Origin of the sequence: Actinomadura decatromicini, assembly GCF_008121305.1 — a bacterium.
Classification (GTDB): Bacteria; Actinomycetota; Actinomycetes; order Streptosporangiales; family Streptosporangiaceae; genus Spirillospora; species Spirillospora syzygii.
Genome location: NZ_VSRQ01000006.1, coordinates 287,278 through 397,417, shown reverse-complemented (window position 1 = coordinate 397,417; position 110,140 = coordinate 287,278). Strand labels below are relative to the sequence as shown.

The following is a 110,140-nucleotide window of genomic DNA, read 5'->3' as shown; positions in this document are numbered from 1 at the left end:
CCGGGTGGTCCGCCGGGGCCGGGGGCGTCTGCGGGACGTTTCGGATCGTGGCCAGGACGCGGGCGCGGAGTTCCGGTGGGGGTGGTTCGGCGACCGCCATGCCGAGCCGCGCCGCCGTCGCCTGGAACTCGCGCAGCTCCGCCGCGCACGGCTCGCATCCGGCGAGGTGCGCCTCGAAGCGGGCGCGCTCGCCCGGGTCGTCGATCGCGTCCACCGCGTACGCGCCGGTGAGGGCGTGCAGGTCCTCGGTCATCGCTCGACCCCCAGGCAGTCGCGCAGGCGGATGAGGCCGTCGCGCATCCGGGTCCGCACCGTGTTCGGCGGCGCGCCGACGAGTTCGGCGACCTCACGGTAAGAATGCCCCGCGTAGTAGGCGAGCGTCACGGTCTCGCGCTGGAGCCGGGTGAGCGTCCGCAGGCAGCGCCGGACGCGCTCGTGCTCCAGCCGCGCCTCCACCCGCTCGCCGACCGGGTCGTGCGCGGCTCCGGGCGGACCGGCGGCGGTCCGCGCCTCCCGGTCACCGGCGCTCTGCTCGCGCCTCACCCGGTCCACGGCCCGGCGGTGCGCGATCGTCATGATCCAGGCCAGCGCGGACCCGCGCGCCGGGTCGAAGCGCGCCGCCGACCGCCACACCTCGATCATGACCTCCTGCGTCACCTCCTCCGCCAGCGCCGGGTCGCGGACGACCCGCCGGGCGAGCCCGTGCACCGGCGCCGCCGCCACGCCGTACAGCCGCTCGAACGCCCGCTCGTCGCCGCGCGCCACGCGGCCGAGCAGCGCGTCCGCGTCGTGCCCGGGCGCGGCGCCGGGTTCCGGCGGTCCCGTCTCCGATGGCATGCCGCGCTCCCCTCGGTGGGTCGTCCGGCCACCGCACGCCACGGCCCGCCGGGGATCGGGGGTCACAGGACGAGGCTGCGCAGCGTCAGGCCGACCCCGAGGACGACGACCGTCGCGGACGACCCGATAGGCATCATTCCGGACGGAACCCATCTCCGGATGGCCGGAATGCGCCGCCCGGCCAGCGCTCGTCCCGTCCCGACCCGCCGGGCCAGGACGCGCCCGGACCCGGCCACCAGCACGCCGACCGACACCAGCGACACCGCGAGCCCGAGCCCGTAGGCGAGGACGAGCACGACCCCGAACCACGCGCGTCCGATCGCCGCGCCGCCGACCAGTACCACCACCGCCGACGGGCTCGGCACCATCCCGCCCGCGAGCCCCATCAGCACGACCCCGTCCCGCCGCGGCGGCCCATGCGAATGCCCGTGTCCGTGTCCGTGCCCATGGCCGTGACCGTGACCGTGCCCATGGCCGTGGGTGTGGTGGCGGGCGCGGAGGGCGCGGCGCAGCAGGACCGCGCCCGCCGCCGTGACGAGGACGCCGCCCGCCGCGCCGAGCCAGGGGAACACCGTGTCCGGGGCGAGGAGCGTCCCGGACGTGACGAGCAGCCCGAGCGCGAAAACCCCGGCGGTATGCGTGACGGTGACGGTCAGGCCGAGGGTGAGGACGTCCCGGATCCGCCGCCGTCCCGACCCGATGGCGTGCGCGGCCATGATCGTCTTGCCGTGGCCGGGCGCGAGGGCGTGCAGCGCGCCGAGCGCCAGCGCCACCAGGAACGCGAGGAGCGCGAAACCCGGCGTGAGGTCATGCCTCGCGACCAGGGACGTGAACCGCTGCGTCAGGCCGTCCGTCCCGCGGGGGAGGAGGCGCTCGGGTCCGCCGCCGGCGGCGGGCGCGGCGAGCGGCGGCCCGCCGTCCCGCACCGTGAGCGTCGCCGACCGCTGGGAGAGCGGCGAGGCGAGCATGTCGCCCGGATAGGCGGTGAGGCGGCGGCTGCGCGACGTCGCGGGCACGTCCGAGGAGGTCAGCGTCATCCGGTCGCCCTGCGCGGTGACCTCCCGCCAGCCGACCCGTCCGTCCGCCTCGCCGGTCCGGAAGGAGATCGCGCCGGGCCCGGCCGGGGCGGTGACGCGGCATTCGGCGCGCAGCGTCGGCAGCCCAGCCTGCCCGGACGGCGCCGTCGCCGACGCCGCCCGGACGGTCGCGACCACCGCCCGCCCGTCCACGGTGACCCGGAACGACGAGGCGGCGCGGCGGCACGTCCCGTCCGCCCAGGCGGCCAGCTCGGGGCCGGACGGACGCCCGTCGTGGTCGGTGTCCAGGTCGGGCAGCGCCTGCGCGGCGGGGATCTCCGCGAGGTCCTCGACGTGGTCGATCCGCAACTCGTGCGGGGCCGCGACGAGCCCGTCGTAGTGGTTCACGGTGAAGTTCCCGAGCGGGTGCGCGGCGACCAGCCCGGCCGCGAGCGCGAGAGTGATCACGGGGTGCCTCCGAGGTCGTCCAGGGCGGCCTTCGCGCGGGGCGCCCAGAGCGGGGAGAACCGAGGGGTGCGGCGCAGCGATTCGGCCAGGTCGCGGCGGGCGGCGGCGCGGTCCCCGGCGGCCTTCTCGATGACGCCGAGGTGGAAGCGGAACTCGGCGCGGCGGTAGCCGGTCGCGGTCGCCTGGCGGGCGTAGCGGACCGCCTCCCGGCCCCGGCCGTTGCGATGCAGGGCCCAGGCCAGCGCGTCCGCCGCGTGGACGCTGCACTGCCGGACGCGGGCGGGCCCCGGGCAGCGCCGCCCGTACTCGGCCTCCGCCGCCCGCAGCGCCTCGGCCGGGGAGCCGTGGTCGCTCTCGAACAGCGCGGTCTCCAGGTCGGCGTCGACCCCGTTGGCCTTCGCGATCCGCGCCCAGGTCGCCGCGACGGCGTACTGGCGGTCCGCCTCGGCGCGGCGTCCGGCCGACTCCAGCAGCTCGCCGTACTCGGTCAGGTACTGCGGCAGCGGCAGCCGCCGGACGATCTCCGCCCACCCGGCGAGCGCCCCCGCGACGTCGCCCTTCGCGGCGCGGACACGGGCGGCGCCCGCCATCGCGGGCACGTAGCCGGGCGACGCGCGCAGCGCCTCCGCGTATTCGCGCTCGGCCCGTCCGAGGTCGCCGTCGTTCCAGGACATCTCGCCGGACGCGGTCGAGATGTAGGCGAGGTCGCCACGGTCGGTCGCGGAGGTCGCCGCCAGGTCCAGCACGCGGCGGGCCTCCTTCACCTCGCCGCGCAGCTCCCGCACGTACGCGAGCCGCGTGAAGATCGGGATGCCCGGCCGGGCCGCGTCCGCCCGCCGCGCCGCCGCGAGCGCCTCGGGGTAGCGGCCGAGCTCGACCAGCGCGTCCACCCGGACGGCCGCCGCCCGCTGCCCGTACGGGTTCGCCGCGAGCGCCGCGTCGGCGTTCCGCAGCGCCCCGTGGAAGTCGTGCCGGGCCGCCGCCAGCGCGCCGAGCCCGGCGAGCGCGCCGTCGTTGCCGGGCGCCTCCGCCAGGGAGCGCCGCAGCACGCCGTCGGCCTTCGGGTAGTACGAGGTGTCGCCGGTGACCCGGGCCTGCTCGACGTACGCGAGGCCGAGCGACGCCCATCCGGCGGCGTCGTGCGGCTGGTCGCGGAGCCGCGCCTGCAGCCCCGCGACGCCGGAGGCCGGGGCCCCGGCGACGCCGGACCCGGCCGTGGCGCGCACTCCGGAGGGGCGGTGGGGGGCCACCGCCGCTCCGAGCGTCAACGCCACGGCGAGTCCGGCGGCCGAGGCCCCGGCGATCAGGGGACGACGGCGCATCAGCTCTCGTGCCGTCCCGTCATGGGGCTCCGGCGCCGCCACCACAGCAGGCCGCCGGTCAGCACGAACGTCGCGCCGCCCGCCAGCGCGGCGACCGGCAGCGCGCCGAGCAGCGCGGACCCGTCACCGTCACCGGCCGTGCTCTCCGTCGCGCCGGCGTTGAGGAAGCTCATCGGCTTGCCGTTCGCGCCCGTGCGCTGCCCGGACGTCTTGACGCCCGGCGTCTTGCCGCGGGCGTCCGTCCCGGACCGGGGAGCCGCCACGTACGGGAACGCCTTGTCGAAGGGGAGGTCGTTGGCGTTGACCGCGTCGCCGAGGTCGTTCTTGTTGCCGAGCAGCTCGCCCTCGGCGGCCTGGAGGATGATGTCGGTGACGTCGTCGGTGAGCCGCCGCCCGTTCGGGAAGCCCTGGACGTCGCCGCCGAGGACGCCGAGCCGGTCCGGCTTCGCGGTCGGCTTGATCGACGTGTTGAGTCGCAGGAGCTCGGCCGGCCGCACGTTCTTCGGCTGGTTCAGCCCCGGCACGCCGGTCAGGAACGCCTGGACGAGGTCCTTGCGCGGAGTCGCGGGCGCCGGGATCTTGTAGAGCTGCTGGATCAGCTTCGGCACCTCGGGGTCGGTGACGAACTGCGCGAACTGCGCGTCCGCCCACGGGTTGGACGCGTTGAACGTGTCCTTCTTCCCGCGCGGGATCACCACCTCGTTCACCAGCGGGGCGCCGAGCCGGGAGACCTGCGTCCAGTCCCCGCCCGCGGTCTGCCGCTGCACGGTGGAGTTGACGCCGATCACCGGGTCCTGGCCGGTGACCAGGTCCTTCGTCGGCACCTGGACGGCCAGCGTGTTCACGTTGTAGCCGCTGACGGTGTCGTCGCCGACCTCCTTGAGGTTCCCGCCGAACAGCAGGTTGAAGACCTGGAGGTCGATGAAGAAGGAGTCGTCGGCCTGCCCGGCGAACGCGGTCGCGCCGTTCCCGAGCTGCTTGATCGCCTGCTGGCGCAGCACCGGGTAGTTCGGCATGGACGCCTTGCCCACGTTGGACGGCGCGACGGGCGCGTTGTCGGCCAGCTTGCTGACGCCGGTGACCTTGCCCTCCTTCTGCCGGATCAACGTCAGGTCGTAGGTCTGGGTGAAGTTGAGGTCGGGGTCGTCCAGGCTCGTCACCGGCCCGGTGTTGTAGAGGAAGGTGTTGCCGTTCTTCAGGAAGTCGTTGAACTCGAACCGGTAGATGAGGTCCGGCTGCGCGTCGCCGTCGTTGTCGACGTTGAAGTCGTAGCGGGCGTCGCGGGCGAACTTGTAGAAGTTGGGCCCGCCCGCCGGGTCCTCGAACGGGATGAAGTTCGCGACGAGCGTCGTCGTGTCCGGCTTGTCCGGACTGACGAAGGCGTACACGTCGGTGTTGTCGTACTGCGGCTGCCCCGAGATGAGCGGCGCCTCGCGGTGGCTGGACGCGGTGCTCTGCCGCGGCACGAGCCCGGCGAACCCGCCCGCGAGGAGCAGGCCCCCGGCGGCGACCAGCGCGGCGATCCGCGTCACGGTCGGATGAGTGGTCGGACGAACGGTCGGCATCGTTGCTACCCCTCCCGGTCTCCGGACTCCCGTCGCGGCGGCGCCTCGGTGGCGCTGGGCTAGGTCTGCCGCGACGCCGGATCGACCGGTCTCTTCGCCATGCCCGCGACTACTTCGCGGCCCGGCCCGGATCTGATTGGTCCCGTGCCCCCGATGGCCGGATACGGCCAACCCGCCGGGGCGTCCGTTTGACAATGAGTGAGTGCTCACTCAGACTGAAGGCGCAGGTGGGAAGCAGTAGGAGAGCGCAGAGGAGAAGCCATGTACCCCGAGCTCAGCGGGACGGTCGTCGTCGTCACCGGCGGTTCGCGCGGAATCGGCGCCGACACGGCGCGCGCCTTCGCCGCCGAGGGCGCCAGGGTCGCCGTCATCGGACGCGACCAGGCCGCCCTCGACGGCGTCGCCAAGGAGATCGGCGGGATCGGGGTGGTCGCCGATGTCACCGACCTCGCCGCGATCGAGGCCGCCCGACAGCGGATCGAGGACGAGCTCGGCCCGGCGGGCGTGCTGTGCGCGTTCGCCGGGGGCGGCATCGCGCGTCCCGGGCCGACCGCCGCCATGTCCGAGGAGGAGTGGCGGTCGGTCGTCGACGGCAACCTGACCGCGACGTTCCTCACGCTCAAGAGCTTCCTGCCCGGCATGCAGGAGCGCCGGGCGGGCGCGGTCGTCACGATGTCGTCCTCGGCCGGGCGGCTCCCGACGAACCTGCCGGGCGGCGGCGGCCGCGAGCTCGGCAACCCGTGGGGCGCGCCGGTCGCCTACGAGGCGGCGAAGGCGGGCGTCCAGGCGCTGACAAGGCACGTCGCCGCCGAGGTCGGGGCGGACGGCGTCCGCGTCAACTGCGTCGCGCCCGGCACGATCCGCACCGAGCGCACCGACCGGTACATGTCGCCCGAGGTGCAGCGGACGGTCGCGGCGTCCCACCCGCTCGGCCGGATCGGGGAGACGCGCGACGTCGCGGGCGCCGCGCTGTTCCTCGCGTCCGCGCAGGCGGGCTGGCTGACCGGCCTCACGGTCGACGTGGCCGGAGGCCGGGTCATGCTCTAGCCGCGCCGGGCGGGTCGCCCGGCGGCTAGGCGACGATCAGCAGCGGGTTCTCCAGCAGCGTGGCGAGCCGGTCCAGGAACTTCGCGCCCGTCGCGCCGTCGGTGGCGCGGTGGTCGACCGACAGCGTCAGCGCGAGGCGCTTGCCGGGGACGACCTGCCCGTCCCGGACGACGGGCTCGTCCCGGATGCCGCCCACCGCGAGGATCGCCGCCTCCGGCGGGTTGATCACGGCGGAGAACGAGTCGACGCCGAACATGCCGAGGTTGCTGACGCTGAACGTCCCGCCGCTCATCTCCTGCGGGGACAGCTTCCCGGCCCGCGCCTTACCCGCCAGCTCCCGCGTCTCGCGCCCGATCTCCGAGACGCTCTTGCGGTCGGCGTCCTTGATGACCGGGACGAGCAGGCCGTCCTCGACCGCGACCGCGACGCCCACGTGCACGCGCTTGTGGAAGAGGAGGTTCTCCTCGGTGTAGGACACGTTCACGGCCGGGTGCTCGCGCAGCCCGGTCGCGACCGCCTTCACGATCAGGTCGTTGACGCTGACCTTGGCCGGGGCGAGCGCATCGTTCAGCGTGGCGCGGAACGCCAGCAGCGGCTCGGCGTCCACCTCCCGGTTCAGGTAGAAGTGCGGCGCCTCGCGCTTGCTCTCGGTGAGCCGCAGCGCCGCGACCTTCCGGAACCGGTTCAGCGGGACGGCCTCGACGTCCGGGTCGTCGACGGCCTGCGCCTGCACGGCCGGGGCCGCAGGCGCCGGTGCGGGCGCGGGTGCCGGGGCGGGCGCGGTGGTGCGGATCGCGGCCTCGATGTCGGCGCGGACGATCCGTCCGCCCGGACCGGAGCCGCTCAGCGTCGCCAGGTCGAGGCCGTGGTCGCGGGCCAGCCGCCGGGCCAGCGGAGACGACGGCGGACGCGACCGTCCCGAACGCTGCGGTGCCGGGGCAGGGGCCGAGGTGGGGGCAGGGGCCGCCTGCGCCGCCGGGGCCGCGGCGACCGGCTCGGGCTCGCGCGCCGGTTCCGGCTCCGGTTCGGCCTCCGGCCGGGCGGCGGCGGGAGCCGCGGCGGCGGCGCCGCCGACCGGCGCGAGGACGGCGATGGGCGCGCCGATCGCGGCGGTCTCGCCCTCCGCGACCAGGATCTTCTCCAGGACCCCGGCCTCGTACGCCTCGTACTCCATGACCGCCTTGTCGGTCTCGATGTCGACGATGACGTCGCCGACCGCGACCTCGTCCCCCGGCTTCTTCTGCCAGGAGCTGATGACGCCCTCCTCCATCGTGTCGGAGAGGCGGGGCATGAGGATGTCGGTCATGAGGCGGTCTCCAGGACACGGCCCGTGGCGCGGAGGGTGGCGCGGGCGGCGGTGAGCAGGGACTCGGCGGACGGCAGCGCCGCCGACTCCAGGGACTTGGCGTAGGGCAGCGGCACCTCGGCCATCGCGACCCGGCGGACGGGGGCGTCCAGCCAGTCGAACGCGCCCTCCTGGATCGTCGCGGCGATCTCGGCGCCGATGCCGTAGGTGAGCCAGTCGTCCTCGGCGACGACCGCGCAGCCCGTCCTGCGGACCGACTCGACGATCGTGGCGCGGTCCAGCGGGCGCAGGCTGCGCAGGTCGACGACCTCGGCGGACACGCCCTCGGCGGCGAGGGTATCGGCGACCTCGGCGGCGACCCGCGCCATCCGCGAGTAGCCGATGATCGTGATGTCGGCGCCGGGCCGGGTGACGCCCGCCCGGCCGATCTCGGCGGGCTCGACGTCCTCGACGGGGACGGGCAGCTCGCCCTTGGTGTTGTAGAGCGCGAGGTTCTCCAGGAACAGCACCGGGTCGTCGTCCCGGATCGCGGCCTTGAGCATCGCGGACGCCTCGGCGGGCGTGCTCGGCGCGACGACCTTCAGCCCGGGGATGAACGAGTAGAACAGCTCGACGTTCTGCGAGTGGGTGGCGCCGAGCTGCTGCCCGCCGCCGCCCGGCGTGCGGATCACCATCGGCACGCTGGCCTGCCCGCCGAACATCCCGTAGATCTTCGCGGCGTGGTTGACGATCTGGTCCAGCGCGAGCAGCGAGAAGTTGATCGTCATGATCTCGACGACCGGGCGGAGGCCGAGCATCGCGGCGCCGATGGCGGCGCCGACGAAGCCCTCCTCGGCGATCGGGGTGTCCCGGACGCGGCGCGGCCCGAACTCCTTGAGCAGCCCCTCGGTGATCTTGTAGGAGCCCTCGAAGAGGCCGATCTCCTCGCCCATCAGGAAGACGTTCTCGTCCCGCAGCATCTCGGCGCGCAGGGTGTCCCGGAGGGCCTGGCGGTAGGTCACGGTTGCCATGGGGTGCCTCTCAGGAGCCGAATACGGGGTCGGCGGGGAGCCTGCGCAGCTCGCCCGGGACGGGGGTGGCGTAGGTGTAGTCGAACAGCGTGGACGCGTCGGGCGCCGGGCTCTCGTCGGCGAACGCGGCCGCCGCGTCGACCTCGGCCGTGACCTCGGCGTCCAGCCTGTCGCGGTCGTCGTGGGAGAGGATCCCGGCCTCCTCCAGCTCCAGCGCCGTCCGGGCCAGCGGGTCGGCGGCCTTGAGGGCCTCCTTCTCCTCCTTGGACCGGTACCGGGCCGGGTCGACGACCGAGTGGCCCTTGAGGCGCGGGCTCGTCGTCTCCAGCAGGTACGGCTTGCTCTCCGACCTGGCGCGCTCCACGGCGAGGCGGGCGGCGTCCCGGACGGCGACGACGTCGGTGCCGTCCACCCGGGCGCTCTCCATCCGGTACGCGGCGCCGCGCCGGTACAGCTCGGGCTCGGCGGCGGAGTTCTCCACGGTGGTGCCCATGCCGAGGCCGTTGTTGATCACGACGAAGACGACCGGGAGGTCCCAGAGGCCCGCGATGTTCAGCGACTCGTGGAACGCGCCGATCGCGGTCGTCCCGTCGCCCATGTGGCACATGACGACCTCGTCGCCGCCCTTGTAGGACACCGCGAGCGCCGCCCCGGCCGCGAGCGGCACCTGGCCGCCGACGATCCCGTACCCGCCGAGCAGCCGCGCCTCGGCGTCGAACAGGTGCATCGACCCGCCCCAGCCCTTGGACACGCCGGTCGACCGGCCGTACAGCTCCGCCATCACGCGGTCCGCGCCGATGCCCTTGGCCAGCGCGTAGCCGTGCTCGCGGTAGTTCGTGAAGAGGTAGTCGGAGGGGCGCAGGGCCGCCATCAGCCCGACGACCGTGGCCTCCTCGCCCAGGTTCAGATGGCAGTAGCCGCCGATCTTCGCCTCGGTGTAGGCGCGGGCGGCCCGCTCCTCGAACCGCCTGATGAGCAGCATCTGCCGGTAGTAGCCGACGAGCGTATCGGCGTCCGCCGCCGGGACCGGAGGCGTCGCCGCCGCGGTCTCCGGCCGGGGGGTCTTCGCGCCGCGCGTCCTCGATCGCGCGGCTCGGGGAGCCGATCGGACGGTCTCAGTCATCGGCGACCTTCCTCTGTCCGGGGCAGCGCCATAGGATCACCAGACGCTCCCGATCATCATTGATCTATGATCGATCATATTCGATCCTACCTGGGAGGACACCCCCTAGACCCCCCGGAAACGGCCGGGCCGCCGCCCTCCGCTCCGCTCGCGTCCCGCTCCCGCCACCGCTCAGCCCGTCAAGGGTCACTTACGGACGTGCCGTCTAACATGTCGTCCGTGAACGCGCCGACCCCAGCCCATCTGCTCCGCACCGGCCTCGCCGACCAGATCCGCGAGTTCATCGTGGACGGCATCAGCTCCGGCCGGTGGGAGCCCGGCGAGCGCGTCGTCGAGCGCCGGATCGCCGCCGAGCTGGGCGTCAGCCAGGGTCCCGTCCGGGAGGCGCTGCGCCAGCTGGAGGCGCAGCGGCTGATCGAGTCGCTGCCGAACCGGGGCGCCCGCGTCCGCGACTTCACCGAGCGGGACCTCGCGGAGATCTTCCCCGTCCGGGCCGGGCTGGAGCGGACGGCCGTGGAGCTCGCCCTGCCCCGGCTCGACGACCGCATGGACGCCCTCGAAGAGCACAACCGGCGGCTCGCCGCCGCCGCGCGGGACGGCGACCTCGTCGAGCAGATGCGGCTCAGCATCGCCTTCCACCGCGAGATCGTCGAGTCGGCGGGGAACCGGCTGCTCGTCTCGGTCTGGGAGGGCCTCGGCATCGAGCTGTGGACGACCCTGTCCCTGCGCCTCCACCAGACGGAGATCTACTCCAAGTCGGCCGAGCACGCCGAGCTGATCGAGGCGTTCCGCCGCCGCGACCCGCGCGCACCGCAGCTCCTGCACGACCACGTCATGAACTACGCGCCCGGCCGCCGGTCCTGATCGCTAGCCCTTCGCGCGGTAGGCGCTCGTGAGCTGCGCCTCGGCGTCGTCCAGGTAGGAGCGCAGCTCGCGCTCGGCCGCCGCCGGGTCGCCGTCCGCCAGGAGGTCGTGGATGCGCCGGTTGCGGGCGAGGTAGGGCTCGTGGAACTCGCGCGGCGAGCCCATCTCGTGGAAGACGAGCCGCATCTCGGCGAGCAGGTGCCGGGTCATCTCGTCCACCCGCGGGCTGCCGACGAGCCCGGCGAGCGCCCGGTGGAAGCGGATGTCGGCGGTGCCGACGTCGGCCCAGCGGCCCGCCCCGGCGGCGCGCTCGCCGTCGGCGACCGCCGCCTCGACGCGGGCGAGCGCGGCGGCGGGCGCGTCCGGCGCGCAGCGCACCCCCTCGCACTCCAGGATCCGCCGGACGCGGTACAGGTCGGCCAGGCCCTCGGCGGTGACGCGCCGGACGAACACCCCGCGGTTGAACTCGTGCACGAGCAGCCGCTCCTGGACGAGCAGCCGGAACGCCTCCCGCATCGTGTTGCGCGACACCTTCACGGCGCGGCAGAGGTCCTCCTCGGGGAGCCGGGCCCCGGGGACGAGCCGCCCGTCGGTGATCTGCTCGCGGAGCAGGTCGGCGACCCGGGCGGCGGTGCTGGAGCGATCCAGCCCGTGCCGCGCCGCCGCGATCTCGTCGAGCCACGACTCCTGCGTCGGCATCGGCCTGCCCTCCCGGTGGCGGCGGACGCCACGCGCTTCGACGTCGGTGCGACGGCCAGGCTATCCCAGCCGCGCCAGAAATAACCCTACAAAAGGATTGAAGGATTGTTCAACAATCTTTACCCTGGCGGAAAGGTCGCACCCCTGGAAGGTCAGCCCCCATGACGGACCGGACCACCCTGGAAAAGCCCCCCTCGCCACCCGCCCGCTCCCGCCGCGCCGCGCTCGCGGGCGCGATGTTCCTGATGGCGACCAGCGCCATCGGACCCGGCTTCATCACCCAGACCACCGTGTTCACCGCCAGGCTCGGCGCCGCGTTCGCGTTCGCGATCCTCGTGTCCGTGCTGGTGGACATCGCGATCCAGCTCAACGTGTGGCGCGTCGTCGGCGTGTCCGGGATGCGCGCGCAGGAGCTCGGCAACCGCGTCCTGCCCGGCGCGGGCTACGGCCTCGCCGCGCTGGACGTCTTCGGCGGCCTCGTGTTCAACATCGGCAACGTCGCGGGCACGGCGCTCGGTCTGAACGCGCTGCTCGGCCTGGACGTCAAGCTCGGCGGCGCGCTGTCCGCGCTGGTCGCCATCGCGGTCTTCCTCAGCCGCCGGGCCGGGGTCGCGATGGACCGGATCGTCATCGTGCTCGGCGCGGCGATGATCCTCCTGACGCTGTACGTGGCGTTCGTGTCGGAGCCGCCGCTCGGCGACGCGCTGCGGCAGAGCGTCGCGCCCGAGACCGTCGACTTCCTCGTCATCACCACCCTGATCGGCGGGACGGTCGGCGGCTACATCACCTACGCGGGCGCGCACCGCATGATCGAGTCCGGGCTGACCGGCGCGGGCAACGTCAAGGAGATCAACCGGAGCGCGGTCACCGGCATCCTCGTCACCGGGCTGATGCGGGTGCTGCTGTTCCTCGCCGTCCTCGGGGTCGTCGCGGGCGGCGTGACGCTCGCCAAGGAGAACCCGCCGTCGTCGGCCTTCCAGCACGCGGCGGGCGGCGCCGGGCTGCGGCTGTTCGGCGTGATCATGTGGGCGGCGGCGATCACGTCGGTGATCGGCGCGTCCTACACGTCGGTGTCGTTCCTGGTGTCGTTCTCGACGTTCGTCGAGCGGCACCGCAACCGCCTCGTGGTGGCGTTCATCGCGGTCTCCGCCGCGATCTACCTCGTGCTCGGCACCGCCCCGGCGAAGCTGCTCGTCCTCGCGGGCGCGCTGAACGGGATGATCCTGCCGTTCGGGCTCGGCGTCCTGCTCTGGGCGGCCGGACGGCGGCGCGACCTCCTCGGCGGCTACCGGTACCCGGTCTGGCTGCTCGCGCTCGGCGTCGCCGCGTGGCTGCTGTCGCTCTACCTCGGCTGGAACGCCCTGTCCGACCTCGATGACCTGTGGAAATGAGGGACGATGTGCTGATTCCCATACATAGCGCGAAAAGTCCGGCGCGTCCGGGAACCATGCGCCCGGGGCCGCGCGTTCCCCCTACAGGGCCGCTGGCGACAGTCCGGTACCTGGGGCGTCCGGGTCATGCGGCACTCGGCGTGGGGGTGTCGGGTGCCGCAGACCCGGACTCGCTCCGGCCCGCGGACGGCCGGCCGCCCGGTGTCCCCGCGGACGCGGCGGCGAACGGGATCGGGTTCGGGGGCCACCGCGTCCGCCGACACCGTGTTCGCCGGCACCGACTCGGCCGACACGGCATCCGCCGGTACCGGGGGGATTCATGAGCGCCCCGATCAATCCGGGCGAGCTGTCGCCCGGCCAGGCGAGGGCCCTGTTCCGCGCCGGGCTCCGCGCCCCCACCGCGGGCTGGTGCCGGGGCTGGACGCAGGCGAACCTGATCGCCGTGCCCCGTGAACACGCCTACGACCTGCTGCTGTTCGCCCAGCGCAACCCGAAGCCGTGCCCCGTCCTGGACGTGACCGAGCCCGGAGAGACGTCCGCGTCGCTGTTCTCCGGCGACCTGCGCACCGACCTTCCCGGTTACGTCGTCTACGAGGACGGCGAGCCGGTCGCCGAAGTCCCCGACGTGACCGGATACTGGCGGGGCGACCTCGTCTCGTTCCTCATCGGGTGCAGCTTCACCTTCGAGGCGGCGCTGCGGGAGGCGGGCGTGCCCGTCCGGCACGTCGAGCAGGGCCGGAACGTCCCGATGTACCGGACGAACCGCATGTGCCGCCGCGCCGGGGAGTTCGGCGGGCCGCTCGTCGTGTCGATGCGTCCCGTCCTGGCCGCGCAGGTCGCGGACGCCGTCCGGGTCACGGCGCGGTATCCGTCCGTGCACGGCGCGCCCGTCCACGTCGGCGACCCGGTCGAACTCGGCATCGACGACCTCGGACGGCCCGACTACGGCGACCCGGTCGACGTCCGGGTGGACGAGATCCCCGTGTTCTGGGCGTGCGGGGTGACCCCGCAGGCGGCCGTGGCGGCGTCCCGGCCGAAGTTCGCGATCGGGCACGCGCCCGGCCACATGGCGATCACCGACGCCCGCGACAGCCGGTACCTCGTGCCCTGATCCCGGGCATAGGCTGCTCCCCATGCCCGAGATCGTCGCCCCGGGCGACCGCCTCGGGGAGCGCTACCGCCTGGAACGACCGCTCGGCGCGGGCGGCATGGCGACCGTCTGGCGCGCGGTCGACCTCGTCCTCGACCGCGCCGTCGCCGTCAAGGTGCCCAAGGACGGCTGGCCGGAGGAGTTCACCCGGCGGCTCCGCCAGGAGGCGAAGGCGGCCGCGGGCCTCACGCACCCGAGCATCACCGGCGTGTACGACTACGGCGAGCAGGACGGCCGGACGCGGACCGTCCCCTACGTGGTCATGGAGCTGCTGGACGGGGAGAGCCTGTCCGCCCGCCTGACCCGCGGCCCGCTGTCCTGGCGGGAGGCCGCCGGGGTCTGCGCGCGGGTCGCCGACGCGCTGGCCGCCGCCCACGCCGCGGGGATCGTCCACCGCGACGTCAAGCCAGCCAACATCTTCCTCACCCCGGTCGGGGTGAAGGTCCTCGACTTCGGGATCGCGTTCACCGGCCCGGCGACGGCGGGCGGGCCCGTCCTCGGCACGCCCGCCTACGTCGCGCCCGAGCTGCTGACGGGCGCCGCGCCCACGGCGGCCGCCGACGTGTTCTCGCTGGGCGTCGTCCTGCACGAGGCGCTGACCGGGCTGCCGGTGTCGACGCCGTCCCTGCCGCCGGACGTGCCGGACGAGGTCGCCGCGCTCTGCCGCCGCTGCCTCGCCGAGCGTCCGGAGGACCGGCCGACGGCGGCGGAGGCGGCCCGGGTGCTCGCGGCGGCGGGCGGCGTCCAGCTCGCGACGCGGCACGGCGGGGACGACGCCCGTCCCGCCGAGCACGGCCGCTGGACGCCCGAGTCGCCGGAGCCGCCGGGGCCGCCGGACGCGACCGGCGTCCTGGCCGGTCCGCCCGTCCTGCCCGAGCCCGCGCCGAACCCGACGCGCGTCCTGGCCGAGCCGCCGCCGCAGGATCCGCCGCCCCCCGCACCGCGCTCCTTCCGGAGACCGCTGCTCATCGGCGGCGCCGCGGTCGGGGCCCTGGCCCTCGTGGCGCTGCTGCTGGCCGCGCTGGCGCCCGACTCGTCCGACCGGGCGAGCGCGGGACGGCCGCGATCGCCGTCCGCGACGAGCAGGCCACCGTCTACGGCGTGCTCGGTGTCCTACCGACTCCAGGGGACGTGGCCGGAGGGCTTCCAGGCGTCGGTCCGCATCACGAACCTCGGCGACCGGGCGATCGACGGCTGGACGCTCGGCTTCGAGTTCCCGGACGGGCAGTCGATCGTCCAGCTCTGGAACGGCGGCGGCAGCCAGAACGGCGCCGCGGTCACCGTCACGGCGGCGGGCTGGAACCGCTCGATCCCGCCGCGCGGGACGGCCGAGTTCGGCTTCCTCGGACGCCAGGACGGCGCGAACGGCGTGCCGTCCCGCTTCACGCTCAACGGCGGCGAGTGCCGGAGCTGACCGGTCGGCTCGCCCGGGTCATCAGCTCGCCGGGGTCATCAGCTCGACGCCGATCAGCGACGCGAGCACGAGCGTCCGCTGCGGCTCGGGCAGGGGTGCGAACACCCGGACGGTGTGGCGCCGACGCCGGTCGTTGTAGGGGGAGTGGGCGGTCAGATACGACCCGATCCGCGTGCCGCCGGGATCGGTGATCGTGCCCTCCTCGTTCGGGTTCCGCATGCCGGGCCCGGTCACGAACGCGATCTCGTTGCGCTGCGCGTCGAGGAGCCCGTAGCGCCCGCCCCGCTTGCCGGACATCAGCTTGACGACGCCGCCCAGCCCGCCCGTCATGACCGCGACCGAGCCGATCAGGCCGCCGTTCGGCGCGACGACGTAGGCGGGCTGCGGGCGCATCGGGTCGTTGGTGCGGTCGACGTAGAAGTACGGCGTCCCGTCGGGCCCGGCGACGCAGACCACCGTGCGGGTCTCGTCGTACTGGGCGTGCGGGTTCGCGTACGGCATCGCCGCCTCGTCCTGCCGCTGGACGGGCACGCGGGTGACGCTGGCGAGCAGTTCCCCGCCGTCGTGGACGACGTACTCGCGCGGCCGCTGCGGCTCGTCGATCGTCCAGGTGAGCGCTTCGTACAGGGACGGCACGTCAGCTCCGGGTCAGGTCGAAGGCGAGGGGCGAGGCGATGACCATCGTGCGCAGCGGCTCGGGGAGCTGGTACATGAGCTGCAGGACGTACCGGTCCTTGAAGGTCGCCTCCCGGACGTCGGCGTGCGCGATGAGCTGCCCGTTCACGTCGGTGTAGTCGCAGCCGACCGGGATCCACCGGAGGGTGTCGTCGCCGGGCGTGCCGACCTGCCGCATCTCCCACGCCAGCTCGCACAGCGGACGGTCGGCGCCGTCGAGCAGGCGGTGCCGCATCGCGGGCGCGCGGCCGAACATGGCGCCCATCATGCCGCCCGCCGCCATCTGCCGCGCCACGCCCTGCAGGTCGTACTGGAACCGGCCGATCACCGCGCCGCCGGGCGCCACCACCGCGACCGGCGCGCCGTCCTGGTGGTCGACGTAGAACAGCGGCGCGCCGTCGAGCCCGCCGACCTGGACGACGACCCTCGCGTTCTTGAGGCCCGAGCCGAACATGCCGAGCAGTCCCTTGCGCGGTTTCGGACCCGCGACCTGCGTCGCGTGACCGAGGGGCAGGTCGTTCTCGCCCTCGATCCGGTAGTCGAGCTGCGACGACTGCTGTTCGATCTTCAGGAAGGGCGAATTCAACAGGTCGGTCATGACATGCGAGCCTAGCGCGGTGTGTACGGGCTCGCGGGCGATACCGCGGCCGTCCGCCCCATTCCGGCTTCGCGGCATTGGAAAAATGGGCAGACTCGATTTCGGAGTTCACCGACGGCCGACCCGAGACCGGAATTGACCTTCTTTGGGGGATTTGTGGCGCGCCCATTGGCGGGACGCCACGGCGATTCGACGTCCGGGCGGCCGACGCCGCGGATCGCGGCGGGCAGAAACTGGGAGGAAGACATGCACAAGTCGCGTGCCCGTCTCCGCTGGGCCGTATTGGCGACGGGAATGGCCGTCATCGCGCAGGCGGCGCCCGCGCAGGCGCGCGAACCGGCCGCCGCCTACCGGCTGTGGGTGACGCCCGAGCGGGGGCACGGCACCGTCCGCACGCTGACCTGCGACCCGGACGGAGGCACCCACCAGGATCCACGCCGAGCCTGTGCGCAGCTCAAATCCGTGCGCGGCGAGGTATCGCGCATTCCCGCGCAGGACGGGGTGTGCACATTGGAGTACGCGCCCGTCCGGGTCCGCGCCGAGGGGCGCTGGCACGGCGCGCCCCGGCATTTCGCCCGCACCTATGGCAACCGGTGCGCGGCGGTGCGGGAGACCGGCGGAATCCTTTTCCGGTAAGGGCGCTGATCGCCGACCCGCGGGCCGCCGGACGGGACCCGGCGTGCTTTCCGGCGGCCCGCCCGAAATGGAGGGCTTCGACGCAATGCTGGCCCATACGGGACCGGACGTCCTGGTGACCTATGAGCGGACCGGCGGATTCGCCGGGCTCGACGACCGCGTGACCGTCGACGATTCGGGGACGGCGCTCGTCCGCGACCGGAAGATCATGCTGCGGGACGATGAAATGCGCGGCCTGCGCGCCGCGCTCCGCCGGATCGTGACCACGCGATCGTCACCGGCCGGATGCCAGGTGGCCGATCACTTCACCTACACGCTCACCTATCGGGGGCGCCGGGCGACGCGCTGCCGGGTGCCGCCGGACTGGCGGGCGGCGGTGGAGCGGCTCGACGCGCTGCTCGCCCGCTGACCGCCTTACAGGAGAAGGCGCGCCGTCCGCGGAAAGGAGACGGCGCGCCTTCGGTCGTCGGTTCAGCGGCGGGCCGCGGCCCGGGTGTGCAGGTCGCGCATCGCGGACTCCAGGGACGCGACCGGCCCGTCCACCTGGATGCCGGGCACGACCTCCTGGATCGGGAAGGCCGTGACCGGGCCGGGCGGGACGCCGAGGTCCGCCCGCCACGCCGCGAGCTGCGCGGCCGACAGGATGTAGACGATGCGTCCGAGCCCGACCCACCCGTGCGCGGCCGAGCACATCGGGCAGTGCTCCCCGGACGTGAACACGGTCGCCGCCGCCCGGTCCGCCTCGGACAGGTTGTTCGCCGCCCAGCGCGCGGCCTCGAACTCCGGGTGCCGGGTGTGGTCGCCGCCCGCCGTGCGGTTGCGGTCCTCGAACAGGGCCTTGCCGTCCGCCCCCACGAGGACCGTTCCGAACGGTTCGTCGGACGCCTCCAGCGCCTCGGCGGCCAGCTCCACGCAGCGCTTCAGATGGACGAGCTCGCCGTCGGTCGGTTCGTATGCCATGCCCGGATCATGTCAGGCAGACTCGCGAAGGACCAGGTGAGGGCGCAGGATGACCACCGGGTCCGGGAGCGTCTCGCCGCGGATCCGGGACACCAGCAGCCGCGCCATCTCCACGCCCATCTCCTCCGGCGACTGGTGGACGGTCGTCAGCGGCGGGTCGGCGAGCGGCGCGGCGGCCGAGTCGTCGAACCCGATCACCGCCACGTCGTCCGGGACGCCGCGGCCGTGCCGGTGCAGCGCCCGCAGCGCGCCGAGCGCCATCGGGTCGTCGGCGGCGAACACCGCGTCCAGGCCGGGCTCGGCGGCGAGCAGCCGCTCCGCCGCCGCGACCCCGCTGGCCTCGCCGAAGTCGCCGTACTCGACGCGCTCGGGCAGCCCGGCGGCGGCGAGCGCGTCCCGGTAGCCGGCCAGCCGGTCGATGCCGACGCCCATGTCCTGCGGACCGGCGATGGTCGCGATCCGCCGCCGCCCCTGCGCGACGAGGTGCGCGACGGCCTCCCGGGCCCCGCTGCGGTTGTCGACGTCGACGTAGCTGACCGGGTGCAGGCCGGGCGGCCGCCCGCCGAGCACGGTCGGCACGCCGCCCGCCTCCAGCTTGGCGGGCAGCGGGTCCTCGGCGTGCAGGGACGTGAGGAGCACGCCGTCCACGTGCTGGGCGGTGAGGTAGTCCTCCAGCCGGTCGTACTCGGCGGGGGAGCGGGCGAGCGCGAGCAGGAGCTGCAGCCCGGTGTCGCCGAGCCCGTTGCTGATCCCGCGGATGATCCCGGCGAAGTACGGCTCGTGGAACAGCCGCTGGTCGGACTCGGCGACGACGAGCGCCACCGTGTCGGTGCGGCGGGTGACGAGCTGCCGCGCCGCGCGGTTCGGCACGTAGCCGAGCTCGTCGATCGCCTTCAGCACCGCCGCGCGCGCCTGCGGGCTGACCCGCGGCGAGCCGTTCACCACCCGGGACACCGTGCCGCGGCCGACCCCGGCCCGCGCCGCGACCTCCTCCAGGGTCGGCCGCCCGCCCCTACCCGTCATCTGGCCCCCTCCGTGTGTGCCGTCCGGGCGGTCAGGGCCGTCCGGGCAGCCCGCCGCGCCGGATCACCCCGGCGTACCAGCGAGCGCTCTCCTTGGGCGCGCGGCGCTGCGTCGCGTAGTCGACGTGAACCAGGCCGAAGCGCTTCGAGTAGCCCCAGGCCCACTCGAAATTATCCAGCAGGGACCACGTGAAGTAGCCGCGAAGCGGGACACCGCCGGCGACGGCGTCGTGGCACGCCCGCAGGTGCGCGTCGAGGTAGGCGATGCGCGCGGCGTCTTGGACCGTGCCATTCTCGTCCGGCGCCTCGTCGTAGCCCGCGCCGTTCTCCGTGATGTACAGCGGGACGGACGGGTACTCGCGGTGCACCCGGCTCAGCACCTCGTGCAGCCCGCCCGCGTCGATCTCCCAGCCCATCCCGGTGACCGGGCGCCCGCCCGGCACGAACCGGACGTGCTCGCTGCCCACCCAGGGGGAGTGCGCGGCGAACGGCGACGACGCGGTCTGGCTCGCCTCGCCGGGCGTCCCGGCGACGGTGTGCCGCGAGTAGTAGTTGATGCCGAGGTGGTCGAGCGGGCGGCCGATGACGTCCAGGTCGGCGTCGAGGTCCGCGCCTCCCGGGACGAACCCGAGCCGCTCCGTGTCCGCCAGCACGTCCGCCGGGTAGCGGCCGAGCAGCAGCGGGTCGAGGAACAGCCGGTTCTGCAGGCCGTCGACGCGGCGCGCGGCGTCCACGTCGGCGGGGTCGTCGGTCGCGGGCGACACCGCGTAGAGGTTCACGGCCGCGCCGACCAGGGTGCCCGCGTTCGCGGCCCGCATGGCGTCGGCGGCGAGGCCGTGGCCGAGCATCAGGTGGTGCGCGGCCCTCAGCGCGGCGACCGGGTCGCGGCGTCCCGGCGCGTGCTCCCCGGAGGCGTAGCCGAGGAACGCCGCGCACCACGGCTCGTTCACCGTCGTCCAGTGCCGGACGCGGTCGCCGAGCGCGCCGTGGACCAGCGCCGCGTACTCGGCGAACCGGTGCGCGGTGTCCCGCTCAGGCCAGCCGCCCGCGTCCTCCAGCGGCTGCGGCAGGTCCCAGTGGTAAAGCGTCGGCCAGGGCTCGATGCCCGCCGCGAGCAGCGCGTCCACGAGCCGCCGGTAGAAGTCGAGGCCCTCCTCGTTGACGGCCCCGCTCCCGGACGGCAGCACGCGCGGCCAGGAGATCGAGAACCGGTAGGCGGTGAGGCCGAGGTCCGCCATCAGCGCCACGTCGCCGGCGAACCGGTGGTAGTGGTCGACCGCGACGTCGCCGGTGTCGCCGCCGAGGACCTTGCCGGGGGTGCGGGCGAAGGTGTCCCAGATGGAAGGGCCGCGTCCGCCCTCGTTGGCGGCGCCCTCGATCTGGTAGGCGGCGGTGGCGGCGCCCCAGCGGAACCCCGCCGGGAACGCCGCGACGGAAGCCGCGCCGGTCTCGTCCTGAATGGAGGTCACGCCTTCACTGCACCTTCCATGATCCCGCCGATGATCTGGCGGCCGAAAACGACGAACACGACGAGCAGCGGCAGGATCGCCACGGACGTCCCGGCGAACATGAGCGTGTAGTCCTTGAAGTAGGCGTTCGCCAGGTTGTTGATCGAGAGCTGGACCGTGGGGTTGTCCGGGCTCAGCACGGCGAGCGGCCACATGAACTCGTTCCAGGTCTGCATGAACGTGAACAGGCCGAGCACGCCCGCGGCGGGACGCAGCGCGGGCAGCACCACGCGCCAGTAGACGCCGAACGTGCTGCACCCGTCGACGCGGGCCGCCTCGATCAGCTCGTCCGGGATGGCCTGGTCGGCGTACTGCCGCATCATGAACACGCCGAACCCGGTGACCAGGAACGGGACGATCACCGCCTGCAGATGGTTCTGCCAGCCCAGCTTCACCGTGATCATGTAGAGCGGGATGACGCCCATCTGCACCGGGATCATCATCGTCGCGACGATCGTGAGCAGCAGCGCGTTCCGGCCGCGGAAGCGCAGCTTGGCGAACGCGAACCCGGCGAGCGAGGCGAAGAACACCGTCGAGACCGTCACCGCGCCGGACGCGACGGCCGAGTTCAGCAGCCCCTTCGCGAAGTACGCCTCGGGGTTGTCGAAGAGGCGTCCGACGTTGTCGGCGCCCTGCCCGCCGGGCAGCAGCGGCGGCGGGACGTCGGCGACGACGCTGTTCGTCCGCGTCGCCACGATGATCATCCAGTAGATCGGGAAGACCGACAGCGCCAGCGCGGCGACCAGCGTGAGGTAGGTGAGCGGGCTAGCGTTCCACAGCCCGCGGAACCGTCCGGGGCGCCGGGCGTGTCGGCCGGTGAGGAGCGTGGTCACCTCGTGCCTCCCGCGCGCCGCACGGCCAGGAAGTTGAGCAGCGAGAACACGATGATCATGAGGAACAGGGCCCACGCGACGGTCGCGCCGTAGCCGTACCGGTCGTGGCCGAAGGCGTTGTCGTACATGTACATCGTGATCGTCTGGAACTGGTGCATCGGGCCGCCGTCCATCTTGTTGGGGGTGCCGACGCTGAACAGGACCGGCTCGGTGAAGAGCTGGAGCCCGCCGATCGTCGAGATGATCACCGTGAAGAGGATCGTCGGCCGCAGCATCGGCACGGTGATCTGCCAGAACTGCCGGATCCTGGACGCGCCGTCGATCGCCGCGGCCTCGTAGAGGTCCCTCGGGATCGCCTGCATGGCGGCCAGGTAGATGAGCGCGTTGTAGCCGGTCCAGCGCCAGTCGACCATCGTCGCGATGGCGACCCACGACCAGCCGCGGCTGCTCGTCCAGGCGACCGGGTCGATCCCGGCCAGGCCGAGCGCCCAGTTGACCATGCCCCAGTCCTTGTCGAACATCTGGGTGAACACGATCGCGACGGCGGCGGTCGAGGTGACGAGCGGCGCGACCATCCCGATCCGGAACAGCGTCGGCATCCGCATGCGCCGGTTCAGCGCGTTCGCGGCGAGCAGCGCGAGCAGGAGCTGCGGGACGGTCGCGACGACGAAGATCCCGAGCGTGTTGACGGTCGCGTGCCAGAAGTCGGCGTCGGTCAGCAGGTAGTCGTAGTTGTCGAGGCCGACGAACCTCCGCGTCCCGGACGCGAGCTCCCAGTCGTGCAGCGAGACCCAGAGGGTGTAGCCGAGCGGGAACGCGCCGAACACGACGAAGACGAGGTAGAACGGCGAGATGAAGGCGTAGGGCGCGCCCCGCAGGTCGAGCCTGGCGAGCCGCGCCCGCCAGGCGCGGCGGGGCCCGGGCCTGGCAGGCGCGGGCGGCGGGCCCTTCCGGCCGGGGCGCAGCTCGATGGTCATCGCGGTGCGCCTCCTTTCCGAGGTGGTCGAAGGACGGCGTTGGGCGGGCGGGGGACGGCGGCGGCGCCGGCGCGGCGGGTGCGCCGCCGCCGTCCCGGTTCGCGGACGGCCGCCGGGATCACCGGGCCGCCTTCTTCGCCTCCTCGACCGACGCGGACCAGGCGTCGGCGGGCTTGCGCCGCCCCTGCCCGACGGAGATCAGGACGTTCTCCACCGCCGCCCGCACGTCCTCGTTCTTCGGCCCGAGGTGCACCGGCTTCACCGCGGACACGAGCTGCCCGAAGATCTGGCCGATCGGCGCGTCGTTGAAGTAGGCGCTCTTCGCCCCGGCGACCGCCGGGTCCTGCGCGGCCTGCGGCGACGACGGGAAGACGTTCTTCTCCTTGAACGCGCCCACCTGCCCCTCCGGCGAGGTCAGGAACTCGGCGAGCGCGGCGGCGGCCTTGGCGTGCTTCGTCTGCTTCGGGACGGCGAGCCACGACCCGCCCCAGTACCCGGACCCGCCCGGAGTGGTCGCCACGTCCCACTTTCCCTTGCCGTAGGACCCGGAGAAGTCCTCGATGCCGCCGAGCATCCAGGACGGGCACGGCACGGTGGCGAACGAGTCGCGCTTGAGCGCGGTCTGCCACGGCGGCGTGAAGATCGACATGTCGGCGGTGAGCTTGTTCTGCTCGAACTTCAGCGCCGTGTCGAACGCCTGCCGCACGCCCGGGTTGGTGTCGTAGGCGAGGTTGCCGCTCTTGTCGAAGAAGCTGTAGCCGGGACCGTTCCCGGCGTTCTGCAGGACGGTCGCGCGGAACACGGCGGTGGGGCCGTCCAGCCACTTCGTGCCGGGCACCTTGCTCTCGAACTTCTGCCCGGTGGCGAGGAACTGGTCCCACGTCGGCCAGAGCTTGCCGACCTCGTCGCGGTCGGTCGGCAGGCCCGCCTTCTTGAACAGGTCGGTGCGGTAGCACATGGCGAGCGGGCCGACGTCGGTGCCGAGGCCGACGAGCTGCCCGCCGTCCGGGCTGACGCCCATCTGCCACTTCCACGGCAGGAAGTTCTTCTCCAGCGCCCTGCCGCCGTAGTCGAACAGGTTGAGGAACTTCGCGCGCTGCTGCATGTAGAGGGGGAGGATGCCCTCCTCCAGCATGACGACGTCGCCCGCGCCGCTGCCGGTGGCCATCCACTGCTGGATGCGGGGCTTGTACTCGTCCAGGCTGGAGACCTTGCGCTGCTTGATCTTGACGTTGGGGTGGGTCTGCTCGTACTGCTTGTAGAGCGCGTCGTAGCCGGGCTCGCCGAAGACGTCGACGGTGAGCTCGACCGGCCCGGACTCGGCGCCGCCCTCGTCCGCCTTGTCGTCGCCGCCGCAGGCGACGGCGAGGGCGCCGGCGATCACGGCCGCCATCGCCGTGCTCAGCCCGCGCCGCATGATGGCCCTCATCGCGGGACCCCTCTCAGGTTGTGACTCGCTTGTGGGAGCGCTCCCACGGATGAAAGACCGTGACCGGGTTCACTGTCAATGCGCCGAAATGAAACCGTTACCTGGCGGTCACCTGGTCAGTCGTCCGCGGGGACGTCCCACCACAGGGCCGTGTCAGGGGGAAGTTCGGCGGTGCCGTTGTCGACTCGGTACGGCCCGCTGGCCAGCAGCGGCGTGCCCGGCACCGGGACGCGGGCGGCGTGTTCGCCCAGGTTGACGGCGCATCCGAGCCGCCGTCCGCCGTCCGAGCCGTCGCCCGTGCCCGTCCGGACGAAGGAGAGCGTGCCGGGCGGGCCGTCCAGCCAGTGCAGCCGCCCGCCGCCGAGCGCCGGATGGTCCCGCCGGACGCGCAGCGCCTCGCGGTAGAGGGCGAGCATCGAGCCGGGGTCGCCGCGCTGCGCCGCCACCGTGAGGTCGCGCCACGCGGTCGGCATCGGCAGCCACGACGCGGGGCCCGCGCCGAACCCGAACGGCGGCTCCTCGCCGTCCCACGGCAGCGGGACGCGGCAGCCGTCGCGCCCGTCGCCCCCGCCGCGCCGCCGCTGCGGGTCCTGCTGGAACTCCTCCGGCAGGTCGAGGACCTCGGGCAGGCCGAGCTCCTCGCCCTGGTAGACGTAGGACGACCCGGGCAGCGCGAGCGTCAGCAGCGCCGCCGCGCGGGCCCGCCGCAGCCCGGCCGCGCCGCCGCCGTACCGGGTGACGTGCCGTTTCACGTCGTGGTTCGACAGGACCCAGGTGGCGGGCGCGCCGACCGCGTCCGCCGTGCGCAGCGACTCCGCGATCACCTCCCGCATCCGGGACGCGTCCCACGGCGCGGTCAGGTAGTGGAAGTTGAACGCCTGGTGCAGCTCGTCCGGACGGGTGTAGGCGGCGAGCCGCTCGGGCGTCGGCGCCCACGCCTCGGCGACCGCGATCCGCTCCCCGCCGTTCGCGGCACCGTAGGCGTCGAGGAGGCGGCGCCACTCGCGGTGGATCTCGTGGACGGGATCCTGGTCGAAGTACGGGAGGACGGCCGTGCCGAGCATCTCCGCCTGGTTCCCGTGCCCGACGTCGGGGAGGCCGGGGGCCTTGGCCATGCCGTGCGCGACGTCGACGCGGAAGCCGTCCGCGCCGAGGTCGAGCCAGAACCGCAGGATGCTCGCGAACTCGTCGTGGACCTCGGGGTTCTCCCAGTTCAGGTCCGGTTGCTCAGCGGCGAACAGGTGCAGGTACCACTGGCCGTCCGGGACGCGCGTCCAGGCGGGCCCGCCGAACACCGACTCCCAGTCGTTCGGCGGGTCGGCGCCGTCCGGGCCCCGGCCGTCCCGGAAGACGTAGCGGGCGCGCGCGGCGGAGCCGGGCGGCGCGGCGAGCGCCGCGCGGAACCAGGCGTGCCGGTCGGAGGTGTGGTTCGGGACGACGTCCACGATGATCCGCAGGCCGCGCGCGTGCGCGTCGGCGATCAGGGCGCGGGCGTCGTCGAGGGTGCCGAACAGGGGGTCGACGTCGCGGTAGTCGGCCACGTCGTAGCCGAAGTCGGCCATCGGGGAGACGTAGAACGGGGTGAGCCACAGCGCGTCCACGCCGAGGTCGGCGAGGTGGGGCAGCCGGGACCGGACGCCCGGCAGGTCGCCGACGCCGTCGCCGTCCGAGTCGGCGAAGCTGCGGACGTACACCTGGTAGATGACGGCGTCGCGCCACCAGCCGCCGGGCTCCGCCGCGCCGCCGGACGGGGGGACGGCCAGGGTGTCCTCGGTCATGAACGTCCTTTCGCGGAGGAGGGCGGAGTCACTTCACGCCGTGTCACTTCACGCCGCCCGCGGTGAGCCCGGCGACGATCCGGCGCTGGAACACGAGCACCACGGCGACCAGCGGGACGGTCACGACCGCGCCCGCCGCCATCTGGGTGCCGAACGGCTGGTCGAACCCGGAGGCGCCGGTGAACGTCGAGATCGCGACCGTGGCCGTCCGCATGTCCCTGTCGTTGACCATGGAAAGCGCGATGAGGAACTCGTTCCACGTGGCGATGAACGTGACGATCGCCGTGGTGAACACGCCGGGCGCGGCGAGCGGAACGATGATCTTGCGGAACGCCTGGGCGCGGGTGCAGCCGTCCACCATGGCCGCCTGCTCCAGTTCTTCCGGCAACTGCCGGAAGAACGCGGTGAGCAGCCACACCGACAGGGGCAGCGCGAATCCGAGACTGGGCAGCACCATGGCCTGGTAGGTGTTGATCCATCCGATTTCCGTGAACAGTTTCAGCAACGGGACGAGCTGCGAGATTCCCGGGAACATCGTCGCCGCGACGATCAGCCCGAGCACCGCGTTCTTTCCCCGGAAACGGAGCCTGGCCAGCGCGTACGCGGCGCACGTGCCGATCAGGAGCGTCAGCGCGGTCGTGGCGCCCGCGACGACGAGGCTGTTCAGCAGGGCGCGCCCGAATCCCTCCCCGCCGGAGAACACCGCAGAGAAGTTCTCCCACGACCCCCGGGTGGGGACGATCGAATTGTCGAACTGGTCCTGCGGGCGGCGGAACGCGGAAATCGTCATCCAGTAGAAGGGCGCGAGGCAATAGGCCACGACGAGCGCGCCTCCGGAGCAGGAGAGGGCGCGCCGGGCCCACGGACTTCTCATTCCGCCGTCCCTTTCCCGCGCCTCGAATGGCGGTGCGCCTCGCCGATGATGTCGGCGCCGAGCAGTTTCACGAACAGGAACGCGATCAGCGCGACGTAGCCGAACAGGACGGTCGCGTACGCCGCCGCCGACCCGTACCGCAGGTCCGAAGCCTCCGTCCACGCGACCATCGTGAGCGTCTGCACGGAATCCTGGTCGACGCCGACCAGCACGGCGGGCAGGTCGAACATGCGCAGGACGTCCAGCATCCGGAACAGGACGGCCACCAGCAGCGCGGGCTTGACCAGCGGCAACGTGATCCGCGCGAACCGCTGGAGCGGGCCCGCGCCGTCCACCCGCGCCGCCTCGTGGACCTCCGCGGGGATCAGCTGGAGCCCGGCGAGGACGAGCAGCCCGATGAACGGCGACGTCTTCCACACCTCGGCGGTGACGACGGCGACCTTGGCCGGGAACCCGCCGGCGGTCCACAGGACCTCCCGGCCGAGGACGGCGTTCGCGGCCCCGTCCGCCTGGAAGATCCACCGCCACAGCAGCCCGGAGATCGCGGTCGGCACCGCCCACGGGACGAGGACGCTCGCGCGCACCACCGCCCGTCCCCGGAACATCCGGTGCATGACCAGCGCCATCGCGACGCCGATCGCCGTCTCCAGGACGACGGTGGTGAACGTGAAGAACGTCGTGTTGCCGAAGGCGTTCCAGAACGCGTCCGCCCGGTCGCCGTGGAAGATCGCCGTGTAGTTGCGGGCCCCGGCGAACCGGTCGCCGCCGGCGACGAAGCCGTCCGCGTCCAGGCCCTCGCCGCCCGCGTACAGCGACTCGCGGAATCCGGCGACCGCCGGATAGCCGACGACCAGCGCGAGCACCAGCAGCGTGGGGGAGAGCAGCAGCGTGGGGAAGAGCGGCAGCGCCGGCCGGGCGATGCGCCGCATGGTTCCTCCGTCCGTCCGGAGAGCAGGGTCGAGCCCGGACGTTATCGAGTCGACACGCCCGGACGCGCTGCGCCAGGCTGCCCGCGTGACGATCTCCGACGACGAGGGCGCGCTCGGCCTCGTCCGCGACCACACGATCCTGGCGGTGGTGGCCGGGTCGCGCGCCTACGGCCTCGCGACGGACGCCAGCGACGTCGACCGGCGCGGCGTCTACGCCGCGCCCGCGCCGCTGTTCTGGCGGTTCGCCAAGCCGCCGACGCACGTGGAGGGCCCGCTGCCCGAGCAGTTCTCCTGGGAGCTGGAGCGGTTCTGCGAACTGGCGCTCGCGGCGAACCCGACCGTCCTGGAGTGCCTGTGGTCGCCGCTGGTCGAGAAGGCGACGCCGGAGGGCGAGGAGTTGCTGGCCGTCCGGGAGGCGTTCCTGTCGCGCCGCGCGCACCAGACGTTCCTCCGCTACGCCGACGCCCAGTTCCGCAAGCTCGAAGGCGACCTGCGCAACGGCGGCGCGCCGCGCTGGAAGCACGTCATGCACATGCTGCGGCTGCTGGAGTGCGGGCTGCACCTCGTCCGGCACGGCGAGCCGCGCGTGCACGTCGGCGACCGGCGCGAACGGCTGCTCGCCGTGCGGCGCGGCGAGGTCGGCTGGGACGAGATCGGCGCCTGGCGCGCCGCCCTCACCGCCGACGTGAACGACGCTCTCGACCGCAGCCCGCTGCCCGCCGAGCCCGACCGCGCGGCGGTCGAGGACCTGCTGGTCTCCATCCGACGAAGGAGCCTTGACCGGTGACCCCGCCCGACCTCCCCGACGGCCTGCTCGACCGGCTCGCCGCCGACCACCCGTACCCGCGCGCGTTCGTCACGGTCAGCGGGGCGCACCTGTACGGCTTCCCGTCCGTGGACTCGGACGTCGACCTGCGCGGCGTCCACCTCCTGCCGCTGGAGGAGATCGTCGGGCTGGAGACCGGCGAGGAGACCTTCACGCGCATGTGGGACCACGCGGGCGTGGAGGCCGACATCGTTACCCACGACCTGGCCAAGTTCTGCGTGCTGCTGCTGCGACGGAACGGATACGTCCTGGAGCAGGTCATGTCTCCGCTGGTCGTCGCGACGTCCCCGCTTCATGAGGAGATGAAGGCGCTCGTGCCGGGGCTGATCACGTCCAACCACGCGCACCATTACCTCGGTTTCGCGCGGACGCAGTGGAAGCAGTTCGCCCAGACGAGCGAGCTGAAACCGCTGCTCTACACGTTCAGGGTCCTGCTGACGGGGATCCATCTGATGCGGACGGGCGAGGTCGAGGCCGACCTGACCTCTCTCGCCGGGGACGGCCCGTCCTACCTGGCCGAGCTGATCGAGGCGAAGCGGCGCGCCGAGCACGGCGCGCTGCCCGCGGACGCGCCGGGGACGTCCCGGATCGAGGCCGACGTCGCCGCGCTGACCGCCCGCCTTGAGGCCGAGCGCGACCGCTCCGACCTCCCGGAAGTCCCGTCGAACCGCCGAGCCGTCAACGATCTGGTGGTGACCGCGCGCCTGCGCTGAACCCTACGGTGCCTCCCCTCCGTGCCACCGGGCATACGAACCGAACGCAACCGCCCGGGGCGCTTGTCACGTACCAGGGACGACTGCGGAGCCGAGGAAGGGGAGCGATGCGCGATCAGGGCATCGACCGAAACGACATCGCGGAGGCGGATCTGCGGACCCGCCGGGGCGTGTTCCGCGCCGTCGCGTTCCGGGACCCGGTCGACGGGCACGAGCACATGGCGCTCGTGCGCGGCGACGTCCGGGAGCGGGACGACGTGCTCGTCCGGACGCACTCGGAATGCATGACCGGCGACATCTTCGCCGCCACGCGCTGCGAGTGCGGGGACCAGCTCGGCGCGGCGCTGGACGCCATCGTCCGCGAAGGCGCCGGTGTCCTCGTCTACCTGCGCGGCCACGAGGGGCGGGGGATCGGCCTCGTCGCGAAGGTCCGCACCCACATCCTCCAGGACGACCAGGGGCTCGACACCGTCGACTCCGCCACCGCGATCGGGCTGCCGGTGGACGTCCGCGACTACGGCCCGGCGGCCCGCGTGCTCCGGCACCTCGGGGTCCGGTCGGTGCGGCTGATGTCGAACAACCCGGACAAGGTCAGCGCGCTGGAGGCGTACGGGGTGCGGGTGTCGTCCCGCGTCCCGCTGCTCGTGCCGGTCAGCGCCGACAACGTCCGGTACCTGACGGCGAAGCGCGACCGGCTCGGCCACGACCTGCCGCAGCTCGACGGTTCGGCGCGGTGCGGCGGGGCGCCGGTGAGCGAGGTGCGCGGATGACCCGGCCCGTGACCCTTTCGCTGCCGCTGGCGCCGCCGGTGCCGCGCCGCCTTCCCCGGCCGGGACGGGCGGGCGAGCTGGCCGCCGCGGCCGCGGCCCAGGTCGGGCTCGCGGCGGCGGTCCGTCCCGGTCTCGCGGGCCTGGTCGCCGGCGTCGTCTACGCGCTGGCGTCCTGGGCGATCCTCAGCGCGGCGTTCCGCGCCCGCGCCGCGCTCGGCCCGGCCGACCACGTGACGCTGACCCGGGTCGTCCTCACCGGGGGTGTGACGGCGCTGGTCGCGGGGCATCTCCTCGGCGGCGGGCACACCTGGACGCTGGTCGCGGTCGCGTCCGTCGCGCTCGTTCTGGACGGGGTGGACGGCCGGGTCGCCCGCCGCACCGGGACGGCGTCGCGGCTCGGCGCGCGGTTCGACATGGAGACCGACGCGTTCCTCGTCCTGGTGCTGAGCGTCCAGGTCGCGTGGACCGTCGGGTGGTGGGTGCTCGCGATCGGCGCGATGCGGTACGCGTTCGGCGCGGCGGCCTGGGCGGCGCCGTGGCTGCGCGCGGACCTGCCGCCGAGCGTGGCGCGCAAGGCCGTCGCGGTGGTGCAGGGGGTGGCGCTGGTCGTGGCGGCGGCGGGCGTCGTCCCGTATCCGGCCGCGCTGGTGGCGGCGGCGCTGGCGCTGCTGCTGTGGTCGTTCGGACGCGACGTCGTATGGCTGTTCGTCCGCCGGGAACGGCGGGACGGACGGGAGAACCGGGGGAGGAGCACGGATGGAGCGCGAGGCCCGCGCCTTCTGGATCCGGTCGCCAGGTGAGGGCGAGGTCCGCGACGTCGCCCTGCCCGCGCTGGGACCGGACGACGTCCTGGTCAGGACGCTGTTCTCCGGCGTCAGCCGGGGCACGGAGGCGCTCGTGTTCCGCGGCGGCGTCCCGGCGAGCCAGCACGCGATCATGCGGGCGCCCTTCCAGGAGGGCGAGTTCCCCGGCCCGGTCAAGTACGGCTACCTGAACGTCGGCGAGGTCGAGCACGGCCCGCCCGGCCTCCTCGGGCGCACGGTGTTCTGCCTCTACCCGCACCAGACCCGGTACGTCGTCCCGGCGGGCGCGGTCACGCCCGTCCCGGACGGGGTGCCGCCGGAGCGCGCCGTCCTCGCCGGGACGGTCGAGACCGCCGTCAACGCCCTCTGGGACGCCGCGCCGCTGGTCGGCGACCGGATCGCCGTCGTCGGCGGCGGGATGGTGGGCTGCTCGGTCGCCGGGGTCCTCGCCGGGTTCCCGGGGTGCCGGGTGCAGCTCGTCGACACCGACCCGTCCCGCGCGGACGTGGCCCGCGCGTTCGGCGTCGGCTTCGCCCGCCCGGAGGACGCCGACGACGGCTGCGACGTCGTCGTCCACGCGAGCGCCACCGAGGCGGGGCTCGCGCGGTCGCTGGAACTGCTCGCCCCGGACGGCGAGGTCGTCGAGCTGAGCTGGTACGGCGACCGGCGGGTCAGCGTCCCGCTGGGGGAGTTCTTCCACTCGCGGCGGCTGACCGTCCGGAGCAGCCAGGTCGGCGCGGTGGCGCCCGCCCGGCGGTCCCGGCGGACCTTCGCCGACCGGCTGGCGGTCGCGCTGCGGCTGCTCGCCGACCCGGCGTTCGACGCGCTGGTCACGGGGGAGGACGGCTTCGCCGACCTGCCCCGGGTGATGCCGCGCCTCGCGTCCGGTGAACTTCCCGCGCTCTGCCACCGAATTACCTATTGAGACCCCGACCGACTGGAGCAGGCACGTTGTTCGCGATCACCGTCCGGGACCACATCATGATCGCCCACAGCTTCCGCGGCGAGGTGTTCGGGCCCGCGCAGCGGCTGCACGGCGCCACCTTCGTCGTGGACGCGACGTTCCGCCGCGCCGAACTCGACCCGGACGGCATCGTCGTCGACATCGGCCTCGCCACCCGCGAGCTGGGCGAGGTGCTGGGCGCCCTCAACTACCGCAACCTCGACGACGAGCCGGAGTTCGCCGGGGTCAACACCTCGACCGAGTTCCTCGCCAAGGTCGTCGCCGACCGGCTCGCCGACCGGGTGGACGCGGGCGCGCTGGGCGAGCACGCGCGCGGCCTGTCCGGCATCGCCGTGACCCTGCGAGAGTCCCATGTCGCGTGGGCGACCTACGAACGTGACCTGACGCCATGAGCCCGGTGATGGTCGACGAGGTGTGCGTGGTCGTCCCCGCCGGCGTCGACGACGCGGCCGCGCCGAGCGGCGGCAACCGGTACGACCGGCGGCTGTGCGAGGCGCTCGCCGCGTCCGGGCGTCCCGTCCGGGAACTGGTCGCGCCCGGCGGGTGGCCGCGGCCGGACGAGCGGGCCCGCGCCGGGCTCGCCCGGATGCTCGGCTCGCTGCCGGACGGCGCGGTCGTCCTGCTGGACGGCCTCGTCGCGTGCGGCGTCCCGGAGATCGTCGTGCCGGAGGCGGCGCGGCTGCGGGTCGCGGTCCTCGTCCACCTGCCGCTCGCGGACGAGCCCGGCCAGGACGACCTCAACGCGGGCGAGCGCAAGGTGCTGGAGGCGGCCGGTGCCGTCGTCGCGACCAGCCCGTGGGCCCGCGACCACCTGGTCGCCCACCACGGGCTCGAACCGTCGCGCGTCCACGCCGTCCCGCCGGGGACGGACCCGGCGCCGCTCGCCACCGGCACGGACGGGGCGACCGGGCTGCTGTGCGTCGCGTCGGTGACGCCGCGCAAGGGGCACGACGTCCTGGTCGAGGCGCTCGCCGACCTCGCGCACCTGCCGTGGCGGTGCGAGTGCGTCGGGCCGCTGGGCCGCGACCCGGGCCACGTGGCGCGGCTGCGGCGGCAGATCGCCCGGCACTGGCTGGACGACCGCGTCGTCCTGGCCGGGCCGCTCACCGGCAAGCGGCTGGACGACGCCTACGCCGCCGCCGACCTGGTCGTCCTCGCGTCCCGGGCCGAGACGTACGGGATGGTCGTGGCCGAGGCGCTCGCGCGCGGGATCCCCGTCCTCGCCGCGTCGGCGGACGCCGTCCCCGACACGCTCGGCTTCGACGCGACCGGCGCCGTCCCGGGGCTGCTCGTCCCGCCGGACGACCCGGCCGCGCTCGCCGCCGCGCTGCGCCGCTGGCTCGTCGAGCCCGCCGCCCGGACCCGGCTCCGCGAGTCCGCGCGCCTCCGCCGCACGGCCCTGACCGGCTGGGACGATACGGCCCGCCGCATGTCCACCGTCCTGTCCAAACTGCGCCGGGAGACCCGATGATCGTCGATGAGGAGCAGTCCGGGTTCGATCCCGCGTGGCTGGCGCTGCGGGAGGGGGCCGACGCCGCCGCGCGGGCCGCCGAGCTGATCGGGCCGCTGCGCGCCGCGCTGCCGCCGGACGGCCCGCTCGTCATCTGGGACCTCGGCTGCGGCACCGGCGCCCTCGGCCGCTGGCTGGCCGGGCGGCTGCGCGGGCCGCAGCACTGGGTCCTGCACGACAGCGACCCCGCGCTGCTCGACCGGGCCCGCGGCAACGCCTACACCTCCGTGGACGACCTGCCCGCGACCGTCGAGACCCGGCTCGGCCACGTCGGCGCGCTGCGCGCGTCCGACCTCGTCGGGGCGTCGCTCGTCACCGCGTCCGCGCTGCTGGACGTGCTGACCGCCGCCGACGTCGAGGCCGTCGCGGCGGCGGTCGCCTGCCCGGCGCTGCTGACCCTGTCCGTCGTCGGACGCGTGTGGCTGTCGCCGTCCGACCCGTTCGACGCGGAGATCGCGGCCGCGTTCGACGCCCACCAGCGCCGCGGCGGTCTCCTCGGTCCGGACGCCGGGACCGTCGCGGCCCGGGCCTTCGAGCGGCGCGGCGCGTCCGTCCTGACCCGGCCGAGCACGTGGCGGCTCGGCCCCGGGCAGGCCGCGCTGACCCGCGTGTGGCTGCGCGGCTGGGTCGGCGCCGCCGTGGAGCAGCGTCCCGACCTCGCCCCCGCGGCGGACTCCTACCTCGACCGGAGGCTCGCCGACGTCGCGTCCGGGCGCCTCACCGCCGAGGTCCACCACATCGACCTGCTCGCACTCCCCGGAGGCGCGTCGTGAAGAAGCTCTGGCCCTGGCTGCGCCTGCTCGCGGGCGTCGGCATCCTCGGCGGGCTGGTCTGGTGGCACAGCACCGGCGCCTTCCTGGACGCCCTCCGCGCCATCGACGGACCCTCCCTGCTCATCGCCCTCGGCCTAGGCGTGGCGACCACCGTGCTGAGCGCGGCGCGCTGGCGCCTGGTCGCCGGGCGGCTCGGCGTCCGCCTGCCCTTGGGCTGGGCCGTCGCTGACTACTACAAGGCTCAGTTCCTCAACACGGTGCTGCCCGCCGGGGTCCTCGGGGACGTGCACCGTGCCGTGAACCAGGGGCAGCGGTCGGGCGCCAGCGGAGTGCGCGCGGTGTTCCTCGAACGGGTGATGGGGCAGGCCGTCCCGGTGCTGGTCGGGGTGGTCGTCCTGTTCACGCAGCCCGCCGTGCTGTCGGTGATGACGCCCGTGCTGATCGGGATCGGGGTCGTCCTGAGCCTGCTGCTCGCCCTCGCCCGCTGGCGGCACCGCGCGCTCGCCGCGACGCTCGCCGACGCCCGGTCCGTCCTGGACGCCTGGCCCGCCGTCGCCGCCCTGTCGGTCGCCGCCCTCGCCGGGCACCTGACGCTGTTCGTCGTCGCCGCCCGCCTCGCCGGGGCGACCGCGCCGCTCCTCGACCTGCTGCCCCTGCTGCTGCTGGCGCTGCTCGTGATGATGCTGCCGGTGAACGTCGGCGGCTGGGGGCCGCGGGAGGCCGTCCTCGCCGTCGCGTTCGGCGCCGCCGGGCTCGGCTCAGCGCAGGGGCTGACCGTCTCCGTCGTCTACGGCGTGCTGACCTTCGTCGCGTGCCTGCCGGGCGCCGCCGTCCTGCCCCTGAAGCGCCGCCAGGCACCCCCCGAACGCCGCGACGAGGCTGCCGAGCGCGTCCCGGCCCTTGCCGGCGCTCGCCAGTGACGGACGCCCGATGACCCCGGAGGCGGTGTAGGCGGCCATCCCCAGGGTCAGCAGGGACCGCCGGTCATCGGCCAGGTGGTCGGCGGTCTCGTAGCCGTCCCGGACCAGCTCGGGGTGGGCGTGCAGCAGGATCGACGTCTCCAGCTCACCGGCGTGCATGTCGCGGACGCCGCCGGTCTCCATGCCCGCCGCCGCGCGAGCGTCCTCCCACTCGTCCGGGCCGGGGAACAGGGCCATGTCGCCGTGCGCCTCCTGCACCACGTTCCCGAGGACGTAGTTGCCGCCGTGCCCGTTCACCAGCACGAGCTTCGGGACCCCGGCCCGGCGCAGCGACTCGGCGACGTCCCGCACCACCGCGTGCAGGGTCGCCGCCGAGATGCTCACCGTCCCGGGCCAGGCCGCGTGCTCATGCGAGCACGAGATCGTCACGGGCGGGAGCGTCCGCACCGGGTGCGCCTTCGCGATCTCCGCCGCGATCGTGCAGGCGATCACCGTGTCCGTCGCCAGCGGCAGGAACGGGCCGTGCTGCTCGTGGCTCCCGACCGGCAGCACCGCCACCGGGACGTCCGGAACCTCCGAGCTCGTGTGCGTCGGCAGCATGTCCACCACCCTGCCGTACCCCGGCGGCCTTGGCACCACTGGCCTCGGCGCCACCCGACCGCATCCGCCCGGCGACCGCGACCAGCGCCATCGCCCCGGCCAGCAGGACGGCGGCGACGAGGCCGTCCGTCCAGTAGTGGTTCGCCGTCACCACGACCACGAACACCGTGACCGGCGCGTGCAGCGCGACCGCCCACCGCCACCGGCTGCGCGACACCCGCAGCACCGTCACCGCGACCAGGATCGCCCACCCGATGTGCAGCGACGGCATCGCCGCGTACTGGTTCGCGATCCCGTCCGCCGCCGCCGGATACGCCGACGGGCCCACCGTCAGCATCGTGTCGACGGCCCCGACCCCGGCGAGCCGCGGCGGCGCCAGCGGGAACAGCATGTGCACCACGAGCCCCGCCGCCGTCAGCACCACCAGCTCGTTGCGCACCCTCCGGTAGGACGACCGGTGCCGCGCGTACACCCATATCAGCAGCAGCGCCGTCCCCGGGAAATGCACGCTCACGTAGTACACGTTCGCCAGGAACGCCGTGTGGTCCCACCCGAGCGCCCAATGCTGGAAGCCGACCTCGTTCGGCAGCCAGCCGCGCTCGAACCCCCACAGCCACTTCGCGTTCGACAACGCCTCACCCGGACCGTGCTGGACGAGGGTCCGCCCCCACTTGTAGAACGAGAACAAGGCCAGCAGCAGCCCCACCTCGGTCAGCAGCGGCCGCGCCCTGCCCGCCCGCATCGCCACGCTCGCCATTCGTCCTCCCCGTACCGGTCGCGTCGTCGTCCATGACAACCTTCGCGTCCGACATTTCTGGAAGCACTGGCCCCAGCCACCCCTTCCCCGAAGGGAAAGCCCCCGCCCCGAGGTGGAGCTAACCCCACCCCGGATCACGCCGCGCAGGTCAGCGGGCTTCGTGATGCGCTAGGGGAGCAGGAGGGTTTTGGCGAGGACGGTGCGGTTCTCGATCGCCGTGTGGGCGTCGGCGGCGCGTTCGAGGGGGAAGGTCTGGCCGATGACCGGGTCGAGGACGCCCTCCGCGGCCTTCTCCAGGGCTTTGCGGAGGAGGCGCGTTCGTTCGTCCGTGCCGAGTTGCACGTCCATGATGCCGCGGAGCGTGACGCCACGGCGCGCGGCCTCGGTCGGGTCGGTCGCGGTGAAGCCGCCCAGGGTCGCGCCGTGGGCGGAGAACGTGCCGCCGTCGGCGGTCGCGTCGAATGCCGCGAGGCCGATCCGGTCGCCCACTCCGTCGAAGACGGCGTCGGCCTGCCCGCGGATCGCGTCCGTCCAGCCGGGTTCGGAGTAGTCGAGGACGAGGTCCGCGCCCAGTTCGCGGGCCAGTTCCAGCTTGCGCGCGCCGCGCGCCGCCGCGGCGACCCTGGCGCCCTCCGCGTGCGCCAGCTGGACGAGCAGCACCCCCATCCCGCCGGTCGCGCCCACCACGAGGACGGTCTGCCCGGCCTTGACCTCGGCGGTCTCGAAGACCGACAGCGCGGTGACGCCATCGTGCAGGAGCGCCGCCGCCTCGTTCTGGCCCACCCCGTCCGGGACGGGGACGACGGCGTCCAGCGGCACCGCCACCTGTTCGGCATAGGCGCCGTTCTGGACGGACGCCACGACGCGCCGTCCGACCCAGGCCGGGTCGACGTCCGGACCGGCGGCGGTCACGACGCCCGCCCCGCCGCCTCCCGGCACGTACGGGGGCCGCACGTCGAAGAACTCCTTGGCCAGGCCCGCGCGGATGCGCGTTTCCACCAGCAGGGTGTCCACGGCGTCCAGCCCGACCACGACCTGCCCCGGACCGGCCGCCGGGTCCGGCGCGTCCCGGACCTCCAGGACCTCGGGCCCGCCGAACTCCCTGACTTCGATCACCCGCATGCCGGGTCCCCCTTTCATCGGACGCCCAGCCTTGTTCCTCAACCAAACTTGAGGTCAAGCGCCTTGCGGTTTCCAGGACGTTCTCGTGCCCCGAATTGGCACCGCGCGTGCGACGCTCGAAGGGCCGGACGGACGCTGGGGGACGGATGAAGGCGCTGCTGAACTCGCTGAACGAGGACGAGAAGGCCCTCGTCCGGGAGACGGGGAGCGGGGAACTCGCCGACCTGGAGGAGGACGGCCTCGTCGACCTGCACACGCGGATCCGCCGCGCCCGCGACAAGTACGCCAAGCTCTACCGCCGGACGGCGAGCACCCGGGTCGCGGAGCACGGGGGGCGCGGCAAGGCCCGCCCGAAGAACCTCCGCAACGCGCAGAAGGCGGAGGTCTTCGAGGACGCCCTCGCCCGCGTGAGCTGGTACCTGGCGCGAGCGGCCCGGCGCAGCGCGTCCGCGCTCAAGGCCGAGCGCGTCGCCGCCGCTCAGCCGGACCGGAGGCATCCTCGCCCGGCCGCCCCCGCGGCCCCCCGGAAACGCTCGCGGACGACGGCCCGCCTCCGGCCCACCGGCGCGGACCCGGCCCGCAGCCGCCGCGAGGCCGCCACCCGCGCCAAGGGCGCCCGCCGCCAGGCCCGCCGCGACGCCCGCTGACCGTCGCGAGATGACGTCGCCGCTTGACGCGGTTCAGCCCGCGGCGTCGACGGCGGCGGGGGAGAGCAGGTGGGTCAGGGCCATGGTGGCGCAGCCGGTCAGGCCCGCCTCCTCGCCCAGGCGGCTCGGCTCGATGCGGAGGCTGCGGGTGGCGAGGGCCGTGCACCGCTGGTAGACGACCTCGCGCAGCCCCGCGATCAGCGGCTCGTCCGCGCCGACCAGGTCGCCGCCGAGGACGACGACGGCCGGGTTGAGGAGGTTGACGGCGGTCGCGACGACCTCGCCGATGCGGCGTCCCGCGTCGCGGAGGAGGGCGACGGTGGCGGGGTCGCCGGAGCGGGCCAGCGCGGCGAGGCCGGGCAGGTCGTCGGCGGGGGAGCGGGCGAGCAGCGCGGTGCCCCCGGCGATCGCCTCGACGCAGTTGACGTTGCCGCAGCGGCACGGCGCCGGGACGGGCGCGGAGATCGGCACGTGGCCGAGCTCGCCCGCCGCGCCGAGCGCGCCGCGCTGGATCCGGCCGCCCGCGATCAGTCCCGCGCCGATGCCCGTGGACACCTTGACGAACAGCAGGTCGTCGACGCCGGGGTGGGCGCGGTGCTCGCCGAGCGCGGCGGCGTTGACCTCGTTGTCCAGGTAGGCGGGGACGCCGAAGCGGGCGGCGATCGGCGGGCCGACCTCGACGCCGTCCCAGCGCCCGGGGGCGTGCTCGACCGCGTCGGGGACGCCGAGCCCGACGCCCCGCACGGTCGCCGCCCCGATCCCGGACGCGGCGAGCAGCGCCTCCCACTCGTCCAGCAGGCGGGGGAGCGTCTTGCCGGGGGACGTGTCGGCCGGGGGCCCGTCGGTGCGGGCGAGGACCGTCCCGGCGAGGTCGCACACGGCGAGCTGCCCGCGCGACTGCCCGAGGTTGGCGACGAGGACGGTCCCGCCCGCCGCGTTGAACTCCAGCCGGACCGGGGGCCGTCCGCCCGTGGACGGCCCGTCGGCGCGCTCCACGACGAGGCCGCGCGCGATGAGCGCGGCGACGCGGGACGCGACCGCCGGGCGGGACAGCCCGGTGATCCGGCCCAGCTCGGCGCGGGTGGCGACGCCGTCCTCCCGGATCAGCCGGAGCAGGTCGCCTGCGGTGGACGGACGCGTGACGGGGCGCGGCATCCGGCCAGTCAAGCACGCCCTCATTCGGTACGTCCAGGTGGCCTAACCAGCAGACTTTCGTAAGAACAACTTCAAAAGTCGGCTTGTGTCCGTTACGTATGTCTCGGTAGCTTGACCAGTCGGAGAAGGCGAACCCCCTGGTCTGGAGCGTTCCTATGGCTGTCCATCCCGTGGTGGCGGAAGTGACCCGGCGCGTCGCCGAGCGGAGCGCCGGGACGCGCGACGCCTACCTGGCCCGGATCCGGGACGCCCGGACGCACGGCCCGGCGCGCGGCGGCATGGGCTGCGCGAACCTCGCCCACGGCTTCGCGGCCTGCGGCGTCCAGGACAAGCTGTGGCTGCGCGGCGACGTCACGCCCAACATCGCGATCGTGTCGGCGTACAACGACATGCTGTCCGCGCACCAGCCGCTCAAGGACTACCCGGACGTCCTCAAGGGCGCGGTCCGCGCGGCGGGCGGGACGGCGCAGTTCGCGGGCGGCGTCCCCGCGATGTGCGACGGCATCACGCAGGGCCGCGCGGGCATGGAGCTGTCGCTGTTCAGCCGGGACGTGGTGGCGATGGCGACGGCGGTGGCGCTGTCGCACGACATGTTCGACGGGGCGCTGCTGCTCGGCGTGTGCGACAAGATCGTCCCAGGGCTGGTGATCGGGGCGCTGTCGTTCGGGCACCTGCCGGTGATCCTGGTGCCCGCCGGGCCGATGGCGTCCGGGCTGCCGAACGGCGAGAAGGCGAAGGTCCGCAAGCGGTTCGCGGCGGGCGAGATCGGGCGCGAGCAGCTGCTCGCGGCGGAGGCCGCGTCCTACCACTCGCCCGGCACCTGCACCTTCTACGGGACCGCCAACTCCAACCAGCTCCTCATGGAGGTCATGGGCCTGCACCTGCCGGGGGCGAGCTTCGTCCCGCCGGACACGAAGCTGCGGGAGGCCCTGACCGAGGCGGCCGGACGCCGCGTCCTGAAGCTCACGAACCTGGCCGACGAGTACACCCCGATCGGCGAGCTGCTGGACGAGCGCGCGTTCGTCAACGGCGTCGTCGCGCTGCTCGCCACGGGCGGGTCCACGAACCACACGCTGCACCTCGTCGCGATGGCGGCGGCCGCGGGCATCGAGCTGACCTGGGACGACTTCGACGAACTGTCCGCCGTGACGCCGCTGCTGACCCGCCTCTACCCGAACGGGACGGCCGACGTGAACCACTTCCACGCGGCGGGCGGGACGGCGTTCCTCATCGGCGAGCTGATCGACGCCGGGCTCCTGCACGAGGACGCCCGCACGGTCGGCGGCGCCACCCTCGCCGCCTACCGCAAGGTGCCCGAGTTCGCGGGCGGCAAGGTCGAATGGCGGGCGGCGCCGGGGGAGTCGGGCGACCGGGACGTCCTGCGCCCGGTCGCGGAGCCGTTCGACAGCCACGGCGGCCTGCACACCGTCCGCGGCAACCTGGGCCGGGCCGTCGTCAAGGTGTCGGCGGTGCGTCCCGAGCACCGGACGATCGAGGCCCCGGCCCGCGTGTTCGACTCGCAGGAACTGCTCCAGCGCGCGTTCGCCGCCGGTGAGCTGGACCGGGACGTCGTGGCGGTCGTCCGCAACCAGGGGCCGCGCGCCAACGGGATGCCCGAGCTGCACCGGCTGACGCCGCCGCTGTCCGTCCTGCAGGATCGGGGGCATCGCGTCGCGCTGGTGACGGACGGCCGGATGTCCGGCGCGTCCGGGGCGGTCCCGGCCGCGATCCACGTGTCGCCGGAGGCGGCGGCGGGCGGGCCGCTCGCCCGCGTCCGCGACGGGGACGTCGTCCGGCTCGACGCGGACGCGGGGGTGCTGGAGGTCCTCGTCCCGGACGAGGAGTTCGCCGCCCGCGAACCCGCCGCCGGTACCGCGTCCGAGACCTGGGGCACCGGGCGCGAGCTGTTCGGCGCGTTCCGCCACGCCGTCGGCCCGGCGGAGCGCGGCGCGGGAGTGTTCGCGTGACCGGCCCGCGGGGCACCTGGCTGATCGCGGACGTCGGCGGCACGAACGCCCGGTTCGCGCTGGTCGACGGCCCGGACGGCGCCCCCTACCGGATCAGGTCGCTGCCGACCCGCGAGCACGCCGGGCTCGCCGAGGCGGCCGCCGCCTACCTCGCCCGGTACGCGCCGGACGTCCGGCCGTCCGCCGCGTGCCTCGCGGTCGCCGGACCGGTCACCGACGGGACGTTCCACCTCACCAACGCGGGCTGGCCCAAGGGGACGCCGGAGGAGGTGCGGGCCCGGCTCGGCGTCCCGTACCTGGACGTCCTCAACGACTTCGAGGCGCTCGCCCTCGCCCTGCCGCGCCTGGGCGAGGGCGACCTGGTCGCCGTCGGCGGCGGGAGCCCGAACCCGGACGCGCCGAAGGCCGTCCTCGGGCCGGGCACCGGGCTCGGCGTCGCCGGGCTCGTCCCGACGCGGTCCGGGTGGGTGCCGCTGGCCGGTGAGGGCGGGCAGGTCGACCTCCCGGCCGCGACCGGCCGGGAGTTGGACGTCGCGCGGCTCCTCCGCGAGGAGAAGGGCACGGCGACCGCCGAATTCCTCCTCTCCGGGGCCGGCCTGGCCCGCATCCACCGCTACCTCGCCGCGCTCGACGGCGCCGACGCGCCCGCCCTCACTGCCGAGCAGATCACCGAGCGCCGCGACGACCCGCGCTGCGCCGAGGCCCTCGGCATGTTCTGCGCGCTGCTCGGCTCGCTCGCCGGCAACGTCGCGCTCACGCTCGGCGCCCGCGGCGGCGTCTACCTCGGCGGCGGGATCCTGCCGCGCATCGCGGACGTGCTCCGCGGCAGCGCGTTCCGCGAGCGCTTCGAGGGGAAGCCACCCGTGGAGGAGTACATGCGCGGCATCCCGACCTCGCTGATCGTCCATCCGGGCCCGGCGCTCGCCGGGGCCGCCGTCCGGCTCGCGCAGAGCGTGCCCGAACCGCATCCGGCCGACGCGCGGCCGAACGATCAGGGCCCGAACAGCCGGAGCCCGAACGACCGGGGTCCGAACGACCCGCACCCGACCGACCTGGAGCCCGCATGATCGCCGATGAGCTGTTCGACCTCGCGCCCGTGATCCCGGTCGTGGTGCTGGACGACGCGGACGCCGCCGTCCCGCTCGCCCGCGCCCTGCTGGACGGCGGGCTGCCCGCCGTCGAGGTGACGCTGCGCACCCCGGCGGCGCTGGAGGCGATCGCGCTGATCGCCGCCGAGGTCCCGGACGCGGTGGTCGGCGCGGGCACGGTCGTCCGGCCCGAGGACGCGGAGCGGTCCGCCGCCGCCGGGGCCCGGTTCCTCGTCAGCCCCGGTTGCACGGAGCGGCTCCGCGCCGCGATGCTCGCGACCCGGCTGCCGTTCCTGCCGGGCGCCGCGACCGGGTCCGAGGCGATCGCCCTGCTGGAGGACGGCGTCACCGCGATGAAGTTCTTCCCCGCCGAGCCCGCGGGCGGGACCGCGTACCTGAAGGCGCTCGCCGGGCCGCTGCCGCGCGCGAGGTTCTGCCCGACCGGCGGCGTGACGCCGCGGAACGCCGCCGAGTACCTCGCCCTGGACAACGTCGGATGCGTCGGCGGGACGTGGCTCACCCCGGCCGACGCGGTCCGCGCGGGCGACTGGGACCGCATCCGCGCCCTCGCCGCCGAGGCCGCCGCCCTCCGCCCGGCCTGACGTCCCGAACCGCCCGTCACGAACCGGCATGTCACAAATCGCGGCCCCGGCGGCGTCTCAGGGGCATGACCACCACATCGACGCTCGAGGACCTACGGAAGCGGCGCGCCGTCATGCTGACGTCCTACCGCCGGGACGGGACGCCGGTCGGCACGCCCGTCAGCATCGTCGTGCGCGGCGAGCACGCCTACTTCCGCACCTACGACAAGGCGTTCAAGGCGAAGCGGCTGGCGCGCAACCCCGAGGTGGAGATCGCGCCGAGCACCACCAGGGGGAAGGTGATCGGCCGGGCGACGCGGGGGCGCGTCCGGCTGCTCAGCGAGGAGGAGGCGCGCCCGGTCCGGGGGATGCTGGCGCGCAAGCACCCCTTCCTCCAGGGCTTCGCGGTGCCGCTGTTCCACCGGATGAAGCGCTACCGGACGCTCCACTACGAGGTCACGCTCGATCGGGACTGACGGCGCAGTGCGGGCAGGGACCGGCGGTGAGGGGCCGCCCGCCCGCGTTCGGGACGAGGTCCATCCGGAGCCGCCCGCAGGCGCAGCGGATCCAGACGACGACGCCGTCGCTGGTCAGGTGCCGGGAGAGGATCGTGTTCTGGTCGCTCATATGAGCAGTCTGCGACCGCCCGACCGTTGCCGTCCATTTCAGATTTCCTCATGTGATCGTGCAAAATGGTTGCATGATTGATCTGCGGCGGCTGCACATGCTCCGGCTAGTCGACCAGTACGGGACGGTCACGTCGGCGGCGGAGGCGATGCACCTCACCCCGTCGGCGGTCTCCCACCACCTGCGCGAGCTGGCGCGGGAGCTGCGGGTGCCGCTGCTGGAACCGCAGGGCCGCAAGGTGCGGCTCACCCCGGCGGCGCAGATGCTCATCGTCCACGCGGACGGGCTGCTCGCCAAGTGGGAGGAGGCCCTCGCCGACCTGGAGTCGCACCGCGCCGGGGTCACCGGACCGCTGCGCATGTGCGGGTTCACGACGGCCGTCGGCGGGCTGATCGCCCCGGCCGCGGGCGCCCTCCACCGCGCGGACCCCGATCTCGTCATCGAGGTCCGCGAGTGCGACACCGACGTGGCCATGGGCCTGCTCGCCGCCGGGGAGACCGACATCGCGGTCATCGAGCCGACCCCGGACGCGCCCCCGCCCGGCGACCCGCGCTTCGACCGGGAGCCGCTGCTGGAGGAGGCGCTCGACCTGATCGTCCCGGCCGGGCACCCCCTCGCGCGGCGGACCGGCGTCCGGCTGGAGGACGCGGCCGGCGAGGCGTGGATCAGCGTCCAGCCGGAGGCGTGCGCCCACCACCAGCAGGTCATGACGTACTGCGCGGCCGCCGGGTTCACGCCGCGGATCGCGCACAACGCCACCACCTGGTCGGTGATCTGGGCGCTGGTCGCGAACGGGCTCGGCGTGTCGCTCGTGCCCCGGCTGGCCGCCGGGCCGTCCGACCAGCCGGTGGTCCGGGTGCCGCTGTCCGGGGACGGCGTCCCGAAGCGGCGCGTGCTGACCTGCGTGCGGCGGGGCAGCCGGGCCAACCCGCTGATCGCGCGCGGGCTGGTCGCGCTGCGCGCCGCCGTCCCGGACCGCTGCACGCTCGTCGCCGCCTGACCGTCACCCCGCCCGGCCGTCACCCCGCCCGGCTTTCACTCCGTCCCGATCGCGCGCAGGACGTCCATCCGGGCGGCCCGGCGGGCGGGCCACACGGCGGCGATGACGCCGAGCACGGCCGCCGCCGCGACATAGGCGGCGAGCCGCGCGTAGGGCACGGCGAGCACCTCCATGCCGCCGTCGCCCCTGGTCAGCGCCCGCTGCAGGACGACGCCCAGCACGATCCCCGTCCCGACGCCGAGGACCCCGCCGAACAGCGAGACGACGACCGCCTCGTACCGGATCATCCGGCGGAGCTGCCCGCGCCCCATCCCGACGGCGCGGAGCATGCCGATCTCCCGCGTCCGCTCCGACACGGCGAGCGCGAGCGTGTTGACGATCCCGAGCGCGGCGACGAGCACCGACAGCACCAGCAGCCCGAGGACGAGGTCGAGGAACAGGTCGATCTGCCCGGCGGCGTCGGCCCTGACCTGGGCGCGGTCCTTCACCTCCAGGTTCGGCCAGGGGGCGAGCGCCCGCTCCAGGGCGGCCCGGTCGGCGCCCGCGCCGTCGATCTCGACGCGGTCGATCGGGGCGTCGGGGTCGTGCGCGCGGTAGCCGTCCCAGCCGATGATCATGCTGGGCGCGGACGGCGTCACGGACGGGCGGTCCCCGTACACGCCCGCGACGCGGAAGGCGCGTCTCGTCCCGTCCTGGTACCGGCCGGGGATCGTCGTCCCGACGCGCCAGCCCTGGGCCTTCGCGACGCTGCGGCCGACGAGCAGTTCGTCCGTGCTCGGGGCGCGCGTGCCCTCCTGGAGCGGGAGGCGGAAGTGGCCGAGCAGCTCGCCGGGCGCGCCCGCCGCCGCCGTCTGCACGGAGCCGTCCAGGTCGAGCCGGGCCGTGCGGATCGGGATCGCCGCCCGCACGCCGCCGACCCCCGCCACCGCGCCGGTCGCCGCCGCCGGGATCGGCGTGATCTGGCTCCGCCCGGTGACCTGGTAGTCGGCGGTGAGCCCGGCGGCGAGCTGGCGGTCCGCCGACGCCGCCATCGACTGGAGGAGCACCGACACCGCCGCGATCAGCGCGAGGCCGATCGTCAGCGCGGACGCCGTCGCCGCCGTCCGGCGCGGGTCGCGCAGCGCGTTCCGCCCGCCGAGCCGGCCCGTGCTCCCGCCGAACCGCGCGACCGGCCAGGCCAGCGCCCGGACGGCCGGACGGCTCAGCACCGGCGAGACGACGATCGTCCCGGCGAACACGGTCAGTGACCCCGCCCCCGCGAGGGTCAGCGCGGCCTTGTCGTGCGCGCCGAGCCCGGCCGCGATCAGGCCGCCGCCCGCCGCGAGCACGGCCGCGCCCGCGAGCGTCCGGGTGCGCAGCGGGCGGGGCGCGACCGCCCCCTCGCGGAGGGCGGCGACCGGCGGCACCCGCGCCGCGCGGCGCGCCGGGACGGCGGCGGCGGCCAGCGTGACGAGCGTCCCCACCGCGTACGAGGCGACGACGGCGGACGGAGGCACCGTCGGCGGCCCGAACGGCAGCGGCTCCCCGCCGGTGAGGAGGGACGTCAGCCGCGCCAGCCCGGCCGCGACGCCCGCACCCGCCGCGAGGCCGAGCGTCGACCCGGCCAGCCCGACCCCGGCCGCCTCGCCGAGCACCGACCGCGTCACCTGCCCGCGCGACGCGCCGACCGCGCGCAGCAGCGCCAGCTCCCGCACCCGGCCGCCGACCAGCATCGCGAACGTGTTGAAGATGATGAACGACCCGACGAACACCGCGATCACGGCGAAGGCCAGCAGGAACGTCCGTAGCACCTTGAGGATGTCCTTGAAGGAGTCGGACTGCTCGGCGATCGCCTGCCGCCCGGTGATCGCCTCGAAACCGGGCGGGAGCGTCGCCGCGACCGCGTCGCGAACCCGCTCCTGCGGGACGCCGCCGTCCGCGTGGACGACGATCCGCGCGTACGTCCCCGGGTGGTCGGACAGCAGGCGCCCCGCGACGTCCGGCGCGAACGCGGTCATCGAGAGCTGGTCGCTCAGCGCCGAGTCGCCGACCTCGAACAGGCCGGTGAGCCGGAACGTCCGCGTCCCGGACGCCAGCGCGACCGCGACCCGGTCGCCGATCCGGTACCCGGCCGCGCGGGCGGTGGTGACGTCCACGGCGACCTCGTCGGGGGCGGCGGGCGGCGTCCCGGCCGTGAGGCGCGGCAGCGACAGGTCGGGGTCGCCGTCCCAGGCGACGCCGGTCTGCGGCTCCGCGCCCGCGATCGTCCCGCGCCGGTCGACGACGGCGGCGAACCCGGTGACGACCCCGTGCGCCTTGGCGACGCCGTCCGCCCGCCGGACGGCGTCCAGCACCGCCGCCGGGACGGGGCGCTCCGCCGCCCGCTCGCCGAGCCCCGGCTCGAACGCCCGGTGCGCCCGGACGATCACGTCCGTGCCGCGGCCGAGGTCGTCGAAGGCCCGGTCGAACGAGCGGTCCAGCGTGGCGGAGAAGATCAGCGTGCCGGCGACGAACGCGACCCCGGCGACCACCGCGACGCCGGACAGCAGCAGCCGGGCGCGGTGCGCGGCCAGGCCGCGCAGGACGAGCTTCAGCATCATGCCGCCGATTCCAGCCCGCGCGGGCCGGGCGGCGGCAGCGCGGAACGTCGCGTCCGCCCACGACGAACGGCCCCCGGACGCGACTTTCGTAGGGGTGCCCGCGCGGGGACGGGTGCGTACGGTGTGGTCATGCGATCGCCGCGTCCCGTCCTCGCGTGGCTTCCCGTGCGGCTCCCCGCGTGGCTCCGTCCGGACGGCCGTCCCCGCGACCTGGTGGCCGACGCCGCCGTCGTGTTCGCCGGGGCCTACCTGACCTGGTGGACGGTCACCGCGCCGGGCTCCGTCGTCCGCTGGCACGGCGGCGCGTCCCTCGCCCTGATGCTGGTCCCCGCGCTGGCGCTGGCGTTCCGCCGCCGCGCCCCGATGACGGTCGCCTGGCTCACCGCGGGCCTCGCCGCGCTCTACTGGCTCACCGAGATGGCCGCGCCCGGCACGCTGCTGCGCGTCCACGCCGACCACTCGCTCAGCGCCGCCGTGTGGTGGCCGCCGACCGCGCCGCTCGCGGCCTACGCGGCGATGGCGTTCCCGCGCGAGGGCGGGCGGCCCGTCTGGGTCCGCGGGCTGCCGGTCGCGGCGCTGCTCGTCCCGATCGGCTGCCTGGACGACGTCCTCCCCGACGCGGCGATGCGGCGGTTCGCCGCCGCCGAGACCGGCACCGTGAACGCCCTCGTGTTCCGCAGCGTCGCCGTCGTCTTGGGCGCCGCCCTGCTCGGCATGTACGCGGCGGCGCGCCGCCGCGTCGTGCAGGGCCTCACCGAGCGGGCCGAGCGCGCCGAGCGGGAGCGGCACCTGCTCGCCGAGCGGGCCCGCGCGGAGGAGCGCGCTCGGCTCGCCGCCGAGATGCACGACGTCGTCGCGCACCGGGTGACGCTCATGGTGCTGCAGGCGGGCGCGCTGCGCGTCCGGGCCCCGGACGAGCGGACCCGCGCGGCGGCCGAGGAGCTGCGCGGCGCCGGGTGCCAGGCGCTCGACGAGCTGCGCGACGTCATCGGCCTGCTGCGGCGCGGCCCCGGCGCGCCTCCCGCCGCCGCGCACGGCCCGCTGCCGGACCTGTCCGCGCTGGTCGCGGAGTCGGCGTCGGTCGGCGTCCCGGTCGAGCTGGCCGAGCACGGCGAGCCGCCCTCGACGTCGCCCGCCGTGGGACGCACCGCGTACCGGGTCGTCCAGGAGGCGCTCACCAACGCGCGCAAGCACGCGCCGGGCGCGGCCGTCCGGGTGGACGTCCGCTACCGCACCGACGGGGTGACGCTTACCGTGCGGAACACGGCGCCGTCTGGCGAGCCGGACGCCGACCTAGCCGCCAGCGGCTCCGGGACGGGCCTCGCCGGGCTCCGCGAGCGCGTCGAGCTCATCGGCGGGACGTTCGAGGCAGGCCCCGACCAGGAGGGCTTCCGCGTCGAGGCGTCCCTGCCCGCCTACCTGCCGGTGGGAGCGCCGTGACCGCGGCGAAGCGAGGATCACGGCGCCGTCCTCCCAGGGCTCAGCGAGGTGGGACGCCGTGATCACGGTTCTGCTCGTGGACGACGAGCCCATGGTCTGCGCGCACCTGCGCACGATCCTCGGCGCGGCCGACGACGTCGAGGTGGTCGGGGAGGCGCACGACGGGGCGGCGGGCGTCGAGGCGGTCGTCCGGCACCGGCCGCACGTGGTGCTGATGGACCTGCGCATGCCGGGCGTGGACGGCCTCGCCGCCATCGAGCGCGTCGCCGCGCTGCGCTCCCCGCCCGTCGTGGTCGCGCTGACCACCTTCGACGCGGACGAGTACGTCATCCGGGCCCTGCGCGCGGGCGCGGCGGGGTTCCTGCTGAAGTCGACGCCGCCGGAGGACCTCGTGAAGCTCGTCCGGGTCGCCGCCGACGGGCACACGGTGCTGTCCGCCGCCGCGACGACGCGGCTGCTCGGCACGGCGGGCGCCCGCGCGGACGGCCGCGCCCGGACCCGCGACCTCCTCGGCGGCCTCACGGGACGCGAGACCGAAGTACTCGGCTGCCTCGGCGAGGGGCTGTCCAACGCGCAGATCGCGGGCCGCCTCCACCTCAGCGAGGCCACCGTGAAGGGCCACGTCTCCCGCCTCCTCGACAAGCTGGGCTGCGCCAACCGGACGCAGGCCGGCCTCCTCGCCCGGGACGCCGGCCTGCGCTGAGCCCGTCGGACGGGACGCGGCGGTCACGCGCGGTGCCGCGACCGCCGCGTCCCGAACGCCAGCATGACCGCCTTCACCACCCAGACCACCAGCGCGATCTGCAGGACGGCGAGGACCCCGGTACCCGGCCCGACCGTGAGGGCGAGCACCAGGAACACCCCGAGCATCAGCGGGAACACCGGGAAGTGCGGCCCGTGCCGGTGGCGCCGGGACAGGTGCCGGTGATGGCGCTTCCACGCGGGGTGCCCCGGCCCGCCGAACATCACCGCCGCGCCCTGCTCCCACGACACGGCGGGCGCCGGTCCGGGATCGGGCAGGCCGGTGGGGGACGGCAGATCGCGGACGAGCGCCCGCAGGTCGCCGCGCGTCCGGGCGGACAGCACGGCGTCGAGCCGCTCGTCGAGTTCGGCGCGGTCGAGGCGTCCCGCGGCGAAGTGGTCGTGCAGGGCGAGCGTGACCGCGTCGCGTTCGGCGTCCCCGATCCGGATCTCATCCTGGCGTGCCATGGTCACTCCCCGGTGCTCGGCCCAGCGGCGGTCGGCCCGGCGTCGCCGTCGGCCCCGCCGTCGTTCCCGCCTTCGCCGTCGGCGTCGCCGGGCGCGTCGTCGGCGAGGATGCGGTAGAGGTCGCGGCGCGCCCCGGAAAGGACGACCCGCGCCTGCTCGACCTGCTCGGCGGAGCCGGAGTGGACGATCTGCATCACCGCGGCCCCCGTCTGCGCGGCCTGCTTGAACAGCTCGGGGACCCCCTCGCCGAACTCGGGCGTCATCTCCGCCCACGGCTCGGCCAGCCGGTCGGCGTTCTCCTCGACGTGGGCGCGGCCCTCGTCGGTGAGGTGGAACGAGCGGCGCCCGCCGGACTCCTCGCCCGCGATGAGGCCCTCGTCCGCGAGCTGCTGGAGCGCCGGGTAGACCGCGCCCGGACTGGGCTTCCAGGCCCCGTCGCTGCGCTCGTTGATCTCCTGGATGATCTGGTAGCCGTTGCGCGGCTCCTCGGCGAGCAGGACGAGGATCGCCGCCCGCACGTTGCCCTTGCGCGCCTTGGCGCCGCGCCCCCACGGGCCGCCGCGCCCCCGCGCCCATGGCGGACGCGGCCCGAAGCCGAACGACGACGGCCCCCACGGTCCGCCGGGACCGGGCCCGCCGGGCCCGTGGGCGCCGGGTCCGCCGCCGAACAGGGCGCCGAACGGGAAGTCGCGCCAGGGGCCCCGGCCGTGCATGTGCCCCATGTTCTCCACCTGCCTTCTGAGATCTCTCTATGAGCTCTCGCGATACGACAACGATATATCGAAGACGTACTGTCGCGCCAGATGGTTCCCCGCGGACCGTCCCTGCCGGATGCTTTGCTGGTAGCCGGGTCCGGGGCCGCGCGCCGGAGCCGGGCATGATCCATAAATCCCGTCATCGCCGTCTGATCGCCAGCAATCCTGGGTAACAGCGGTAAAGGGAGGGCCATGGGCACACACGAAGCGGTGACCGCGCGCGACGCGGTGCCCGCCCCGGTGGACGCGGCGCGCCGCCCGCTCCGCGTCCGCCGGGAGCTGCTCGCGGGATTGCTGCTGTTCTCGCTGTACGCGTTGGTCACGCGGCTCCCCGAGCAGGGCAGGACGGCGGCGGCGCGGGCCCACGGCGAGGCGATCTTCCATCTGGAGAAGTCCCTGCGCCTGGACGTCGAGCCCGCGCTCAACGGGTGGCTCGCCGACCGGTCGGTGCTGCGCGTCCTCGCGAACTACGAGTACGCGATCACCTACATCGCGAGCGCGCTGGCGCTGCTGGTGTGGCTGTTCCTCCGCCATCCCGAGCGGTACCGGACGGCCCGCAACGGGTTCATCCTGCTCAACCTCGGCGGGCTGACCTGCTTCGCGCTGTACCCGGTCATGCCGCCGCGCCTGATGCCCGACCTCGGATTCGTCGACACGGTCCTGCTCGGCAGGACGTGGGGGTCGTGGGGCTCGCCGATGGTCGAGCATGCCGACAAGTTCGCGGCCGTCCCGTCCCTGCACATGGGCTGGACGCTGTGGGTCGGCGTCGAGCTGGCCCGGGTGCACGCGCGCCGCTGGGTGCAGGTGGTGAACGCGGCGCACGTCCTCGTCACGCTGTACGTGATCCTCGCGACCGCGAACCACTACATCCTGGACGCGGCCGCCGCCGTCCCGTTCGTCGCCGCCGCCGTGTACGCGGCCGACCGCATCGGGCGCGCGCCGTCCGCCCGCGTCCAGGGCCCGGACGCGTTCTTCCTCGCCGTCGAGACGCCCGCCGCGCCGCAGCAGGCCGGCGGCGTGATCATGCTGGACACCGAGCGGGGGCCCGTCCACCGCGAAGACCTCGTCCGCGTGATCCAGGAGCGGCTGGACGGGCTGCCCCGGTTCCGGCAGCGGCTCGTCCGCCGGGGGCGCTGGCGCCGTCCCGTCTGGGCCGACCACGACCCGGTCGACTGGGAGTGGCACGTCCCCGAGCGGGACGTCGACGGCATGGCCGGGCTGCGCGCGCTGGTCGCCGAGATCCAGTCCGAGGCGCTGCCGCTCGACCGCCCGCCGTGGCGGATGGTCGTCGTGCATGGCGCCGAGCCCGGACGCACGGCCGTCGTCTACCTGATGCACCACGTCGTCGCAGACGGCGTCGGGATCGTCGCCCAGGCGATGTACCTGATGGAGCCGCCGCCCGACAACCTCGGCGCGAAGTTCCCGCGCAAGCCGTTCCAGAAGGCGCTCGCGACCGTGGTCGGGCTCGGGCAGCTCGCCACGGCCGTCACGAGGCCGGAGCCGCTGCCCGCGAGCGGGACGTCCGACCGCCGCTTCGGCACCATGCAGCTCCCGCTGAAGACCGTGCGGGACGTCGGCCGCCGCTACGGCGCCCGCGTCACCGACGTCGTGCTGTGCGCGGTCGCGGGCGCGCTGAACCGGGTCGTCAGCGAGGAGGACGGCAGGCCGGGAACGTGCCGCGTCGCCGTCCCGCTGATGATGCGGCCGCCGGGCAGCGCGATGGTCGGCAACCACACCACCGCCGTCATGGTCGACCTCCCGATCGGGAAGATGGCCGAGCCCGACCGGCTCGCGCTGATCGCGGAGCGCGGCCGGGTGCTGCGCTCCGGCACCCGCGCGCAGGCCGCCTGGTTCGTGATGTGGCAGGCCGGACGGATCATGCCCGCCCCGCTGCACGCCCGCTTCGCCCGCATGTCCTACAGCGGCCGGTTCCTCCAGGGGACGGTGTCGAGCCTCCCCGGACCGGACAAGCAGCTCTGGCTGGCGGGCGCGCCGCTCACGGCCGTGTTCCCGATCGTCCCGCTGGCGCCCGGCGCGCCGCTGGCCATCGCGGGCCTCGGCGTCGACCGCGACCTGTGCTTCGGCCTCTCGCTCGACCCGGGCCTCACCGACGACGCCGACGCGCTGATGGACGCCGTCCGAGACATCATCGAAGAGTTGAGGGACGAACCCGAGTGACCCGCGGTGACCGGAGAGCGGTCAGAGGCTGCGGACGGCGCGCAGCGACTCCTTGAGCGAGCCCATCGTCGCGAACACGGCGGTGGGCTCGTAGCCGCAGTGCGCCATGCAGTTGGCGCAGCGGTCGTCGCGCCCGCGGCCGTAGGAGTCCCAGTCGGTGGTGTCGAGAAGCTCCTGGTAAGTGGCGGTGTAGCCGTCCTCCATCAGGTAGCAGGGACGCTGCCAGCCCTTCAGCGAGTACGACGGGATCGCCCACGCCGTGCAGGGGAAGTCGACCTTCCCCTCCAGGAAGTCCAGGAACAGGGGCGAGTGGTTGAACCGCCACTTCTTGCGGCGGCCGTCCGCGAACGCCTTGCGGAACAGCTCCCGCGTCTCCTGGACGCCGAGGAAGTGCTCCTGGTCGGGCGCCTTCTCGTAGGCGTACGCGGGCGAGATCATCATCTGGTCGACGCGCAGGTCGTCGTTGAGGAAGTCGAGCACGTCGATCACGGTCTTCGGGGTGTCGGTGTTGAACACGGTCGTGTTCGTCGTCACCCGGAAGCCGCGCTCGCGGCACGTCCTGATCGCCGCGACGGCCTGGTCGAACACGCCGTCCTTGCAGACGGACGCGTCGTGCCGCTCGCGCAGCCCGTCCAGGTGGACGGCCCACGCGAAGTACCGCGACGGCTCGAACATGTCGATCTTCTTCGGGATGAGCGCCGCGTTCGTGCAGAGGAACACGTACCGCTTCATCTTGACCAGCTCGGCGACCAGCTCCCCGATCCGCGGGTGCATGAGCGGCTCGCCGCCCGCGATCGACACCATCGGCGCGCCGCACTCGCGGATCGCGGCGACGGCCTGCTCCACCGGCATCCGCTGCTTGAGCACGTCCGCCGGGTGCTGGATCTTGCCGCAGCCCGCGCACGCCAGGTTGCAGGCGTACAGCGGCTCCAGCTCTACGAGCAGCGGGAACCGCTTGCGCCCGGCCAGGCGGTTGCGCAGCACGTACCCGCCGATGCGGAGGCTCTGGCGCAGTGGCATCGCCATCTCTCACGACCCCTTCAGGTAGCGGCCCAGCGCGCTGAGGGGGAACACCAGGCGGTACAGGTGGTAGTTGATGTAGAAGTAGCCGGGGAACCCGGTGCCGGTGAAGTGGTCCTCGTCCCAGGTGCCGTCCGGGCGCTGGCGGTCGACGAGCCAGCGGACGCCGCGCTCGGTGGCCTCCCCGCGCTCGCCGGCGGCGAGCAGCGCCAGCAGCGCCCACGCCGTCTGCGACGCCGTCGACGCGCCGTGCCCCACCCACGACCGGTCGCGGTAGGACCGCAGGTCCTCGCCCCAGCCGCCGTCGTCGCGCTGGTGGCGTACCAGCCAGCCGACCGCGTCCCTGATCGCCGGCTTGTCGGGGCGCACCCCTGCCGCGATCAGCGCGGGAACGACGCTGCCCGTCCCGTACACGTGGTTGGCGCCCCACCGGCCGAACCACGAGCCGTCCGGCTCTTGCGCCTTGAGCAGCCACACGACGGCCCGCTTGACGAGCAGCGAGTCGGCCATGCCGCGGTGCGCCATCGCCTCCACGACGTGCGCGGTGACGTCCGCGGACGGCGGGTCGATCACCTCGCCGAAGTCGCAAAACGGCAGCCTGCGGCACAATGCGCGGGTGTTGTCGGCGTCGAACGCGGCGAACCCGCCGTCCTTCGACGCCATCCCGGCCATCCAGCGCACGCCCCGCTCGATCGCGGGCTCGGCCAGCGGATGCCGGACGCGGTTCAGCGCGATCACCGCCTCGGCGGTGTCGTCGACGTCGGGGTACACGTCGTTGTCGAACTCGAACGCCCACCCGCCGGGCGGCAGGCCGGGACGCCGCACCGACCAGTCGCCGGGCCCCCTGACCTCCTCGCCGATCACCCAGCCCGCGGCCCGCTCCAGCGCCGGGTGCCCGGCGGGCAGGCCCGCGTCGGACAGCGCGGTCATCGCGAGGACGGTGTCCCACACGGGCGACTGGCACGCTTCGAGGCGGCGGCCCTTGTCGTCCCTGATCGTGAACCGTTCGAGGCCGTCGAGCCCGCGCTGGACGACGGGATGGTCGACGCCGTAGCCGAGCAGGTTCAGCGCGATGAGCGAGTACACCCACGGCGGCTGGATGCCGCCCCAGGAGCCGTCGCGCTCCTGCCGCGCGACGATCCACTCGGCGGCGCGGCGCAGCGCGGCCCGCCGCAGGCCCTTCACCGGGCGGCGCTCGTACACGTGCAGCGCCCGGTCGAGGGTGTGGAACGCCATGTCCCAGCCGGGCCGGACCCGGTCGCGCGGGCGCGGCGCGTCGGAGCCGGGGTACAGCTCGTCCAGCGCGAACGGCAGCGGCCGGACGGGACGCAGCGCCGCCACCACCGTCAGCGGCACGATCGTCTGCCGCGCCCAGCACGCGAAGTCGTACACGTTCAGCGGGAACCAGCGCGGCAGGAAGATCATCTCGGGTGGCACGACGGGCAGCTCGTCCCAGGGCCAGCGGCCGAACATCGCCAGCCAGAACCGGGTGAACACGCGCGTCGCCGGGATCCCGCCCGCGCCGCGGACGTGCGCGGCGGCGCGGAGCATGTGGTCGGCGTCCGGCGGGTCGCCCGCGAGCCGCAGCGCCACGTACGCCTCGACCGTCGTCGACAGGTCGGGCGGGCCGTCGTGGAAGTTGGCCCAGGAGCCGTCCGCGCCCTGCTGCGACCTGATCCAGCGGGCCGCCTCACGGGTGTCGTCGTCGGTGCGGATGCCGAGGAACTCGCGGAGCAGCATGTCCTCGGCGTCCATCGTGACGTTGGTCTGGAGCTCGCCCTTCCACCAGCCCCGCGGGGACTGGAGGAGCAGCAGGTGCTCGCGGGCGGCGTCCAGCGCGTCCGCCGCCGTGCGGGGCTCCGTGGCGTCCGTCGGCTGGGGTGTCTGCTGGGTGGCTGTCATTCAGTGGTCCCGGCGGGTGATGAAGTCGGCGATGTGCAGGAACTCGGCGCGGACGGCGTCCGGCAGCCGCGCCGTGACGAGGTGCTCGGCGGCCCGCTGGATCCGGCGCTCGGCCTCCAGCTCCGCCCACGCCCGCCCGCCCGCCGCCTCGACCAGCGGCGGGATCGCGGCGAGCTCGTCCTCGGTCCGCTCCGGCTGCGCGTACAGCTTGGCGAGCCGCTTCGCCTCCGGCCCGTCCGCGTTCAGCGCCGCGACGACCGGCAGCGACATCTTGCGGGACCGGACGTCCGACAGCGCGGGCTTGCCCGTCGCCGCCGGGTCGCCCCACAGGCCGAGCAGGTCGTCGACGAGCTGGAACGCGATGCCGAGGTCGGCGCCGAACGCCTCCAGCGCGTCCGCCAGCGGCTCGGACGCGCCGTCCAGGACGGCCCCGATCGAGCAGGAGCAGGCGATCAGCGCGGCCGTCTTGTCGGACGACATCGTGAGGCACTCGTCCACGCCGATCTGCCGGCGCGTCTCGAAGTCCATGTCGAGGGACTGGCCCGCGATGAGCCGCCGGGTCGTCACCGCCACCGACCGCGCCGCCCGCGAGGAGCCCTGGCCGGGCGCTTCGAGCAGCACCTCCAGGGCGAGCGCGAGCAGCGCGTCCCCGGCGAGGATCGCGGACGGCTCGCCGAACACCGTCCACGCGGCGGGACGGTGCCGCCGCGTCCGGTCGCGGTCCATGATGTCGTCGTGCAGCAGCGAGAACGCGTGCACCAGCTCGACCGCGACCGCGCCGGGCAGCCCGCTCTCCGGCGGCGCCAGCGCGGCCCGCGCGGACAGCAGCGCCAGCGCGGGGCGCAGCGCCTTCCCGGCGGGCGCGTCGCGCGGGTGCCCCTCCTCGTCGGCCCAGCCGAGGTGGTAGGCGGCGACGCGGTAGGTGCGCGGATCGAGCCGCCCGACGGCGGCGCGCAGCGCCCCGTCGACCAGCTCGCGGACATCGGTCATCGAGACCGGAACGGCTGTCATCGGTCCCTCACCCCTTCCAGGTGGCGACGGACCAGCCGCGCGGCGGTGAGGCCGCTGCGCACTGCTCCCTCCATCGTGTCTGGCCAGCCCGTGTCGGTCCACGCGCCGGCGAGGAACAGTCCAGGCGCCCGCGTCGCCGCGCCGGGCCGGGCCGCGGCGGAGCCGGGACGCTGCCGGAACGTCGCCCGCCGCTCCCGCGTGACGAACACCTCCCGGACGCCGGCGTCCCGCGCGGCGGGCAGCAGCCGCCGCAGCTCCGGCAGGAACCGGGCGCGCAGCTCGGCGGCGGGCATGTCGATCCAGCGGTCCGCCGCCGACAGCGACACCGCGAGGTACTGGCCGGAGCGCAGGCCGCTCACGGCCGTCCGGTCGAACACCCACTGCACGGGCGAGCCGACGGCGGCGGCGAACGGGGCGTGCCGGGGGACGCGGGCCCCGCCGAGGGCCGGGCCGTGCAGCACCTTGCGGTCGTAGACGACGTGGACGTTCACGATCGGGCTGGCGTCCAGCTCGTCCCAGCGCAGCGGGTCGGGCAGCGCCTGCGCGGGCAGCAGCCGCGCCGCCGCCTCGTGCGGCACCGCCATCACCACCGCGTCGGCGGCCATCGGGACGCCGTCCACGACGACCTTCGGGTCGGTCGTGACGGCCTCGACCTTCGCCTTGAGCCGGACCGTCCCGCCCATCTCGGCGATGCGGCGCAGCGCGGGCCCGCCGTGCAGCTCGTCCAGCGGGACGAGCGGCACGCCGATGTCGGCGGCGTCCGGACGGCCGAACAGCGCCCGCCGGCACACCATCGCCGACAGGCCGAGCGCGGCGTCGTCCACCTCGGCGTTCAGCGCGGACGTGAGGAACAGCCCCCACAATGCCTGCCGGGCCCAGGCCCGCTGGCCGCGCCCGGCGAGCCACGTCCCGGCCGCGACGCCGTCGAGCTCAGGGTCGTCCGGGTCGAGCCGCCGCAGCGCCGCCGCCGCGCGGACGGCCCGCGCCCGGTCGGCGACCGGCAGCGGCGCGTACCGGGCGAGGGCGGGCAGGAGATGCAGCGGGCTCGGCAGGTTGGAGCGGCGGAGCCGTCCCGGCTCCGTTCCGGGGCGCAGCACCGGGACGTCGAACCGGTCCTGCACGTCCACGAGGTGCTCGGCGCGCAGCCTGCGCAGCAGTCCCTGGTAGGCGGTGCAGCACCGCAGGAACACGTGCTGCCCGTTGTCGACGCGCAGGTCGCCGCGCGCGAACGAGTGGGTGGCGCCGCCGAGCCACGGCCGCGACTCCACCAGCGTGACCGGCACGCCGGACTCCTGGAGCGCGACGGCCGCGCTGATCCCGGCGAGGCCGCCGCCGACGACCACGACGCTCACCGCTCCACCCCCGACATCGCGCGCGCCGCCACCACGGCCTTCTGCCACGTCGGCAGCGACAGCCGGGTGTTCAGCGCGGCCGACGGGCGGGCCGCGATGTTCTCCAGCAGCCGCCGGTAGATGCCCGCCATCGCCGCCGTGCAGGCGGCGCTGCGCCGGTCGAGCAGCGGCAGCAGCCGCATTCCCTCCGCGTACCAGGCCCGCGCCCGGTCGGCCTGGTAGGCGACCAGCTCGTCCAGCCGCCGGGGCGGGTCGGCGAACCGGCCGGAGGAGTCCAGGGCGAGCGTGCAGCCGAACCGCTCCAGGTCCTCGGCGGGCAGGTAGATCCGCCCGGCGAGCCGGTCCTCGCGCAGGTCGCGCAGGATGTTGGTGAGCTGGAGCGCGACGCCGAGCGAGTCGGCGAGGCCCTCCGCGCGCTGCCTGCCGTCCGAGCCGAACACGCCGAGCGAGAGGCGGCCGACCGTCCCGGCGACGCGCTGGCAGTAGCGCAGCAGGTCGTCGAACGTCTTGTAGTCGGCGCCGCGGACGTCGTCCTCGCAGCCGTCGATCAGCTCGTCGAACGCCTCCAGCGGGATCGGGTGGCGGGCCGCCGCGTCCGCGAGCGCGATCAGCACCGGGTGGCCCTCCAGCGCCCGGGCGTCCGCGCGGGAGCGCAGCACGTCCTGGACGGTCGCGAGGCGCCGCCGCGACCGGTCCAGCAGGTCGAGCCGGACGCACGCGGGCTCGGGGCCGTCCCCGATGTCGTCGACGCCGCGGGCGAACGCGTAGACCGCGCTCATCGCCCGCCGCTTCGGGCCCGGCATCAGCCGGATCCCGTAGGAGAAGTTGCGGGCCTCCTCGCGGACCACCCGCTCGCAGTGCCGATAGGCGTCCTGGACCCCGTCGGCGCCCGTGCGGACCTCCGAAACCGTCATCGCCATCCCCTTCCCAACCCCCGTGCCCATCCGGCGAGGAGTCCGGCCCGGCGGGGCCGGAGCCGGCGCGCGAGGACGTCGTAGCGGCCGCGCTCCAGCGCGTCCAGCGCCGCGTGCCCCCCGGCCACGTAGCCCGCGACGGCGACCCGGGCCCAGCCGGTCAGCCCCGCCGCCAGCGGCGCGGACCCGCCGGTCAGCAGGTCGCGGGCGCGGCGCGCCTCCAGCGCGAGGACGCCGCGCAGCCGCGTCGGCGTCACCGCGCGGCCGAGGTCGTCCTCCGCGCAGCCGAACCGGCGCAGGTCCTCGGCGGGCAGGTAGATCCGCCCGGCCCGGTGGTCCTCGCCGACGTCCTGGCAGTGCTCGATGATCTGTAACGCGGCGCACACGTCGTCGGACGCCGCCACGAGGCCCGGCCGGTCGGCGCCGAACAGGCGCAGCACGACGCGCCCGACCGGGGCGGCCGACAGGGCGCAGTACCCGATCAGGTCCTCGAACGTCTCGTACCGGTGGACGGCCTGGTCCTGCCGGTTGGCGCGGATCAGGTCGCGGAACGGGTCCGCCGGGATCGCGTGCGCCCGCACCACCGGCGCCAGCCGGCGGAGCTGCGGCAGGGCCGGCGTCCCGCCGTCGTACACCCGGTCGAGGTCGTCGTCCACGAGGCCGAGCAGTTTCGCGCGCTGCTCCGGCGGCGCCTCGTCGCCGATGTCGTCGACGAGCCGCGCGAACCCGTAGAGGGCGCGCAGCCCGGCCCGGTGCCGTGCGGGGAGCAGCCGCGCCGCGACCGGGAAGTTCTCCCGGGCCGCCAGCCGGTCGAGCGCGGCGTCGTGCTCGTCGAAGCTCCAGGGCGATTCAATGATCACCCCCAGAAGATCGTCCGGACCGGCACTAAAGAAACTCTGGCCCAGGTATGGACTTCTTGAAACGCCGCTTGCCCGGGCCGGACCGTTCCAGAGTCCGCGCCGCCCCGGGGGTTGACCTTCGCCCGGTCGTCCCGGGACGTTTCCTCAGGTCAGCCGGGGGAGAAGGTGGAACGCGACGGCGAGCGGACCGCCGTCCGGGGCGCCGCCGTCCTCGGTCGTCCACACCTCGGACAGGACGGACACGACGAACCCCCACGCCTCGACCCGCTCCCTCGGCATGCCGAGGCCGTCCGCGAGCTGCTCGATCCGGGCCGGGAGCAGCCTGAGCTTCTCCGCGCCGCGGTCGCCGGGGTCGGGGTTGTAGAGGAGCGCGCCCGTGTCGTAGCCGGGGTCGCCGACGTAGCCGTGCGGGTCGATGGCGAGCCACGGCTCGCGCTCGGCCCGCAGCACGTTGTCGTGGTGCAGGTCGCCGTGCAGGACGACCCGCTCGCCGTCCGCGCTCAGCTCGGCGAGGAGGCCCGCCGCCCGCTCGACCAGGTGCCGGGGGAGCGGGTCGTCGCCGTGGAAGCGGTCCAGGTGCCCGGCGAACGACGCGCCCTCCGTCTCCGCCAGGTCGGGGAGGGCGCAGTCGGGGGGCGGCTTCCGGTGCAGGCGGCGGATCACCTCGACGACGGCGGCGGTGGCCTCCTCGTCCCGATGCGGGACGAGGTCGCGCGCGAGCGTCCCCGGCGTGGCGCGTTCCAGCAGCAGCGCGCCCCGCTCCGCGTCGTGCGCGAGCAGCCGGACCGCGCCGCGCCCGCCGAAGATCCCGAGCGCCGCCGCCTCGTGCGCGAGGTGGCCCGGCCCGGTCGGGCCCAGCTTGAGGACCGCCGGGGCGCCGTCGTTCGTGGTGGCCTCCGCGACCCAGTGGTAGCTCAGCGCGAAGGGCTCGCCGACGCGCAGGTCCCAGTCGCGGGCGACGGCGGCGGCGGTCCGGGGCAGGTCGTCCAGCCAGCGGCGGCCGTCCGCGCCCCACGCGCCGAGCGCGTTCCGGACCAGGACGGGAGGGGGAACGATCATGGAGCCCACTCTGCCATCCGCCGGTCGGTCTCGGGTGATGCGCGAGACCGGGATCACCGCCCCGGTCGACTCGGCGAGTTCACCGGGCGCGCCCGCGCCGACGACGGGACCTGGATCGCGCTCGACGGCCTGACCGGCTGGGCCGAGGAGTCCCGCCAGCGCTGGTGACCGCCGGATCAGGCTTCGCGGCGGCTGAGGATGTAGGCGGCGGTGAGCGCGACGGCCCGGTCGTCGTCCCGCGCCAGCTCCGCGAGGGCGCGGGTCGTGGTGCCGCCCGGGACGTCCGCGAGCGCCTCCGTCAGCCGCCGCCGCGCGGACGGCCCGGCGGCGCCGAGGCGGTCGACGAGCCCGGCGGCGACCTGCTCGGTCAGCGCGGGATCACCGGCCAGGACGCCCAGCGCGTCCGCCGCCTCGACGTCGTTCACCTCCTCGACGACCATGTCGACGAGCGTCGTCACCGCGTCGGCGGCGCCGTCCCCGCCGAGGGCCCCGCGCGCGCCGAGCGCCAGGGCCGCGCGCCTGCGGACCGCGAGGTCGGGGCTCGCGAGCGCGTCCCGCAGCAGCGCCGCCGCCGCGCCGCCCGGGATCTCGGCGACGGCCCGGACGGCGCGCTCCCGCACCCCGGCGACCGGCGAGCCGAGGCCCTCCGCGAGCAGCGGCAGCCCGGCGTCGCCCGACCGCGCGAGCGCCCATCGCAGGGCCCCGGCGACGTTCGTGTCCGTCTCGCTCAGCACCGCCTCGACCAGGGCGTCCACCGGCATCGGGGTCTCGTCGGCCGAGGACAGGGCGGCGCGCTGGCGCGTCCCGGCGCTCTCCGAGCCCAGGGCGTGGAGGAGCGCGACGGTCTGCAGGACGTCCGCCCAGTCGGCGGGGTCGGCGGCGCCGATCCGCTGGAGCCGGGTGAGCAGTTCCGTCTCGCTCGCGATGCGCTCCCGCGTCCGGCGGACGAGGTCGTCGACGAGCGCCGAGGGCGTGAAGCCGGGATCGTCCAGCGCGGACCCGACCTCGCGCAGCGACAGCCCCAGCGAGCGCAGGCTCTCGATGTGGAAGATCCGGCGGATGTCCTCGCTGGAGTACTCCCGGTAGCCCGCCTCGGTGCGCCCGGTCGGCCGCACCAGCCCGAGCGACTCGTAGTGCCTGAGCATGCGGGCGCTCACCCCGGACCGCCGCGCCACCTCACCGATCAGCACCGCCTATCCGCCCTCCCGCCCCGCCGTGCCGAGGGCCACGACGCGCTTCGCCTCCTCGACCGCCATCTCGAACCCGGCATCGGGGTCATGCCACAGACGCTCCGTCGCAATCGCGTGCCGGCGCACGGCCGGGTCGGGATGCGTCGCCGCCGCGCTCAGGACGGGGAGGATCGCCTCGCCGAGCGCGATCAGCGCCCGGCTGAGGCTGAGCCGCGTCTCGCGCCCGCCGCGTCCGAGCTGCGTCGCCAGAACCTCGGCCAGCTCGGGTTCCGCGCCCTCGGGCACGAGCGCGACCGCCGCCCGCCACGCGCTCCGCGCCACCTCGGCGTCGGCGTCGGTGAGCAGCGCCCGGGTGATCGCGGGCCAGGCCCGCCGGTCGCCGATCTTGGACAACGTGTGCAGCGCCTGGCTCCGCGCTTGTGCGCTCCCCGAGCCGAGTTCCTCGATGAGCCCCGGCAGCGTCAGCGACGGCGGATGGCGGGTGAGCGCCCACGTGAGTATCTCGCGCACGAAGAACTCGGGCTCGACCTCCGACCTCTCGATCAGCTTGCCGACGAAGCCCGCGTCCGGGTGCGTGCCGACCGCCATTGCCGCCTTCAACCGCACCTGCGGGTCGTCGCTCTCCAGGGCCCGGAGAGCCCGCCCCACGTCCTGCCCGCTCATCGGACCACCTCCTCGGCACAGTGAAGCCCTTGCCACTGTGTCAAGGTCAAGCGGTCCTACCCGAGGCGTTCTGTCAGGTGAACGGTGACGTCGTCGCCCTCGCCCTTGCCGAGGGCCTGGCGGAGCTCCGCCTTCACGGCCAGTTTGTGGTTGCCGTCGCCGAGCGCCATGAACGATCCCTGGAACGGGTGGCCGTCGATCGTCCCCTTGACCTTGACGAGGCCCCGCGTCTGGAAGAACTCCGCCGACTCGGGCCAGATCACATAGGTCCAGCCGCCTTTGGCGGGGCTCTTCCGCAAGGTCGCCGTGAACTTCTTGTCGAGCGCGTGCTGCTTCGTCATTTCGCGTCCCTTCCTCGGGTCTTACGGGTGCAGACCGTCCGGGACGCCGGAACTCATCGGTGTGTGGGCCGCCCCCGCGGGGGCGGCCCCGGGTCCTACGGGATCTGGGACACCTTCAGCGCGAACACCTGCCGCGCGTCATTCGTCTCGGTGTGGCACCAGAGCCAGTCCTTGTTGACGTCGTAGGAGACGTCCTCCGGATAGGGAGGCAAGGTGATCGGGTACTGGACGTAGCTCCCCGGCTTCCAGGTGAGCAGGTCCCCGGCCGCGTTGTTGGAATTGCTGCGCGCCAGGTAGAACTTGCCCTTGATGCACGTCCCGCCCTGCATCCGGTCGATGTCGACCACCGCCGCGAACGACGGCTCGGCGACGCCCGAGGTCTCCTTGAGCTTGCGGGTCGTGGCGTCGATGTCCCATTTGAACAGGCGGCTCGCCCTGTCCGCCGTCTCCATGAACTCGCCGATGACGATGCTGTCGGGGGTCGACGTCCGGTCGAGCGAGATCCAGGAGTATTGCACTTCCGGCTGGTTGTGCACGATGGAGTTGTACGCGGACGACTGCGGCAGCACGAAGGCGTAGTTGTGCGCCTGGTACGTTCCGTCGGGCTGCCGTCCGATCTTGTCCTGGTCGCCGTTGGACGTGACCGCCAGCAGGTCCTTCATGTCGAACACGCGAAGGCCGTTGTAGGTGTCCGCGACGTACAGCAGGTCGCCGTACCACATGATGCCGCCGGCGTGGATCTTGATGGCCTTGAAGTCGGGCGTGAGCACGCTGCCGGTCGGCTCCACCAGGAGGACGTGCCGGTAGGCGGGCTTGGACGGGTCCGTCATGTCGACGAAACTGACCCGTACTCCCTTGTTCGTCGCGTGCCTGCTGTACCAGGACGCGAGCTGGACCTCCCGTCCGTTGTACTTGCCGTCCTGGTGGTAGTCGGCGCTGGTCGTCAGCCCCTGCGGGACCCAGTTGTCGTCGTTGCGGTCGCCGTCCTGCCAGAACCAGTGGTCGGCGCGGGGCGGGTTGTCCGGGAGCCCCCCGTCCGTGCCGTGCCGGTTGGCCGAGTCGAGGACCTGGTCGACGCTGCGGCTCGGGAGCGTCCGCTTGAGCGCCTTGACCAGGTCGGCCCACGTGATGTCGCGGTCCAAGGGCTTCTCCATGAAGACCAGCCCGAAGTTGTCCTTAGGCGGGTAGGTGACGTCGAGCAGGGACGTCCGGGGGGACGGACCGGCGAGCGCCCCCGCACCGTCCAACGTGCTCCCGAGCGCGAACACGGCCGGAGCCGCCGCCATCCCCTTGAGCAGAGTCCTCCTCTTGATCATCATGCCCGCACGGTAGACATCCCGACATTTCATGATCAATACCCAAGATCACCTCAACTCCGACCAGGCCGGTCAGACCGCCTGTCCACAACCGGCCCCGCCTCCGCCGTGCGGGCACCGCGACGCCGCCGCGCAGCGCTTTCACCGTTCTCGGCACCCCGAATTCGTCGCTTTCCACGATCGACCCGGGAGCCGCGAAAATCAGTTTCCCGCGGGGTGCGGATGGCGCTAAATTCCGTGGAAAGCACTTCGCGGGAGGCGATGTGAAACTTCTCAGCAACGTGCGGTCGAATGGCGCCGACCTGGCTCATCTGGCCGCCGAACTCGACATTCCCACGATCGCCGGACTCCAGCACCAGGGCGACGTTTCCGTGATTCCCGCCGCGATGGCGACGGACGGCCTCGGGCGTCCGGCGACCGAGGTCCCGGCGGCCGGTGTCGCCGTGGTCCGCGGCGAGGCGGGCGCTCACACGCACCTTCTGCTCGCCTCGGGCGACGTCCGGTACGACGTCCACGACGGCGCGGCGGACGACATCACCCTCGGGACGCTGGAGGTCGGCGAGGGCGCGACCGCGTGGCTCGACCACCCGGAGCACGGGAACACCGGAATCGCCCCCGGCCTGTACGTGCTGCGCCGCAAGCGCGAGATGGCGCCGCGCGCGTTCACGCCCGAGACCCGCCGCAAGCGGGAGCAGGCGCGCAAGCTGGCCCGCAAGCAGGCCGCCCGTGACCGGGCGGCTCGTGAGCAGGAGGCGCGCGAGCAGGCGGAGCGGGAGCAGTTCGCGTCCGTCCGTTTCGTCGCGGACTGATCATGGCCGACCCGCGCCCCGCCCAGGAGCCGCCGACCGTGGAGCAGCAGTCACTGCTCCCGCAGGTGAGGGACGAATGGGTCGCGTACGGCCTCGCCACGGGTCCGGCCGACCGGGCGGCGGCCGAGGCGGGCGTCCGGGACGTCTACCTCGGCGCCGGCCGGCGGCCGCCGGAGCACGTGATCTGGCTCGGCTCGCCGATGGCGGGCAGCATCGGCGCCGACATCCGCGCGGGCCGCCGCGCGCTCGTCACCAGGCGGGCGTGGCGGACGCTGCCGGAACCGTCCGCCGACGCCATCGTCGACCGGGTGCCGGAGGACGTCCCGGAAACCGACCTGATCATGCTGGACCCGCTGCCGTCCGACCTCGGCGGCCTGGAGCGCGACCCGCGCTGGAACGGGCTGCTGTCCCGGCTCGGGCGCGAGGTGGCCGCCGCGGTCGAGCCGGGACTCGACCAGCCCGTCGGCTCGGCCGTCGACCAGGTCGCCGCGACCTGGCAGGACGCGGAACGGCTTCCCGAGGTGGGCGCGCTGCCCCGGCTGGGCGCCCACCGCCCGCGGATGCTGCGGCGGCTCGCCCAGCTCGCCTACCTCGAACGGTGCGGCGTCTGGGCGCCGGACCGCCACGGCCGCGGCCTGCTCCAGGTCGGACGGTCGGCGGGGGAGTGGTGGCCGATGCGGAACAGCGTGATCCTGACCGAACGTCCGACCGAGCTGCACCACGATGCCGAAGGGAGGCTCCACCACCCGGACGGACCGGCGGTGCGGTACCCGGACGGCTGGTGCCTGTGGGCCTGGCACGGCGTCCTCGTGCCGCGCGAGATCGTCGAGGACGACGTCCCGATCGCCCGGGCGGTGTCGCTGCGCAACTCCGAGCAGCGCCGCTGCGCCGTGGAGATCCTGGCGGGCCGCGCCGGCTGGCGGCGGGTCGTCGCCGAGTCGGGCTGGCCGCGCGTCGGCCGGGAGACCCCGGACCCGGGCAACCCCGGCCAGGTCCTCAGCCTCTGGTGCGTCGAGGAGCTGTACGACGACCACGTGCACCTGCTGCTGATGACCAACGGAACGCTGGAACGCGACGGCACCCGCCGCGAGTTCGGCGAACTGGTGCCCGGCTGGATCCGCGACCCGATCCAGGCCGCCGCCTGGCAGATCGGCCTGACGTCCGACCAGTACCACGAGACGACCCGCCGAACCTGATCCCGGTCGCCTCGGGCGGCCGACCTCGGAGCAACGGAATTTCGCCGAATCGGCCTCCTGTTGCGCGCCGAGTTGTTCGGGAGCGTTCTGGACACCGTTCGTGACCTGCGCTGAACGGCCCCGTACGGACCCGTACGGGGCCGGGCCTTCCTTCTCGCCGACGGCTGGACGAGATTCGCTCCGTGCCTTCCGGCCGGGGGCCTTTCCCACCGAGCAACTCCCAACGCGAAGGAGTGCCCTGGCATGACGACCAGAGCAGTGGCCCCTTCAGGATCACCAAGAACCAATCCACGAAATACGTGGTCGTGACGCGCAACGTACAAATCTGTTTCAACATCAGCGGCAGTAACCTGAACAAGGGTTACATGGTCTACATCCTGCGCTTCGTAGAGCCGGGCTGGCCTCATCAGCAGATGTGGGGAACGACGTACTGGGGCCCGAAGAGCAAGACCTGCTCACCCTGGATCGACAGCGACGGTGCCAATACCGCCGCGATCTTCACTGACAGCGGCGCGAACCCAGTCGGCGACTTCTGGCTGTACTACAACTAGCCACGTCCGCCCGCGCTCGTAGCGTTCGGCCGGGAGTGCCCTCCGCTTGGGGCGCACTCCCGGTCTGCGGTGGCTCTCACCGTCAATGGCAGGGCACGATCGGGTGGTCGTATTCGCAGTTCTTCCATCCGGCTTGGGCGCCATTCGTGCCGGGTCCCGAATCGGCGGACGGTGTGACCGGCGAATACGGCTCGGGAAGCTCCCCGGTGGGTGTCTCGCCCGGCGGGGGCTTGCTCGGCGTCGGCTTGCTCGGCGTCGTGCCGGACCGGTCGGCGGGACGGGACGTGGGCTTCGGGTCGGAGTCATCGGTCGGCTTGGTCCCGGACGCTCTGCGGGACGGCTCGGAGCGCGTGGCCGGAGGCGCCGAGCCGTACGGCGCCGGAGCGCTCGGCAACGAGGACGCCTTGGGAGGCGCGGCGCTGTCGGTGTCCGGGCCCCGGGCGTTCATGAGAACGACCGCCGTGACCGCGGCCGACAAGGCCATCAGCAGCACGGTGACGGCGGAATGCCGCCGGACACGCCCGCGCCGACTGATCGAAGGCACAGGCGGTATCCGCGGAGCCGGTACGGGGATCGGCTCCGTGGTCTCGGGGAGATCCGGCTCGGACGCGGTCAGGGCGTCGTCGTCTATCCGCGCCGCCGGCTCCGGCTCGGCCGGGCCCTCCGACCGTCGAGCGGACTCGACCGCGAGCCGCCGCCGCTCCCCGACCCAGACGGCGACCGCTGCTCCGTCGCACCCGCACGCCTCGGCGAACGCGGCGACGAAATCCTCGCGCGGCAGGCACGACTGGTTGAGGACCGTGGCGATCGTGCTGTGCGGAAGGCTCTTCCCCAGGTCACTCGCGCGTTTCGCGAGCGTGCGGTAGGACTGGCCCGACCATGCCTTCAACAACCGCATTTCCTCGACGAAATGCTCGGGCGTGGTCGCGCCCTCCGGGCTCGGCGACGCATGCCCCATGAGGCCCCCTGACATCGACGGAACACGAACCGAATTCGCCGTACCGCGAACGGTAACGACGAATGGCCCGATCGCTCCGATTATGTCGTACGGAGAGGCACCGCAGAAGCGTAAACGAACCACCACACGACGACTCATCCGCCGGAGCGCCCATGACGCCGGGACGCGCCGCGCGCTGAACGCCATCCCCCAGAGCTGATCATCACGTCCGGCAACTGCCGTGCCATGGACGCCTCCTGCACGGAACCGAGCGCGGAGTAGGGCATTCGGGATCGCCCTTCCTCCGCGCTCGGATGACGCCCTTTCCGGTGATCAGGTGGCTTTGCCGCGGGCGACGTAGACGTTCATGTCGGTGAAGTCGAGGGTGACGTTGAACGGCTTGTAGAAGCTGTGGGCGAAGTGGGCCAGGACGTCGAACCCGTAGTCGCCGGGCGCGGCGTTCTCCGCGTCCGCGAGCCGGAAGCCGCCTGCCCCGCCGCCCTTGTCGGTGTAGCAGTAGGCGTGCCTGGCGACGGCGTCGCCGAGACGGACCTCCTTCGGATAACAGGGGTAGCTGACGACCGGCTGGCCCCCAGCGAACGCCTCCAGCGGACGGTCGTAGTCGGTGCGGATCCGCAGTCGTTCGGCCGTTTCCGCGGAGATGCCCGCGACCTGCTCACCGGTTCCACCGAGATCCAGAGCGATCACCCGGGACCCGGAGTCGGCGACACTGCCCCGGCTGTGGAGCAGGTGCTCACGCGCCAACCACAGCGGCAGAGGCTTGGCCCCCGCCCGCGCGGCCTCGGCGCGCGCCCTCCTGGCGGCTTCCGGCGTCCGACGACGCAGGATCAGCGCCCGCCCCGCGTAGTCGACGGTGGTCAGGAAGTGGTACAGGATCCACGTGCCGATGATGCCGTCGTTGCTCTGACCGGGTGCCTCTTCGTCCGACTCCGACCACTGCACGGGGACGTTGCGCAGTTCGATGCCGCCCAGATTGAAGGAGTCGAGCACCCCGAAGTACATCCAGAGGGTGTGGCCCGCGTATTCGATCTTCTGGCTGGCGACGGCGCTCAGCCCGGCCTCCTTGGCCACTTTCGCGGAGATGCCCAGCCACGGGACGCGGGTGTAGAACGTGAACCGCTTCGGCGGCCCGCCGTTGACCGATGCCTCCAGTATCGGAAAGGGATCCATTTCCGACCACGGCAGCCGTCCGACATCACCATGAACCTGATACGGCGTCCCCTTCACCGCCGCGAACCATTTGGCGGTGACGTCCTCCCCGCCCGCCTGCCAGTGCGGCGCGGCGAGGGAGAGCTTGTCCTGCCGGGTGTAGCAGTCGGCCAGAAGCAGGTGGGCATCCTTGTCGTCGGGTGCCGATCCGAGGGCCATCGAGAGATACTTCTCAGCCTCGGGGAACCTATTGCTCAGCAACCCCACGTAACCGCGCTGACGCGCCGCGTGCACATTCTTGGGGTCGTTCTTCAATATCTCCTCGTAGGCGCGACCGGCCTGCTCGAACTCCCCGGCCCTGAACAGCGCGTCCGCGTCACCGCCTTCGGCTCGCGCAGTGCCCGTCCCGCCCAGCAGCGGCCCGGTCGCGGCGGCCCCGGCCACCACGGCGGCCCCCCGGAGCACCGAACGCCGATCCCATCCTCGGTCACCAACCACGCTCTCGCCCTTCTCGCGCTCACCCTCCGAAACCGAGGCACGCCCCGGCCCGGACCCTGCGGCCCGTGCCCAAACCGAAGCCGAGACCCCGTTGCAGTGGCGTATGCGTTTTCCAATACATCCGCAATACACCAATCCCCGCATGATGCCGGGGAGAGTCAGCACTTGAGGACTGTCAGCGGAGCGGCGAGTTCGTCGCTCGCCAGGGCTCGCACGAAGGGCGCCAGCATCCCCTTCCACGTCTCAAAAGAAGCCCCGGACCCAGGACGGCCCAGGGCTGGCGGGGGAGCTAGCGCTTCAGAGCTGTTATCAGGGCACGGAAGGCATCAGGGGTGATATGCAGCCTGGGGCCGTCTGGGGCCTGGCTGTCGCGAACGCCGATGAACCCGGAGAGGCGAGCGACCTCGACACAGTCACCGCCTTGCGCCGTACTGCGGCTCGCTTTCCGCCAAACCCTCGTGGCCACTTCATGTCCTCCAAATAACGGCTGGTCAGGTCTCGGGAGACGCTGGCGCGGATGATTCGGATCGAGGCGTGTGTGCTCTGTTTTGTTCCTGGGCGGTCGGAGAGTTGCGTGGGTGGCTCTTGTTGGAGGGAGTGTCAGTGCTTGAGGGTTGTCACTAGAGCTGCGAATTCGTCGCGCGCTAGGAGGATCCTGGGGCCGTCCGGGCTTTTGCTGTCGCGGGTAGCGATGGCCTGGGGGAGGTGGGCGATTTCGACGCAGGCGCCGCCATTTCCAGAGCTTCGCGTCGACTTGCGCCAGACGAGATCGCTAATGTCCACTGTTCTACCTATGAGGTCAGCCGAGCGGTTGACGGGTAACGCCAATCGGGAGGTTGAGGGGTCGGCCTCTTGTCGGATGTATTAGCGCTTGAGGGCCGTCACAAGGGCTGCGAATTCGTTGCGTTCTAGGAGTAGTTTGGGGCCGTCGGGGTTCTTGGAGTCCCTAATGGCGGTCAGTCCGTTGGAGAGCGCGGCCAGTTCAACGCACTCGCCTCCGGTCGAGGTCGAGCGGTTGGCTTTTCGCCAGACGATCTTGTCTGTTTCCACGTCGTCGCCTTCCCGCGGATTTCGTCCAACGACTGCGCCACCGGGAGCGCAACCCCTTGAACCTGCCGTAGTGCTCTGCCGAAGGCTACTAGGTCGGTCGGCTCGGCCATCGTGAACCCGCGTGCCACCGTCTCGACGTAGGCCACCTGCTGCATGTCTTCGAGCGGGGTATCAGCGCTTGAGGACTGCCAGCAGGACCGCGAACTCGTCCCGGCCCATGGTCAGCGCGGGACCCTCTGCGTCCTTGCTGTCGCGGATGGCGATGGTTCCGGCGGCTGACGCGAGCTCGACGCACTCCCCGCCGTTACCGCCGCTTCGGGACGATTTTCGCCAGGTGACAGCTTCGAAGTTCATCGTTTCCCGCCGTTCTGGGCGTCGGGTGTAGGAGGAAGGTCGTTCGATAGCCCGGCATGCGTCGACTGAGTCGCTGCCTGTGGAGGCTATTAGTGCTTCAGAGCAGCGATCAGGGCGATGAAGGCGTCGCGCTCTAGAAGCAGCCTTGGGCCGTCCGGGTCCTTGCTGTCGCGGACGGCGACGACTCCGGGGGCCGATGCCAGTTCGACGCACTCCCCGCCGTTGGAGGCACTGCGGGACGCCTTGCGCCAGACAAGATCGTTCACGTCCATCGTTCTTTCACCGTTCTGCGTATGAGGTCGGCCGATTGACTGACGGGCAGTGCCAACGATCGTATCTCCCGGAGAGCTCGGCGCACTTCGGTGATGTCTTCGACGTCGCCCATCGTGAAGCCGCGTGCAATGGTTTCCACGTAGGCCACTTCCGTGAGGTCTTCAAGCGTCGCGCATGTGAACGACCCCATGTTCCCGATGTGCTCGCCGTGGGTCGGGACGACCTGGACAGTGATCCTTTCCGAGGGTGGGCTCAAGAGGTGTTCCAACTGTTCTCTCATCACCTCCGGCCCGCCGACCTCGCGGTACAGGACGCCCTCGTCCATCAGGAAGGTACAGTCCGGGGGCTCGTCGCGGACGAGGATCTCCTGACGTTTCAACCTCGCTTCGATGGCTTCGCTTCTTCCGTGGAGGACGGCGGTGACGTAGGCAGGTGTCTGTAGCAGGCCGTGCACGAGCATGGCCTGCCAACTCTCCAGCGCGTCCGCTGCCTCCTCTAGACCCACCCAGTCGAACCACACTGGAAAGGCCGCGTCCTTGACAAGGTCTTCCCACAGGGCGACTAGCTCGCCGTTGGTCTCAAGCACGGTGTCCATGGCCTCGGCGAATTCACGACTGCAGCGGGTCCGGCCGGTCTCGACCTGGCCGATGTACTGCGGAGTGACGCCCTCGCCGTCGCGAGCTCTGCGAGCGAGGTTGTCCTGACTCCAGGATTTGGCCTCCCGAAACCGGCGGAACCGACGTCCGAAGGAGAGGAGCGAGGGGCTCACCTTGGCTCTGTGACGGCGCGGTGCCATGCGGTAATCGTCCCTCAAGTCGGTCTCAAGCGGCCAGCAAGTTCGCAGAACTCGTTGCTGCTGACTTGTCAGGCTTCACCTGCGCTTTGTGACTCTTCGCAAGCGAAGCGTGTCTGAATGGGTCGTCCAACCCCGAAGACGTGAGGTCACAGGCATGGCAGCAACAGCACTCGCCCCGGAGGTTCCGCCGCCGCTCGTCCTTGAAGCGAGTGAGCGGGCGCCGGGGTTGGCGCGGCGGTTCTTGGCCGCGCGGTTCGTGGAGTGGGGGATCGAGGACGACTCTCCCGGGCGGGTCGTGGTCAGTGAGCTGGTCACCAACGCTTGGTTGCACGGGGAAGGGGTGATCGTCGTGCGGGTGTTCCGGGACGAGCGTGACGGCCGTCCGGTCGTGGAGGTGTGGGACGGCGGGGAAGGGCGGCCGGTCGTCCGGGAGGAAGACCTCGGCGCTACCTCGGGACGGGGGCTGCGGCTGATGGCGGAGCTCGTCCACGAGTGGGGTGTTCGTCCGCTGAATGAGGGAGGGAAGGTCACGTGGGCCAAGCTTCGCTGACCGAGGTGCGGAGGAAGGTCCGCGTCCGGTACCTGGATTGGCGGACGGCGTGGGACCGCGACACGGCGGCGGGTCACCTGGAGACGCTTGCCCTTGCGCTGGAGCGGCGCGGGTGGCGGTGTGTGCGGACATACGAACCGGAGATCGTGCAGGTGCGGGTGCCGTTGTTGCGCGTGTACGGCGGGGACATGGCAGTGACGTTGTGCGTGCTGGCTCTGCCCGGAGGCGCGTGGGGCTTTCATGAGGCCGCGCGTGGGCGGGGCGGATTCCTGTGCCACTGCGGCGACGAGGCCACGGAAGTCGTCGAGCGCCTTCTCCGATGCCGGTCGTGCGGGTGAGGGACGAGGCCGTCGCGCTGTTGCTGCTCCGGTACTTGTTTCCCGGCTGGACGATCGCCAGGGAGCTGGACGGCGGCTGGAGTGCGGCCGGGTACATCTCGTCTGGTGACCTGGACGGGCTGCTCGAACGGCTGACCGCCGCCGATCCCCGCGCCGCGCGGCGGGCCGTCCGGCTGCTGAGTGCCTGTGAGGTGAGGCCCGACGACGACAACGATCCTTAGACTCCGCCTTGTGTCGTGGATTCCTGCGCTTTCGAGTGTTCTCGGCGCTGTTATCGGACTGGGTTCGGCCCTCGTGGGCGACCGCGTCCGCTGGCGGCGGGATCAGGGCAGTCAGTGGCTCACCGTCCGGCGCGAGGTCTATGTGGGATATCTGAACGCGCTGCACGAGGCGAACCAGGCGATGCGGCCGGTCTCGCTGGGCCACTTTCCGCCGGAGATCAGATCGGGTGTGTCCAAAATTGTTCGAGTATGTACCGAACACCATTTTCGACCTGTGCTCTAAATGGTGGAAATGGATTTGATAGGGGTGTTCTTCGTCGCGGTGGCCGGTGAGAATCGGCTCACGCCTCCGGCCGGGGCCTGTTCACCGAGCAGTTCTCAACGCGAAGGAGTGGCCAGGAATGACGATCAGAGCGATGGGCAAGGCCGCGGTTCTCGTCGGGGCGGCCGCGGCGACGCTCGCCGGGGGCACCGCGCACGCCGCCCAGGCCGGGAGGGTGTCCGCGCCGAAGGCGGGCCCGGCGAAGGTCTTCGGGGGTTCATCCGGTCCCTACCACCTCACGAAGAACCAGACCACGAAGTACGCGGTGGTGGATCGCAACGTGCAGATCTGTTTCAACATCCGCGGCAGCAATCTGGGTAAGGGGTACGCCGTCTACATCCTGCGTTACATGGGTCCGGGAATTCCCAACCAGGTGATGTGGGAGGCCGAGTACTGGGGCCCGAAGAACAGGACGTGCTCGCCCTGGGTCAGGAGCAACGGCCCGAACGCCGGGGGGATGTTCACCCAGAGCGGCGCGAACCCGACCGGGGATTTCTGGCTGTACTGGAACTAGCCGTCTCCCGCGCTCCGGGGCACGGTCCGATCGGGCCGTGCCCCGGAGCGCGTGCCGGGATGCAAGTAGCTTGATGTCGAGATAAATTCGAGGTAGCTTGACATCAAGAGAAAAGCTGCCGAAGTTGGGCGGCCCTGGTGCCGTGGCGCGTCCCCGACTAAGGCAGGATCAAGGTAGGCGAGGACCCGCCTCGCCGCGCGGTGAGCGCAGGCCGAAGGGGCGGGCATATCGAAGATCGAGATGAACGCCGCGCGCTCCCGTCAGACGCGCGGTGCTGACGGAGGAGGAGTCCGTGTCCGCGAACAGCTTCGGCAGCCTTGACAAGCTGCAGGTTGGCGACAGGTCGTACGACATCTACCGGCTGGACGCCGTCGAGGGCTCGGCCCGTCTCCCGTACAGCCTCAAGGTGCTGCTGGAGAACCTGCTGCGCACCGAGGACGGCGCGAACGTCACCGCCGAGCACATCCGCGCGCTCGGCCAGTGGGACGCCAAGGCCCAGCCCAGCAAGGAGATCCAGTTCACCCCGGCCCGCGTCATCATGCAGGACTTCACCGGCGTGCCCTGTGTGGTCGACCTGGCGACGATGCGCGAGGCGGTCCGCGACCTGGGCGGGGACGCCAGCAAGATCAACCCGTTGGCGCCCGCCGAGATGGTGATCGACCACTCCGTCATCGTCGACTACTTCGGCTCGCCGGACGCCTTCGAGCGCAACGTCCAGCGCGAGTACGAGCGCAACCGTGAGCGCTACCAGTTCCTGCGCTGGGGCCAGACGGCGTTCGACGAGTTCAAGGTCGTGCCGCCCGGCACCGGGATCGTCCACCAGGTGAACATCGAGCACCTCGCCCGCGTGGTGTTCGACCGCAACGGCGTCGCCTACCCCGACACCTGCGTCGGCACCGACTCGCACACGACGATGGAGAACGGCATCGGCGTCCTCGGCTGGGGCGTCGGCGGCATCGAGGCGGAGGCCGCGATGCTCGGCCAGCCGATCTCGATGCTCATCCCGCGCGTGGTCGGCTTCAAGCTGACCGGCGAGCTCCCGGCCGGAACGACCGCGACCGACCTCGTCCTCACCATCACCGAGATGCTGCGCGAGCACGGCGTCGTCGGCAAGTTCGTCGAGTTCTACGGCGAGGGCGTGCACGCGCTGCCGCTGGCGAACCGCGCCACGATCGGCAACATGAGCCCCGAGTTCGGCTCCACCTGCGCCATCTTCCCGATCGACGACGAGACCCTCAGCTACCTCCGGCTGACCGGACGCAGCGAGGAGCAGATCGCGCTCGTCGAGGCGTACGCGAAGGCACAGGGCCTCTGGCTCGACCCCTCCGTGGAGCCCGAGTTCTCCGAGTACCTGGAGCTCGACCTCGCGACCGTCGTCCCGTCCCTCGCCGGGCCGAAGCGCCCGCAGGACCGCATCTCCCTCGCCGACGCCAAGCAGACCTGGCGGCGGGACGTGCAGAACTACGTCGCCAGCGTCCAGGGCGCGGCGGACGAGGCGTCCAACGAGTCCTTCCCCGCCTCCGACTCCCCGGCGATCAGCCGCGACACCAACGGCGACAAGCCCCGGCACGTCGACCCGAACGGCTCGTCCCGGCCGCACAACCGGGTCCCGGTCACGCTGGACGACGGGACGACCTTCGAGCTCGACCACGGCCACGTCGCCGTCGCGGCCATCACGTCCTGCACGAACACGTCCAACCCGTACGTGATGATCGGCGCGGCGCTGCTGGCGAAGAACGCCGTGGAGAAGGGCCTGACCCGCAAGCCGTGGGTGAAGACGTCGCTCGCGCCCGGGTCGCAGGTCGTCACCGACTACTACGAGCGCTCCGGCCTCGCCCCGTACCTCGACAAGATCGGCTTCAACCTGGTCGGGTACGGCTGCACGACCTGCATCGGCAACACCGGCCCGCTCCAGCCGGAGATCTCCAAGGCCGTCAACGACAACGACCTCGCCGTCACGGCGGTCCTGTCCGGCAACCGCAACTTCGAGGGCCGGATCAGCCCGGACGTGAAAATGAACTACCTCGCGTCCCCGCCGCTGGTCATCGCCTACGCCCTGGCCGGGACGATGGACATCGACATTCTCAACGATCCCATCGCCGAGGGCACGGACGGCCCGGTCTACCTCCGCGACATCTGGCCCGCGCCGGAGGAGGTCGCCTCGATCGTCGAGTCGTCCATCGGGCAGGAGATGTTCGCGCAGAGCTACGCCGACGTCTTCAAGGGCGACCAGCGCTGGGCCGGCCTCGACATCCCGTCCGGCGACCTGTTCGAGTGGGACGCCGCGTCCACCTACGTGCGCAAGGCCCCCTACTTCGACGGCATGACCGCCGAGCCGGAGCCGGTCACCGACATCCACGGCGCCCGCGTCCTCGCCAAGCTCGGCGACTCGGTCACCACCGACCACATCTCGCCCGCCGGGTCCATCAAGGTCGGGACGCCCGCCGCGCAGTACCTCCAGGACAACGGCGTCGCCGTCAAGGACTTCAACTCCTACGGCTCGCGGCGCGGCAACCACGAGGTCATGATCCGCGGGACGTTCGCCAACATCCGGCTCCGCAACCAGCTCCTGGACGGCGTCGAGGGCGGCTACACCCGCGACTTCACCCAGGACGGCGCGCCCCAGTCGTTCATCTACGACGCCGCGCAGAACTACGCCGCGCAGGGCACGCCGCTCGTCGTGATCGCGGGCAAGGAGTACGGGTCCGGGTCGTCCCGCGACTGGGCGGCCAAGGGCACCGCGCTGCTCGGCGTCCGCGCCGTCATCGCGCAGTCGTACGAGCGCATCCACCGGTCCAACCTGATCGGGCTCGGCGTGCTGCCGCTCCAGTTCAAGGACGGCGACTCCGCCGAGTCGCTCGGCCTCACCGGCACCGAGACGTTCGACATCACGGGCGTCACCGCGCTGAACGAGGGCGGCGTCCCGGACGAGGTCACGGTCAAGGCCGACGGCAAGGAGTTCACGGCGATCGTCCGCATCGACACGCCGGGCGAGGCCGACTACTACCGCAACGGCGGCATCCTCCAGTACGTCCTGCGCAACCTGATCGGCAAGTAGCGAGAAGGAGAACGGGCCGCTCCGCACGGAGCGGCCCGTTCTCCATGGTGCGCGGGGCCCGGCGGGTCCACACTGGTGGACATGGTGACGGTCGGTGATCGACTCCATCGGAGGCTGCGCGAGGCGCTGCTCCCCGGCGCCGGGCTGGAGCGGATCGGGGCCGAGCTGTCCCGCGTGATCGCGCCGGTCGTGCCGCACGACGCGCTGCGGTGCGGGGTGATGAACCCGGCGTCCGGCTGGGGCGTCACCTCGATGGCGTTCTGGCACGGGTACGAGCCCGACCTCGGCCGCGCGCTGCTCACCGCCGACGGCGTGACGGCCGACGTGCGGGAGCGGACGCGGCCCGCGGTGGCCGTGGCCGGTCTCGGGTTGCGCCCCCGCGACCCGCTGCTCGGCCGCGAGCCGATCGGCACGGAACTGCGCCTCGCGCTGCGGGACGCGCGCGGCGTGTGGGGCGTGCTCTGCCTGCTGCGGGCCGCCGACGTCCGGCGCCGGTTCGACGACGCCGACGCGGCGCGGCTCTCCGCGCTCGCGCCCGCCCTGATCTCCGCGCTGCGCGGCTATGTGACGGCGGGTCCCGGCGCGCCCGCCGAACCCGGGCCGCCGCCGGGCATGCTCGTCATCGGCGCCGACGACCGGGTCCGCGCGACGACGTCGCAGGCGCGCCCCTGGCTGGACGCGATGACGGCGCGGCTCGCGGTGCCGGACTGGCTGTCGGAGTCCTCGTTCGCGTCCCTCGCGGTCGCGGCGCGCGAGGGCCCGCGGGCGCCGCGGCTGTGCGTCCCGTCCGTCGGCGCCGGATGGTGGACGGCGATCGAGGCGCAGCCGCTCGGCGAGGAGGGCGACGTCGCAGTGGTGATCCAGCGCGCGACCGGGGCGCTGCTGCTCCCCTCGTACTGCGACTGGTACGGGATCACCGCCCGCGAACGCCAGGTCATCCAGCAACTGCAGCGGGGCGACGCGCCGAAGCAGATCGCCCGCGCGTTCGACCTGTCCGTCCACACGGTCAACGACCACCTGAAGGCGATCTTCCGCAAGACCGGCGCCGCCGGACGCGACGAGCTCATGGCGGCCGTCAACGCCTAGGCCAACGGATAGGACAGTGCCTAGCGTTCGACTGCGAGGCGGATGCCGAAGCCGATGAACGCGACGCCCGTGACCTGCTGGAGCCGCCGCCTGACGGCCGGACGGGACAGCGCCCGCCGCGCCGCCCGCGCCACGCCCACGATGACCGCGAGCCACAGCAGCGATTCCGCCGCGTGGATGGCGACGAACAGCATGCTCGTCCAGAACACGGGGGAGCCGTGCGGGATGAACTGCGGCAGCAGGCTCAGGTAGAACACGCCGACCTTGGGGTTCAGCAGGTTCGTGGTGAGGCCGGTGCGGAAGGCGGTGAGGCCGGACAGGCGGGGCTCGTCCGCGTCGTCCTCGACGGCGGCGCGCCCCCGGCGGGCGTTCCAGAGCGCCTGGCCGCCGAGCCACAGCAGGTAGCAGGCGCCCGCGACGCGCAGCACGTCGAACGCGATCCGGGACGCGGCCAGCACCGCCGTCAGCCCCGCCGCGCTCGCCAGCGCCCAGCACACCAGCCCGCTGACCACGCCCGCCGCGGCGAGGTGGCCGGTGCGCCGCCCGCCGGTCACGGTCGTGCGGAGGACGAGCATCGTGTCCACGCCGGGGGTGACGGTCAGCAGCGCCGCCACCCCGGCGAACGCGAGACAGGCGGTGAGCATGCCGTCCATTTTGCCAGGAATGTTCCACGGGTCGGCGGGAAAGGCGGACCCGAACCACGATTGGATGAAGGCATGACGGACCTGCAGAAGATCGGTGACCTGGACGTGTCCCCGCTGGCGCTCGGCGGCAACGTGTTCGGCTGGACCGCCGACCGGGACGCCTCGTTCCGCATCCTGGACGCCTACACCGCGGCGGGCGGCAACCTCCTCGACACCGCCGACTCCTACTCGGCCTGGATCGAGGGCAACCGCGGCGGCGAGTCGGAGACGATCATCGGCGACTGGACGGCGGCCCGCGGCAACCGCGACGACGTCGTCATCGCGACCAAGTGCGGACGCCATCCGGAGCACATGGGCCTGTCCGCGCCCGCGATGCGCGCGGCCGTGGACGACTCGCTGCGCCGCCTCCGCACCGACCGCATCGACCTGTACTTCACGCACTTCGACGACCCGTCCGTCCCGGTCGAGGAGATCATGACGACGCTGGACGAGCTCGTCACCGCCGGGAAGATCCGGCAGATCGGCGTGTCCAACATCGACCTCGACCGGCTGGAGGCGTCGCTGGAGTTCAGCGAGCGCGAGGGCACCGCGCGCTATGTGGTGATCCAGCCCCAGTACAACCTGGTGTCCCGCGACACCTACGAGGGGCCGCGCCGCGACATCGCCGAACGGCACGGGCTCGTCGCGATGCCGTACTACGGGCTGGCGTCCGGGTTCCTGACCGGCAAGTACCGCCCGGGGACGACCGTCGACAGCGCCCGGTCAGGCCGCGCCGCGAAGTACCTGGAAAGCGAGCGCGGCCAGAAGGTGCTCGCCGCGCTCGACATCGTCGCCGAGGAGCAGGGCAAGGCGGTCGCGACCGTCGCGCTGGCCTGGATCGCCGCGCAGCCGACCGTCGTCGCGCCCATCGCCAGCGCCCGCACGCTCGACCAGCTCCCGCCGCTCGTCGACGCCTTCCACACGACGCTGACCGCCGACCAGCTCGACCGCCTCACGGAGGCGTCCGCCTGATTCGGGGCCGCCCGAAATTGGGATGAGTCCGGGAAGCGCGGCATGTACCGTTCCACGGCGTGCCGGAAATCGACTTCCTCGTGTTCGGCGGCCTGGCCGCGCTGATCGGTTCGATGGTCCAGGGCAGCGTCGGCCTCGGCGTCGGCCTGGTCGCCACCCCGATCGTGACGATGCTGTTCCCGTCGCTGATGCCGGGTTCGATCCTCGTCGTCGCGCTGGCCCTGCCGGTCGCGACGCTCGCGCGGGAGGTCGGGCACGCCGACCTGCGCGGCCTCGGCTGGGCGTTCGGCGGACGCCTGGTCGGGACGCCGCTCGGCGTCCTGCTGGTCGCGGCCGTCCCGCAGCGGGCGCTCGGCATCGTGATCGGCGGCGTCGTGCTCGCCGGGCTCGCCGTGACGGCCTGGTCGCGGGAGGTGCCGCGCAACCGCCGGACGCTCGCCGCCGCGGGCGTCGTGTCCGGCGCGACCGGCACCGCGTCCGGCATCGGCGGCCCGCCGCTCGCGCTGCTCTACCAGCGCGAGAGCGGCCCCCGCGTGCGCGCGACGCTCGCCGTGTTCTTCATCGTCGGCGCGCTGCTGTCGCTCGCCACCCTCGCCGCGGCGGGACGGCTCCCCGTCCGGCAGGTCACGGCGGGCCTGGCGCTGACGCCGTTCGTCCTCGCCGGGTTCGCCGCCGCCGGCCCCCTGCGCCGCTACCTGGACGACGGCCGCCTCCGCACCGCCCTCCTGGTCGTCGTAGGCACCTCCGCAGCGGCGTTGATCGTCCGCAACCTGCTCTGAAGCGCCGCTCGCCGCAGGCGCCTCAGAACTCGATGAGGCTCTGCGGATCGAACCGGACGGTGAACGGCCTGCTCGCCTCGATCTTGGCGTCAAGGGTCTGGCCGGCCACGACCGTGCGATCGAGGCGGTAGCCGGACGCCCCGCCAGGGCGCTCGGCCCGGTTGTCGTCGCCGAGGACGAAGACGTGCGCCTTCGGCAGGGGAGCGAACTCGACGATCCAGTACTGGGGAATGCCGAGCTGCGCGTACTCCCGGAGTTTTCGCACCCGGTCGGTCCGCTCGCTCGCGCTGCCCCGCGAGATCACCTCGGCGACCAGGAGCAGTTCCCCGCCCGGGATGATGACCGGGCTGCGGTTCACGATCGAGGCGCGTGCCACGTCCTTGGGCACGACGAAGACGTCGGGCTTCCTGATGCCGGCCGGGGTGCTGATCTCCCATTCGCCGCCGACGGCGACGAACACCTCGGCCCCGGCTCCAGCCGCCTTGAGAAGCTCACCAAGCTGCATGGACACCCAGTTGTGCGGCGCGCTCGGCGACAACTCGATCAGCCACCCGTCTTCGAGTTCCAGGCCCTTGCCTTCGTCCTCTCGGGCGTGCAGATCCTCGGCTGTGTACGGACCAAAACCGCCATGGTCATGCGCGACGCTCACGGCCCTGCTCCCATCCGATGGCGCGACAGATCTATGCAGGGACAACGTTACCCCGCCCGACTTTCGACACTCAATGTAGCAATGCGAACACACTATGGAGTCTCTTCGATGAAATACGGCGGCGAGAGGGCGGTGGGGCTGATCGTTCGTAATCTGGTTCGATGCGCCGTCCGACTAAGGCTGAGCTTGAGGCCGCTCGTGATCGTGTTATTCCGGACGTTCTGCCGCCGGACGGCGGGACGCTCCGTGTCCTGTTCAGCGGCATCAACCCGGGGCTGTACTCCGGTGCGACGGGGCGGCATTTCGCGCGTCCCGGCAACCGGTTCTGGCCCGCGTTGTATCGATCTGGGTTCACCGACCGGCTGCTGGACCCGTCTGAGCAGGACCTTCTGCCGTCCTACGGGTTGGGGATCACCAACCTCGCGCATCGGACCACGGCGCGTGCTGATGAGCTGACCGCCGACGAGCTTCGCGAGGGCGGGCGCCGGCTTGCCGAGCTCGTGGAGCGGCTCCGGCCGTCCTATCTCGCGGTGGCCGGTGTCACCGCTTATCGCACGGCGTTCGGGCGTCCGCGTACCCAGATCGGTCCGCAGGACGAGACGTTCGGCTCAGCACGAGTGTGGGTGCTGCCGAACCCGAGCGGGCTCAACGCGAGCTGGCCGCTCGACCGGATCGCCGACGAGTTCCGGCGGCTGCGCGAAGCGGCGGACGGCTAGTGGCAGGTCGCGGCGTCAGGTCGCGTTGTCGAGCGCGGCGGTCGCGGTGAACATGGCGGTCACCTCGGCGACCAGCGTGGCCTTCGGCTCCCAGAGGCCGGGGCGGCCGAGCGCCACGATCGGCCGGGGGAGGGCCCGGACGTCCGCCAGGTGCCAGTGGTGCAGGCCCGGCTCCGACCAGGGCCCGCACTCGCAGGCGCGGCCGCCCGCCGAGCACACGTCGGTGAGGTCGGCGACCGCGATGATCGCGCCGATGGTGGCGAGCGGGTCGCGCGGGTCCCAGCCGGCGGCCTGGATGAGCGGCGAGTCGCACGCCTTCAGGTCGACCCGCATCGAGGCGTGGATCAGCAGCGGACCGCGGTAGGCGGTCGGCAGGCTCTGGTTCGAGACGGACTTCCCGCCACGCGCGATCGCGAACGCCCAGGGCTGCTGAACACTCATCGCCTGCACGCGGTCATCTCCCTGCCGTCGACGTCGGTCTTTCGCGGCGGGACGATCGGTGACACGTTCGATTCCCACCGCGGAGCTCCTTTGATCATCCATGTGACGCGCGAGGGACCGGCCGGGTTGACGGGCCCGGGCACCTTCCCCTGCAATTCTCTCGGCGGCCCCGAAAACGGCTTTTCGGCGGGCCTCAGCCCTTCAGCGCCCCCGCCATGAGGCCCCGCATGAAGAACCGTCCGAGCAGGAGGTAGACGAGGACTGTCGGCAGCGACGCCAGCAGCGCCTCGGCCATCTGCTGGTTGTACTGGACGGCTACCGCGCCGGATCCGGCGGTGTTGTTCAGCATAACCGTGACCGGCCAACTGTTGGGAGCGCCGAGGAACACGGCGAACAGGAAGTCGTTCCACATCGAGGTGAACTGCCAGATGAGCGTGACCGCGAACGCGGGCCCGGACACCGGCAGGACGATCGACCGATAGGCGCGCAGCATCCCGGCGCCGTCCACCCGGGACGCTTCGATCAGCTCGTCCGGAATGGTCGCGTAGTAGTTCCGGAAGATCAGCGTGCAGATCGGGATTCCGTACACGACGTGCGCGAGGATCAGGCCGCGGACCGTCCCGGAGAGTTCCATGTCCGTCAGCAGCCCGGCCAGCGGGATCATCACCGCCTGGTACGGGATGAACATGCTGAAGAGGAAGAGCGTGAACACGACGTCCGCGCCGGGGAACCGCCATTTCGACAGCACGTAGCCGTTCAGCGAGCCGAGCGCCGCCGAGATGAGCGACCCGGTCACGGCGATCTTGACGCTGTTCTCCAGGCCGGGGCGCAGCGCGTGCCACGCCGAGCCCCAGCCGGACGTGCTCCAGTGGTTCGGCAGGCTCCACGCGCTGCCCGGATCGGCCTCGTCCAGCGGCTTGAAACTGGTGACGACCAGCACGTACACCGGGATCAGGAACAACAGGACGAACATCAGCAGCAGGGCCGGCCTCACCGCTCGCGCCGGGCGCGTCATCGGGGCCGCTCTCTGCGCACCGTCCACACCAGGTACGGGACGACGAGCAGCGCCACCGCGACGAGCAGGTAACTGGCGATGGTCGCGCCGTTCGCCGGGTCGTGCCGGTCGAAGATCTCGACGTAGGTCGCGACGGCCGGGACGTAGGCGATGATCTGCTTCCCGGCGATCGCCATGATCAGGTCGAACACCTTCAGCGAGATGTGCCCGAGGATGATCAGCGCGGCCAGCGTCACCGGCCTGAGCTGCGGGAACACCACGTACCGGTACACCTTCCACTCGGACGCGCCGTCCACCCGCGCCGCCTCGCGCAGCTCCTCCGGGACGCTCCGGAACCCGGCCAGGTACAGCGCCATCACGTACCCGGACATCTGCCAGATCGCGGGCAGCGCCATCGCGGCCATGCCCCAGTCCGGGTCCTGCCACCAGTCGTTCGCCAGCGCCCCGAGGTGGAGCCTGTCGAAGAGCTGGTTGAACCCGACCGCGCGCTCCGGCGGGGCCGGGTTCATCAGCCAGCGCCACACGACCCCGCTGGCGATGAACGACACCGCCATGGGGAACAGGTAGACGACGCGGAACGACGCCTCGCCGCGAATGCCCTTGTCCATCAGGAACGCGAGAAACGCGCCGAGTACGAGCGCGCCGACGACGAACACGGCGGTGAAAAGCAGGGCGTGTTTGACGGCGCCGGGCCAGCTCGGCTGGTGCCACAGGTCGACGAAGTTCTTGCCCTTGTCGAACCCGTATCCGCTGACCTCGTCGTGTTTGCCGCTCAGCGCGACCCGCGTGTTCCAGAAGATGAGCCCGTAGACGAACAGGCCGATCGCGACGATGGACGGCGAGAGCAGCAGCAGACCGGGCAGCCACTTCCTGACGCGGCGGAGTCTCACCGGTTCACAGGCCGCTGTTCTTGGCGGCGCTCACCAACCCCTGCTGGAGTTTGCCCGCGTCCTTGTTCTGGAGGAACAGCCCGACCGCAGTGTCGATGTCGGTGTGCCATTTGTTGTTCGCGTTGACGCCGTGCCAGAAGGAGCCCGCGAGCTTCGTGCCCGGGTTGTTCCACTGCTCGAACGCGTACTGGAGGTAGCCCGTGTAGAGACTCTTGTCGGCGTCCTTGCGGGCGGGGATGGACCCCTTCTTCGGGTTGAAGAGGTCCTGCCCCTCTTTGCTGGACACCTCCTTAAGCCACGCCTGGGCGCCCGCCTTGTGGGGCGCGCCCTTGGGGAGGGTGAAACTGTCCGAGAGCCACAGGTAGGTGCCGTCCGTGCTGGGCGCCGCCGCATACTTGAAGTCGGTATCGAGCTTCTTGCCGAGCCCGTTGGGCGCGCTTCCGGTGAAATAGCCGTACGCCCAGTCGCCCATGATGTTGAACGCGGCCTCGCCGTCCACGACGGCCTTCGCGGCGCCCTGCCAGTCGGTGGACGCGGCCTCCAGCGTCGTGTACCTCATGATCTCGGCGAAGTCGGCGAGCGCCTTCGTGACGGCCGGGGCGCCCCAGTCGGCGCCCGGCTTCCACAGCGCGTTGTAGGCGTCCGTGCCGAGGTCGCCGAGCAGGACGTTCTCCAGCAGGTGGTCGGCCGTCCACTGCGCGCCGAGCGACAGCGGCACCTTCTTCGTCCTGTCCTTGACGGCCCTGAGCGCGGTGATGAACTCCGCGACCGACTTCGGCGCGCCGGACACTCCGGCCTCCTTGAGGACGCCGGGGTTGTACCAGAGGACGTTCGACCGGTGGATGTTCACCGGGACCGAGTACAGGTGCCCCTTGTAGGTGATCTGGTCGAGGAGTTGCCGCGGATACACCGACTGGAGGTTGTTCTGCTTGTAGAAGTCGTCGAGCGGCTCGATCTGACCGGCCTTGACGTAGTCGAGCAGTTCCGCGCCCGCGTGGCCCTGGAACGAGTCCGGCGGCCTGCGGTTCTGCAGGCGGCTCGCGAGGACGGCCTTGGCCTGCGTGCCCGACCCGCCGGCGATGGCGGCGTTGACGAACTTCGTCCCGGGGTTCTTCTTCTCGAAGTCGGCCTGCATCGCGGCCAGCCCGTCCGCCTCGCCGGGGCCGGTCCACCAGGAGAACACCTCGACCTTGGACTTGTCGTCGCCGGAACCCGAGTCCTCGTTCGCGCCGCACGCGGATAAGGCCATCGCACCGGTCATCGCCACGGCCGCGAACACCGTCCAGCGGCGCCTGGGAGCACGTACTCGCATCGTCCGTCCCTTCGGTTGCCCCGGAAAAGCAAGCGTCCGTTCGGACGCGAGGACCGGTCAACACCGAAGGTCGAAAAGTGATCCAGCGGTGATGCGAGCGCCACGCTCCGTCGGCACACGGCCGTGGCGGCCTTCCGCGCGCGACCGTGGTGAGGGCGCGGCGAGGGCGCGGTGGCTACCAGGCGAGCGCGGGCGGCAGGTCGGCCGGGCCCGCGTCGGGCCAGTCCGGCGGCGCGCCGAGCGGGGCCAGCTCCGCGAGCTGGAGCCGGTACCAGGGCGACGCCTCGGGCCGCGCGGCCAGTTCCAGGCAGCGCTCCCACGTCCACCACTCGGCGTCCTCGACCTCGTCCGGGTTCGGGTGGACGGCCTCGTTCGCCGGGACGGTGGCCCGCACGACCGGGCAGCGCTCGTTCTCGACCGTGCCGTCCTCCGCGACCGCCCGGTACTGGAACCGCGGCAGGACGGACGTCAGCACGGCGTCCGACATGCCGAGCTCGTCCTTGAGCCGCCGCAGGACCGCGTCGCGCAGGCCCTCGCCCGGGGCGGGATGGCCGCAGCAGCTGCCCGTCCAGACCCCGGGGAACGTGCGCTTGCCGAGGGCGCGCCGAGTGATCAGGACGCGACCCTCCGTGTCCACGACATAGCAGGAAAAGGCCAGGTGGTAGGGCGTGTCTCTATGATGGCTCGTGTTCTTCGGCGCGGTTCCGACCGCCTCGTCATCCGCGTTGAGCAGCACGATCTCTTCGACGACCATGCACACTTTCCTACCCCATCGGGCCCGGTCGGGACCGAATTTCCCGTGCGGGTCAGCCGTTTCGCACCCGCCCGCCAGGGTGCGCCTCTGCGCGGCGCGGGCGAACCGGGATTAAACTCGGAACGGCCCGAGCCAGGGGAACCGGTCCCCGACGGAGGAGTTGAAACGAGTGCGCTTGCTTGAGTCGATCAAGGGTCCCGACGACCTCAAACGACTGGACGCCGCTCAACTGTCCCACCTCGCCGAGGAGATCCGCGAGTTCCTCGTGCAGGCGTGCGCCAAGACCGGCGGGCACCTCGGGCCCAACCTCGGCGCGGTCGAGCTGACGATCGCGCTGCACCGGGTCTTCGACTCGCCGCACGACAAGCTCCTCTTCGACACGGGCCACCAGGCGTACGTGCACAAGCTCCTCACCGGGCGCCACGACTTCGAGCTGCTGAAGAAGCGCGGCGGCCTGTCCGGGTACCCGAGCCGCGCCGAGTCCGAGCACGACGTCATCGAGAACTCGCACGCCTCGACCGCGCTGTCGTACGCCGACGGGTTCGCCAAGGCGTTCCAGCTCCGCGGCGAGAGCGACCGGGCCGTGGTCGCGGTCGTCGGCGACGGCGCGCTGACCGGCGGCATGTGCTGGGAGGCCCTCAACAACATCGCCGCGGGCGCCGACCGTCCGGTCATCATCGTCGTCAACGACAACGGCCGCTCCTACTCGCCGACGATCGGCGGGCTGGCCTCGCACCTCGCCCAGCTCCGCGTGACCCAGGGGTACGAGAACGCGCTCGACCTCATCAAGAAGACCGTCCCGAGGGCGCCCGTCGTGGGCAACTTCACCTACGAGGCGCTGCACGGCATCAAGAAGGGCATCAAGGACGTCTTCCAGCCGCAGGCCATGTTCGAGGACCTCGGCATCAAGTACGTGGGGCCGATCGACGGCCACGACGAGGACGCCGTCGAACGCGCCCTGCGCCGGGCCCGCGGGTTCGGCCGCCCGGTCATCGTGCACTGCATCACCACCAAGGGCCGCGGCTACGCCCCCGCCGAGAACGACACCGAGGACCACATGCACGGCCCCGGCGCGTTCGACCCCGCCACCGGGGAGTTCGTCCGCAAGAAGGGCGTCGGCCCGTCCTGGACGAAGGTCTTCGGCGAGGAGATGGTCGCGATCGGCCGCGAGCGCCGCGACGTGGTGGGCATCACCGCCGCGATGCTCTACCCGGTCGGGCTCGCCCCGTTCGCCGAGGCGTTCCCCGACCGCATCTTCGACGTCGGCATCGCCGAGCAGCACGCCGTCACGTCCGCGACCGCGCTCGCGATGGGCGGGCTGCACCCGGTCGTCGCCCTGTACGCGACGTTCCTGAACCGCGCCTTCGACCAGGTGCTGATGGACGCCGCGCTCCACCGGCAGCCGGTCACCTTCGCCTTGGACCGCTCCGGCGTGACCGGCAACGACGGCCCGAGCCACAACGGCATGTGGGACATGTCGATCCTGCAACTGGTGCCGGGGCTGCGCGTCGCCGCCCCGCGCGACGGCGCCCGGCTGCGGGAACTGCTGCGCGAGTGCGTGGCCGTGTCCGACGGGCCGACCGCGCTCCGCTACCCGAAGGGCCCCGCCGACGCCGACATCGAGGCGATCGACCGGGTCGGCGGCATGGACGTGCTCGCCCGGCACAACGGCTCCAACGGCACCCGCGTCCTGCTCGTCGCGGCCGGGTCGATGGCGACGCCCGCCGTGGAGGCCGCCGAGCTGGTCGCCGCGCAGGGCATCGGCGTCACCGTCGTCGACCCGCGCTGGGTGAAGCCGCTCGACCCGGCGCTGCTCGACCTCGCCCGCGAGCACGCCCTCGTCGCCGTCGCTGAGGACAACGGCCGCACCGGCGCCCTCGGCGACGCGGTCGCGCGGCTGCTGCGCGACGGCGAGGTCGACGCGCCGATCCGCACCTTCGGCATCCCGCAGGAGTTCCTCGATCACGCGTCCCGCGGCGAGATCCTCGCCGACGTCGGCCTCACTCCGCAGTCGCTCGCGCGCGACCTCACCGAGTACGTCGCCCGCATCACCTCGGCGGACAGCCCGGCGGCGCCGGACGGCGAGCCCTCCGACCACGAGACCTCCGACCGAGACTGACCGGACCGGCCCGTCCGCCGAACGGCCGCGACATGCCGCCGCCCCGTCCGGCGGCGTCGGTGACGCGGGGGACGGGCGTCCGGTCCTGGCAGGCGCCCGCCTAGGCGCCGTCCGCCGAGTGCAGCTGCCAGAAGTGGGTGATGGACGCGGCCGCCGTGCCGAGTTCGCGGCCCGAGTACGTCCAGCGGCCACGCAGCAGCCAGGGGCGTCCTGCGCCGTCGCGGACGAAGACCTGGAGCGGGAAGCAGGCGTCGTGCGCGCGGATGACGCCCGCCGGGTCGACCGAGGGGTCGAGCCGCGGCTCGCCCTCGCACCGCACGCCCATCACGGACGTGCGCGGGTCCTGGCGCAGGAGTCCCTGCGTCAGGTCGTACACCAGTACGGAAACGTAGTCGGGCCCGAGCCATCTGAGATCTGGCACCGTCTCGGGTGGGGGGAACCCGTACAGTTCTGGACCGCCGGTCACACGCCGCACCGTAGCGCCAGAGTGACATATCCGTCACTACCTGACGGCCGGAAGATTATCGGGAACGTGAGTCAGTCGCGGCCGCGGCACGCGGACGTCATGGCCTCCCAGCGTGCCAGTTTGACGCGCTCGCCCCGGTCGAGCGCGCGGGCGAGGGCGATCTCGGCGGCGTCCAGGTTCAGCCAGTCGTCGTAGGTGACGACGCGCAGGCCGCGCGACTCCAGCAGCTCCTCGATAGTGTGCTCGGGCGGCGTGCGCGACCCGTCGGCGAGGACGTCCTCCAGCAGGTTGCGGACGGTCTCCGCGGCGTCCGACTTGTTGGTGCCGACGACCCCGGTCGGCCCCCGCTTGATCCACCCGGCGACGTACTCGCCGGGCACGGGGATTCCGTCCGGGCCGACGATCCGGCCGCCCGCGTTCGGGACGGTCGACGACCGCTCGTCGAACGGGACGCCGTCCAGCGGCACGCTCTGGTAGCCGACCGAGCGCAGCACCAGCCCGACGGGCAGCGTCTCGAACTCGCCGGTCCCGGTGACGCGGCCGGTCTCGTCCAGCCGGGTCTTCTCCAGCCGGAGGCCCTCGACCCGGTCGGCGCCGAGGATCTCGACCGGCGCCCGCCAGAACCGCACGTCGATCTGGCGAGCGCGGTCGGCGGGCGGCTCCGCCGTCCAGGCGTTCAGCACCTTGACGTTGCCGCGGACGTGCCGGTCCTTCTCGGCGAGCTCGGCGCTGACGGGGTCGAGGTCCATGTCAGCCGCGCTGACGTGGATGCCCGCGTTCGGAAGCTCGCCCAGCTCGCGGGCCTCCTTGGTGGTGAACTTGGCCTGCGCGGGGCCGCGCCGCCCGATCATGTGGACGCGCTTCACGCGGCTCCGCGACAGCGCCTCGATGACCTGCTCGGGGACGTCGGTGGCGCGCAGCTCGTCGGCCGACTTGGCGAGGATGCGGACGACGTCCACGGCGACGTTCCCGACGCCGATGACCGCGACCTCCTCGACCGACAGGTCGAACGAGTGGTCGGCGGCGTCGGGGTGCCCGCAGTACCAGTTGACGAAGTCGGTGGCGGCGATGCTGCCCGGCAGCTCCTCGCCCGGGATCCGCATGTGCCGGTCGACCATCGCGCCCGTCGAGTAGATGACGGCGTCGTAGCAGCCGAGCAGGTCGGCGCGGCTGAGGTCGCGGCCGAGCTCGACGCAGCCGAAGAAGCGGACGGCCGGGTTCTCCAGCACCTTCTGCAGGTAGCGGGCGATCGCCTTGATCGACGTGTGGTCGGGCGCGACGCCGTAGCGGACCAGGCCGTAGGGCGACGGCAACCGGTCGAAGACGTCCACCCTGACGTCGCCGTCGGTCTGCTTGACGAGAGCCTCGGCCGCGTAGATCCCCGCGGGGCCGGAACCGATCACCGCGACGAGCACTGGAGAAGCCATGGCCGCCATTGTGCCCACCCGGCCGCCAAAAGGACACCGTGAGGCCCATCACGGAGGGCCTCCGATATTTCAGGGGTTTCGGGCGGCGCCCGCCCTGCTCCTCCGGTACCCGTACGCGGCGTAGACCACCACCCCGATCACCAGCCACGCGGCGAACCGCAGCCAGGTCTCCACCGGCAGGTTGATCATCACGAACAGGCAGCCCAGCACGGACAGGGCCGGGACGACGGGCACCCACGGCGTGCGGAACGAGCGGGGCAGGTCCGGGCGCGTCCGGCGCAGGATCACCACGGCGACGGAGACGACGAGGAACGCGAACAGCGTGCCGATGTTGACCAGCTCGGCGAGCTTGGCCAGCGGGATGAACCCGGCGAGCACCGCGACGATCGTGCCCATGAGGATCGTCGACCGGTAGGGCGTGCCGAAGCGCGGGTGGACGACCGACAGCCAGGGCGGCATGAGGCCGTCGCGGCCCATCGCGAAGAAGATCCGGCTCTGCCCGAGCAGCAGGATCAGCACGACGGTGATCAGCCCGGCGACCGCGCCGACGTCGATGATGGTCGCGAACGCCGGATGCCCGACGGCCTTGAACGCGTCCGCGAGCGGCGCCTCCGTGCTCAGGTCCTTGTAGTTCTGCATCCCCGCGACGACCGTCGACACCGCCGCGTACAGCACGGCCGTGATGATGAGGGAGCCGATCAGCCCGATCGGGACGTCGCGCTGCGGGCGGCGGGCCTCCTCGGCGGCCGTGGCGACGACGTCGAAGCCGATGTACGCGAAGAAGACGATGGCGATGGCGGCGAAGATGCCGAGCCAGCCGTAGCTGGCCGGGGTGAACCCGAACAGCACCTGCATCAGCGGCGCGCCGAGCCCGCCCTCCGACGCCGTCGGCTTCGACGGCGGGATGAACGGGTGGTAGTTCGCGCCCTTGACGAAGAACAGCCCGGCGAAGATCACCAGCAGCACGACCGCGATCTTGATGGTCACGACGATGGCGTTGACCCGCGACGACACCTTGATGCCGAGGACGAGCAGCGCGGTCACGGCGACGACGAGCCCGATGGCGGGGACGTTGACCGTCCCGCCGTCGCCCGGCGGCGCGGCGATCGACGCCGGGACGGTGATCCCGACGTCGTCCAGCAGCGAGGCGAAGTAGCCGGACCAGCCGACCGCGACGACGGCCGCGCCGAGCGCCATCTCCAGGATCAGGTCCCAGCCGATGATCCACGCCGGGAACTCGCCGAGCGTGGCGTAGGAGAACGTGTAGGCGGACCCGGCGGCCGGGACCGTGGAGGCGAACTCGGCGTAGCAGAGCGCGGCGAGCCCGCACACCACGGCGGCGAAGATGAACGACAGCGCGACGGCGGGCCCCGCCTTCTCCCGGGCGACCTGGCCGGTCAGGACGAAGATGCCGGTCCCGACGATGACGCCGACGCCGAACACGGTCAGGTCCAGCGCCGACAGGGCGCGTCGGAGCCGGTGGCCGGGCTCCTCGGTGTCCCTGATCGACTGCTCGACCGTCTTCGTCCGGCGCAGGTCCATCGCGCTTCCTCCGGGTGTTGATCACAGGGGTTGAGACCCCTATGCCCGGCAGCGCGTGGCTTATGTGGCGGTGTCGGCCGATGGGCGGAGGCCAGGTCGGCGGGTGCTCGCGGTGGACTTTCCCTGGCCGTCCGGAACCAGGCGATGTGCGTACGGCCTCGGGATCGAAACGGGGGAGGGCGGACTATTGTCTGACCGTGGACACGCTGGCGGTCGGTGACAGTCTCCGCGTCCAGCGGCGCGGAGGCGGGGGTGATTCGCGGTGACGGACGTCCCTTCCCGGCTTCGCCTGGTGACCGATACGTCTCCCGCCGCCTGGCTGGAGGCGGAGATGGACGGCACCGACACCGACTCGGGCGTACGGGTCTTGCTTCCCGGCGGGTTCGCGGCCTACGCACGCATCCTTCATCCCGCCGACTCCCCGGGCGGGGAGCCGGTCCGCTGGCATGAGGTGGCCGGGTGGGCGGGGCGTTCGATTCATCCGCGCGTCCAGTTCACGGCGCTGTCCCGCCCGGCGCCCGGGGCGGGGGAAGGCCCGCCGCCGTGGGACGAAGCGCCCGAGCGCGGCGAACTCCCCCCGCCGCTGCTGAGCGCCCTGTGCGCGGTGCTGGCCCGCCACACCGCGACCCCGGACCGGTGCTGGTTCTGCCTCTGGAGCGGCTGGGGATGGATCACGGGTGCCACGTCCCTGATGGTCGCGTTCAAGGCGCCGCCGGACGCGCAGACGGACGCGCCGCCGGAGCCGTCGCCGCCAGACCCGGAGCCGGGGCCCGCGTTCGACGATGCGCCGCGGGTGCGGCTGCCCTGGCGCGACTACGTGATGTTCGAGGGGCCGCTCGACGCCGCCACGGAGCTGGGCCACCGCGGGGCTGGGTTCTTCTTCCCGCAGTCGCCGAACCTGTTCTGGCCCGCGGATCGCTCGTGGTGCGCGGCGACCGACATCGACCTCGACTCGACCTATGTCGGCGGCCCGGCGGCGCTGATCGACGACCTGCTCGGCGAGCCCGCCCTGGAAGTCGTCCGGGTCGAGCCGACCGACCCGATCGACGAGAACAGCGACCAGGTCAACCGCGGCGCCGGGCGGTGATGCCGGGCCCCGCCGACCCGCCCACCGGTCGGGCACCGGCGGGACGGGTCGGCGGGGCGGTCGTGCCCAGGCTCTGTTAGGAGCGCTTGCACTGCCTGATCAGCACGACCTCGCTCTTGTTGGCGATCCGTTGCGTCGGCGGCAGGTACCCGGGTGGCATCACCACGTCTGCCCATGCGGTGCCCTGGTACCTCTTCTTCTTCACGCACCGGCGGGCGGCGTTGTGCGAGATCTTGGCCCTGCCGGCGTTCGAGCGCTGGCTGGACTTGTAGAGGGTGCCGTCCTTGTAGAGGTTGACCCTGATCGTCAGATGGGCGACGGGCTTGCCGCACTTCACGTCGGCGACCACGTTGACCTGGTTACGGCCCTTGAAGTCGCCGTGGTGCGAGTAGTGCGGGTTGTGCACATTGATCCTGCAGCGGATTTCATCAGGGACGGGAGCCTTTGCCGTCCCCGCCGTGAGCTGGGACGCCGGTCCGGGGGAGGGGGCCGCGGAGGCGGCGGGCAGGGCGGTCAGCGTCATGGCGCCGGCGGCGGCCAGCCCGGAGGCCAGTAGCGCTCCGCGGCGCACGGGCGTGGGGATCATCGCGTCTCCTTCAGGTCGGGCCGATCCCCTTGAGGACCGGCCGGTCTGGATCCGCGATCGAGATTTCAGGTCCCGCAGCCCGTCCGGCAACACCTGCGCCGGTCGGCTTCGTTCGAGTTCGTACGTGCAGGTCAGACACCGTTCGAGACGGCCTGGAACGGCCGTCTCGAACGGTGTGCCGGGCTCCGGCGGCTAACCGGCGGCCAGGGAGGCGACGCCCGGCTCCAGGAAGCGGCGGCCGGTGACGCGCTCGGAGACGCCGGACCTGTCCAGGTACGGGGTGATGCCGCCGAGGTGGAACGGCCAGCCCGCGCCGAGGATCATGCAGAGGTCGATGTCCTCGGGGGCGGCGACGATGCCCTCGTCCAGCATCACGCGGATCTCGTCGGCGAGCGCGGCGAGCGCCCGGTCCAGGACCTGCCGCTCGGTGGACGGGCTCGTCCCGCCGCCGAAGATCTCGACGGCCTCCGGGTCGAGGGAGAAGTCCGGCAGGTAGACGCCGGACTTGCCGGACGCGACGAGCTTCGCGAGGTTGTCCGACAGCGGGAACCGGTCCGGGAACGCGGCGTGCAGGGTCTCGTTGACGTGCAGGGCGATCGCCGGGCCGACGAGGCCCATCAGCACGAACGGCGGCATCGGCAGGCCGAGCGGCTGCGCGGCCCGTTCGGCGACGTCGATGGGCGTGCCCTCGTCCACGGCCTGGACGATCTCCGCCAGCAGCCGCAGCAGCACGCGGTTCACCACGAACGCCGGGGCGTCCTTGACCAGCACGCACGACTTCTTCAGCGCCCTGCCGGTCGCGAACGCGGTGGCGAGCGTCGCGTCGTCGGTCCTCTCGCCCCGGACGATCTCCAGCAGCGGCAGCACCGCGACCGGGTTGAAGAAGTGGAACCCGACGACCCGCTCCGGCCGCCGCAGCCCGTCCGCCATCTCCGACACCGACAGCGACGACGTGTTCGTCGCGAGGACGCACTCGTCCGAGACGTGCTCCTCCAGCTCGGCGAACACCTTCCGCTTGACCGACATCTCCTCGAAGACCGCCTCGATGACGAAGTCGGCGTCGGCGAAGGCGTCCTTGGTCAGCGAGCCGGTGATCAGCGCCTTGAGGCGGCCCGCCTGGTCGGGGGAGAGGCGTCCCTTGCCGTGCAGCTTGTCGATCTCGGCGTGCGCGTGACCGACGCCCTTGTCCAGGCGCTCCCGGTCGAGGTCGGTCAGCACGACCGGGACTTCGAGGCGGCGCGCGAACAGCAGCGCGAGCTGCGAGGCCATCAGGCCCGCGCCGACGACGCCGACCTTCGTGACCGGCCGGGCGAGCGCCTTGTCCGGCGCCCCGGCGGGACGCTTCGCGCGCTTCTGGGTCAGGTCGAAGGCGTACAGCCCGGCGCGCAGCTCGTCGCTCATGATGAGGGAGCGCAGTGCTTCATTTTCGGCCGCGAAGCCCTCGTCGCGGGTGCGGTCCTTGGCGGCGGCGACCAGGTCGAGCGCCCGCGTGTAGGACGGCGCCGCCCCGTGGAGCTTGCCGTCGACGTTCCAGCGGGCCATCGCGACGGCGTCGTCCCACGCCTTGCCCGTGTCGACCTCCGGCCGGTGGACGGTGATCTCGCCGTTCAGGACGCGCGCCGTCCAGGCGAGGGACTCTTCCAGGAAGTCGGCCGAGTCGAACACCGCGTCCGCGATGCCCAGCTCGTACGCCTGCTCACCCTTAAGCATCCGGTTCTGCGCGAGCGGATTCTCGATGATGACCTTGAGCGCTTTCTCCGCGCCGATCAGGCGGGGGAGCAGGTACGTCCCGCCCCAGCCCGGCACCAGGCCGAGGAACGCCTCGGGCAGCGCGAACGCGGGCACGCCGGACGAGATCGTCCGGTAGGCGCAGTGCAGGCCGAGCTCGACGCCGCCGCCCATCGCCGCGCCGTTGTAGTAGGCGAACGACGGGACGTCCAGCTCGCCGAGCCGCCGGAACACGTCGTGCCCGAGTTTGCCGATGGCCGCCGCGTCCTCCCGCCTGCCGATCAGCGGGACGCCCTTGAGGTCCGCGCCGACCGCGAAGATGAACGGCTTGCCGGTGACGCCGACCGCCGCGAGGTCGTCGCGCGCGGCGACGGCGTCGAGGGCGGCGTTCAGCTCGGCGAGGCCGTTCGGCCCGAACGTGTTGGGCTTGGTGTGGTCGTGGCCGTTGTCGAGCGTGATCAGCGCGAGGGTGCCCGCGCCGTGGGGCAGCGCCACGTCCCGTACGTGAGCGTGGGTGACGACCTCGTCAGCGAAGAGTTCCCCAAGCCCGCTCATTTGGTGCCTTCCCAGTTGACGTTTTCCCAGAGAACCGTCCCGCCCATGCCCATTCCCACGCACATCGTCGTCAGTCCGTACCGGACGTCCCGACGTTCCTCGAACTGCCGGGCGAGCTGGTTCATCAGCCGGACCCCGGACGACGCCAGCGGATGCCCGACGGCGATCGCCCCGCCCCACGGGTTCACCCGCGCGTCGTCGTCGGCGATCTTGAAGTGCGCGAGGAACGCGAGCACCTGCACGGCGAACGCCTCGTTGATCTCGATGAGGCCGACGTCGTCCATGGTCAGCGAGTTGCGGGCGAGGAGCCGCTCGGTGGCCGGGACGGGCCCGACGCCCATCACCTCCGGCTCCACCCCGGCGAACGAGAAGTCGACCAGGCGCATGCGGGCCGTGAGGCCGAGCTCGGCGGCGACGTCCTCGGCGGCGAGCAGGCAGGCGGTCGCGCCGTCGTTGAGCCCGGCGGCGTTCCCGGGCGTGACCCTGCCGTGCGGGCGGAACGGCGTCCGCAGGCGGGCGAGGTCGTCCATCGTGGTGCCGGGACGGGGCGGCTCGTCCTCGGTCGCGAGCCCCCATCCCTTCTCGGCGGAGCGGACCGCGGTCGGCACCAGGTCCGGCTGGATCTTTCCGGCCGCGTACGCGGCGGCGACCTTCTGCTGGCTGCGCAGGGCGTAGGCGTCCGCGCGCTCCCTGGTGATCTCCGGGAACCGGTCGTGCAGGTTCTCCGCGGTCGACCCCATGACCAGAGCGGACGGGTCGACGAGCCTGTCGGCGAGGAACCGCGGGTTCGGATCGACGCCCTCGCCCATCGGATGGCGTCCCATGTGCTCGACGCCGCCCGCGATGGCGACGTCGTAGGACCCGAACGAGATCCCCGCGCCGGATGTGGTCACGGCGGTCATCGCGCCCGCGCACATCCGGTCGATCGCGTAGCCGGGGACGGTCTTCGGCAGCCCGGCCAGCACGGCGGCGGACCGCCCGATGGTGAGGCCCTGGTCGCCGGTCTGGGTGGTGGCGGCGATCGCGACCTCGTCCACCCGCTCGGGCGGGAGGGACGGGTTGCGGCGCAGCAGCTCGCGGATGGCGCGGACGACCATGTCGTCGGCGCGGGTCTCCGCGTACAGGCCCTTCGGGCCCGCCTTGCCGAACGGCGTGCGGACGCCGTCGACGAACACGACGTCGCGTGCGGTGCGTGGCACGGTTCGTCCTCCCTGCGGATGGGGTCCGGCGGCGCCGCCGGGCCTTTGCTACCAGTCGGTAACCATTCATACTACTCGTCAGTAACCACTGACGCGGGACCGCCCGTCCGGAGCGGCCCCGACCGGTCTTGTTCCGCAGGTGGCGGCTGGGTAACGTGGCCGGATACCGAGGAGGGCGCGGTGACGCACGCGAGGCCCGCGTACCGGCCGGGGATGCGCCGGCGGATCGGGCATATCCGCGACCTGACCGCCCTCCTGCTCCGCACCGGGCTGCCGTTCGCGGGCGGCCCGCGCCGTGCCGGGCGCCAACTCCGCGCGCTGCGCCGCTGGGGCACCACGCTCGCCGGGCTCGTCGCGGGCGCCGCCGCGCGCTCCCCGTCCCGGACCGCGCTGATCGACGACGACGGCGCGCTCACCTTCGCCGAGCTGGACGAGCGCGCCGCGCGGCTCGCCGCCGGGCTCCCGCTGCGCGGCCCGCGCCCGCGCGTCGGCGTCCTCTGCCGCAACCACCGGGGCATGGTGCTGACGCTCGTCGCGTGCAGCCGCCGCGGCGCGGAGGTCGTCCTGCTCAACACCGGCGCCGGGGCGAGCTGGACGCGCGCCGTGCTCGGCGAGCTGCGGCCCACGCTGATCGTCGCGGACGCCGAGTTCGCGCCGCTGCTCGCCGACCTGCCGATCGCGCTCCGCCGGACGGTGCTGTGGGCCGACCGGCGTCCCGGCCCCGATCCCGCCCCGCTGGCCGCGCCCGTTCCGCTCGCGGCGCTGCCGCCGCTGGCGCCGCCCCGGCCGCGCCCCGCGCCGGAGCCGGGCCGTCCGGTGCGGGGCCGGAGCCTGGACGAGGTCATCCGCGCCGTCCCGGAGTCGGAGGCCGTGGCGTCGCCGCCGCAGATCCAGAGCCGGACGATCATGCTCAGCTCGGGCACCACCGGGCGTCCGAAGGGCGCCCGCCGCCCGCCCCGTCCCGGGCTGTGGCCGCTGGCGTCGATGACGTCCCGGATCCCGCTGCGCGCCCGGCACACGATGGTCGTCGAGGCGCCGCTGTTCCACACCTGGGGCTACGCCGCCCTGCAGATGGCGTGGGCGCTGCGCGCCCCGGTCGTGCTGCACCGGCGCTTCGACCCCGAGCAGATGCTGCGCACCGTCGCGTCCCACCGGGATGTGACGGTGTTCGCCGTCCCGGTCATGCTGCAGCGCGTCCTCGACCTCGACAAGGAGGTCCGGGCCCGGCACGACACGTCCTCGCTGCGGATCGCGGCGGTCAGCGGCGCCGCGCTGCCCGGCGACCTCGCCACCCGCTTCATGGACGAGTTCGGAGACCGCCTCTACAACGTCTACGGCTCCACCGAGGCGTCGTGGGTGTCCATCGCCACCCCGCGCGACCTGCGGCTCGACCCGCGCACCGCCGGACGCCCGCCGCGCAACACCGCGCTCGCCATCCGCGACGCGGGCGGCCGCCGGGTCGGCCGCTCCACCATCGGGCAGATCTACGTCGCGAACGAGCTGCTGTTCGAGGGGTACACGAGCGGCGAGCCGATGGAGGTCCGCGACGGGATGCTCGCCACCGGCGACCTCGGCCACATCGACCACCGGGGCCTGCTGTTCGTGGACGGCCGCCGCGACGGCATCGTCGTGTCGGGCGGCGAGAACATCGTCCCGCGCGACGTGGAGGACGCGCTGCTCCGCCTCCCCGAGATCCACGAGGTCGCCGTCGTCGGGGTGCCGGACGACGACTGGGGGCAGCGGCTCGCCGCCTACGTCGTCCTGAGGCCCGGCGCCCGGCTGGACGCCGACGCCGTGCGCGCGTACGTGCACGCCCAGGTCGCCCGCTACGCGGCGCCGCGCGACGTCCACTTCATCGCCGAGCTGCCGCGCAACGCCACCGGCAAGGTCGTGCACCGCTGGCTCGCCGCGCGCCCCGGCCAGACCGTGCCGGAGGGCAGCGTCCGCTGGCCGTCGCCCCGGGACCCGGCCCACTCCCTCGACGCGGAGCAGGCGGGCTAGGTCGCGGCCACGGCGGCCGGGGCGTCGAGGGCGGGCTCGGCCGACAGCGGGAGCAGGACGGTGATCGCCAGCCCGCCTTCCGGGCGCGGGACGGTCTCGATCGTCCCGCCGTGCACGTCCACCACCGCCCGGACGATCGACAGGCCGAGCCCGGCCCCGTCCGCCGACCCCGTCCGCTCCCGCCCCGCGGCCGTCCCGTCCGAGCGAGGGGGGCGGTCGGGGCGCAGCCGGCGGAACGGCTCGAAGATCGTCCCGATCTCGTAGCTCGGCACCGCCCGCCCGGTGTTGACGACCTGGAGGAACGCCGAGCCGTCCCGGACGCCGGTGCGCACCCAGACCCGTCCGTCCCGCGTGTTGTGCTTCACCGCGTTCTCCAGCAGGTTCACCGCGCAGCGCTCCAGCAGGACGGGGTCGCCGCTGACCGTCGCGGGCGCGAGCCGGACCTCCACGTCGACGTCCGCCTCCTCCGCCTGGTCGTCGAGGTGGTCCAGTGCGCTGCGGACCACGTCCGGCAGCGGCGTCGCGACCCGCGCGGCGAGGTCCCGCTCCGACCGGGCCAGCGTCAGCAGCCCCTCGATCAGCCGCTCGTGCCGGGCCGTGTTGCCGAGCAGGACGTCCGCGAGCGCCTTCGTCTCCGGCGGGTTCCGCCGGCTGGCGAGCGCGACCTCCAGGACGGTCCGGTTGATGGTGAGCGGCGTGCGCAGCTCGTGCGAGGCGTTCGCGACGAACCGGCGCTGCGCGTCGAACGCGCGGTTCAGCCGGTCCAGCATCCGGTTGAACGTGTCGGCGAGGTCCTTGATCTCGTCCTGCGGGCCGTCCAGGACGATCCGCTCGTGCAGGTTGCTCTCCGACAGCCGCCGCGCCGTCGCGGTGACCGTGTGCAGCGGGCGCAGCATCCGTCCCGCCACCACGTACCCGATCACCACGGCGAGGACGCCGAGGACCAGCATCGTCACCAGGGAGCTCTGCAGGAGCTGCTGGAGGACGTCGTGCTTCTGCTGGGCGATCTGCCGGTCGGCGTCCGCCTTCAGCGCCACCAGCTCGTTGACGTCACCGTTCACGGCGAGGCTGCGCAGCCGCGTCACGGTCATCGGCGTGGCCCTGTCGCTCATCGTGAACCGCTTGTCCATCGAACGGACGGTCAGCAGGTACGTCACCCCGACCAGCACCGCCGACGTGACGAGGAACAGCGACCCGTACACGAGCGTCAGCCGCGTCCGCACGCTCAGCCGCGGACCGCCCGGCCGCCTCACCGCGTCTCCAGCCGGTACCCGGACCCGGTCACCGTCTCGATCACCGGCGGAGCGCCGAGCTTGCGGCGCAGCGTCGCCATCGTGACGCGGACGATGTTGCTGAACGGGTCGATGTTCTCGTCCCACGCCCGCTCCAGCAGCCGTTCGGCGCTCACCACGCCACCGTCCGCCCGCAGCAGCTCCTCCAGCACGGCGAACTCCTTCTTCGTCAGCCGCAGCTCCCGGCCGTCGCGCGCGGCCCGCCGCCGGTACGGGTCGAGCCGGATGCCGCGCAGCTCCAGGACGGGCGGCACCACGGGGCCCGACCGGCGCGCGAGCGCCCGCACCCGCGCGACCAGCTCGCTGAACACGAAGGGCTTCGGCAGGTAGTCGTCGGCGCCGAGGGACAGGCCGTCCACCCGCTCGTCGACGTCGGCGGCCGCGGTCAGCATGAGGATCCGCGCGGGGCTGCGCCGCGTCACGAGCGTCCGGCACACGTCGTCGCCGTGGACGCCCGGCAGGTCCCGGTCGAGGACCACGACGTCGTACTCGTTGTACGACGTCCGCTCCAGCGCGTCGTCGCCGTCGTACACCACGTCGACCGCCATGGCCTCTTCGCGGAACCCGTCGGCGATGGTGTCCGCGAGCACCCGCTCGTCCTCGACGATCAGAACACGCATGCAGGAGAGCATGGCCCGCGAGGGGTTAAGCCTCGATAAAACCCCTGCTCGCCGGAGGGGGGTGCCCGGCCGCACGCACTCCTGGGCGGCCGGGCGTCCCCCACGCTAGTGCCGCGTCACGGGGTGACGGCGACGGCGGTGTACGGGGTGTCGGGGGTCGGCGTCGTGGTGAACCGGGCGTTCGGCAGGTAGAGCCGCGAGCCGGAGCGCGCGACGCTCGTCGGGACGTCGAACCGCGGGTCGGTCAGCTTCTTGACGATCTTCCCCTCGGTGGCGTCGTCGTTCAGCTCGATCACGGCCACGGTGTTGAGGCGGTTCTGCACGGCGTAGACGGTCCGTCCGGCCAGCAGGATGCCGTCGCCGGCCGTGAGGATCTCGCCGCCCAGGCCGATCGCCTTCGCGACGCCGGTCTCCGGGTCGACCTTGAACAGCTTGCCCGTGTTGGACTGGATGAGGACCAGCGACTTCCCGCCGTCCAGCGCCTCGATCCCGTTGGAGTTGAAGCCCTCGCCCCACACGATGTCACCGGTGAGCGGCAGCGTCTTCACCTCTCCGTCCCCGCTCAGCGGGACCCGGTAGAGCTGCTGGTTGGTCGAGTCGCTGAACCACGCCGCGTCCTTGGTGAGGGCGACGTCGTTGATGAAGGCCGCCTTCGTCGTCAGCTTGTACGACTTGACGACCTCGCCGTTCTCGGTGTTGACGACGCGCGCGTCCCCGGCCTTCCCGCCGGCCACGTACAGCCGGTCGCCGCGCGTCTCCAGGCCGAGCGACGGCGTCCCCGGCCCCTTGCTGATCAGCTCTCCCTTCCCGGTCCGCAGATCGGCCCGGTAGATCGCCCCGGTGGACCGCGACCCGAAGAACGCCACGGGCCCCGGCCCGGTGGCGATCCCCTCGGGCTGGAACCCGTTGGGCAGCGCGATCTGGTCGGGCTCAGGCCCCGTGGCCCCCTGAGCGGAGCCCCCCACGGGAACGAGCAACCCGGCGGACAGGACGGCAATGACAATTCGAGACCACATGCGCCCAAACTCCCGCACCCGACCTTCCGGCACCAGCCCCACGAAATGGGCCCCGTACACGCTTTCCAAGTTCCCCCTGATCAGCAAGGACCCACGTCCCCGGGCCGCGCGAATTCCGGCAGGCACCGCAAACTCCGGCACGCTCCGCCAACCCACCCGGACGCCCACTAATACGGATTTAACCCTGGGGTCGGTGTCATGGCTCTCCGGTCCTGGGGCGTGTGGTTCCGGGGGAGAGGGCGGAATGGGATTCAAGGTGTGGGTCGTCGTGGTGGCGGTGCTGGTCGGGGGTGCGGGGTGCGGTGGGGGTGATGACGGGGGTGGCGTGGCCAGTGCCGGTGGGGCCGCCGGCGGTGGGGTTTCGGCGTCGCCCAGTGCTTCGCTTTCGCCGGAGGACGCTCAGCTCAAGTTCGCCCAGTGCATGCGGGAGAACGGGGTGGACGTCCCCGATCCGGGGTCGGGGGGCGCGTCGGCGCTGCGGCTCGGGAAGGGCGCCGGGCGGGAGAAGTTGCAGGCCGCGTTGAAGCAGTGCCAGCAATGGCTTCAGGCGGGCGGGAAATTGCCCGACATGAAGGATCCGAAGAAGCGCGACCAGTACGTCAAGTTCGCGCAGTGCATGCGTGAGCACGGCGTGGACATGCCCGACCCCGGGCCGGACGGGCAGATCAGGCTTCCGTCGAAGGGGGTCGACAAGGGCGCCGTCGAGAAGGCGCGGAAGGCGTGCCAGGGGAGCCTGCCGGGGGCCGGGGAATGAGGCGGCGCGTGGTGGCGGGCGGTGTCGCCGTCGGGGTGGTGGTCACGGGCGGGAGCGTTCTGGCGTGGACGTGGGACGGCGGGGAGGCGAAGGCCGGGTCCGCGGTTCCCTTGACGACCGCCGTGGTGAGCCGGGGCGATCTCGTTGATACGGAGAAGGTGGACGGGAAGCTGACGTACGACGGTGTCCGGCAGGTGTGGACGGGTGCGTCCGGTGTTGTGACCTGGGCACCGGAGGCGGGTGCGACGGTCAAGCGGGGCGGGACGCTGTTGAAGGTCGCTGGAAAGGCCGTGACATTGATGTATGGCGGCAGCCCCATGTACCGGACGCTCAGGCAGGGCGATTCGGGAAATGACGTCCGGGATTTGGAAAGGAATCTGCGGGCGCTCGGATATGGCGGCATTACCGTTGATGATGAGTTCACTAGTTCGACGGAGAGTGCCGTCCGGGAATGGCAGGACGACAAGGGGCTCGACGACACCGGAATGGTCGGTCCTGATCAGGTGGTGTTCCTGGGCGGTGCTGTTCGCGTCCGCGAGGTCGCGGCGCCCGAGGGGAAGCGGACCGCGCCGGGGCAGCCCGTCCTGACCGTGGCGGGGACGCGGCGGCTCGTCCACGTCGACCTGGACGCCGACAAGCAGGATCTCGCCAGGAAGGGCGCGAAGGTCACCGTGGAACTGCCGGGCGGGAAGACCGTCGACGGGAGGATCACCAAGGTCGGCAGCGTCGCCGAGAGCACCGGGACCGGGCCGGACAAGAAGACCACGGTCGGCGTCGACATCTCCCTCGGCGGTGCCGGGACGGGACGGCTCGACGAGGCCCCCGTCACCGTGGAACTGGAGAGCGAGCGGCGCGAGGACGTCCTGTCGGTGCCGGTGGAGGCGCTGCTCGCGCTCCGCGAGGGCGGCTTCGGCGTCGAGGTCGTGGCGGCGGACGGGGCGCGGCGGCTCGTGCCCGTCCGAACGGGGGCGTTCGGCGGCGGGCGCGTCGAGGTCACCGGGGCCGGGATCGGCGCGGGCGCCAAGGTCGGGGTGCCGGCCAAGTGAACATCGTCGAGCTGGACGGGGTGGCCAAGGAGTACCCGGGCGGCGTGGCGGCGCTGCGCGGCGTCGACCTCGTGATCGCGCCGGGGGAGATGGCCGCGATCGTCGGGCCCTCGGGGTCGGGGAAGTCCACGCTGCTGCACATGATCGGGACGCTGGACCGTCCGACCAGGGGACGGGTGCGGGTCGCCGGGCACGAGGTGTCGGAGCTCAGCGACCGGGAGCTGTCGGCGCTGCGGGCGCGGCACATCGGGTTCGTGTTCCAGCAGTTCCACCTGTCCGCCGGGGTGAGCGCGCTCGACAACGTCGCGGACGGCCTCCTGTACGGCGGCGCCTCCCGCAGGCAGCGGCGGGAGCGGGCGCGGGACGCGCTGGAGCGCGTCGGGCTCGGCCACCGGACCGGGCACCGCCCGCACGAGCTGTCCGGCGGCGAGCAGCAGCGGGTCGCGGTGGCGCGGGCCGTCGTCGGGGAGCCCGACCTGCTGCTCGCCGACGAGCCGACCGGCAACCTCGACTCCGCCGCGGGCGCCGAGGTGCTCGCCCTGCTGGACGAGCTGAACGACGCCGGGACCACCGTCGCGATCATCACCCACGACCTGGACGTGGCCGCCGCCGCGCCGCGCCGGGTCCGGGTCCGGGACGGCCTGATCGTCGCGGACGAGCGGGCGGAGGTGGGCGCGCTATGAGCTCGACGTTGGCTCCCGCGCGGCTCGGCCCGGGGGACGTCCTGCGCGTCGGGCTCGGCGGGCTGCGGGCGCGTCCGACGAGGGTGGTGCTGTCCGCGCTCGGCATCGCGATCGGGATCGCGACGATGGTCGCCGTTATCGGGATCTCGTCGTCCAGCAAGGCGGACCTGCTGCGGCGGCTCGACCGGCTCGGCACGAACCTGCTGACGGCCTCGCCCGGCGACACCCTGTTCGGCGGGAAGGCGGCGCTGCCGGAGACGGCGCCGGAGATGGTCCGCCGGATCGGGCCGGTGTCCGCGGTCGGCGCGACCGGCTCGGTGGACGCGACCGTCCGCCGCACCGACCGGATCCCGAAGGAGGTCACGCAGGGCATCGCCGTCCAGGCCGCGACGACCGACCTGCTCGGCACGCTCGACGTCGGCATGGCGGGCGGACGGTGGCTGAACGCGGGCACCGAGCGCTACCCCGGCGTCGTGCTCGGCGCGGAGGCGGCGCGGCGGCTCGGCGTGGACCGGGCGGGCGGCCAGGTGTGGATCGGCGGGCGGTGGTTCGTCGTCCTCGGCGTGCTGCGGCCCGCCGAGCTGGCGCCGGAGATCGACCGGTCCGCGCTCGTCGGCTGGGACGCGGCCCGCCGCCACCTCGGCTTCGACGGCCACCCGACGACGATCTACGAGCGGTCGGCGGACGGGGCGGTGGCCGACGTCCGGGCCGTCCTCGCCCGGACGGTCAACCCCGAGCACCCGGAGGAGGTCGAGGTCAGCCGCCCGTCCGACGCGCTGGAGGCGAAGGCCGCGGCGGCGGGCGCGTTCACCGGGCTGCTCCTCGGACTCGGCGCGGTCGCGCTGCTGGTCGGCGGCGTCGGCGTCGCCAACACCATGGTGATCTCGGTGCTGGAGCGGCGCCGCGAGATCGGGCTGCGCCGCTCGCTCGGCGCGACGCGCGGCCAGGTCCGGACGCAGTTCCTCGCCGAGTCGCTGCTGCTCTCGGCGTTCGGCGGCGCCGCCGGGGTCGTCCTCGGCACGGTCGTGACCGCCGGGTTCGCGCTGTGGAAGGGATGGCCGCCGGTCATCCCGCTGTGGGCGCCCGGCGGCGCGCTCGCCGCGACCCTCGCGATCGGCACGGCCGCCGGGCTGTACCCGGCGATGCGCGCGGCGCGGCTCCCGCCGACGCTCGCGCTGGCCGCGGTCTGAGTCTGGCGACGTCCTGACGAACCGGTGCATGATTGGGACGGGCCCGCAGAATTCACCCCGGGGCCCGCCGAAATTCCACCTGGGGGAGGTGCCTCGTACGCCATGCCGGTGCCACGCCCGCTCCGGGAGCGCTGCCGGGAGTTCCTCGGGATCGACGGGGAGATCCGCTACATCTTCCCCGCGCTGGCCTTCGGCGGCGGCGCGGGCTTCATCTTCGTCGTCACCGACGACCAGGTCGCGGTGATCTCCACCGGCGCGGTGAGCCGCGGCACGCCGCGCAGCGTCTGGGGCAGCTACCCGCGCGGCACCCGGATCGGCCCGGTGGAGACCGGCGTCGGCGCCTCGTTCGAGTTCGGCGGCGCCGTCTTCGAACTGGACGACGAGTACGTCCCGGTCGTCAACGCCGCCGACGCCGAGATCTTCGCCCGCGACAGCCTCCCCCGAGACCCCCTCCCCGACCTCTGACAGCACAGGTCGGGCGGCCGGAGGCCGTCCGACCCGCCGACGCGGACGACCGGAGCGACGCAGCACACGCCCTCAACAGGCAGGACAGACCGAAACGGCGTCGTGACGATCGCCCGCGTCGCAACGGGGGTTCCAAGGGGCCGCCCCCTTATGAGGTGGCTGGTTCTGTGGCCTTGGCTTTGGCGGGCTTGGACGTGGACGGGGCGCGGAGGAACAGGGCCATGACCGGGATCAGGTAGGCCGCCCACATGATGAGCTGGAGCCAGGTGATCTGCGGGGTGACGTTCAGGACGCCCTGGAAGACCGTCTGCATCCAGTCGCCCGCGCCGCCGAACTTGGCGAAGAAGGCGTGCGGCTCGAGGGCGACGGAGCCGAGGCCGGGGAAGACCTCGGCCTCCTGGAGGTCGTGGAAGCCGTAGCCGAACACGCCCGCCGCGACGACGATCAGGGCCGCGCCCGTCCAGGTGAAGAAGCGCTTGAGGTTGATCTTGAGGCCGCCGCGGTAGAGCAGGTAGCCGAGCGCGACGGCGACGGCGAGGCCGAGGAACGCCCCGGTGATCGGCTGGGTCGAGCCGCCGGACGAGTTGGAGATGTTCGTCCAGAGGAACAGCGCGGTCTCCAGGCCCTCGCGTCCGACCGCGAGGAACGCGACGGCGGCGAGCGCGAGCGGGCCGACGTTCAGCGCGCCCTCCAGCTTGCCCTCGAGCTCCGCTTTCATGAAGCGGGCCGTCTTGCGCATCCAGAAGACCATCCAGGTGACGAGCCCGACCGCGATGATCGACAGGATGCCGCCGAACAGCTCCTGGGTCTTGAACTGCATCTCCGAGGACGCGGCGCTCAGGGCGATCCCGAAACCGGCGGCGAGGGCGACGGCGAGCGCGATGCCCGTCCAGACGGGCAGGAGGGCCGCGCGGTTGCCGGTCTTCACCAGGTACGCGATCAGGATGCTCACGACCAGGGCGGCCTCGAGCCCTTCTCGCAGCCCGATGAGGAAGTTGCCCAGTAGCATCGCGCGCTCCTCCTGATCACACACCTGTGTTTAGGCAAACCTAACCTAAGCCAGTGTGTGCCTCTCGCCCGCCCCTGACAAGACGTCCGGAACGCGAACCTCAGCCTTCCTTGTGCTCCAGTCGGTGGAAGGCGCGGGCGATGGGTTGAGCGGTCAGCTCGATCTGCCAGCGGCGGGCGCCCAGGTCGCGCAGGGCGGCGGCGACGGCGGACGGGGACGCCTCGTCCGGCGGCGTCCAGGCGAGCCGCCGGACGGAGTCGGGCTGCATGAGGTTCTCCGACGGCATGGAGTGCTCCTCGGCGAGCGCGGCGACGACGGCGCGGGCGGCGGTGAGGCGCTTCGCGGCCTCCGGGTCGCGGTCGGCCCAGCGGTGCGCGGGCGGCGGCCCGTCGCCGGGGACGGTCGGCTCCGGCAGCTTCCGGTCGGACAGCGCGCGGGCGCGGGCGACGGCGCGCAGCCACGCCGACTGGTGCCGCCGGGCGCCGCGGCCGCGCATGGTCGGCAGGGCCTGCAGCTCGGCGGGCGTGCCCGGGGTCTGCTGCGCCAGCTCGATGATCGCGGCGTCCTGGAGCACCCGGCCGGGGGACAGGTCCCGCTCGCGGGCGATCTTGTCGCGGGCCTCCCACAGCTCGCGGACGGTGGCGAGCGCCCGCCGGTTCCGCACCCGGTGGATGCCGGACGTCCGGCGCCACGGGTCCGGACGCGGCGGCTTCGGCGGCGTGGTGAGGATCGCGGCGAACTCCTCCAGCGCCCAGTCGAGCTTGCCCGCGTCCGCCAGCTCGACCTGGAGGGCGTCGCGCAGCTCGACGAGCAGCTCGACGTCGAGCGCGGCGTAGCGGAGCCAGTCCTCCGGGAGGGGGCGGGTCGACCAGTCGGCGGCCGAGTGCCCCTTCTCCAGCACGAAGCCGAGGACGTTCTCGACCATGGAGCCGAGGCCGACGCGCGGGTAGCCGAGCAGTCGCCCGGCCAGCTCGGTGTCGAACAGCCGGCGCGGCACGAGCCCGACCTCGGCGAGGCAGGGCAGGTCCTGGTTGGCGGCGTGCAGGACCATCTCGGCGTCGGCGAGCGCGGCGTCCAGCCCGGACAGGTCGGGCAGGGCGATCGGGTCGATCAGCGCGGTCCCGGCGCCGGCGCGGCGGAGCTGGATCAGGTAGGCGCGCTGCCCGTACCGGTAACCGGAGGCCCTTTCGGCGTCGACCGCGACGGGGCCGGATCCCGCGGCGAACGCGGCGATGACACGTTCCAGTTCCGCCGCGCCCGTGACCACGGGCGGCACGCCCTCGCGCGGCTCCAGCAGGGGGACGGCCGGGGGGCCGTCGCCCGGCTCGCCCTCGGGCGGCCGCACCGCCTGCTCTGGAACGGTCCCTGGCCGCCTCGCGGCCGTGTTCTCCGCGCCGGCGTCCCGCTCGGGCCCGGTCGCGCGCGTTTCGGACACTCCCACTGAACCTTTTTCATCCTCGGATCGACGAGCCGTTCGAGGCCCTGCGGAACACCGGCGGACGAAATCGGCAGCCTGCTCGCGTGTGCTCCCCCGCCTCGGTTCCGGACGCTGTGGTCACGCCCCCTACCGTACGTCGCTCAACCGCCCGCGCCGCCGGGGCGGTCCGGCAGGGCGGCGACGCCGGACGGCGGGAGCCCCGCCGTGGTGCACATCACCTCGCACCACGCCGCCACGTGCGGGGCGAGGTCGTCGCCGGTCGGGGACCAGGAGGCGCGCAGTTCGAGCTCCGTCGTGGACGGCTCGCCCCGCTTGTCGCCGAAGCTCTCGGACACGGCGCGGGTGATCGTCCCGGAGACGCCGGCGAACCCGGCGGGCTCCAGCGCTTCGAGCAGCCAGTCCCACGCGACGGTGCCGATCAGCTCCTCGGCGGCGATGTCGGGCTCCAGGTCGGCGCGGATGTAGGCGACGACGCGGAAGCCGTTCGTCCAGCCGCCGCGGCCGTCGGGATCGTAGAGGACGATCAGGCGGCCCATGGCGATCTCGGTGTCGTCGTCGCGGTAGACGCTTCCCGACAGGGCCGCCGCGTACGGCGCGAGGCTCTGCGGGGCGGGCATGTCCTCGAGGTCGAGCTCCGGCCGGAGGCCGGGCCCGTCGAGGATCTCGCGCAGCGTGTCGAGCGCCCGCTGGAACGCAGGTGGGTTCATGGGTGGACCGGCCTGGGTGCGGGGGAGTGGTCGGGTGCGGGGGCGGGACTCGGGTCGGTGATGCCGGACATCGGAGCCGCCGCGGGCGACGGCCGGGGGACGCGGAGGGGAAGCAGGCACGGCACAGGTGGTTTCGTCTCGGGGGCCGGGCCGGTCAGGCCACGGCTCGCACGGTGGCGGCGCGGCGGTCGGCCGGGCCGGGCGCTTCGGGGAGGGCGGAGGCGGCGGGCGGGGGCCCGGTGACCGGCGCGGTCACCACCGAGCCGACCAGGACGGCCGAACCGCATTCGACGCACGCCCGCTCGGGACACTCCTCGCCATGACCGTCCGGACACGGCGGTTGCTCGAACATACGTTCATCACCGCAGGTGGAACAGTACAAGGGGGACCTCCCTCGGCTATGACACGCATCACGTTCGCACGCGCCGGTGACAGAATGCGGGACTTCGCTCGGCGTGTCCGGAAGTTCGTGCCGCTCAGGGGGGCGACCGGGTGCTTTCCCACCGTCCGTCCATGGGACGATCGCACGGTGACCGCTGACGCTTCCCGCACCGACGACGCGAACGCGAGCCCGCCCGAGGGCGGCGGCCTCGCCGAGAGCCCCTTCCTGCTGGCCTGCCGCCGCCGGCCCGTGCCGCACACGCCCGTGTGGTTCATGCGGCAGGCGGGCCGGTCGCTGCCCGAGTACCTGCGGGTCCGCGACGGCGTCCCGATGCTGGAGTCGTGCGCACGCCCCGACCTGATCGTCGAGATCACCATGCAGCCGGTGCGCCGCTACGGGGTCGACGCGGCGATCTTCTTCAGCGACATCATGGTGCCGCTCAAGGCCATCGGGGTGGACCTCGACATCAAGCCGGGCGTCGGGCCGGTGATCACCGACCCGATCCGGGACGCGGCGGGCCTGTCCGTGCTGCGGCCGCTCGTCCCGGACGACGTCCCGTACGTGACGGAGGCCGTCCATGGCCTGGTCGGCGAGCTGGGCCCGACCCCGCTGATCGGGTTCGCGGGCGGTCCGTTCACGCTCGCCTCGTACCTGATCGAGGGCGGGCCGTCCAAGAACCACGAGCGCACCAAGGCCATGATGTACGGCGAGCCCGAGCTGTGGGCCGACCTCATGTCCCGGCTCGCCGACCTCACGATCGCGTTCCTGAAGGTGCAGGTCGCGGCGGGGGCGAGCGCCGTGCAGGTCTTCGACTCGTGGGTCGGCGCGGTCGCCCCGCAGGACTACCGCGA

General features: G+C 73.0%; 110 protein-coding genes and 2 pseudogenes (2 of these 112 running past the window's edge). 45 read left to right on the top strand and 67 right to left on the bottom strand.

Annotation, left to right across the window (positions count from 1 at the left end; all coding sequences use genetic code 11):
- From FXF68_RS28105 to FXF68_RS28085, 5 genes are all read right to left on the bottom strand, one after another.
- Window positions 1-253 carry the 5' end (the start) of an anti-sigma factor gene (locus FXF68_RS28105; protein ID WP_148764335.1) on the bottom strand. The gene continues 584 nt to the left of window position 1, outside the view, so the window shows 253 of its 837 coding nt (coding positions 1-253); the start codon lies at window positions 251-253; its stop codon lies beyond the left edge, outside the window.
- The gene (gene sigK / locus FXF68_RS28100; RefSeq protein WP_148764333.1) at window positions 250-837 is read right to left on the bottom strand and encodes an ECF RNA polymerase sigma factor SigK; all 588 of its coding nucleotides are present in this window, start codon (window positions 835-837) and stop codon (window positions 250-252) included. The genes FXF68_RS28105 and sigK overlap by 4 nt, the downstream gene beginning before the upstream one ends.
- Before the next feature lie 62 nt (window positions 838-899).
- Window positions 900-2,321 carry a nickel transporter gene (locus FXF68_RS28095; RefSeq protein WP_148764331.1) on the bottom strand — a complete coding sequence of 474 codons (1,422 nt, stop codon included), beginning with the start codon at window positions 2,319-2,321 and terminating at the stop codon, window positions 900-902.
- Window positions 2,318-3,643, bottom strand: a complete 1,326-nt coding sequence (locus FXF68_RS28090) for a tetratricopeptide repeat protein (protein ID WP_148764329.1) — start codon at window positions 3,641-3,643, stop codon at window positions 2,318-2,320. Before FXF68_RS28090 ends, FXF68_RS28095 begins: the two co-directional genes overlap by 4 nt.
- Window positions 3,643-5,208 (bottom strand): DUF4331 domain-containing protein, encoded by a 1,566-nt coding sequence (locus tag FXF68_RS28085; protein WP_148764327.1) that lies wholly within the window; start codon window positions 5,206-5,208, stop codon window positions 3,643-3,645. The genes FXF68_RS28090 and FXF68_RS28085 overlap by 1 nt, the downstream gene beginning before the upstream one ends.
- 261 nt (window positions 5,209-5,469) lie before the next feature.
- Here FXF68_RS28085 and FXF68_RS28080 point away from each other — a divergent pair, with 261 nt between their 5' ends.
- The gene (locus FXF68_RS28080; RefSeq protein ID WP_148764325.1) at window positions 5,470-6,255 is read left to right on the top strand and encodes an SDR family NAD(P)-dependent oxidoreductase; all 786 of its coding nucleotides are present in this window, start codon (window positions 5,470-5,472) and stop codon (window positions 6,253-6,255) included.
- Between the two features lie 25 nt (window positions 6,256-6,280).
- On the opposite strand, the gene FXF68_RS28075 is transcribed toward FXF68_RS28080, so the two are convergent.
- From FXF68_RS28075 to pdhA, 3 genes are read right to left on the bottom strand one after another with little or no spacing between them, the layout of a single operon-like run.
- Entirely contained in the window at window positions 6,281-7,561 is a 1,281-nt protein-coding gene (locus tag FXF68_RS28075; RefSeq protein WP_148764323.1) for a dihydrolipoamide acetyltransferase family protein, read from the bottom strand.
- Window positions 7,558-8,571: an alpha-ketoacid dehydrogenase subunit beta gene (locus tag FXF68_RS28070; protein ID WP_148764321.1), complete on the bottom strand. Its 1,014-nt coding sequence runs from the start codon at window positions 8,569-8,571 to the stop codon at window positions 7,558-7,560. Before FXF68_RS28070 ends, FXF68_RS28075 begins: the two co-directional genes overlap by 4 nt.
- 10 nt (window positions 8,572-8,581) lie before the next feature.
- Window positions 8,582-9,694: a pyruvate dehydrogenase (acetyl-transferring) E1 component subunit alpha gene (pdhA, locus tag FXF68_RS28065; RefSeq protein WP_148764319.1), complete on the bottom strand. Its 1,113-nt coding sequence runs from the start codon at window positions 9,692-9,694 to the stop codon at window positions 8,582-8,584.
- A 219-nt stretch (window positions 9,695-9,913) separates the two neighbouring features.
- Between pdhA and FXF68_RS28060 the strand changes: the two genes are divergently transcribed.
- Window positions 9,914-10,558: a GntR family transcriptional regulator gene (locus tag FXF68_RS28060; RefSeq protein ID WP_246178980.1), complete on the top strand. Its 645-nt coding sequence runs from the start codon at window positions 9,914-9,916 to the stop codon at window positions 10,556-10,558.
- A gap of 3 nt (window positions 10,559-10,561) precedes the next feature.
- On the opposite strand, the gene FXF68_RS28055 is transcribed toward FXF68_RS28060, so the two are convergent.
- Window positions 10,562-11,257 (bottom strand): GntR family transcriptional regulator, encoded by a 696-nt coding sequence (locus FXF68_RS28055; RefSeq protein WP_148764315.1) that lies wholly within the window; start codon window positions 11,255-11,257, stop codon window positions 10,562-10,564.
- Between the two features lie 161 nt (window positions 11,258-11,418).
- On the opposite strand from FXF68_RS28055, the gene FXF68_RS28050 reads away from it, so the two are divergent.
- The 3 genes from FXF68_RS28050 to FXF68_RS28035 all read left to right on the top strand — a co-directional run bounded on the left by FXF68_RS28050 (window position 11,419) and on the right by FXF68_RS28035 (window position 15,212).
- Window positions 11,419-12,648 carry an NRAMP family divalent metal transporter gene (locus FXF68_RS28050; RefSeq protein ID WP_148764313.1) on the top strand — a complete coding sequence of 410 codons (1,230 nt, stop codon included), beginning with the start codon at window positions 11,419-11,421 and terminating at the stop codon, window positions 12,646-12,648.
- Window positions 12,649-12,967: 319 nt separating this feature from the next.
- Complete coding sequence (locus FXF68_RS28040) at window positions 12,968-13,759, top strand: putative hydro-lyase (protein WP_148764311.1); 792 nt, start codon at window positions 12,968-12,970, stop codon at window positions 13,757-13,759.
- A gap of 22 nt (window positions 13,760-13,781) precedes the next feature.
- The gene (locus FXF68_RS28035) at window positions 13,782-15,212 is read left to right on the top strand and encodes a protein kinase domain-containing protein (RefSeq protein ID WP_148764309.1); all 1,431 of its coding nucleotides are present in this window, start codon (window positions 13,782-13,784) and stop codon (window positions 15,210-15,212) included.
- A 21-nt stretch (window positions 15,213-15,233) separates the two neighbouring features.
- On the opposite strand, the gene FXF68_RS28030 is transcribed toward FXF68_RS28035, so the two are convergent.
- Window positions 15,234-15,848, bottom strand: coding sequence for a hypothetical protein (locus FXF68_RS28030; RefSeq protein ID WP_148764307.1), 615 nt, complete (start codon window positions 15,846-15,848; stop codon window positions 15,234-15,236).
- Window position 15,849: 1 nt separating this feature from the next.
- Entirely contained in the window at window positions 15,850-16,485 is a 636-nt protein-coding gene (locus FXF68_RS28025; RefSeq protein WP_148764306.1) for a hypothetical protein, read from the bottom strand.
- Between the two features lie 246 nt (window positions 16,486-16,731).
- Here FXF68_RS28025 and FXF68_RS28020 point away from each other — a divergent pair, with 246 nt between their 5' ends.
- Both FXF68_RS28020 and FXF68_RS28015 read left to right on the top strand, forming a co-directional pair.
- Entirely contained in the window at window positions 16,732-17,121 is a 390-nt protein-coding gene (locus tag FXF68_RS28020) for an SSI family serine proteinase inhibitor (RefSeq protein ID WP_148764304.1), read from the top strand.
- 85 nt (window positions 17,122-17,206) lie between these two features.
- A complete protein-coding gene (locus FXF68_RS28015; protein ID WP_187438143.1) occupies window positions 17,207-17,530 on the top strand; it encodes a protealysin inhibitor emfourin in 324 nt (107 codons plus the stop codon).
- A 62-nt stretch (window positions 17,531-17,592) separates the two neighbouring features.
- On the opposite strand, the gene FXF68_RS28010 is transcribed toward FXF68_RS28015, so the two are convergent.
- From FXF68_RS28010 to FXF68_RS27970, 9 genes are all read right to left on the bottom strand, one after another.
- On the bottom strand, window positions 17,593-18,081 hold the full coding sequence (locus FXF68_RS28010; protein ID WP_148764300.1) for a nucleoside deaminase: 489 nt from the start codon (window positions 18,079-18,081) through the stop codon (window positions 17,593-17,595).
- A 12-nt stretch (window positions 18,082-18,093) separates the two neighbouring features.
- Entirely contained in the window at window positions 18,094-19,104 is a 1,011-nt protein-coding gene (locus FXF68_RS28005) for a LacI family DNA-binding transcriptional regulator (protein WP_148764299.1), read from the bottom strand.
- Between the two features lie 31 nt (window positions 19,105-19,135).
- Window positions 19,136-20,572 (bottom strand): GH1 family beta-glucosidase, encoded by a 1,437-nt coding sequence (locus FXF68_RS28000; protein WP_187438142.1) that lies wholly within the window; start codon window positions 20,570-20,572, stop codon window positions 19,136-19,138.
- The gene (locus tag FXF68_RS27995) at window positions 20,569-21,444 is read right to left on the bottom strand and encodes a carbohydrate ABC transporter permease (protein WP_222870119.1); all 876 of its coding nucleotides are present in this window, start codon (window positions 21,442-21,444) and stop codon (window positions 20,569-20,571) included. The genes FXF68_RS28000 and FXF68_RS27995 overlap by 4 nt, the downstream gene beginning before the upstream one ends.
- Window positions 21,441-22,421 (bottom strand): carbohydrate ABC transporter permease, encoded by a 981-nt coding sequence (locus FXF68_RS27990; protein WP_148764297.1) that lies wholly within the window; start codon window positions 22,419-22,421, stop codon window positions 21,441-21,443. Before FXF68_RS27990 ends, FXF68_RS27995 begins: the two co-directional genes overlap by 4 nt.
- 118 nt (window positions 22,422-22,539) lie before the next feature.
- Complete coding sequence (locus FXF68_RS27985; protein ID WP_148764295.1) at window positions 22,540-23,850, bottom strand: ABC transporter substrate-binding protein; 1,311 nt, start codon at window positions 23,848-23,850, stop codon at window positions 22,540-22,542.
- Between the two features lie 116 nt (window positions 23,851-23,966).
- Window positions 23,967-25,628 carry a glycoside hydrolase family 13 protein gene (locus FXF68_RS27980; protein ID WP_148764293.1) on the bottom strand — a complete coding sequence of 554 codons (1,662 nt, stop codon included), beginning with the start codon at window positions 25,626-25,628 and terminating at the stop codon, window positions 23,967-23,969.
- 43 nt (window positions 25,629-25,671) lie between these two features.
- Window positions 25,672-26,502, bottom strand: a complete 831-nt coding sequence (locus FXF68_RS27975; RefSeq protein ID WP_148764291.1) for a carbohydrate ABC transporter permease — start codon at window positions 26,500-26,502, stop codon at window positions 25,672-25,674.
- The gene (locus tag FXF68_RS27970) at window positions 26,499-27,431 is read right to left on the bottom strand and encodes a carbohydrate ABC transporter permease (RefSeq protein ID WP_148764289.1); all 933 of its coding nucleotides are present in this window, start codon (window positions 27,429-27,431) and stop codon (window positions 26,499-26,501) included. The genes FXF68_RS27975 and FXF68_RS27970 overlap by 4 nt, the downstream gene beginning before the upstream one ends.
- A gap of 85 nt (window positions 27,432-27,516) precedes the next feature.
- Between FXF68_RS27970 and FXF68_RS27965 the strand changes: the two genes are divergently transcribed.
- The 9 genes and pseudogenes from FXF68_RS27965 to FXF68_RS44110 form a co-directional block, all read left to right on the top strand.
- The gene (locus FXF68_RS27965) at window positions 27,517-28,218 is read left to right on the top strand and encodes a nucleotidyltransferase domain-containing protein (protein ID WP_246178979.1); all 702 of its coding nucleotides are present in this window, start codon (window positions 27,517-27,519) and stop codon (window positions 28,216-28,218) included.
- Window positions 28,215-28,970, top strand: a complete 756-nt coding sequence (locus tag FXF68_RS27960; RefSeq protein WP_187438141.1) for a nucleotidyltransferase domain-containing protein — start codon at window positions 28,215-28,217, stop codon at window positions 28,968-28,970. The genes FXF68_RS27965 and FXF68_RS27960 overlap by 4 nt, the downstream gene beginning before the upstream one ends.
- Before the next feature lie 107 nt (window positions 28,971-29,077).
- A complete protein-coding gene (locus tag FXF68_RS27955) occupies window positions 29,078-29,740 on the top strand; it encodes a GTP cyclohydrolase II (RefSeq protein ID WP_148764285.1) in 663 nt (220 codons plus the stop codon).
- Complete coding sequence (locus FXF68_RS27950; protein WP_148764283.1) at window positions 29,737-30,540, top strand: CDP-alcohol phosphatidyltransferase family protein; 804 nt, start codon at window positions 29,737-29,739, stop codon at window positions 30,538-30,540. Before FXF68_RS27955 ends, FXF68_RS27950 begins: the two co-directional genes overlap by 4 nt.
- On the top strand, window positions 30,497-31,468 hold the full coding sequence (locus tag FXF68_RS27945) for a zinc-dependent alcohol dehydrogenase (RefSeq protein WP_148764280.1): 972 nt from the start codon (window positions 30,497-30,499) through the stop codon (window positions 31,466-31,468). Before FXF68_RS27950 ends, FXF68_RS27945 begins: the two co-directional genes overlap by 44 nt.
- Before the next feature lie 26 nt (window positions 31,469-31,494).
- Window positions 31,495-31,899 (top strand): 6-pyruvoyl trahydropterin synthase family protein, encoded by a 405-nt coding sequence (locus FXF68_RS27940; protein WP_148764278.1) that lies wholly within the window; start codon window positions 31,495-31,497, stop codon window positions 31,897-31,899.
- Window positions 31,896-32,978, top strand: coding sequence for a glycosyltransferase family 4 protein (locus tag FXF68_RS27935; protein ID WP_148764276.1), 1,083 nt, complete (start codon window positions 31,896-31,898; stop codon window positions 32,976-32,978). Before FXF68_RS27940 ends, FXF68_RS27935 begins: the two co-directional genes overlap by 4 nt.
- Complete coding sequence (locus tag FXF68_RS27930) at window positions 32,975-33,790, top strand: methyltransferase domain-containing protein (protein ID WP_148764274.1); 816 nt, start codon at window positions 32,975-32,977, stop codon at window positions 33,788-33,790. The genes FXF68_RS27935 and FXF68_RS27930 overlap by 4 nt, the downstream gene beginning before the upstream one ends.
- A pseudogene (locus tag FXF68_RS44110) lies at window positions 33,787-34,545 on the top strand (lysylphosphatidylglycerol synthase transmembrane domain-containing protein); the annotation flags it as partial. The gene FXF68_RS27930 and the pseudogene FXF68_RS44110, both read left to right, overlap by 4 nt.
- A gap of 3 nt (window positions 34,546-34,548) precedes the next feature.
- On the opposite strand, the gene FXF68_RS27920 reads toward FXF68_RS44110, so the two are convergent.
- The 3 genes and pseudogenes from FXF68_RS27920 to FXF68_RS27910 form a co-directional block, all read right to left on the bottom strand.
- Complete coding sequence (locus tag FXF68_RS27920; protein ID WP_148764272.1) at window positions 34,549-35,310, bottom strand: creatininase family protein; 762 nt, start codon at window positions 35,308-35,310, stop codon at window positions 34,549-34,551.
- A 97-nt stretch (window positions 35,311-35,407) separates the two neighbouring features.
- Window positions 35,408-36,052: pseudogene (locus FXF68_RS44105) on the bottom strand (phosphatase PAP2 family protein); the annotation flags it as partial.
- Between the two features lie 183 nt (window positions 36,053-36,235).
- On the bottom strand, window positions 36,236-37,189 hold the full coding sequence (locus FXF68_RS27910) for a zinc-binding dehydrogenase (protein ID WP_148764268.1): 954 nt from the start codon (window positions 37,187-37,189) through the stop codon (window positions 36,236-36,238).
- 146 nt (window positions 37,190-37,335) lie between these two features.
- Between FXF68_RS27910 and FXF68_RS27905 the strand changes: the two genes are divergently transcribed.
- A complete protein-coding gene (locus tag FXF68_RS27905; protein ID WP_148764892.1) occupies window positions 37,336-37,836 on the top strand; it encodes a hypothetical protein in 501 nt (166 codons plus the stop codon).
- Window positions 37,837-37,869: 33 nt separating this feature from the next.
- On the opposite strand, the gene FXF68_RS27900 is transcribed toward FXF68_RS27905, so the two are convergent.
- A complete protein-coding gene (locus tag FXF68_RS27900) occupies window positions 37,870-38,991 on the bottom strand; it encodes an ROK family transcriptional regulator (RefSeq protein WP_148764266.1) in 1,122 nt (373 codons plus the stop codon).
- Window positions 38,992-39,146: 155 nt separating this feature from the next.
- On the opposite strand from FXF68_RS27900, the gene edd reads away from it, so the two are divergent.
- From edd to FXF68_RS27880, 4 genes are all read left to right on the top strand, one after another.
- On the top strand, window positions 39,147-40,958 hold the full coding sequence (edd, locus tag FXF68_RS27895; protein WP_148764264.1) for a phosphogluconate dehydratase: 1,812 nt from the start codon (window positions 39,147-39,149) through the stop codon (window positions 40,956-40,958).
- Window positions 40,955-42,025 carry a glucokinase gene (gene glk, locus FXF68_RS27890; RefSeq protein ID WP_148764262.1) on the top strand — a complete coding sequence of 357 codons (1,071 nt, stop codon included), beginning with the start codon at window positions 40,955-40,957 and terminating at the stop codon, window positions 42,023-42,025. The genes edd and glk overlap by 4 nt, the downstream gene beginning before the upstream one ends.
- Window positions 42,022-42,648: a bifunctional 4-hydroxy-2-oxoglutarate aldolase/2-dehydro-3-deoxy-phosphogluconate aldolase gene (gene eda / locus FXF68_RS27885; RefSeq protein WP_148764260.1), complete on the top strand. Its 627-nt coding sequence runs from the start codon at window positions 42,022-42,024 to the stop codon at window positions 42,646-42,648. The genes glk and eda overlap by 4 nt, the downstream gene beginning before the upstream one ends.
- A gap of 65 nt (window positions 42,649-42,713) precedes the next feature.
- A complete protein-coding gene (locus FXF68_RS27880; protein WP_148764258.1) occupies window positions 42,714-43,103 on the top strand; it encodes a PPOX class F420-dependent oxidoreductase in 390 nt (129 codons plus the stop codon).
- On the opposite strand, the gene FXF68_RS42600 is transcribed toward FXF68_RS27880, so the two are convergent.
- Window positions 43,084-43,254, bottom strand: coding sequence for a hypothetical protein (locus tag FXF68_RS42600; RefSeq protein WP_187438140.1), 171 nt, complete (start codon window positions 43,252-43,254; stop codon window positions 43,084-43,086). The two genes, FXF68_RS27880 and FXF68_RS42600, sit on opposite strands and share 20 nt — an antisense overlap.
- Before the next feature lie 73 nt (window positions 43,255-43,327).
- Here FXF68_RS42600 and FXF68_RS27875 point away from each other — a divergent pair, with 73 nt between their 5' ends.
- On the top strand, window positions 43,328-44,254 hold the full coding sequence (locus FXF68_RS27875) for a LysR family transcriptional regulator (protein WP_246178978.1): 927 nt from the start codon (window positions 43,328-43,330) through the stop codon (window positions 44,252-44,254).
- A gap of 35 nt (window positions 44,255-44,289) precedes the next feature.
- On the opposite strand, the gene FXF68_RS27870 is transcribed toward FXF68_RS27875, so the two are convergent.
- Window positions 44,290-46,833, bottom strand: a complete 2,544-nt coding sequence (locus tag FXF68_RS27870; protein WP_148764256.1) for an FtsX-like permease family protein — start codon at window positions 46,831-46,833, stop codon at window positions 44,290-44,292.
- 129 nt (window positions 46,834-46,962) lie between these two features.
- Here FXF68_RS27870 and FXF68_RS27865 point away from each other — a divergent pair, with 129 nt between their 5' ends.
- Both FXF68_RS27865 and FXF68_RS27860 read left to right on the top strand, forming a co-directional pair.
- Complete coding sequence (locus tag FXF68_RS27865) at window positions 46,963-48,273, top strand: sensor histidine kinase (protein ID WP_222870118.1); 1,311 nt, start codon at window positions 46,963-46,965, stop codon at window positions 48,271-48,273.
- A gap of 58 nt (window positions 48,274-48,331) precedes the next feature.
- Window positions 48,332-48,976: a response regulator gene (locus tag FXF68_RS27860; RefSeq protein WP_148764254.1), complete on the top strand. Its 645-nt coding sequence runs from the start codon at window positions 48,332-48,334 to the stop codon at window positions 48,974-48,976.
- Between the two features lie 23 nt (window positions 48,977-48,999).
- Here the strand turns inward: FXF68_RS27860 and FXF68_RS27855 are convergent, their stop codons facing one another.
- Both FXF68_RS27855 and FXF68_RS27850 read right to left on the bottom strand, forming a co-directional pair.
- The gene (locus FXF68_RS27855) at window positions 49,000-49,482 is read right to left on the bottom strand and encodes a DUF1707 SHOCT-like domain-containing protein (protein WP_148764252.1); all 483 of its coding nucleotides are present in this window, start codon (window positions 49,480-49,482) and stop codon (window positions 49,000-49,002) included.
- A gap of 2 nt (window positions 49,483-49,484) precedes the next feature.
- A complete protein-coding gene (locus FXF68_RS27850) occupies window positions 49,485-50,204 on the bottom strand; it encodes a PadR family transcriptional regulator (protein ID WP_148764250.1) in 720 nt (239 codons plus the stop codon).
- A gap of 225 nt (window positions 50,205-50,429) precedes the next feature.
- Here FXF68_RS27850 and FXF68_RS27845 point away from each other — a divergent pair, with 225 nt between their 5' ends.
- Window positions 50,430-52,415, top strand: a complete 1,986-nt coding sequence (locus FXF68_RS27845; protein ID WP_148764248.1) for a bifunctional phosphatase PAP2/O-acyltransferase family protein — start codon at window positions 50,430-50,432, stop codon at window positions 52,413-52,415.
- Window positions 52,416-52,436: 21 nt separating this feature from the next.
- On the opposite strand, the gene hpnH is transcribed toward FXF68_RS27845, so the two are convergent.
- From hpnH to FXF68_RS27790, 11 genes are all read right to left on the bottom strand, one after another.
- Window positions 52,437-53,441: an adenosyl-hopene transferase HpnH gene (gene hpnH / locus FXF68_RS27840; RefSeq protein WP_148352398.1), complete on the bottom strand. Its 1,005-nt coding sequence runs from the start codon at window positions 53,439-53,441 to the stop codon at window positions 52,437-52,439.
- Between the two features lie 3 nt (window positions 53,442-53,444).
- On the bottom strand, window positions 53,445-55,337 hold the full coding sequence (gene shc, locus FXF68_RS27835) for a squalene--hopene cyclase (protein WP_148764246.1): 1,893 nt from the start codon (window positions 55,335-55,337) through the stop codon (window positions 53,445-53,447).
- Window positions 55,338-56,348, bottom strand: a complete 1,011-nt coding sequence (locus FXF68_RS27830; RefSeq protein WP_148764244.1) for a polyprenyl synthetase family protein — start codon at window positions 56,346-56,348, stop codon at window positions 55,338-55,340. It lies immediately after the preceding gene.
- Window positions 56,345-57,700 carry a hydroxysqualene dehydroxylase HpnE gene (hpnE, locus tag FXF68_RS27825; protein ID WP_246178977.1) on the bottom strand — a complete coding sequence of 452 codons (1,356 nt, stop codon included), beginning with the start codon at window positions 57,698-57,700 and terminating at the stop codon, window positions 56,345-56,347. Before hpnE ends, FXF68_RS27830 begins: the two co-directional genes overlap by 4 nt.
- The gene (gene hpnD, locus FXF68_RS27820) at window positions 57,697-58,614 is read right to left on the bottom strand and encodes a presqualene diphosphate synthase HpnD (protein ID WP_148764242.1); all 918 of its coding nucleotides are present in this window, start codon (window positions 58,612-58,614) and stop codon (window positions 57,697-57,699) included. Before hpnD ends, hpnE begins: the two co-directional genes overlap by 4 nt.
- Window positions 58,611-59,474, bottom strand: coding sequence for a squalene synthase HpnC (gene hpnC, locus FXF68_RS27815; RefSeq protein ID WP_148764240.1), 864 nt, complete (start codon window positions 59,472-59,474; stop codon window positions 58,611-58,613). Before hpnC ends, hpnD begins: the two co-directional genes overlap by 4 nt.
- A 144-nt stretch (window positions 59,475-59,618) precedes the next feature.
- Window positions 59,619-60,533, bottom strand: a complete 915-nt coding sequence (locus FXF68_RS27810) for an aminoglycoside phosphotransferase family protein (RefSeq protein ID WP_148764238.1) — start codon at window positions 60,531-60,533, stop codon at window positions 59,619-59,621.
- A gap of 176 nt (window positions 60,534-60,709) precedes the next feature.
- Entirely contained in the window at window positions 60,710-61,723 is a 1,014-nt protein-coding gene (locus FXF68_RS27805) for a MerR family transcriptional regulator (protein WP_148764236.1), read from the bottom strand.
- 3 nt (window positions 61,724-61,726) lie between these two features.
- Window positions 61,727-62,386 (bottom strand): HEAT repeat domain-containing protein, encoded by a 660-nt coding sequence (locus tag FXF68_RS27800; protein WP_148764234.1) that lies wholly within the window; start codon window positions 62,384-62,386, stop codon window positions 61,727-61,729.
- 56 nt (window positions 62,387-62,442) lie between these two features.
- Window positions 62,443-62,727 carry a DUF1905 domain-containing protein gene (locus FXF68_RS27795; RefSeq protein ID WP_148764232.1) on the bottom strand — a complete coding sequence of 95 codons (285 nt, stop codon included), beginning with the start codon at window positions 62,725-62,727 and terminating at the stop codon, window positions 62,443-62,445.
- 95 nt (window positions 62,728-62,822) lie between these two features.
- Window positions 62,823-64,046, bottom strand: a complete 1,224-nt coding sequence (locus FXF68_RS27790; RefSeq protein ID WP_148764230.1) for an LVIVD repeat-containing protein — start codon at window positions 64,044-64,046, stop codon at window positions 62,823-62,825.
- A gap of 260 nt (window positions 64,047-64,306) precedes the next feature.
- On the opposite strand from FXF68_RS27790, the gene FXF68_RS27785 reads away from it, so the two are divergent.
- The 3 genes from FXF68_RS27785 to FXF68_RS27775 all read left to right on the top strand — a co-directional run bounded on the left by FXF68_RS27785 (window position 64,307) and on the right by FXF68_RS27775 (window position 66,599).
- Window positions 64,307-64,852: a hypothetical protein gene (locus FXF68_RS27785; protein ID WP_148764228.1), complete on the top strand. Its 546-nt coding sequence runs from the start codon at window positions 64,307-64,309 to the stop codon at window positions 64,850-64,852.
- Window positions 64,853-64,854: 2 nt separating this feature from the next.
- A complete protein-coding gene (locus FXF68_RS27780) occupies window positions 64,855-66,048 on the top strand; it encodes a DUF6745 domain-containing protein (RefSeq protein WP_148764226.1) in 1,194 nt (397 codons plus the stop codon).
- A 233-nt stretch (window positions 66,049-66,281) separates the two neighbouring features.
- Window positions 66,282-66,599 carry a hypothetical protein gene (locus FXF68_RS27775; protein ID WP_148764224.1) on the top strand — a complete coding sequence of 106 codons (318 nt, stop codon included), beginning with the start codon at window positions 66,282-66,284 and terminating at the stop codon, window positions 66,597-66,599.
- Between the two features lie 82 nt (window positions 66,600-66,681).
- Here the strand turns inward: FXF68_RS27775 and FXF68_RS27770 are convergent, their stop codons facing one another.
- The 8 genes from FXF68_RS27770 to FXF68_RS27735 form a co-directional block, all read right to left on the bottom strand.
- Window positions 66,682-67,557 carry a helix-turn-helix domain-containing protein gene (locus FXF68_RS27770; RefSeq protein ID WP_148764222.1) on the bottom strand — a complete coding sequence of 292 codons (876 nt, stop codon included), beginning with the start codon at window positions 67,555-67,557 and terminating at the stop codon, window positions 66,682-66,684.
- Window positions 67,558-67,869: 312 nt separating this feature from the next.
- Window positions 67,870-69,171 carry a tetratricopeptide repeat protein gene (locus FXF68_RS27765; protein ID WP_187438139.1) on the bottom strand — a complete coding sequence of 434 codons (1,302 nt, stop codon included), beginning with the start codon at window positions 69,169-69,171 and terminating at the stop codon, window positions 67,870-67,872.
- Window positions 69,172-69,493: 322 nt separating this feature from the next.
- Complete coding sequence (locus FXF68_RS27760; protein ID WP_148764218.1) at window positions 69,494-69,670, bottom strand: DUF397 domain-containing protein; 177 nt, start codon at window positions 69,668-69,670, stop codon at window positions 69,494-69,496.
- A 134-nt stretch (window positions 69,671-69,804) separates the two neighbouring features.
- Window positions 69,805-69,987, bottom strand: coding sequence for a DUF397 domain-containing protein (locus FXF68_RS27755; protein WP_148764216.1), 183 nt, complete (start codon window positions 69,985-69,987; stop codon window positions 69,805-69,807).
- A gap of 81 nt (window positions 69,988-70,068) precedes the next feature.
- Complete coding sequence (locus FXF68_RS27750) at window positions 70,069-70,254, bottom strand: DUF397 domain-containing protein (RefSeq protein ID WP_148764214.1); 186 nt, start codon at window positions 70,252-70,254, stop codon at window positions 70,069-70,071.
- 171 nt (window positions 70,255-70,425) lie between these two features.
- Window positions 70,426-70,608, bottom strand: a complete 183-nt coding sequence (locus FXF68_RS27745; protein ID WP_148764212.1) for a DUF397 domain-containing protein — start codon at window positions 70,606-70,608, stop codon at window positions 70,426-70,428.
- An 89-nt stretch (window positions 70,609-70,697) separates the two neighbouring features.
- Window positions 70,698-70,880 carry a DUF397 domain-containing protein gene (locus FXF68_RS27740; RefSeq protein WP_148764210.1) on the bottom strand — a complete coding sequence of 61 codons (183 nt, stop codon included), beginning with the start codon at window positions 70,878-70,880 and terminating at the stop codon, window positions 70,698-70,700.
- Window positions 70,871-71,650 carry a helix-turn-helix domain-containing protein gene (locus FXF68_RS27735; protein ID WP_246178976.1) on the bottom strand — a complete coding sequence of 260 codons (780 nt, stop codon included), beginning with the start codon at window positions 71,648-71,650 and terminating at the stop codon, window positions 70,871-70,873. Before FXF68_RS27735 ends, FXF68_RS27740 begins: the two co-directional genes overlap by 10 nt.
- Window positions 71,651-71,831: 181 nt before the next feature.
- Here FXF68_RS27735 and FXF68_RS27730 point away from each other — a divergent pair, with 181 nt between their 5' ends.
- The 5 genes from FXF68_RS27730 to FXF68_RS27710 all read left to right on the top strand — a co-directional run bounded on the left by FXF68_RS27730 (window position 71,832) and on the right by FXF68_RS27710 (window position 77,766).
- Window positions 71,832-72,227: an ATP-binding protein gene (locus tag FXF68_RS27730; protein WP_148764206.1), complete on the top strand. Its 396-nt coding sequence runs from the start codon at window positions 71,832-71,834 to the stop codon at window positions 72,225-72,227.
- 328 nt (window positions 72,228-72,555) lie between these two features.
- Window positions 72,556-72,786, top strand: a complete 231-nt coding sequence (locus FXF68_RS27725; RefSeq protein ID WP_148764204.1) for a hypothetical protein — start codon at window positions 72,556-72,558, stop codon at window positions 72,784-72,786.
- Between the two features lie 401 nt (window positions 72,787-73,187).
- A complete protein-coding gene (locus tag FXF68_RS27720; RefSeq protein ID WP_148764202.1) occupies window positions 73,188-73,622 on the top strand; it encodes a hypothetical protein in 435 nt (144 codons plus the stop codon).
- 292 nt (window positions 73,623-73,914) lie between these two features.
- The gene (gene acnA, locus FXF68_RS27715) at window positions 73,915-76,680 is read left to right on the top strand and encodes an aconitate hydratase AcnA (RefSeq protein WP_148764200.1); all 2,766 of its coding nucleotides are present in this window, start codon (window positions 73,915-73,917) and stop codon (window positions 76,678-76,680) included.
- Window positions 76,681-76,761: 81 nt separating this feature from the next.
- Entirely contained in the window at window positions 76,762-77,766 is a 1,005-nt protein-coding gene (locus FXF68_RS27710; protein WP_148764198.1) for a helix-turn-helix transcriptional regulator, read from the top strand.
- A gap of 20 nt (window positions 77,767-77,786) precedes the next feature.
- Here the strand turns inward: FXF68_RS27710 and FXF68_RS27705 are convergent, their stop codons facing one another.
- Complete coding sequence (locus FXF68_RS27705) at window positions 77,787-78,410, bottom strand: LysE family translocator (RefSeq protein WP_148764195.1); 624 nt, start codon at window positions 78,408-78,410, stop codon at window positions 77,787-77,789.
- Window positions 78,411-78,482: 72 nt separating this feature from the next.
- Here FXF68_RS27705 and FXF68_RS27700 point away from each other — a divergent pair, with 72 nt between their 5' ends.
- Complete coding sequence (locus FXF68_RS27700) at window positions 78,483-79,421, top strand: aldo/keto reductase (protein WP_148764193.1); 939 nt, start codon at window positions 78,483-78,485, stop codon at window positions 79,419-79,421.
- Window positions 79,422-79,480: 59 nt separating this feature from the next.
- Window positions 79,481-80,200, top strand: coding sequence for a sulfite exporter TauE/SafE family protein (locus FXF68_RS27695; protein ID WP_148764191.1), 720 nt, complete (start codon window positions 79,481-79,483; stop codon window positions 80,198-80,200).
- 22 nt (window positions 80,201-80,222) lie between these two features.
- Here FXF68_RS27695 and FXF68_RS27690 read toward each other — a convergent pair whose 3' ends face one another.
- Window positions 80,223-80,849 (bottom strand): Uma2 family endonuclease, encoded by a 627-nt coding sequence (locus FXF68_RS27690; RefSeq protein ID WP_222870117.1) that lies wholly within the window; start codon window positions 80,847-80,849, stop codon window positions 80,223-80,225.
- 161 nt (window positions 80,850-81,010) lie between these two features.
- Between FXF68_RS27690 and mug the strand changes: the two genes are divergently transcribed.
- On the top strand, window positions 81,011-81,565 hold the full coding sequence (gene mug, locus FXF68_RS27685; protein WP_148764189.1) for a G/U mismatch-specific DNA glycosylase: 555 nt from the start codon (window positions 81,011-81,013) through the stop codon (window positions 81,563-81,565).
- 15 nt (window positions 81,566-81,580) lie between these two features.
- Here mug and FXF68_RS27680 read toward each other — a convergent pair whose 3' ends face one another.
- The 5 genes from FXF68_RS27680 to idi all read right to left on the bottom strand — a co-directional run bounded on the left by FXF68_RS27680 (window position 81,581) and on the right by idi (window position 85,977).
- Window positions 81,581-82,006, bottom strand: a complete 426-nt coding sequence (locus FXF68_RS27680) for an ASCH domain-containing protein (RefSeq protein ID WP_246179007.1) — start codon at window positions 82,004-82,006, stop codon at window positions 81,581-81,583.
- Window positions 82,007-82,199: 193 nt separating this feature from the next.
- On the bottom strand, window positions 82,200-83,021 hold the full coding sequence (locus FXF68_RS27675) for a carbohydrate ABC transporter permease (RefSeq protein ID WP_148764185.1): 822 nt from the start codon (window positions 83,019-83,021) through the stop codon (window positions 82,200-82,202).
- On the bottom strand, window positions 83,018-83,911 hold the full coding sequence (locus tag FXF68_RS27670) for a carbohydrate ABC transporter permease (protein ID WP_246178975.1): 894 nt from the start codon (window positions 83,909-83,911) through the stop codon (window positions 83,018-83,020). Before FXF68_RS27670 ends, FXF68_RS27675 begins: the two co-directional genes overlap by 4 nt.
- 4 nt (window positions 83,912-83,915) lie before the next feature.
- The gene (locus tag FXF68_RS27665; protein WP_246178974.1) at window positions 83,916-85,223 is read right to left on the bottom strand and encodes an ABC transporter substrate-binding protein; all 1,308 of its coding nucleotides are present in this window, start codon (window positions 85,221-85,223) and stop codon (window positions 83,916-83,918) included.
- A 175-nt stretch (window positions 85,224-85,398) separates the two neighbouring features.
- Window positions 85,399-85,977: an isopentenyl-diphosphate Delta-isomerase gene (idi, locus tag FXF68_RS27660; RefSeq protein ID WP_148764183.1), complete on the bottom strand. Its 579-nt coding sequence runs from the start codon at window positions 85,975-85,977 to the stop codon at window positions 85,399-85,401.
- A gap of 169 nt (window positions 85,978-86,146) precedes the next feature.
- Between idi and dxs the strand changes: the two genes are divergently transcribed.
- Window positions 86,147-88,096 (top strand): 1-deoxy-D-xylulose-5-phosphate synthase, encoded by a 1,950-nt coding sequence (gene dxs, locus FXF68_RS27655; RefSeq protein ID WP_148764181.1) that lies wholly within the window; start codon window positions 86,147-86,149, stop codon window positions 88,094-88,096.
- A gap of 100 nt (window positions 88,097-88,196) precedes the next feature.
- Here the strand turns inward: dxs and FXF68_RS27650 are convergent, their stop codons facing one another.
- From FXF68_RS27650 to FXF68_RS27640, 3 genes are all read right to left on the bottom strand, one after another.
- Window positions 88,197-88,562 carry a hypothetical protein gene (locus FXF68_RS27650; RefSeq protein ID WP_148764179.1) on the bottom strand — a complete coding sequence of 122 codons (366 nt, stop codon included), beginning with the start codon at window positions 88,560-88,562 and terminating at the stop codon, window positions 88,197-88,199.
- Between the two features lie 71 nt (window positions 88,563-88,633).
- Window positions 88,634-89,989, bottom strand: coding sequence for an FAD-dependent oxidoreductase (locus FXF68_RS27645; protein ID WP_148764177.1), 1,356 nt, complete (start codon window positions 89,987-89,989; stop codon window positions 88,634-88,636).
- Window positions 89,990-90,058: 69 nt separating this feature from the next.
- Window positions 90,059-91,531, bottom strand: a complete 1,473-nt coding sequence (locus tag FXF68_RS27640; protein WP_148764175.1) for an amino acid permease — start codon at window positions 91,529-91,531, stop codon at window positions 90,059-90,061.
- A 292-nt stretch (window positions 91,532-91,823) separates the two neighbouring features.
- Between FXF68_RS27640 and FXF68_RS27635 the strand changes: the two genes are divergently transcribed.
- Window positions 91,824-92,618 (top strand): hypothetical protein, encoded by a 795-nt coding sequence (locus FXF68_RS27635; RefSeq protein ID WP_222870116.1) that lies wholly within the window; start codon window positions 91,824-91,826, stop codon window positions 92,616-92,618.
- A 76-nt stretch (window positions 92,619-92,694) separates the two neighbouring features.
- Here the strand turns inward: FXF68_RS27635 and FXF68_RS27630 are convergent, their stop codons facing one another.
- The 3 genes from FXF68_RS27630 to FXF68_RS27620 form a co-directional block, all read right to left on the bottom strand.
- The gene (locus FXF68_RS27630) at window positions 92,695-93,204 is read right to left on the bottom strand and encodes a hypothetical protein (RefSeq protein WP_246178973.1); all 510 of its coding nucleotides are present in this window, start codon (window positions 93,202-93,204) and stop codon (window positions 92,695-92,697) included.
- A gap of 192 nt (window positions 93,205-93,396) precedes the next feature.
- The gene (locus FXF68_RS27625; RefSeq protein ID WP_148764171.1) at window positions 93,397-95,487 is read right to left on the bottom strand and encodes a 3-hydroxyacyl-CoA dehydrogenase NAD-binding domain-containing protein; all 2,091 of its coding nucleotides are present in this window, start codon (window positions 95,485-95,487) and stop codon (window positions 93,397-93,399) included.
- Window positions 95,484-96,686 carry a thiolase family protein gene (locus FXF68_RS27620; protein ID WP_148764169.1) on the bottom strand — a complete coding sequence of 401 codons (1,203 nt, stop codon included), beginning with the start codon at window positions 96,684-96,686 and terminating at the stop codon, window positions 95,484-95,486. Before FXF68_RS27620 ends, FXF68_RS27625 begins: the two co-directional genes overlap by 4 nt.
- A gap of 180 nt (window positions 96,687-96,866) precedes the next feature.
- Here FXF68_RS27620 and FXF68_RS27615 point away from each other — a divergent pair, with 180 nt between their 5' ends.
- Window positions 96,867-98,687: an AMP-binding protein gene (locus FXF68_RS27615; RefSeq protein ID WP_246178972.1), complete on the top strand. Its 1,821-nt coding sequence runs from the start codon at window positions 96,867-96,869 to the stop codon at window positions 98,685-98,687.
- On the opposite strand, the gene FXF68_RS27610 is transcribed toward FXF68_RS27615, so the two are convergent.
- The 3 genes from FXF68_RS27610 to FXF68_RS27600 all read right to left on the bottom strand — a co-directional run bounded on the left by FXF68_RS27610 (window position 98,684) and on the right by FXF68_RS27600 (window position 101,564).
- The gene (locus FXF68_RS27610; RefSeq protein WP_246178971.1) at window positions 98,684-99,940 is read right to left on the bottom strand and encodes a HAMP domain-containing sensor histidine kinase; all 1,257 of its coding nucleotides are present in this window, start codon (window positions 99,938-99,940) and stop codon (window positions 98,684-98,686) included. The two genes, FXF68_RS27615 and FXF68_RS27610, sit on opposite strands and share 4 nt — an antisense overlap.
- Window positions 99,937-100,599 carry a response regulator transcription factor gene (locus tag FXF68_RS27605; protein ID WP_148764167.1) on the bottom strand — a complete coding sequence of 221 codons (663 nt, stop codon included), beginning with the start codon at window positions 100,597-100,599 and terminating at the stop codon, window positions 99,937-99,939. The genes FXF68_RS27610 and FXF68_RS27605 overlap by 4 nt, the downstream gene beginning before the upstream one ends.
- Window positions 100,600-100,715: 116 nt before the next feature.
- Window positions 100,716-101,564, bottom strand: a complete 849-nt coding sequence (locus FXF68_RS27600; protein ID WP_222870115.1) for an NHL repeat-containing protein — start codon at window positions 101,562-101,564, stop codon at window positions 100,716-100,718.
- A 487-nt stretch (window positions 101,565-102,051) separates the two neighbouring features.
- Between FXF68_RS27600 and FXF68_RS27595 the strand changes: the two genes are divergently transcribed.
- The 5 genes from FXF68_RS27595 to FXF68_RS27575 all read left to right on the top strand — a co-directional run bounded on the left by FXF68_RS27595 (window position 102,052) and on the right by FXF68_RS27575 (window position 105,753).
- Window positions 102,052-102,369 carry a hypothetical protein gene (locus tag FXF68_RS27595; protein WP_187438138.1) on the top strand — a complete coding sequence of 106 codons (318 nt, stop codon included), beginning with the start codon at window positions 102,052-102,054 and terminating at the stop codon, window positions 102,367-102,369.
- Window positions 102,366-103,415 (top strand): peptidoglycan-binding protein, encoded by a 1,050-nt coding sequence (locus FXF68_RS27590; RefSeq protein WP_148764161.1) that lies wholly within the window; start codon window positions 102,366-102,368, stop codon window positions 103,413-103,415. Before FXF68_RS27595 ends, FXF68_RS27590 begins: the two co-directional genes overlap by 4 nt.
- The gene (locus tag FXF68_RS27585; RefSeq protein WP_148764159.1) at window positions 103,412-104,098 is read left to right on the top strand and encodes an ABC transporter ATP-binding protein; all 687 of its coding nucleotides are present in this window, start codon (window positions 103,412-103,414) and stop codon (window positions 104,096-104,098) included. Before FXF68_RS27590 ends, FXF68_RS27585 begins: the two co-directional genes overlap by 4 nt.
- Window positions 104,095-105,288 (top strand): ABC transporter permease, encoded by a 1,194-nt coding sequence (locus FXF68_RS27580; protein ID WP_148764157.1) that lies wholly within the window; start codon window positions 104,095-104,097, stop codon window positions 105,286-105,288. Before FXF68_RS27585 ends, FXF68_RS27580 begins: the two co-directional genes overlap by 4 nt.
- Before the next feature lie 102 nt (window positions 105,289-105,390).
- A complete protein-coding gene (locus tag FXF68_RS27575; protein ID WP_148352351.1) occupies window positions 105,391-105,753 on the top strand; it encodes a hypothetical protein in 363 nt (120 codons plus the stop codon).
- Window positions 105,754-105,901: 148 nt separating this feature from the next.
- On the opposite strand, the gene efeU is transcribed toward FXF68_RS27575, so the two are convergent.
- From efeU to FXF68_RS27555, 4 genes are all read right to left on the bottom strand, one after another.
- A complete protein-coding gene (gene efeU, locus FXF68_RS27570; RefSeq protein ID WP_148764155.1) occupies window positions 105,902-106,762 on the bottom strand; it encodes an iron uptake transporter permease EfeU in 861 nt (286 codons plus the stop codon).
- A 100-nt stretch (window positions 106,763-106,862) separates the two neighbouring features.
- Window positions 106,863-108,107 carry a ribonuclease D gene (locus FXF68_RS27565; protein ID WP_148764871.1) on the bottom strand — a complete coding sequence of 415 codons (1,245 nt, stop codon included), beginning with the start codon at window positions 108,105-108,107 and terminating at the stop codon, window positions 106,863-106,865.
- 233 nt (window positions 108,108-108,340) lie between these two features.
- Entirely contained in the window at window positions 108,341-108,907 is a 567-nt protein-coding gene (locus tag FXF68_RS27560; RefSeq protein ID WP_148352348.1) for a DUF3000 domain-containing protein, read from the bottom strand.
- Between the two features lie 154 nt (window positions 108,908-109,061).
- A complete protein-coding gene (locus FXF68_RS27555) occupies window positions 109,062-109,259 on the bottom strand; it encodes a hypothetical protein (protein WP_148764153.1) in 198 nt (65 codons plus the stop codon).
- A 255-nt stretch (window positions 109,260-109,514) separates the two neighbouring features.
- Between FXF68_RS27555 and hemE the strand changes: the two genes are divergently transcribed.
- Window positions 109,515-110,140: the 5' portion of a uroporphyrinogen decarboxylase gene (gene hemE, locus FXF68_RS27550; RefSeq protein ID WP_425458626.1), read on the top strand. Its footprint extends 391 nt past the window's final position; the window shows 626 of its 1,017 coding nt (coding positions 1-626); it begins with the start codon at window positions 109,515-109,517; its stop codon lies beyond the right edge, outside the window.

What these genes read in the sequence shown, in the direction of transcription:
- FXF68_RS27905 (WP_148764892.1), top strand. Translation starts at nt 37,336, where the DNA reads ATGAAGGCGCTGCTGAACTCGCTGAACGAGGACGAGAAGGCCCTCGTC.
- FXF68_RS27720 (WP_148764202.1), top strand. Translation starts at nt 73,188, where the DNA reads ATGACGATCAGAGCGATGGGCAAGGCCGCGGTTCTCGTCGGGGCGGCC.
- hpnH (WP_148352398.1), bottom strand. Translation starts at nt 53,441, where the DNA reads ATGGCGATGCCACTGCGCCAGAGCCTCCGCATCGGCGGGTACGTGCTG.
- FXF68_RS27770 (WP_148764222.1), bottom strand. Translation starts at nt 67,557, where the DNA reads ATGGGGCATGCGTCGCCGAGCCCGGAGGGCGCGACCACGCCCGAGCAT.
- FXF68_RS27730 (WP_148764206.1), top strand. Translation starts at nt 71,832, where the DNA reads ATGGCAGCAACAGCACTCGCCCCGGAGGTTCCGCCGCCGCTCGTCCTT.
- FXF68_RS28010 (WP_148764300.1), bottom strand. Translation starts at nt 18,081, where the DNA reads ATGGCATACGAACCGACCGACGGCGAGCTCGTCCATCTGAAGCGCTGC.
- FXF68_RS27930 (WP_148764274.1), top strand. Translation starts at nt 32,975, where the DNA reads ATGATCGTCGATGAGGAGCAGTCCGGGTTCGATCCCGCGTGGCTGGCG.
- FXF68_RS28055 (WP_148764315.1), bottom strand. Translation starts at nt 11,257, where the DNA reads ATGCCGACGCAGGAGTCGTGGCTCGACGAGATCGCGGCGGCGCGGCAC.
- FXF68_RS27870 (WP_148764256.1), bottom strand. Translation starts at nt 46,833, where the DNA reads ATGATGCTGAAGCTCGTCCTGCGCGGCCTGGCCGCGCACCGCGCCCGG.
- eda (WP_148764260.1), top strand. Translation starts at nt 42,022, where the DNA reads ATGATCGCCGATGAGCTGTTCGACCTCGCGCCCGTGATCCCGGTCGTG.
- FXF68_RS27745 (WP_148764212.1), bottom strand. Translation starts at nt 70,608, where the DNA reads ATGAACTTCGAAGCTGTCACCTGGCGAAAATCGTCCCGAAGCGGCGGT.
- FXF68_RS27920 (WP_148764272.1), bottom strand. Translation starts at nt 35,310, where the DNA reads ATGCTGCCGACGCACACGAGCTCGGAGGTTCCGGACGTCCCGGTGGCG.
- FXF68_RS27560 (WP_148352348.1), bottom strand. Translation starts at nt 108,907, where the DNA reads ATGAACCCACCTGCGTTCCAGCGGGCGCTCGACACGCTGCGCGAGATC.
- FXF68_RS28005 (WP_148764299.1), bottom strand. Translation starts at nt 19,104, where the DNA reads ATGACGGGTAGGGGCGGGCGGCCGACCCTGGAGGAGGTCGCGGCGCGG.
- FXF68_RS27780 (WP_148764226.1), top strand. Translation starts at nt 64,855, where the DNA reads ATGGCCGACCCGCGCCCCGCCCAGGAGCCGCCGACCGTGGAGCAGCAG.
- FXF68_RS27710 (WP_148764198.1), top strand. Translation starts at nt 76,762, where the DNA reads ATGGTGACGGTCGGTGATCGACTCCATCGGAGGCTGCGCGAGGCGCTG.
- FXF68_RS27865 (WP_222870118.1), top strand. Translation starts at nt 46,963, where the DNA reads ATGCGATCGCCGCGTCCCGTCCTCGCGTGGCTTCCCGTGCGGCTCCCC.
- FXF68_RS28090 (WP_148764329.1), bottom strand. Translation starts at nt 3,643, where the DNA reads ATGCGCCGTCGTCCCCTGATCGCCGGGGCCTCGGCCGCCGGACTCGCC.
- FXF68_RS27845 (WP_148764248.1), top strand. Translation starts at nt 50,430, where the DNA reads ATGGGCACACACGAAGCGGTGACCGCGCGCGACGCGGTGCCCGCCCCG.
- FXF68_RS27955 (WP_148764285.1), top strand. Translation starts at nt 29,078, where the DNA reads ATGCGCGATCAGGGCATCGACCGAAACGACATCGCGGAGGCGGATCTG.
- FXF68_RS28035 (WP_148764309.1), top strand. Translation starts at nt 13,782, where the DNA reads ATGCCCGAGATCGTCGCCCCGGGCGACCGCCTCGGGGAGCGCTACCGC.
- FXF68_RS27970 (WP_148764289.1), bottom strand. Translation starts at nt 27,431, where the DNA reads ATGCGGCGCATCGCCCGGCCGGCGCTGCCGCTCTTCCCCACGCTGCTG.
- FXF68_RS27800 (WP_148764234.1), bottom strand. Translation starts at nt 62,386, where the DNA reads ATGAGCGGGCAGGACGTGGGGCGGGCTCTCCGGGCCCTGGAGAGCGAC.
- FXF68_RS27705 (WP_148764195.1), bottom strand. Translation starts at nt 78,410, where the DNA reads ATGCTCACCGCCTGTCTCGCGTTCGCCGGGGTGGCGGCGCTGCTGACC.
- FXF68_RS27985 (WP_148764295.1), bottom strand. Translation starts at nt 23,850, where the DNA reads ATGAGGGCCATCATGCGGCGCGGGCTGAGCACGGCGATGGCGGCCGTG.
- FXF68_RS27795 (WP_148764232.1), bottom strand. Translation starts at nt 62,727, where the DNA reads ATGACGAAGCAGCACGCGCTCGACAAGAAGTTCACGGCGACCTTGCGG.
- FXF68_RS27555 (WP_148764153.1), bottom strand. Translation starts at nt 109,259, where the DNA reads ATGTTCGAGCAACCGCCGTGTCCGGACGGTCATGGCGAGGAGTGTCCC.
- idi (WP_148764183.1), bottom strand. Translation starts at nt 85,977, where the DNA reads ATGGTCGTCGAAGAGATCGTGCTGCTCAACGCGGATGACGAGGCGGTC.
- FXF68_RS28070 (WP_148764321.1), bottom strand. Translation starts at nt 8,571, where the DNA reads ATGGCAACCGTGACCTACCGCCAGGCCCTCCGGGACACCCTGCGCGCC.
- FXF68_RS27990 (WP_148764297.1), bottom strand. Translation starts at nt 22,421, where the DNA reads ATGACCATCGAGCTGCGCCCCGGCCGGAAGGGCCCGCCGCCCGCGCCT.
- FXF68_RS27790 (WP_148764230.1), bottom strand. Translation starts at nt 64,046, where the DNA reads ATGATGATCAAGAGGAGGACTCTGCTCAAGGGGATGGCGGCGGCTCCG.
- FXF68_RS27810 (WP_148764238.1), bottom strand. Translation starts at nt 60,533, where the DNA reads ATGATCGTTCCCCCTCCCGTCCTGGTCCGGAACGCGCTCGGCGCGTGG.
- sigK (WP_148764333.1), bottom strand. Translation starts at nt 837, where the DNA reads ATGCCATCGGAGACGGGACCGCCGGAACCCGGCGCCGCGCCCGGGCAC.
- FXF68_RS27590 (WP_148764161.1), top strand. Translation starts at nt 102,366, where the DNA reads ATGAGGCGGCGCGTGGTGGCGGGCGGTGTCGCCGTCGGGGTGGTGGTC.
- FXF68_RS28050 (WP_148764313.1), top strand. Translation starts at nt 11,419, where the DNA reads ATGACGGACCGGACCACCCTGGAAAAGCCCCCCTCGCCACCCGCCCGC.
- FXF68_RS27675 (WP_148764185.1), bottom strand. Translation starts at nt 83,021, where the DNA reads ATGACGCGCCCGGCGCGAGCGGTGAGGCCGGCCCTGCTGCTGATGTTC.
- edd (WP_148764264.1), top strand. Translation starts at nt 39,147, where the DNA reads ATGGCTGTCCATCCCGTGGTGGCGGAAGTGACCCGGCGCGTCGCCGAG.
- FXF68_RS27975 (WP_148764291.1), bottom strand. Translation starts at nt 26,502, where the DNA reads ATGAGAAGTCCGTGGGCCCGGCGCGCCCTCTCCTGCTCCGGAGGCGCG.
- FXF68_RS27830 (WP_148764244.1), bottom strand. Translation starts at nt 56,348, where the DNA reads ATGACAGCCGTTCCGGTCTCGATGACCGATGTCCGCGAGCTGGTCGAC.
- FXF68_RS27665 (WP_246178974.1), bottom strand. Translation starts at nt 85,223, where the DNA reads ATGCGAGTACGTGCTCCCAGGCGCCGCTGGACGGTGTTCGCGGCCGTG.
- FXF68_RS27935 (WP_148764276.1), top strand. Translation starts at nt 31,896, where the DNA reads ATGAGCCCGGTGATGGTCGACGAGGTGTGCGTGGTCGTCCCCGCCGGC.
- FXF68_RS27980 (WP_148764293.1), bottom strand. Translation starts at nt 25,628, where the DNA reads ATGACCGAGGACACCCTGGCCGTCCCCCCGTCCGGCGGCGCGGCGGAG.
- FXF68_RS27680 (WP_246179007.1), bottom strand. Translation starts at nt 82,006, where the DNA reads ATGAGTGTTCAGCAGCCCTGGGCGTTCGCGATCGCGCGTGGCGGGAAG.
- FXF68_RS27900 (WP_148764266.1), bottom strand. Translation starts at nt 38,991, where the DNA reads ATGCCGCGCCCCGTCACGCGTCCGTCCACCGCAGGCGACCTGCTCCGG.
- FXF68_RS27945 (WP_148764280.1), top strand. Translation starts at nt 30,497, where the DNA reads ATGGAGCGCGAGGCCCGCGCCTTCTGGATCCGGTCGCCAGGTGAGGGC.
- FXF68_RS27880 (WP_148764258.1), top strand. Translation starts at nt 42,714, where the DNA reads ATGACCACCACATCGACGCTCGAGGACCTACGGAAGCGGCGCGCCGTC.
- FXF68_RS27645 (WP_148764177.1), bottom strand. Translation starts at nt 89,989, where the DNA reads ATGGCTTCTCCAGTGCTCGTCGCGGTGATCGGTTCCGGCCCCGCGGGG.
- FXF68_RS28080 (WP_148764325.1), top strand. Translation starts at nt 5,470, where the DNA reads ATGTACCCCGAGCTCAGCGGGACGGTCGTCGTCGTCACCGGCGGTTCG.
- FXF68_RS27850 (WP_148764250.1), bottom strand. Translation starts at nt 50,204, where the DNA reads ATGGGGCACATGCACGGCCGGGGCCCCTGGCGCGACTTCCCGTTCGGC.
- FXF68_RS27605 (WP_148764167.1), bottom strand. Translation starts at nt 100,599, where the DNA reads ATGCGTGTTCTGATCGTCGAGGACGAGCGGGTGCTCGCGGACACCATC.
- FXF68_RS42600 (WP_187438140.1), bottom strand. Translation starts at nt 43,254, where the DNA reads ATGAGCGACCAGAACACGATCCTCTCCCGGCACCTGACCAGCGACGGC.
- FXF68_RS27740 (WP_148764210.1), bottom strand. Translation starts at nt 70,880, where the DNA reads ATGGACGTGAACGATCTTGTCTGGCGCAAGGCGTCCCGCAGTGCCTCC.
- efeU (WP_148764155.1), bottom strand. Translation starts at nt 106,762, where the DNA reads ATGCTACTGGGCAACTTCCTCATCGGGCTGCGAGAAGGGCTCGAGGCC.
- FXF68_RS27630 (WP_246178973.1), bottom strand. Translation starts at nt 93,204, where the DNA reads ATGATCCCCACGCCCGTGCGCCGCGGAGCGCTACTGGCCTCCGGGCTG.
- shc (WP_148764246.1), bottom strand. Translation starts at nt 55,337, where the DNA reads ATGACAGCCACCCAGCAGACACCCCAGCCGACGGACGCCACGGAGCCC.
- FXF68_RS27910 (WP_148764268.1), bottom strand. Translation starts at nt 37,189, where the DNA reads ATGCGGGTGATCGAAGTCAGGGAGTTCGGCGGGCCCGAGGTCCTGGAG.
- FXF68_RS28020 (WP_148764304.1), top strand. Translation starts at nt 16,732, where the DNA reads ATGCACAAGTCGCGTGCCCGTCTCCGCTGGGCCGTATTGGCGACGGGA.
- mug (WP_148764189.1), top strand. Translation starts at nt 81,011, where the DNA reads ATGCGCCGTCCGACTAAGGCTGAGCTTGAGGCCGCTCGTGATCGTGTT.
- FXF68_RS28075 (WP_148764323.1), bottom strand. Translation starts at nt 7,561, where the DNA reads ATGACCGACATCCTCATGCCCCGCCTCTCCGACACGATGGAGGAGGGC.
- FXF68_RS28085 (WP_148764327.1), bottom strand. Translation starts at nt 5,208, where the DNA reads ATGCCGACCGTTCGTCCGACCACTCATCCGACCGTGACGCGGATCGCC.
- FXF68_RS27950 (WP_148764283.1), top strand. Translation starts at nt 29,737, where the DNA reads ATGACCCGGCCCGTGACCCTTTCGCTGCCGCTGGCGCCGCCGGTGCCG.
- FXF68_RS28025 (WP_148764306.1), bottom strand. Translation starts at nt 16,485, where the DNA reads ATGACCGACCTGTTGAATTCGCCCTTCCTGAAGATCGAACAGCAGTCG.
- FXF68_RS27580 (WP_148764157.1), top strand. Translation starts at nt 104,095, where the DNA reads ATGAGCTCGACGTTGGCTCCCGCGCGGCTCGGCCCGGGGGACGTCCTG.
- FXF68_RS27700 (WP_148764193.1), top strand. Translation starts at nt 78,483, where the DNA reads ATGACGGACCTGCAGAAGATCGGTGACCTGGACGTGTCCCCGCTGGCG.
- FXF68_RS27575 (WP_148352351.1), top strand. Translation starts at nt 105,391, where the DNA reads ATGCCGGTGCCACGCCCGCTCCGGGAGCGCTGCCGGGAGTTCCTCGGG.
- pdhA (WP_148764319.1), bottom strand. Translation starts at nt 9,694, where the DNA reads ATGACTGAGACCGTCCGATCGGCTCCCCGAGCCGCGCGATCGAGGACG.
- FXF68_RS28040 (WP_148764311.1), top strand. Translation starts at nt 12,968, where the DNA reads ATGAGCGCCCCGATCAATCCGGGCGAGCTGTCGCCCGGCCAGGCGAGG.
- FXF68_RS28015 (WP_187438143.1), top strand. Translation starts at nt 17,207, where the DNA reads ATGCTGGCCCATACGGGACCGGACGTCCTGGTGACCTATGAGCGGACC.
- hpnD (WP_148764242.1), bottom strand. Translation starts at nt 58,614, where the DNA reads ATGACGGTTTCGGAGGTCCGCACGGGCGCCGACGGGGTCCAGGACGCC.
- FXF68_RS27640 (WP_148764175.1), bottom strand. Translation starts at nt 91,531, where the DNA reads ATGGACCTGCGCCGGACGAAGACGGTCGAGCAGTCGATCAGGGACACC.
- FXF68_RS27875 (WP_246178978.1), top strand. Translation starts at nt 43,328, where the DNA reads ATGATTGATCTGCGGCGGCTGCACATGCTCCGGCTAGTCGACCAGTAC.
- FXF68_RS27625 (WP_148764171.1), bottom strand. Translation starts at nt 95,487, where the DNA reads ATGAGCGGGCTTGGGGAACTCTTCGCTGACGAGGTCGTCACCCACGCT.
- FXF68_RS27855 (WP_148764252.1), bottom strand. Translation starts at nt 49,482, where the DNA reads ATGGCACGCCAGGATGAGATCCGGATCGGGGACGCCGAACGCGACGCG.